Origin of the sequence: Xylanibacter brevis ATCC 19188 (genome assembly GCF_000621725.1) — a bacterium.
Lineage (GTDB): Bacteria > Bacteroidota > Bacteroidia > Bacteroidales > Bacteroidaceae > Prevotella > Prevotella brevis.
The window spans coordinates 1-85,393 of record NZ_JHXM01000020.1 but is presented as its reverse complement, the minus strand read 5'-3'; the positions used below and the strand labels follow the sequence as shown (position 1 = coordinate 85,393).

General features: G+C 49.7%; 65 protein-coding genes, 1 other RNA gene and 1 pseudogene. 37 read left to right on the top strand and 30 right to left on the bottom strand.

What is annotated here, in order from left to right; all coding sequences use genetic code 11:
• Positions 1-171: 171 nt before the first annotated feature.
• From T433_RS15245 to ssrA, 3 genes are all read right to left on the bottom strand, one after another.
• A complete protein-coding gene (locus tag T433_RS15245) occupies positions 172-609 on the bottom strand; it encodes a GxxExxY protein (protein WP_052357091.1) in 438 nt (145 codons plus the stop codon).
• Positions 610-1,698: 1,089 nt separating this feature from the next.
• Entirely contained in the window at positions 1,699-2,697 is a 999-nt protein-coding gene (locus T433_RS0110995; RefSeq protein ID WP_081778469.1) for a FimB/Mfa2 family fimbrial subunit, read from the bottom strand.
• Positions 2,698-2,866: 169 nt separating this feature from the next.
• Positions 2,867-3,269: a transfer-messenger RNA gene (gene ssrA / locus T433_RS16275) on the bottom strand.
• Positions 3,270-3,385: 116 nt separating this feature from the next.
• Between ssrA and T433_RS0110990 the strand changes: the two genes are divergently transcribed.
• From T433_RS0110990 to T433_RS0110945, 10 genes are all read left to right on the top strand, one after another.
• Positions 3,386-5,923, top strand: coding sequence for an SLBB domain-containing protein (locus tag T433_RS0110990; protein WP_027455836.1), 2,538 nt, complete (start codon positions 3,386-3,388; stop codon positions 5,921-5,923).
• A 19-nt stretch (positions 5,924-5,942) separates the two neighbouring features.
• A complete protein-coding gene (locus T433_RS0110985) occupies positions 5,943-6,995 on the top strand; it encodes a hypothetical protein (protein WP_027455835.1) in 1,053 nt (350 codons plus the stop codon).
• Between the two features lie 78 nt (positions 6,996-7,073).
• Positions 7,074-8,345, top strand: a complete 1,272-nt coding sequence (locus tag T433_RS0110980; protein WP_248616518.1) for a flippase — start codon at positions 7,074-7,076, stop codon at positions 8,343-8,345.
• 24 nt (positions 8,346-8,369) lie between these two features.
• Entirely contained in the window at positions 8,370-9,620 is a 1,251-nt protein-coding gene (locus T433_RS0110975) for a hypothetical protein (protein WP_155808485.1), read from the top strand.
• Between the two features lie 3 nt (positions 9,621-9,623).
• Positions 9,624-10,541 carry a glycosyltransferase family 2 protein gene (locus T433_RS15240; RefSeq protein ID WP_052357090.1) on the top strand — a complete coding sequence of 306 codons (918 nt, stop codon included), beginning with the start codon at positions 9,624-9,626 and terminating at the stop codon, positions 10,539-10,541.
• Positions 10,538-11,725: a glycosyltransferase gene (locus tag T433_RS0110965; protein ID WP_081778468.1), complete on the top strand. Its 1,188-nt coding sequence runs from the start codon at positions 10,538-10,540 to the stop codon at positions 11,723-11,725. Before T433_RS15240 ends, T433_RS0110965 begins: the two co-directional genes overlap by 4 nt.
• Positions 11,722-12,546: a glycosyltransferase family 2 protein gene (locus tag T433_RS0110960; protein ID WP_081778467.1), complete on the top strand. Its 825-nt coding sequence runs from the start codon at positions 11,722-11,724 to the stop codon at positions 12,544-12,546. The genes T433_RS0110965 and T433_RS0110960 overlap by 4 nt, the downstream gene beginning before the upstream one ends.
• A 5-nt stretch (positions 12,547-12,551) precedes the next feature.
• Entirely contained in the window at positions 12,552-13,352 is an 801-nt protein-coding gene (locus T433_RS0110955) for a glycosyltransferase family 2 protein (RefSeq protein ID WP_027455830.1), read from the top strand.
• A 358-nt stretch (positions 13,353-13,710) separates the two neighbouring features.
• Positions 13,711-14,532 (top strand): glycosyltransferase family 2 protein, encoded by an 822-nt coding sequence (locus tag T433_RS15235; RefSeq protein ID WP_044109740.1) that lies wholly within the window; start codon positions 13,711-13,713, stop codon positions 14,530-14,532.
• A gap of 57 nt (positions 14,533-14,589) precedes the next feature.
• Complete coding sequence (locus T433_RS0110945) at positions 14,590-15,219, top strand: sugar transferase (protein ID WP_027451005.1); 630 nt, start codon at positions 14,590-14,592, stop codon at positions 15,217-15,219.
• A gap of 369 nt (positions 15,220-15,588) precedes the next feature.
• Here the strand turns inward: T433_RS0110945 and T433_RS0110940 are convergent, their stop codons facing one another.
• Both T433_RS0110940 and T433_RS15230 read right to left on the bottom strand, forming a co-directional pair.
• Positions 15,589-16,029, bottom strand: a complete 441-nt coding sequence (locus tag T433_RS0110940) for a lipocalin-like domain-containing protein (protein ID WP_027455829.1) — start codon at positions 16,027-16,029, stop codon at positions 15,589-15,591.
• On the bottom strand, positions 16,026-17,558 hold the full coding sequence (locus T433_RS15230; protein WP_044109737.1) for a capsule assembly Wzi family protein: 1,533 nt from the start codon (positions 17,556-17,558) through the stop codon (positions 16,026-16,028). The genes T433_RS0110940 and T433_RS15230 overlap by 4 nt, the downstream gene beginning before the upstream one ends.
• A 150-nt stretch (positions 17,559-17,708) precedes the next feature.
• Here T433_RS15230 and T433_RS0110930 point away from each other — a divergent pair, with 150 nt between their 5' ends.
• A complete protein-coding gene (locus T433_RS0110930) occupies positions 17,709-18,632 on the top strand; it encodes a hypothetical protein (protein ID WP_044109735.1) in 924 nt (307 codons plus the stop codon).
• Positions 18,633-18,979: 347 nt separating this feature from the next.
• A complete protein-coding gene (locus T433_RS0110925; protein ID WP_044109733.1) occupies positions 18,980-19,417 on the top strand; it encodes a GxxExxY protein in 438 nt (145 codons plus the stop codon).
• Positions 19,418-19,934: 517 nt separating this feature from the next.
• Here the strand turns inward: T433_RS0110925 and T433_RS0110920 are convergent.
• From T433_RS0110920 to T433_RS0110910, 3 genes are read right to left on the bottom strand one after another with little or no spacing between them, the layout of a single operon-like run.
• Positions 19,935-20,441 (bottom strand): histidine phosphatase family protein, encoded by a 507-nt coding sequence (locus T433_RS0110920; RefSeq protein ID WP_027455826.1) that lies wholly within the window; start codon positions 20,439-20,441, stop codon positions 19,935-19,937.
• Positions 20,438-21,052, bottom strand: coding sequence for a uridine kinase (udk, locus tag T433_RS0110915; RefSeq protein WP_027455825.1), 615 nt, complete (start codon positions 21,050-21,052; stop codon positions 20,438-20,440). The genes T433_RS0110920 and udk overlap by 4 nt, the downstream gene beginning before the upstream one ends.
• 21 nt (positions 21,053-21,073) lie before the next feature.
• The gene (locus T433_RS0110910; protein WP_027451010.1) at positions 21,074-22,123 is read right to left on the bottom strand and encodes an endonuclease/exonuclease/phosphatase family protein; all 1,050 of its coding nucleotides are present in this window, start codon (positions 22,121-22,123) and stop codon (positions 21,074-21,076) included.
• Between the two features lie 154 nt (positions 22,124-22,277).
• On the opposite strand from T433_RS0110910, the gene T433_RS0110905 reads away from it, so the two are divergent.
• The 8 genes from T433_RS0110905 to T433_RS0110865 all read left to right on the top strand — a co-directional run bounded on the left by T433_RS0110905 (position 22,278) and on the right by T433_RS0110865 (position 32,362).
• Positions 22,278-24,821, top strand: a complete 2,544-nt coding sequence (locus T433_RS0110905; RefSeq protein WP_027455824.1) for a TonB-dependent receptor — start codon at positions 22,278-22,280, stop codon at positions 24,819-24,821.
• 18 nt (positions 24,822-24,839) lie between these two features.
• Complete coding sequence (locus T433_RS0110900) at positions 24,840-25,706, top strand: DUF5689 domain-containing protein (RefSeq protein ID WP_027455823.1); 867 nt, start codon at positions 24,840-24,842, stop codon at positions 25,704-25,706.
• 36 nt (positions 25,707-25,742) lie between these two features.
• Complete coding sequence (locus tag T433_RS15970) at positions 25,743-26,678, top strand: hypothetical protein (protein ID WP_155808484.1); 936 nt, start codon at positions 25,743-25,745, stop codon at positions 26,676-26,678.
• An 85-nt stretch (positions 26,679-26,763) separates the two neighbouring features.
• The gene (locus tag T433_RS0110890; protein WP_027451013.1) at positions 26,764-27,018 is read left to right on the top strand and encodes a type B 50S ribosomal protein L31; all 255 of its coding nucleotides are present in this window, start codon (positions 26,764-26,766) and stop codon (positions 27,016-27,018) included.
• Positions 27,019-27,105: 87 nt separating this feature from the next.
• Positions 27,106-28,095, top strand: a complete 990-nt coding sequence (locus tag T433_RS15220; RefSeq protein WP_248616517.1) for a DNA/RNA non-specific endonuclease — start codon at positions 27,106-27,108, stop codon at positions 28,093-28,095.
• Between the two features lie 106 nt (positions 28,096-28,201).
• Positions 28,202-28,753, top strand: coding sequence for a glutathione peroxidase (locus T433_RS0110880; protein ID WP_027455822.1), 552 nt, complete (start codon positions 28,202-28,204; stop codon positions 28,751-28,753).
• Between the two features lie 51 nt (positions 28,754-28,804).
• Entirely contained in the window at positions 28,805-29,737 is a 933-nt protein-coding gene (gene trxB / locus T433_RS0110875) for a thioredoxin-disulfide reductase (protein WP_027451015.1), read from the top strand.
• A gap of 918 nt (positions 29,738-30,655) precedes the next feature.
• Complete coding sequence (locus T433_RS0110865) at positions 30,656-32,362, top strand: hybrid sensor histidine kinase/response regulator transcription factor (protein ID WP_081778466.1); 1,707 nt, start codon at positions 30,656-30,658, stop codon at positions 32,360-32,362.
• Here the strand turns inward: T433_RS0110865 and T433_RS0110860 are convergent.
• Positions 32,295-33,737, bottom strand: coding sequence for a sodium:solute symporter (locus T433_RS0110860; protein ID WP_027455820.1), 1,443 nt, complete (start codon positions 33,735-33,737; stop codon positions 32,295-32,297). The two genes, T433_RS0110865 and T433_RS0110860, sit on opposite strands and share 68 nt — an antisense overlap.
• Positions 33,738-33,869: 132 nt before the next feature.
• Between T433_RS0110860 and T433_RS0110855 the strand changes: the two genes are divergently transcribed.
• Complete coding sequence (locus T433_RS0110855; protein ID WP_027455819.1) at positions 33,870-35,234, top strand: TrpB-like pyridoxal phosphate-dependent enzyme; 1,365 nt, start codon at positions 33,870-33,872, stop codon at positions 35,232-35,234.
• A gap of 8 nt (positions 35,235-35,242) precedes the next feature.
• On the opposite strand, the gene T433_RS0110850 is transcribed toward T433_RS0110855, so the two are convergent.
• From T433_RS0110850 to mfd, 3 genes are all read right to left on the bottom strand, one after another.
• On the bottom strand, positions 35,243-35,947 hold the full coding sequence (locus T433_RS0110850) for a hypothetical protein (RefSeq protein WP_027455818.1): 705 nt from the start codon (positions 35,945-35,947) through the stop codon (positions 35,243-35,245).
• Positions 35,948-36,081: 134 nt separating this feature from the next.
• Positions 36,082-36,501 carry an Hsp20/alpha crystallin family protein gene (locus T433_RS0110845; RefSeq protein WP_428837376.1) on the bottom strand — a complete coding sequence of 140 codons (420 nt, stop codon included), beginning with the start codon at positions 36,499-36,501 and terminating at the stop codon, positions 36,082-36,084.
• Positions 36,502-36,857: 356 nt separating this feature from the next.
• A complete protein-coding gene (gene mfd, locus T433_RS0110840; RefSeq protein WP_027455816.1) occupies positions 36,858-40,367 on the bottom strand; it encodes a transcription-repair coupling factor in 3,510 nt (1,169 codons plus the stop codon).
• 97 nt (positions 40,368-40,464) lie between these two features.
• Here mfd and T433_RS0110835 point away from each other — a divergent pair, with 97 nt between their 5' ends.
• Positions 40,465-41,208, top strand: coding sequence for a polyprenol monophosphomannose synthase (locus tag T433_RS0110835; RefSeq protein ID WP_027455815.1), 744 nt, complete (start codon positions 40,465-40,467; stop codon positions 41,206-41,208).
• 31 nt (positions 41,209-41,239) lie between these two features.
• Here T433_RS0110835 and T433_RS0110830 read toward each other — a convergent pair whose 3' ends face one another.
• The 8 genes from T433_RS0110830 to T433_RS0110795 all read right to left on the bottom strand — a co-directional run bounded on the left by T433_RS0110830 (position 41,240) and on the right by T433_RS0110795 (position 48,419).
• Positions 41,240-41,998, bottom strand: a complete 759-nt coding sequence (locus T433_RS0110830) for a lysophospholipid acyltransferase family protein (protein ID WP_027455814.1) — start codon at positions 41,996-41,998, stop codon at positions 41,240-41,242.
• 7 nt (positions 41,999-42,005) lie between these two features.
• On the bottom strand, positions 42,006-42,992 hold the full coding sequence (locus T433_RS0110825; protein ID WP_027455813.1) for a metallophosphoesterase: 987 nt from the start codon (positions 42,990-42,992) through the stop codon (positions 42,006-42,008).
• Positions 42,989-43,768, bottom strand: coding sequence for a vitamin B12 dependent-methionine synthase activation domain-containing protein (locus T433_RS0110820; RefSeq protein ID WP_027451025.1), 780 nt, complete (start codon positions 43,766-43,768; stop codon positions 42,989-42,991). Before T433_RS0110820 ends, T433_RS0110825 begins: the two co-directional genes overlap by 4 nt.
• A complete protein-coding gene (locus T433_RS0110815; RefSeq protein WP_027455812.1) occupies positions 43,765-45,087 on the bottom strand; it encodes a dihydroorotase in 1,323 nt (440 codons plus the stop codon). Before T433_RS0110815 ends, T433_RS0110820 begins: the two co-directional genes overlap by 4 nt.
• On the bottom strand, positions 45,084-45,815 hold the full coding sequence (locus T433_RS15215) for a DUF4369 domain-containing protein (RefSeq protein WP_044109729.1): 732 nt from the start codon (positions 45,813-45,815) through the stop codon (positions 45,084-45,086). The genes T433_RS0110815 and T433_RS15215 overlap by 4 nt, the downstream gene beginning before the upstream one ends.
• A gap of 102 nt (positions 45,816-45,917) precedes the next feature.
• Positions 45,918-46,304 carry a hypothetical protein gene (locus T433_RS0110805; protein WP_027451027.1) on the bottom strand — a complete coding sequence of 129 codons (387 nt, stop codon included), beginning with the start codon at positions 46,302-46,304 and terminating at the stop codon, positions 45,918-45,920.
• Positions 46,288-46,641 (bottom strand): FtsB family cell division protein, encoded by a 354-nt coding sequence (locus tag T433_RS0110800; protein ID WP_044109728.1) that lies wholly within the window; start codon positions 46,639-46,641, stop codon positions 46,288-46,290. Before T433_RS0110800 ends, T433_RS0110805 begins: the two co-directional genes overlap by 17 nt.
• Positions 46,642-46,661: 20 nt before the next feature.
• Positions 46,662-48,419, bottom strand: coding sequence for a DNA polymerase III subunit gamma/tau (locus tag T433_RS0110795; protein ID WP_027455811.1), 1,758 nt, complete (start codon positions 48,417-48,419; stop codon positions 46,662-46,664).
• A 403-nt stretch (positions 48,420-48,822) separates the two neighbouring features.
• On the opposite strand from T433_RS0110795, the pseudogene T433_RS17050 reads away from it, so the two are divergent.
• The 6 genes and pseudogenes from T433_RS17050 to T433_RS0110770 all read left to right on the top strand — a co-directional run.
• A pseudogene (locus tag T433_RS17050) lies at positions 48,823-49,311 on the top strand (leucine-rich repeat domain-containing protein); the annotation flags it as partial.
• Positions 49,312-49,365: 54 nt separating this feature from the next.
• Positions 49,366-50,178, top strand: coding sequence for a hypothetical protein (locus tag T433_RS16850; RefSeq protein WP_248616516.1), 813 nt, complete (start codon positions 49,366-49,368; stop codon positions 50,176-50,178).
• Positions 50,179-50,227: 49 nt separating this feature from the next.
• Positions 50,228-51,556: an InlB B-repeat-containing protein gene (locus tag T433_RS0110785; RefSeq protein WP_155808483.1), complete on the top strand. Its 1,329-nt coding sequence runs from the start codon at positions 50,228-50,230 to the stop codon at positions 51,554-51,556.
• A 7-nt stretch (positions 51,557-51,563) separates the two neighbouring features.
• Positions 51,564-54,995: a ubiquitin-like protein gene (locus tag T433_RS0110780; protein WP_081778465.1), complete on the top strand. Its 3,432-nt coding sequence runs from the start codon at positions 51,564-51,566 to the stop codon at positions 54,993-54,995.
• 32 nt (positions 54,996-55,027) lie between these two features.
• Positions 55,028-56,170, top strand: coding sequence for an OmpA family protein (locus T433_RS15205; protein WP_044109727.1), 1,143 nt, complete (start codon positions 55,028-55,030; stop codon positions 56,168-56,170).
• Positions 56,171-56,215: 45 nt separating this feature from the next.
• Entirely contained in the window at positions 56,216-57,001 is a 786-nt protein-coding gene (locus T433_RS0110770) for an Ig-like domain-containing protein (protein WP_081778464.1), read from the top strand.
• A 227-nt stretch (positions 57,002-57,228) separates the two neighbouring features.
• Here T433_RS0110770 and T433_RS16540 read toward each other — a convergent pair whose 3' ends face one another.
• Entirely contained in the window at positions 57,229-58,512 is a 1,284-nt protein-coding gene (locus T433_RS16540) for a transposase (RefSeq protein ID WP_155808482.1), read from the bottom strand.
• Between the two features lie 712 nt (positions 58,513-59,224).
• Here T433_RS16540 and T433_RS0110755 point away from each other — a divergent pair.
• Genes T433_RS0110755 through aat form a run of 3 tightly spaced genes read left to right on the top strand, consistent with a single transcriptional unit; the run spans position 59,225 to position 62,438 of the window.
• A complete protein-coding gene (locus T433_RS0110755; RefSeq protein WP_027455804.1) occupies positions 59,225-59,530 on the top strand; it encodes an ATP-dependent Clp protease adaptor ClpS in 306 nt (101 codons plus the stop codon).
• A 6-nt stretch (positions 59,531-59,536) separates the two neighbouring features.
• Complete coding sequence (gene clpA, locus T433_RS0110750; RefSeq protein ID WP_081778462.1) at positions 59,537-61,804, top strand: ATP-dependent Clp protease ATP-binding subunit ClpA; 2,268 nt, start codon at positions 59,537-59,539, stop codon at positions 61,802-61,804.
• Positions 61,782-62,438, top strand: a complete 657-nt coding sequence (gene aat / locus T433_RS0110745) for a leucyl/phenylalanyl-tRNA--protein transferase (protein WP_027455802.1) — start codon at positions 61,782-61,784, stop codon at positions 62,436-62,438. The genes clpA and aat overlap by 23 nt, the downstream gene beginning before the upstream one ends.
• A gap of 265 nt (positions 62,439-62,703) precedes the next feature.
• Here aat and T433_RS15200 read toward each other — a convergent pair whose 3' ends face one another.
• Both T433_RS15200 and asnA read right to left on the bottom strand, forming a co-directional pair.
• Positions 62,704-66,357, bottom strand: coding sequence for a rhamnogalacturonan lyase family protein (locus tag T433_RS15200; RefSeq protein WP_155808481.1), 3,654 nt, complete (start codon positions 66,355-66,357; stop codon positions 62,704-62,706).
• Positions 66,358-66,560: 203 nt separating this feature from the next.
• On the bottom strand, positions 66,561-67,598 hold the full coding sequence (gene asnA / locus T433_RS0110735; protein WP_027455801.1) for an aspartate--ammonia ligase: 1,038 nt from the start codon (positions 67,596-67,598) through the stop codon (positions 66,561-66,563).
• A gap of 244 nt (positions 67,599-67,842) precedes the next feature.
• Here asnA and T433_RS0110730 point away from each other — a divergent pair, with 244 nt between their 5' ends.
• The gene (locus T433_RS0110730; RefSeq protein WP_027455800.1) at positions 67,843-72,348 is read left to right on the top strand and encodes a rhamnogalacturonan lyase family protein; all 4,506 of its coding nucleotides are present in this window, start codon (positions 67,843-67,845) and stop codon (positions 72,346-72,348) included.
• A gap of 107 nt (positions 72,349-72,455) precedes the next feature.
• Here T433_RS0110730 and T433_RS0110725 read toward each other — a convergent pair whose 3' ends face one another.
• From T433_RS0110725 to T433_RS0110715, 3 genes are read right to left on the bottom strand one after another with little or no spacing between them, the layout of a single operon-like run.
• Complete coding sequence (locus T433_RS0110725) at positions 72,456-73,901, bottom strand: glycoside hydrolase family 57 protein (RefSeq protein ID WP_027455799.1); 1,446 nt, start codon at positions 73,899-73,901, stop codon at positions 72,456-72,458.
• A gap of 37 nt (positions 73,902-73,938) precedes the next feature.
• Positions 73,939-75,207: a glycosyltransferase family 4 protein gene (locus tag T433_RS0110720; RefSeq protein ID WP_027451051.1), complete on the bottom strand. Its 1,269-nt coding sequence runs from the start codon at positions 75,205-75,207 to the stop codon at positions 73,939-73,941.
• 16 nt (positions 75,208-75,223) lie between these two features.
• Complete coding sequence (locus T433_RS0110715; RefSeq protein WP_197018967.1) at positions 75,224-77,173, bottom strand: glycogen debranching enzyme N-terminal domain-containing protein; 1,950 nt, start codon at positions 77,171-77,173, stop codon at positions 75,224-75,226.
• Positions 77,174-77,453: 280 nt separating this feature from the next.
• On the opposite strand from T433_RS0110715, the gene T433_RS0110705 reads away from it, so the two are divergent.
• Complete coding sequence (locus T433_RS0110705) at positions 77,454-78,092, top strand: Crp/Fnr family transcriptional regulator (protein WP_027455798.1); 639 nt, start codon at positions 77,454-77,456, stop codon at positions 78,090-78,092.
• A gap of 27 nt (positions 78,093-78,119) precedes the next feature.
• On the opposite strand, the gene T433_RS0110700 is transcribed toward T433_RS0110705, so the two are convergent.
• Complete coding sequence (locus T433_RS0110700) at positions 78,120-79,052, bottom strand: diacylglycerol/lipid kinase family protein (protein WP_027455797.1); 933 nt, start codon at positions 79,050-79,052, stop codon at positions 78,120-78,122.
• The gene (gene miaA, locus T433_RS0110695) at positions 79,040-79,981 is read right to left on the bottom strand and encodes a tRNA (adenosine(37)-N6)-dimethylallyltransferase MiaA (protein WP_044109725.1); all 942 of its coding nucleotides are present in this window, start codon (positions 79,979-79,981) and stop codon (positions 79,040-79,042) included. The genes T433_RS0110700 and miaA overlap by 13 nt, the downstream gene beginning before the upstream one ends.
• Before the next feature lie 70 nt (positions 79,982-80,051).
• On the opposite strand from miaA, the gene T433_RS0110690 reads away from it, so the two are divergent.
• Positions 80,052-80,963, top strand: a complete 912-nt coding sequence (locus tag T433_RS0110690; RefSeq protein ID WP_027455795.1) for a DMT family transporter — start codon at positions 80,052-80,054, stop codon at positions 80,961-80,963.
• An 8-nt stretch (positions 80,964-80,971) separates the two neighbouring features.
• On the opposite strand, the gene T433_RS0110685 is transcribed toward T433_RS0110690, so the two are convergent.
• Together T433_RS0110685 and gap are read right to left on the bottom strand one after the other, a co-directional pair.
• Positions 80,972-81,433, bottom strand: coding sequence for a GAF domain-containing protein (locus T433_RS0110685; RefSeq protein ID WP_027455794.1), 462 nt, complete (start codon positions 81,431-81,433; stop codon positions 80,972-80,974).
• 91 nt (positions 81,434-81,524) lie between these two features.
• Positions 81,525-82,550, bottom strand: coding sequence for a type I glyceraldehyde-3-phosphate dehydrogenase (gene gap / locus T433_RS0110680; protein ID WP_027451058.1), 1,026 nt, complete (start codon positions 82,548-82,550; stop codon positions 81,525-81,527).
• A gap of 265 nt (positions 82,551-82,815) precedes the next feature.
• Between gap and mscL the strand changes: the two genes are divergently transcribed.
• From mscL to T433_RS0110665, 3 genes are all read left to right on the top strand, one after another.
• A complete protein-coding gene (gene mscL, locus T433_RS0110675) occupies positions 82,816-83,253 on the top strand; it encodes a large conductance mechanosensitive channel protein MscL (protein WP_027451059.1) in 438 nt (145 codons plus the stop codon).
• A 106-nt stretch (positions 83,254-83,359) separates the two neighbouring features.
• Entirely contained in the window at positions 83,360-85,042 is a 1,683-nt protein-coding gene (locus tag T433_RS0110670; RefSeq protein ID WP_027455793.1) for a SulP family inorganic anion transporter, read from the top strand.
• Between the two features lie 102 nt (positions 85,043-85,144).
• The coding region (locus T433_RS0110665) for a helix-turn-helix domain-containing protein (protein WP_027455792.1) at positions 85,145-85,393 on the top strand (249 nt) is incomplete at its 3' end.

The window sequence follows — 85,393 nt, the reverse complement described above, 5'->3', positions numbered from 1 at the left end:
AGCCGGCAGGCGGTTTGGGGGTAATGCGGCGGCGAAGGCAAGCTTGCTTGACTTCGATGAAGCATTGACAACAAACGGATGGGACGAAGGACCAGCAACAACAGAAGCGGGTCTTCTCGGTTTTGGTTTAAAAGAAGAAGCGCACAATCAACATGTATCATGCAAGTTAATCTAAAATGCAGAGATTGTCTTGCTTTTAACGTCGTAATAATATTTCTCACATTGATCTTTTACTGGCGCAAAGTTATAAAGAATGCCTATGGGTTTGTTGGCCAACCTCATGTAGTTCCATAGTTGTTGACGTTGCTCACTTCCTATATCAGCCACGGCTTTGCATTCTACTACCACATTATCTTTGCATAAGAAATCCATATAGTGTTTGTGGGCCAAAGGCCTTTCATGGTACAACACTTGAAAATAGCACTCTTTGATATATGGTATTTGTCTTTCCTCAAAAGCGATTTTCAAAGCTTCCTGATAAACATATTCATTTAACCAAGGGCCTAATTCTTTATGAACATCAATGCAACAACCAACGATGTCAAAAACATGAGATTTCAGTTGTGCGATGTTTTCTGGGCTTATGTTTGATTTGGTTATGACCATCATTTTTCTCTTTTGTTTAGGAAACGTAGAACTGCTTATATTATTGTGGCTACTTGCTATGTTTTGGAGTTCGCTTGTTTTATTTGTGTTTATTGAACCAAAACCAGGAAATCCCCTTTCTGAGACCTTTCATGTTTTCAGCTTGTTTTATTGAACAAAAACCGAGAAGACCCCTTTCTGAGCCAGAAATCTCTGTCGAGATTTTCATGGTGTCAGTGGTAATCCTTCTTGTGAACAAGTTCACATCAGGCTTCCCACTGACACCATGACCCCTTTGGGGCTTCTGTCTCACAAAGGAAAAACCACGGACCTTCGGTCCTGAAAACCGAACCCTACCCCGGCCCTCCCAAGGGAGGGAGATATTCTCGATTGGATTCCTGTTTCTAGTTTCTTCATAGTATTAAATTAATTTGGTTAATTATTTGTGAGCCGCCTGTCGGCGGGAAATTTTCCAGAATTGAAAACAAAATTTTTCATTTTTATTTTTTTCTCGCCTGACACAAGCCGAAGGGATAAAAGATCCTGTTTAATTTTGAATCAGATTTTGAAAAATTTCCCTGCGCAGCAGGCTAAAACTTCCGCGATTGAGGCCGCCTACGTCGGGAAGGTATAGCTCGACGGCCGACAGGGGAAGTCAAATTTTTCAACCTGTGCAGTTGTTTCCTTAGCTTGAACCTTGCGCAGCCCCTCCCCTCCCATGTAGGGGAGGGGTCGCGGGTGGGGTCAGTGTTGTTCTAACTGCAAATGGAGATACAGACCCCACCCCTGCCCTCCAGAAGGAACCCCACCCCGACCCTCCCAAGGGAGGGTGTAATTTTGTCCTTTCCAATCTGGATTCTAATCCCTTACTCCACAGTATATATTTACATGGCCGTAGGCGGTTTTCTTGGTTTTTCGCTTCTGTTGTTGTAGCCGGCAGGCGGTTTGGGGGTAATGTGGCGGCGAAGGCAAGCTTGCTTGGCTTTGATGAAGCATTGACAACAAACGGATGGGACGAAGGACCAGCAACAACAGAAGCGGGTCTTCTCGGTTTTGGTTTAAAAGAAGAAGCGCATCATAACACCTCCCCTCGTGGAAGACGGGAGGGGGGGGCTAATAAGTTAGGTGGGTGACTTGGTGCCAGACGGTGTCGACGACCATGACGAAGGAGGTGCTGTCGGATGGGGTCTCGATGGGATCTTCGCCGGGGTGGTCGTCACCTCCGTTGGGGGTCTCTTCAGTGAAGAAGTTACCACTGAGCTCTACCATCTCCTGGCGGTGGATGGCTACCGTGAAGTCGGTCTGGCGGCCGTTGACACGTGTAGTGCCATTCTTCTTTACACCAAAGACGGTGAAGTTCAGTTCACCCTCCTCGCTTTTCAGCATCGTGTAGATATCGAAGACGTAAGGAGGTTTAGCGTTGTGGTCAACGGTGAACTCCATATACTGCTGGGAGTTCTTACAGCCATAGCCGGTCTCAGCATTGAGCGTACCGCTACCACCAGTATATTGGAAGAGCATCGTGTTCACCGACGCTGGTATCTCGTCCTCGATGATAAAGCGCACGCACGAAGAGACACGCGCAAGTTGGAGTGTGTATTGCTTAGGCTCGCTGGTCACCGTCACATCTCCATAATAACAGAAGGTGTCCGAAAAGCCATCCTTATTAGCGAAATAGATCTCGTTGGCATGTGCCAACGTGGGGTTAGCCTTCGCACTGTGTGCCAGCGCCATGACCTGATACTCGCCCGGTTCGAGATAGACGGAGAGGTTGCCATAGTCTCCGCTAGAGGGATGCTGAGTAAAGGCGCTCACCTTACTACCTTCTTGATAGATAACAAAGTTGATGGTTCCGAAATAGTCACAGACCGTCTGACCAGCACGTGTGTCATCAAAGGCGATATGCAGGACGAGGTTGCCATTAGGATCTTGACCGGCACCGACTTCGTCGTAGATTGGTTTTTCGCAGGATGAAGCAAGTAACACAAGCAAGAGGAGATGCGCCTTTGGCGCAAGGTGAGAGATGGTGCGGCAGAGCCGCAAGATGAGAGATGAGTGCGCCTTTGGCGCAAGATGAGAGATGAGAAGTGAGAAGTGAGAAGTTAGAGGCATGGTAGTTTATTGGTTTTGGTTTATTGTGGAGTTGGATGGCGCGTGCGCCTTCGCCGCTTGGCTCGTCCAAGAACCTGAAACTTGACGCTCGGCTACGCCGCTTGGCTATGCCAAGAACATGAAACCTGGAACATGGAACTTGGAACATGAACCCAGTTTCTTGAACCGCTAGTGGAGCTGGAGGGAGTCGAACCCTCGTCCGCACAAGGAAACCATACGCTTTCTACACGCTTATCTTGGCCTTCATTTTCGAGCTATGACAAGACCCAAGCCACCAATCATAGCCTTATCTCCTAAATTTTCATCTGACAGTCGGAGCGCCCGCCAGACTATTTCCGATTTAACCTGCGCCGCTAATTCTTTGGATTCGGAACCAGATCCTCGGAGCGACGTCTCGTTCCTCTACCTTGTAAAGGAATAAAGCCAGTAATCTACTATACTTCGATTAGGCAGCGAGAGCATACTCATTGTTGCCAATTAAATTTCCTACAGAAGAGATTATGGAGCCTCCCGTAGTCCAGCTCCGCGTGCTTACGTACCATCTCATCTTGCCGTCAAATCCAGTCAACCCCAAGTAGAAATGCGTAATTTCGTTGCAAAATTACATATTTTTCCTTAATCTGCAATATTTTACGAAAAAAAAGCACTAACTTTGCACGAAATTCGTAAAAACCACGTTAAGATAAATATGAAAAAGACCATATTACTATTAACACTCGCCTTGCTGACGTTGGGTTTGAGTGCACAGACCAGCAGCAAGAGCATGACCGACGAAGAGGTGCTTGCCTTTGTGATTAAAGAGCGCCAAGCCGGTACCGAGCAAACCAAGATTGTGACCAAGCTGATACAGAACGGTGTGGATATCGCTCAGATTCGTCGTGTCAAGGAGAAATACCAAGGTAATGGTGGTTCGGCAGGCAACGTCGTAGGAAGCATCAACGTGGATCGCTCACGCATGAACAACGGCACAGGTAAGACTGGCAGCAAGAAGACCGACAGCAACTTAAACCTGCCCGAAGGCATGACATCCGACCAAGTGACGATGGTAGGCTCCTCCGGTTTGGATATGGTTTCGCCCATGAGCATGTTTGACATGAGCATGTATGGTAACATGCTTGACGACTTCGAGCCCGACTCACTTGCCATGCTGCGCGTCATGCTTCAAGCGCAGAACGAGAAAAAAGTGTTTGGTCGCGACATCTTCAACAACGAAGAGATGACCTTTGAACCCAATATGAACATCGCCACGCCCAAAGATTATCGCTTAGGGCCTGGCGATGCTGTGTTTATTGAGGTTTATGGTGCTTCACAGCGCACGATAGAAGGTACCGTATCGCCCGACGGAGAGATCACCATCGAGGGCTACGGTCCTATACAATTGAACGGTCTGACCGTCAGTCAGGCCAACGCCAAGTTGCGCAGTACTCTGGGACAGCGCTATGCCAGCAGTCGCATCAACCTGACCGTAGGACAGACACGCACCATCATGGTCAACGTGATGGGCGAGGTCAACTTCCCTGGCACCTACACGCTGAGCGCCTTTGCCTCGGTCTTCCACGCCCTGTATATGGCAGGTGGTGTGAACGATATCGGTACGCTGCGCGACATCAAGGTGTATCGCAATAATCGCTTGGTTTCTACCATCGACATCTACGACTATATCCTGAACGGACAACTGAAAGGCAACGTGCTGTTGGCCGACAACGACGTGATTACCGTGGGTGCCTACGACTGTCTGGTAGATATCAAAGGAAAGGTGAAGCGCCCCATGTACTATGAGATGAAGAAGAGTGAGAGCCTGAACACCCTGATCAACTATGCAGGCGGATTCACTGGCGATGCCTACACGAAATATGTGAAAGTATATCGTAAACAGGGCAAGGAACTCTCTATCTACAACGTAGAAGAGTTTGACCGCAACGCATTCCTGATGTCGGACGCCGACTCCGTCATCGTGGATCAAGTGCTGCCCCGCTTCTCTAACATGGTAGAGTTGCGCGGAGCCGCGTTCCGCCCCGGACAGTATCAGGTGGGTGGAAATATCAACAGCGTGAAGACCCTGCTCGAGGCAGCAGAAGGTCTGCGCGAAGAAGCCTTCACCGCTCATGCCATCCTGCACCGCATGAAAGAAGACCGTTCGCTGGAGGTCATCCAGGTGGATGTGGACGGCATCATGAACAACACCGTCGCAGACATCGCCCTGAAACCCAACGACGTGCTGTTCATCCCCACCAAGCAAGACATGGTACAGAACCGCGTGGTGACCATCTCGGGCGAGGTCTATCGCCAGGGCACCTATAAATATGCTGACAACATGACCCTTGAAGACCTGGTGCTTCAGGCTGGCGGTCTGAAAGAGACAGCCTCGATGGTCAAGGTTGACGTATCACGACAGATTATCGACACCAAGGCGACGACCTCAGACAGCACCATCGCCCAGACATTCACCTTTGCACTGAAAGACGGCTTCGTGGTGGATGGCGAACCAGGATTTATTCTGCGCCCCCACGATCGCGTGTTCGTAAGGCGCAGCCCCGTAGCCTCAGGATTGCAGAACGTAACTGTAGAGGGAGAGGTTGCCTTTGCCGGCATCTATACCCTCCCCATGCGCAAGACCCGCCTGAGCGACATCATCAAGGCTGCCGGAGGTGCGAACGACCGTGCCTACATCAAGGGTGCACGACTGGAAAGACGCATGACCCCAGAAGAGCGTCTGCGCATGGAAGCCGCCATCACCGCCCTCTCGAAACAGAGTCAGGTGTTCAGCGACACGGTGTCAGCCCGTAAGGCTCTGGACACCGCCACCTCCTACTACGTAGGACTGGAGCTAGAGAAAGCCCTCGAGAACCCCGGTGGCGAGCACGACCTGCTGTTGCGCAATGGCGACAAGATTATCGTGCCACAGTACACCGAGACCGTGAAGATCAACGGTGAGGTGATGTATCCCAACACCGTGGGCTACGTGAAAGGCAAGAATGCCAAATACTATATCAAACAAGCCGGCGGCTATGGCCAGCGCGCCAAGAAGCGCCACACCATCATCATCTATATGAATGGTAAGGTGGCCAAGGCTAAGAGCGGTGCCAAGGTACTGCCCGGTTCAGAGATTGTAGTGCCCAGCAAGCCTAAGAAAGACCCCGCAGCCCTGAGCCAGTGGTTCAGCATCGGTACCTCGATGGCCTCTATCGGCACCATGGTAGCCACCATTGCTAACTTGTTGAAATAATCATTAAGCATCATACACTATGGCTGAGAATAAAGAACTAGAAGTCATCAATATACGTCAAATATTGAAGGTACTATGGAAAGGCAGAAAGACCTTCTATAAGACGCTGCCTGCCGTCTTCCTCATATCATGCATCTATATCGTCTTTGTGCCACGCTACTACACCTGCAGTGTGATGCTTGCACCAGAAACGGAAGCCCCCAACACAAGTGGCATGCTAGGTTCCCTAGCCTCATCATTTGGCTTTGACATAGGCTCATTAGCCAACCAAGATGCAATATCTCCCATCCTATATCCCGACCTGATGGAGTCCAACGATTTTGTAGTTAGTTTGTTCCCCATACAAGTCACCACCGAAGACGGAGAGCTGACCACCAGCTATTATGACTACATCTCGAACCACCAAAAGGCATCGCCCTGGAGTATGCCCTTGATATGGACGAAGAACCTCATCAACAGCATGTTTGAAGACAAGGAAGAAGGGGGAGAAGAAAAGATTAATCCTTTCAGACTGACACGCCAGCAAGAAAAGATTGCGAAGGCCATGAGAAGTAATATCACCTGTAGTGTAGATAAAAAGACAGACGTTATTACCATCATGGTGAACGATCAAGACCCCCTCATCTGTGCCACCTTGGCCGACTCTGTTCGTACGCGTCTGCAAGACTTCATAACCGACTATCGTACCAACAAAGCCCGCATAGACCTGGAATACTACAAGCGGCTAACAGCAGAAGCCAAGGCTGACTACGAAAAGGTGCGCAGACAATATGTGAGCATGTCTGATGCCAACAACGACATCATCCTCAAGAGCGTACAGTCGAAGATAGCAGACATGGAGAACGACATGCAACTGAAGTACAACACCTATAACGTGCTGAACACCCAGTTGCAAGCAGCACGTGCCAAAGTGCAAGAGCGCACGCCAGCCTTCACCGTATTGCAAGGAGCCACCGTTCCCCTCAAGGCCACAGGTCCCAAGCGCATGTTGTTCGTCATAGGTATGGTATTACTGACCTTTGTCGGCACATCCATCTATCTGTCTAGGAAAACAATCCATCTAAAATTCTAAATCGCCTTGATTTCTTTCCAATCACTGTTGCTAAACCATTTTCACATTTCCAAGACAAAAGAAGTCATCGTACAGAATTTGTTCTGGGCAATACTTGGCAAGACAGTCAGCCTGGTAGGTAGTTTGCTGGTTGGCATCATCGTTGCCCGCTATTTAGGTCCAACGCAATATGGGCTGATGAGTTACGTGATCAGCTACGTATTCCTGTTTCAGGTTTTTGCCCTGTTCGGCCTCGATGCCATTGAGATGCGAGAGGAATCGCGCAACGAACGTCCAAAAGAGGTGATTATCGGTACCGCTTTCGGGCTAAAGGTGCTTTTCGGTTTTATCTTCATGGCGATATCTATCATGACCTCTTGGTTCATGGAAGCCGACCACCACACCACCCTGCTGGTGGCCATTTATTCCCTATCCATTGTCTTCAATGCCTTTGTAGTAATCCGCAACCACTTTACCGCCATCGTACAGAACAAGGCCGCTATCAAGGCAGAGATTAGCAGAACGCTACTTAGTCTGGCCATCAAGACCGTTCTGCTCCTGATGAATGCCCCGCTGACATGGTTTGTATGTGCCTACATGCTGGACTTTGTCGTGCTAGCTATAGGCTATAGCATTGCCTACCGATCAAGGATTGGGAAGTTGGGCGACTGGCAGTTTGATGTTCATTGTGCGAAATACCTGTTGAAAGAGTCGTTCCCCCTGCTGCTCACCAATGCCGCTGTCATCATCTATCAGCGCATTGACCAGGTCATGATAGGACAGATGATAGACAGCGAAGCCGTGGGCTATTTTTCGGTAGCCTCCCGTTTTGTAGAAGTGCTGGTGTTTGTTCCCATGATATTGTCACAAACCATCACCCCCCTATTGGTCAGAGCCCGCGAGAAAAGTCAGGAAGAATACATAGAGAAAGCCAGGCAGTTTATGAACTTCTCCTTCTGGTTGTCGATGATGATATCCATCGTCTTCTCTTTGTCAGCCACCCTACTGATACGCTACACCTTTGGCGAAGTATATATGCCTGCCGCCATAGTGCTCCAGGTGATGGCATTCAAGACAGCCAGTGTTGCCCTGTCGAACACCGCCGGTGCGATGCTCGTCACCGAAGGCCTTCAGCGCTGGGCCATCATTCGCGACGGATTAGGTTGTGTGGCCTGCATCGGTTTGAACCTCTGGCTGTTGCCTAAGTATGGTATCATTGCCGCTGCATTTATAGCCATTGCCAGCAATGTGATAGCAGGCTATCTGGCTGACGCCCTGATTCCCGCCTACCGCCACCTGTTTGTGTGTCAGACCAAGACCCTGCTGGTAGGCTGGAAAGACCTGATACATATAAGAAGACTATTTAAATAAAAACAACTGATATAGATGGTATTTGTGCCGTTCATATTCTTTACGCTGCTGACAGCCTATTGGTGGAAGAAACATCAAGGGTTTGACGTCTGCGTGTATATGTCGGCCATGTACACCTTCACCTCGCTGCTCTGCGTGATATGCGTCACCCAAGACATGCTTGACGAAGGTGGTATCCTCTTTGACCGCTACGACTTGGAACTGTCGTTCATTCCCACCGTACTCTACTGTACATTTCTGTTTTTAGGCATGTTGCCCTTCTCTATGGTCTATAAGAACGATGTTAAAACCATCTCCACGCCCAACCCCGCCATCATTTCAGGTGTCAGTTGGTTTCTGATAGCCATTGCATTCCTCAACTTCTATCTGGTGGCCGACTCCACCATAGAGATTCTCTCAGGCGACCTCTCCACCATTCGTGGCAACCACTATGACGGCATTGAGTCGCCTGCCATGGTGAAGGCAGAGAGCATGCCCTTCATTCTCAGGTTCATGTACTATTTCAACATCTCGACCCTGTTGGCACTGCCTCTGTTCTTCTATTATATCTGCTTCGAGAAGAAGCCATGGTGGTTCAACACACTGCTGATGTTTGCCTCGCTAAGTATGCCACTGGCCGGTATTCAGAGTGCCGACCGCACAGAGATGGTGTTCTATGGCATCATGTTCATCCCGTGCGTCATTTTCTTCCATCGGTTCATGTCGCAAAAAGCCAAACGCGTGATGCGCTGGGCCATGTTGCCCGTAGCCATCGGCATGGTGACCTATGTCACCGCCGTGACCGTGTCGCGTTTTGGCAAGAACGACACCGGTGCCACCGGCAATATCGTGCAGTATGCCGGTCAGAACTATCTGAACTTCTGTTTCTTCTGGGAGAAAGCCCATTTCGACCAGGTGACAGCCGAGAGGGAATTGCCCATGACCTACCACTATGCCTTCCACATAGACAACGACGACTATCGCCGCAGCGCACGCTCGGGCAAGCAAGGATTCTTCATGAGTGTTTTCGCCAGTTATATTGGCGACATCATGCTCGACCTGTCACCCATCGGCATGATCATATGGTGTTTTCTTTTCTTTATGATCACCATGATAGTCATTAAGCGTCCCCATCGGGAAGAGTTGTCCGTAGGCGAGTATATGGCATTCTTTGCACTATCCGTGATTCCAATCTTCGGCATTTTCTACTACAGATACATGGCTTTTCCATACACATTTATGATGGCCATTGTAGCCCTTATGTACTTTACAGATAAATACAAAATAGAACTATAGCACATGAATATATTTGTTGTCATCGTAACATACAACGGCATGCAGCATGACTGGATAGACAAATGTCTGACAAGCATCAAGAACAGTAGCGTGCCCGCAACCGCAGTTGTTGTTGACAACTGTTCGAGTGATGACACAGTATCCTATATCGCCAAGCATCATCCAGAAGTGGTCTGTATGCCACAAGACAAGAATCTCGGCTTCGGACAGGCTAACAACAAAGGTATCGTCTATGCCATACAACAAAAGGCAGACTTTGTTATCCTGTTGAACCAAGACGCTACACTCCACCCATCTGCCATAGAAGAAATGGTAAGCGTCAGCGACGGCAAGTCGGTGCTATCGCCTCTGCATTTGAATGCCACCGGCGAGAAGCTCGATGAGATGTTTCGCATCTCCCTGAACCATGCCGATGGTCAACTGTTGAGCGACCTACTTATAGATAAGGGACTGAAAGAATACTACCAGGCTGGTGAGATATGCGCTGCCTGCTGGATGTTGCCCGTTAGCGTGATTCGAATGATAGGAGGCTTCAACCCCCTGTATTTCCACTATGGCGAAGACAACAACTACTATCAGCGCATGGTATATCATCATATCCCCATGTTGCTTGTACCAAAAGCGCGCATGTATCACGACAGATTATTTTATGGCAATCCGGTGGCCCATCAACACAAGCGTGTCCATCGCGACATGCTTAACATCGTGTGCGATATCAACCTGTCGTTTACCAAGCGACTGTTTGAAACAGCAAGAGCCATTGTGAGAGCCTATGCCTACGACATGCCCGCTAAAGCATATCGACCAGGTGGATTCTTAAAAGAGTTGCTGTGGTGTGTCGGCAACATGTCGCGTATAAGACGTTCCAGATCGAAAGAGAAAGAGACCGGACTGACGTGGTTACAAACTGATACCGAATGATGAGAGTTGCATACGTACTGTGTACCACAAAGGCGCTTACAGGTTCACACATAGCCTTTAAGAACATGCTGAAAGGATTGACACAAAGAGGTGTTGATCCAATCGTTGTTATCCCTCGCTATAAAGGCACACAAGAGTTGCTTGACGACCTTCAGCCTCTTCATCTTGAGACATTTGTGGTACCCTTTAGATTTAACATCTATCCCTACCTGCATACCAAGAAAGACTACCTGTTGTTTTTCCCCAAGCTCGTGGCCAGATACTTAGTCAACAAGTGGGGAGCGATGAGATTGGCAAGCTATCTAAAGAAGAAAAAAGTGGACCTCGTCCACACAAACGTCAGTGTGGTGAACATTGGCTACTCTGCAGCGAAAAAGCTGGGTATTCCCCACATCTACCACATCAGGGAATATGGCGATAGAATTGGTATGCACTATTTTCCATCGAAACAGTCATTCGTCAATGGCCTGCATGCGCCACTGTCACACAGCATCTGCATTACAAAAGACATACAGAATTATTTCCTTGGGTCTGATATCAGTTCTTCGAGGGTCATCTATGATGGCGTCTATCCCCAACAGGTCTGCATCCCTTCTGGCGAAAGAGAGCCCTTCATACTCTTTGTAGGGAGAGTGGAAGCCACCAAAGGCGTTGACCAACTGTTAGAGGCCTATGCCGACTATGTGCGACAAGAGCCTTCCCCACTCCCCCTTCATATTGTAGGCGACGCTCCGAAACCAGCTTTCCGAGAGAAGATGGAAACATTTGTAGCAGACAACAACCTGAGTGCGCTTGTACACTTTGAAGGACAGTCTGACGAGGTGACATGCTGGATGAGAAAAGCCAAGGTGCTCGTCATACCATCACCAGCAGAAGGTTTCGGATTCTGCATGCCAGAAGCCATGTTTAATGGTTGCCTGGTGATTGCCAGAGACACGGGAGGAACTAAAGAACAGTTAGACAACGGACTGCATTTGACAGGACAAGACATCGCTCTGCGTTATACAACCACGAAAGAGCTGACTGCCCTGTTGCAAGACGTTCACAGACATCCCATCGACTATTATAAAGCCTATACAGACAGAGCATTCAACACCGTGAATAGTCTGTACACCCAAGAACGATGCGCTGAGGAAGTCTTCAAGCTGTATCAGCAAATTATCAACGATTGCACGAACGCATGAAAGAAACGGCTATTCTCCTATGTACATATAATAGCAGCAGATTCCTTCAAGAACAAATGGACTCGTTGCTAAGACAGACATACCAAGACTGGAAGCTTTATGTCAGAGACGACCAGTCGGAGGATGACACCGTAGCCATCGTCCAAGGCTATGCCGCCAACGACCAACGTATCATTATGATGGATGATCACGAGAAACGCGGTGCAAAAAACGGCTTTATGTGGTTGCTGAGTCATGTAGAAGCCGACTATTATCTGTTTTGCGACCACGATGATATCTGGGAACCAACCAAGATAGCTGCATCTATAGCGCTGATGGAACAGATAGAGAGTGCGACACCAGCCATCGTTTGTTCTGACCTGACGATCATCGATGCTGCTAGTCACCCTACCGCTTCTTCTTTCTGGCAACAGAGGCACTTCTCGAAAGCTTTGCTCAACGACAAGTATTTTCATCTGGTGTATAACAATATCCCTGGTTGTTCGATGCTAATCAACAATGCAGCAAAGCAGTGCAGCCTGCCCTATTCACCTGACATAGAGATGCACGACGCGTGGATTGCCGCTTCGGTGCTATGGCACGATGGCCGCATCCTGACTGTTGATGAGCCTCAAATCCGCTATCGCATTCACGAAGGAAACACGGTTGGGGCCAAGAAAGTGCCAAGCATCACCTCTCAACTTTTTATTTTCAACAAGCTATTCGTTAAAACGAAACGCCAGTTCAGGAGTACACGATGCCTGCACAGTATGTCGTTCCTGACTTTCCTGACGATCAAGTTGAAATACATGTTGAGCATTCACCTCAACAATTTGAAATAATAAGCATGAAGAAAATTGCACTATACTGTGTCAACTATCACTCGTATGCGTCGCTGACGGCCTACCTCAGCTCCATTGATCAGGCTGCCAGCAAGGCTGCCAACGATGCTCATATTGATGTGTATGTAGCAGACAACACCGAACAGAACACACAAGATATTGACTATCAGTCTCAGCATATATCTATCCGTCTTTTTCCATACCATCAGAACCTTGGATACTTTGGAGCCATCAAAAAGATGATGGCGGAATCCATCGTCTCCAACTATGACTTTGTCATCATCAGCAACGTAGATTTAACGCTGCCAGAAGACTGTTTTCAAAAGTTATCAACAACCACTCTGAACGATGATATCGCATGGATTGCACCAAGCATCTATTCCGAAAAGCGACACTATGATCGCAATCCACAGGCGGTGAACAGATACCCATTGACCAAGTTGCGAATCCTACGCTTCGCATTCAAATATCCAGTCATTCATTATGTTTACACCAAGACTCTGCTGAAACGTAAACGACTTCAAAAAGAGCATCAGCCCGGAATCATTTATTCCGGACATGGCGCTTTCATCATCTTGACACATACCTTCTTTGAGAAATGCCCCACCATAGACTATCCGTTGTTTCTCTATGGCGAAGAGCTATACTTAGCAGAGACATGTAGAAAACTGCATCTAAAGGTGGTGTATCGGCCCGACATCAAAATCTTAGACCAAGAAAGCGTTTCAACAAGTAAGATGAGACGCAGATTGTACTACAGATACAATTATGAGGGGCTGGACTATCTCATCAAGACATTCTATTAGATAGGACCAAACAACCACTTTCGTGATTGAAAAGTGGCACTCTTATGATGCAAGAGTGCCACTTTTGACTTGCAATACTAACGCTTTTGGTCCGCATCTAGACCCTAGATTGGTCAGTTCTAGACCCTAGATGAGAGCATTCTAGACCCTAGATGCGAGCAATCTAGACCCTAGAATTGACCTTTCTAGACCCTAGAATAAAAACAAGAGTATAGCAATGGCATCAGAAGAGTGGCAGTTTGTAACTATAAATGAGTAGCTTTTATCTAACTATTGTGTAACTATTAAAGGGTAAAAGCTTTTGTATTACGAAAAAAAACAGTAACTTTGCAACCCGAAGTAACTAAACAAAGAAGTAATGAGCCAAGATCTTGTATCTGTCATCATGCCTACCTACAATTCGGGACAACACCTGAAGGCAAGCATTGACAGCATACTGAATCAGACATACCGCAACATCGAACTGCTGATCACGGATGATCACTCGGACGATGACAACACGCTGCAAATTCTGCACAGCTATGAGCAGAAAGACCAGCGCGTGAAGGTGTTGTTTCTGGACAGCAACCATGGTCCTGGCTATGCCCGCAACAAATCGATAGAGCGTGCAAAGGGGCGCTACATCGCTTTCTGCGACAGCGACGACCGCTGGATGGCAGAGAAGCTGGAGCAGCAAATTGCCTTTATGCAGAAGGAACAACTGGCACTGAGCTACACCTCGTTTGTGACCTGCGACGACAACAACTGCGAGCGCGGGGTGGTGATTGCACCGCGCGAGTTGACCTTCGGACAGCTGAAGCGCGACAACAAGATTGGTTGTCTGACGGCTGTTTACGACGTGGAGATGCTGGGCAAGAAATACTATATGCCTGCCATCCGCAAGCGTCAGGACTGGGGATTGTTTCTCACTATCATACGCGACTGCAAGAGGGCTGCTGGCATACAGGCACCGCTGGCCTACTACCGCATGCGCAAGGGGTCGGTGTCGCGCAACAAACTGGGACTAATCAAGTACAACATACTTATCTACCAGAAGGTGCTGGGGTTCAGCAAATGGAAGTCGGTGGTGTACTTCTACCTGCTGTTCATGCCCACCCACGTTGCCAAGGTGCTGAAAAGTAAGATAGACAGTCTAAGGTACTTGCGAAAAAAAGATGTAATATCTGCAGGGAATATATAATAATAGGTGCAATTGCACGTTACTATTATATAAATAAAGAGAAGACCACATCCATATATGACTAAACTTGAAAACGGATACGTGCTGGATGGCATGAACGAAATTGAGCGTAACATCAAACGCATCGTAGATTTCTTGATTGCCGCTGTTGCATTAATCATATTTTCCCCACTGTTTGTAATATGCTATTTCTTGGTGAAACGCGAGGATGGCGGTCCCGCCATCTTCAAGCAGGAGCGCATAGGACGCTTTGGTCGTCCGTTCAACATCTATAAGTTTCGCTCTATGCGCGTGGATGCTGAGAAAAACGGTCCGGCACTCTATCAGCACGAGAACGAGACACGCATGACGAAGATTGGAAAATTTCTGCGTGCTCACCACTTGGACGAGCTGCCACAGTTGTGGAACGTGTTCAAGGGTGACATGGCGTTTATTGGTCCGCGTCCGGAGCGTAAGTTCTATATCGACCAGATCGTAGAGCACGACCCGCGCTATTCTTACCTCTATCAGATTCGTCCGGGTGTCACGTCGTATGCCACGCTATATAATGGTTATACGGACACCATGGAGAAGATGTTACGCCGACTGGAGTTGGATCTATACTACCTGGAGCATCGCTCATGGTGGTTCGACTTCAAGATTCTGTTTAAGACGTTCATCAACATTGTCTTTGGAAAGAAGTTCTAAAGACATAATCGCTCGGCTATGCCGCTTTCATTAAGCGAAGCGACTGAAAGAACAAACGAACAGACTTTTTAAAAAGCGTTCCTAGTTCTTAAAAAAAACAGAGAAAACCCCTTTATGAGACAGAACGCCTCTTGCGAGGCTTTAACGCTGTTAGTGGAAAACTTGCTTGTGAGCAAGCTCACAGCCCGTCTTCCACTCACAGCGTTACCCCATTCTGGGGTTCTGTCTCACAAAGGAAAAACCGCGGACCTTCGGTCCTAAAAACCTGGGTTAGATTTTTACCCATTGATTCTCTACTTACCCACTCCTTACCCCATTCTGATCCAATCCTAACCCCCTCCTCTCCCCCTTGGGGAGGTCGGGAGGGGGTTAATACTTACGGAAGGTGAGGCGTAGCGTGGGGGATTGGAGAATCAGGCGACTGGATGTGAGCTTTAGTACCTGGAACTGCTGGGAAAGGGCGCTGAAGCCAAAGGGCTCGATGTCTTTCACATCCTCGACCAAAGGGTCCTCCATGTCACGATTGTTGAGATAAGGATTGAACGTCTTCAGCACATCACCCTCGTGCGAGAACTTAAAAATATAGATGGGGGTTCCTTTATGAGTAGCCTGGCGCACCTCGAGGATGCGACCTTGGAAACTCCAGGTGAGCGCCTGCTCTTTCACATTCTCGTGTCCGCCAGTGGCCAACGTATCTACGTCGGTCATCTGCCAGAAGCCATCCAGGTTGCCATTGTCCGATGTCTCCCAATCGCAGGCTGTCAACAGCAACAGGGTGCCTAAGGCTATCAGCCATGTGTATCTTTTCATAGTCTATTCTCCTTTCCTTTCTTGTTTAACCACATCGAACGGCCCACGGTGAGTTGCATACCGAGGTTATCGCCCATCAGTTCGCCACGATCCATGCCCAGCGCTCCCTTGACGTGCCAGCCCGCCCAGCGTGAGGTGGCAGGGAAGTGGTAGGCAGCCTCAGCCAACATACTGACATTGTTGCGCGGCTCGGGGTAAATGGCGAAATAGGTGCCGAAGCCTCGTTGTATAGAGGTCAGCACACGGTAGTGAAGACCGGGCAGCGGATCACCGCTGACACCGAAGTGCCACGCCCAGAAACGGTTGTCCTTCACCTGGATGGTGTGGTCTGTATTATATATAGGTGAAAGATAGAGCGGGTTGCCCATCACCATGCCCCAGTGTTGCCAGCCGGTGAAGAGATGGTGGTTGTAGTAATCGTCGAGTCCGGTGATATGCTCGCCATCGGTCTTGGTGATGTCGTGATACACAGGACCGCCCTGGTACTTGGTGTAGAGATACTCCACCACGAAGTCGTTGGCCCAGGGAAACGCCTTCAGTTTCAGTTCAGCACCCAGCAGCGCATCGCGGAAGTCATAACAGAAGTAGCGCGACTGCTTGCGCTGGAAAGCCTCATCGCCACTGCCATAGCCATTATAGGCGATGTGCACCATCATCGAGTTGTCCTCGAAGAACTGGTCGGCATAGAGTCCCAGGTTCCATCTCTCCTGATCGATATTAAGCTTTGCCACCCAGCTGCCCACGTGGTTGCCCTCACTGTTCAGGTAGTTACCATCGGTCTTGTCGGTGCCCTGTGCTGTCAGCGCATTGAGGAAAGCCTTGAAGCCCTTGTCGTTCTCTATCTTTGGTGCCGACACATGGTCGTAGATGGTGCCACCAAACTGGCATCCCATCTCCAGTCCCAGTTCGAAGGTGATGTTCTTTGGCCCAAAACGCAGATAACCACCCTTGGTATGAAAGAGAGTGTGCTCCGTGCGACGGTCGTGTCCCTGTGTGAAGTCCTTCTGCCAACGGTCATCGGTGGTCATGCCATAGGAGCCATAGCCACGGAATGCCACCCACCCACGGGTGTATGGGATAGACCACCAATCCAGCTCGAAGCGTACCTGCGGGATGGGGCGTGCGTTGATGCCGAAGGTCTGACTGCCCGAGCTCAGCTCCTGGTTCTTGTGCACCATCGGCTGCTGCTTGCTGCCCACCGTCATGCGTATCTTCTTCCAATGCAGGTCGGCATAGGCCTGTTGCACCACCAGCGTACTGGTGAAATTGGCCGCTACAGCCACGTCGGCACCATAGCCCCAGCGCCACTTGCGGGTGTGGTTGCTGTCGGCCTCGTGAAAGATGCCGGCACGCAGATAGCCACTATTACGCTCTATGGAGCTCAGTCCGTAGTGGTTGGCATTGAGCCACAACGGCGAGTGGTCGCCAGCCGATGCCGTGACCTGCGTCTCGGTGCGCACCTCGGTCTGGGCCAGAGCCATCACGGCACCACCCAGCAGCATCAACATCAAAGTTATTTCTTTCCTCATAATCAAAAGGTTTCCGCAGGCAAAGATAATAATTATTAGGGAAATTCCCCCAGCGTTTAGGGAAAAACCTTTGGAAGGGTGACACTTTTCCACTACTTTTGCATCAGAGAACAAGAAAAAAGAATGTAGAACCATTTAAAGAATACGATTATGAAAAAGATGTTGTTTATCCTGGTTAGCATGCTGACGATAGCAGTATCGGCTAACGCCATGTCATACGAACGTGCACGCAACGAGGCTCTTTTCCTGACCGATAAAATGGCATACGAGCTGAACCTCACCGACGCACAGTACGAGGCCGCCTACGAGATAAACCTGGACTATCTGATGGGCGTGAGCAGTCGCTACGACGTGTTTGGCACCTGTTGGGAGCGCCGCAACATAGACCTGGAGTATATCCTCTACAGATGGCAGTGGGACCTGTATCGTGCAGCCACCTACTTCTACCGTCCGTTGTACTGGAATGCAGGTTATTGGCACTTCAGAATCTATACGCACTATCCGCACCGTGACTACTTCTACTTCGGTCGTCCACACTTCTACGCATCGTATCGCGGCGGGCACAGCTGGCGCCACAATGGTGGTCGCAGCTACTACGAGGGACGTCACGACCACTATCGTCCTCACCACTCTCGTGAACAGCACGTTGGCATGCGCACCAACTGGGACCGTGGTGACTACCGTTTGACCACACACAACAGCAGTTCTACCCGTCATTCGGCAGCTACTGATGGCAGCCGTCGCACGGAGAACACGACCCCAGCCACTCGCGAACTGCACGTTGGCAGTCGTAGTAGCATCACGACGAATAGCAATGACACACGCAGCCGTAGCACCGGCAGTTTCTCACGCAGTGAGGGCAGTCGCAGTCACAACTCTGGCAGCATCTCACGCAGTGAGGGCAGTCGCAGTCATAGCTCTGGCAGTATCTCGCGAAGTGAGGGCAGTCGCAGTCATAGCTCTGGCAGCATCTCGCGAAGTGAAGGCAGCACCAGAAGTATGGGCAGCAGCACCAGAAGTGCAGGCAGCAGTACTCGCAGCACGAGCGGTGGGTCACGCGGATCACGCAGATAAGTGCCCTTGTTTTATAACAAAAACCGTAGAAAACCCCTTCTTGAGACAGAAGCCTCTGTCGAGGCTTTAACGGTGTTAGTGGAAGACTTACTTGTGAGCAAGCTCACAGTTCGTCTTCCACTAACACCATTACCCCATTCTGGGGCTCTGTCTCAAAAAGGAAAAACCACGGACCTTCGGTCCTAAAAACCGGATCAGGTGCTCACACACTCCATCGACCCCCTCCTAACCTCCCCATGGGGAGGAAATGCTGACTTTATCTGAGATAATAATAACATTATGATAGGACAGGAATGGCTTTGTACAATAAATGATGTGATGAGCTCGTTTCTTACAAAAATGAGGATATGAAGATTACTGAAAATACGAGTATAGACGCTGAGACCATTGCAAAATTAAAGGCGCATGTTTATGACATTGTAGGTTGTTGTCAGGCGGTGCATAGAGAGTTGGGACCTTGGCTCAACGAATATGTTTACCAAGAAGCCCTAATGGTATTGCTGCAAGAAAAGAATATTCCATTTATCAAAGAGTATTATTTCCAGGTTTCATTTCATGGACACCCTTTGCCGCACAAACACTATATGGACTTTCTGTGTAAGGATAATGTTGTGGTGGAATGTAAAGCCATCGCTTCGATAGGAAATGAGCAACGTCAACAACTATGGAACTACATGAGGTTGGCCAACAAACCCATAGGCATTCTTTATAACTTTGCGCCAGTAAAAGATCAATGTGAGAAATATTATTACGACGTTAAAAGCAAGACAATCTCTGCATTTTAGATTAACTTGCATGATACATGTTGATTGTGCGCTTCTTCTTTTAAACCAAAACCGAGAAGACCCGCTTCTGTTGTTGCTGGTCCTTCGTCCCATCCGTTTGTTGTCAATGCTTCATCGAAGTCAAGCAAGCTTGCCTTCGCCGCCGCATTACCCCCAAACCGCCTGCCGGCTACAACAACAGAATCGAAAAACCGAGAAAACCGCCTACGACTTGGTAAATATAAACAGTGGAGTAAGGCTTTAGGAGCCAGATTGGAAAGGACAAAATTACACCCTCCCTTGGGAGGGTTGGGGTGGGGTTCGGTTTTTCAGGACCGAAGGTCCGGGGTTTTTCCTTTCTGAGACAGAGAGCCCCAGAATGGGGTAATACATATAGCGGAAGACGGGCCGTGAGTTTACTCACGAGCAAGTCTTCCGCTATATGTATTAAAGCCTCGAAAAGAGGCTTCTGTCTCAGAAAGGGGTTTTCTACGGTTTTTGTTATTCGACAAGGGATTGCGGAAACAAAATCAGCGAGTTATAATTCGAGGCGGCGGACCTCGGCATTAGCCATGCGTTGGATCTCGGTCATAGGCTTGTGGTGATAGACAGCATGTATGGCTTTATTCATGATGCCGTGGCCTACGGCCAGAATGGTCTTTCCCGCATATTGTTGTTTCAACATGTCGAGAAACTGTTGTGCCCGCTGCATCATGTGGTCGAGCGTCTCGATATTATCGGGCCACACCTCGTTTTTCAGCTCAGGGATGAAGCGTCCGGTGAAGTCGCCCCAGTCGCGCTCACGCAACAGAGGAGTGGTCTGCACCTCAAGATGATGCGGTTCGGCAACAATCACAGCCGTCTGAACAGCGCGATGCAGATCGCTTGCCATAAAGACATCTATAGGATGATTGGTCAGCGCGTCGCGCAACTGTCGAGCCTGCACGATGCCCGTCTCGTTCAGTTGTCCGGGTGTCTGTCCCTGCATGATCTGTCGTGCATTATCCACGGTCTCGCCGTGGCGCACCAATAACAGTATCGTCATACGCCGGTAACAATACCCTCGATGTAAGTCTTCAGGATGTGGATGCCCGTCTTATTCTCTCCACCCCAGGGCACGATCAGGTCGGCAAACTGCTTGGTAGGCTCGATAAACTGTTCGTGCATGGGTTTCAGTACCTTCTCGTAGCGGTCGAGCACCATCTCGACGGTACGTCCGCGCTCCACCACATCGCGACGGATGTTGCGTATCAGACGGACGTCGCTGTCGGTATCCACAAAAATCTTCAGGTCCATCATGTCGCGCAACTTCTTGTAGTGCAGCGTCATGATACCCTCGATGATGATCACCGGCTTGGGTTCCACATGGATGGTCTCCTTCTGTCGGTTGCTCTCTATGTAGGAATAAGTGGGTTGCTCGATGGCCTCGCCATTCTTCAAGCATTTGATGTGTTCGGTGAGTAACTTCCAGTCGAAGGCATCAGGATGGTCGAAGTTGATAGCCTTGCGCTCTTCGAGCGTCAGCCCTGTGGTGTCATTATAGTATGAATCGAGTGGTACCACAGCCACGCAATGAGCAGGCAGTGCATTGGCAATTTTCTTAACGACGGTAGTCTTGCCAGAACCTGTGCCGCCTGCTATTCCGATGATTGTCATAATGATTTGTCAGATATTTTACTACTTAACCTCTTTGATGACATAGACCACGGATGGCAGGTGATCGCTATAACCATCGAGCCATGAACCGCCGGCATGCGTACGCAGGGGGTTGCCTTTATATTTTCCCTCTTTCTGGAAGAGGTAGTCGCGCATGAAAATCTGGTGACTCCAGTAGGTCAGCGTGCTAAAGTCCTTCTTGCCCTTCACGTCGAGCAGCGAGCGCGAAAGGATGATTTGATCGAAGAGGTTCCAGCGTCCGTCATACTGCAACGTGCCGCGACCACTGGCCAGCGTGTCCCAGAAGGGGTTCCAGAGTCCGCCCTCCTCTACCTTGTTCATCTTACGTTTGGCACCCAGTGCCTCGGCCATAGACTTATCCTGTGGGTCGTCGTTCATATCGCCCATCACAAAGAGCTTCACGTTGGGATCTTCCTTCATCAGCGAGTCTTTGACCAGACGAATCTGGCGTCCGCCCTCCTCACGATAGAAAGAGCCGGCGAAGCGCGAAGGCAAGTGATTGACAATGACCACGACATGCTCGCCAGCCATCTGGCCGCTGACGGTCAGGAAGCCACGAGTGGCACGGTCGGCATCAGCAGGCAGCACATAGACATAGGGCACCAGCTTCACATTGTCGACCTTGAAAAGTTTGGGGTTGTACAACAAGGCGCAATCGACGCCACGCTTATCGGGACCCTCCACGTGTACGAACTGGAAGTTGCGAGCCTTCAGCGGCTCCTGGTTACAAAGGTCGGTCAGTGCACGGGCATTCTCTACCTCAGAGACACCAATCACGGCACAGCCAATGCCAGGCAACTTGTCGGTGCCCAGTTCAGAAAGCACGCGTGCCATGTTCTTCAACTTGTGCGAATACTTCAGGCCGTTCCACTTGTTCTTGCCATCGGGCAGATACTCGTAGTCGTTTTTTCCCTCGTCATGGCAAGTGTCGAAAAGGTTCTCAAGGTTATAGAAGCCAACACCATAGAGATTAAACTTACGCTCTTGTGCTGTTGCACTGCCCACTCCGACAAGGAGCAGCAATGCCATCAGGATCATTGTCTTTTTCATAATTTAGCCAGTAATGTTTCTGCAAAGATAAATAAAAATTCTGGTACGACAACAGAAACATTATTTTTTTTTAGAAAAGTTTTGCGCTTACACCATTTTTATATATCTTTGCACCTAATAAAACTAATTAAATCTCTATAAAAAACATTTATTTATGAACAGAAAGCTGAAAACAATGGTGCTGATGCTTTGCATCGCTCCTGCTGTGATGGCCCAGTCTGAGTCAGATCCCCTGACCACAGACCTCCAGAACGAGCATGCATTCACCTTCACCGAGAGTCAGCTGGACGAAGACGAAAACATTCCTAAGAACGTCATCATCTTCTCGTCTAGCCGTAATGTGTATGCCAGCGAAGTGGGCTACCGCTTTAGCCCCGCCCGTTTCAAGTTCCGTGGCTATAATTCAAAGTACAACGACATCTATATCAACGGCAACCCCGTGAACGATATAGAGACCGGTTCCTTCCGCTATTCGTTCGTAGGCGGTCTGAACAACCAGACACGCTCGCAAGAGACCACGCTGCCCTTCGAGGACAACCAGTTCTCTATGTCGGGCATGGCTGGGTCGGCCAACTACAACTTCCGTCCAAGCAGTTTTGCCACTGGACAGCGCTTCTCGCTGGCCGGTGCCAACCGCAACTACAACGTGCGTGCCATGTACACCTACAATACAGGCATGATGGACAACGGATGGGCTTTCACCGGTAGTCTGACATACCGCTGGGGTAACGGTACGGGCTTTGTAGATGGTACATTCTACAACTCGCTCTCTTACTTCCTGGGGGCAGAGAAGATGATCAACGACCAGCACTCACTATCGCTGGTGACATGGGGTAACCCCACCGAGCGCGGCACGCAGGCTGCCTCTGTGGATGAGATGTACTGGATTGCCAACGACTATCAGTACAACTCTGTATGGGGATACCAGAACGGCAAGAAGCGTAACTCGCGTGTGATCAAGGATTTCCAGCCTGCTGCCATGCTGATATGGGACTGGAAGATTGACGACGACACCAAGTTGACCACCTCGCTGCTGGGCAAATACACCATGTTCAGCAACAGCCGTCTGGACTATAACAACACCACCAACCCTCAGCCCGACTACTACTCGGTGCTGCCCAGCTACCACTTCAAAGTGTGGGACCAGGAGGCAACCGAGGACCGCGACGCTGCTGCCCTGGCCAACTGGCAGGCCAGCTACGACTATCTGTCGGCCAGCAAGGCTAACCGCCAGGTGCACTGGGATCAGATGTACTTTGCCAACCGCACCGTGGCACTGCAGGGTGGCGAGGCTATGTACTACCTGAAGCGCTTCCACGACGACCAGCTGACGATGAACCTGTCGTCTTACCTGGAGAAGGTGTTGAACCCCAGCACCATTCTGCACGGTGGACTGCTGCTGTCGGCCAACAAGGGTATGCACTACCAGACCATGGACGACCTGCTGGGTGCCACGAAGTTTACCAACGTGAACACCTACGTGATCAAGAGCTATGGTAAGGATAGTCAGCAGGCACAATACGACCTGAACAATCCCAACAAGCGGATTGGCAAGGGCGACCGCTTTGGCTACGACTACAACCTGCTGGTGAACCGTGCTCAGGTTTGGGCAGGCATCTCGAAGGATATTGAGAGCGCTCACCTCTTCCTGAACGGACGCGTGGCCGGCACCAGCATGCAGCGCGACGGTAAGATGCGCAACGGTCTGGCTCCCACCAACTCTTACGGTAAGAGCAGCACCAAGAGCTTCTTTGACGCAGGCTTCAAGGCTGGCGCACACTTGGATCTAGGCAAGGGTCACGCCCTGCTGATGGGTCTGAGCTACGACTCAAAGGCTCCTGATGCGAAGACGGCCTTCCAGGCTGCACAGGTGAGCAACGAGTTTGTGGCCGACCTGAAAGACGAGAAGATGATGACTGCCGAGCTGGGCTACCAGCTGAAGACCTCATGGTTGGGCCTGAACTTCAACGCCTTCTATAGCCACCTGGACGACGTCACAGAACAGAGCATGTACTACTCTGACAGTGACCACTCATTCTCATACGTATCGCTGACCGGCATTGCCAAGAGCTACTACGGACTGGAGCTGGGTGCCAACGTGAAGGTGACCGACTGGCTGAACATCAAGGCACTGGGAACTATCAGCGACGCTAAGTACATGAACAACGCCAACGTGAACTACATGCTGTCTGAGGATGGCGTGACCCACAGCGACGTGGTACTTAATAAAGGTATGCGCGAGGGCAACACACCTCTCACCGCTGCCAGCCTGGACCTGAGCTATCATGCCAACGGCTGGTATGTGGACCTGATTGGCAACTACTACGACCGCATCTACCTGTACTACACACCTGTGACACGCTATGCCAGCAACCAGTCTAACAGCATCAACCTGATCACTGGCGAGACTGAGTATAACGACGTACCCGCACAGGACAAGGGCAAGGGTGGCTTCATGGTTGACGCCTCTATCGGTCGTCAGTTCTACCTGAAGAACGGCCACCGTCTGGGTGTGAACTTGATGGTGACCAACCTGCTGAACAACCTGAAGATTGTCACTGGTGGACGCGAGCAGAGCCGCGTGAAGTATGAAGACGGCGAGCCCGTGAACCCCAAGAAGGACCCCTTCAAGAACAGTCCTTACAAGTTCTATGCTAACGGCATCAACGGCATGCTGATGCTCAACTATTACTTCTAAACAAAACGTAGACGCATTATGAAAACAATAAAATATCTTGCAATGACACTTGTTGCCCTGTTGGCAGTAGCCTGCCAGGGTGACTGGGATGAGCCGACGTTAGCCTATGGTGACTTGAATGGCAACAACAACATCACGGACGAGAATATCATCACCATTGCACAACTGAAAGATAAATATCCCAACGTGTTTGCCTCTACAGACAAGGCCGTAAAGATCGAGGAAGACATCAAGATCAAAGGTCGCGTCAGCGGCAACGATATTGGCAGCAACATCTACAAGCAGTTCTTCCTTCAGGATGAGACTGGCAGCATCATCATTTCTGTGAACCAGAGCGGTATGCACGCCTTCCTGGCCGAGGGACAGGAGATCATCGTGGACCTGAAAGACCTCTGGATTGGTGGTTATCGCAAGGAGCCACAGATCGGTTCAAAATATGGCAGCGGTGTGGGACGTATGAACAAAGAGGTGTTCCAGCAGCACTTTAAGTATGTGGGCACACCCGACGTGACAAAGATTGACACGCTGAAGTTTGCATCTGTTGCCGACTTCATGAAGCTGGACAAGAACAAGAACTGCGGCCAGCTGGTACAGATCGGTGGCATAGAGTTCAAGGACGTGGAAGGTCTGGGCACCTTTGCACCCGACTCGACGAAGGACCACACCGTGACCATCAAAGGTGGATGTGTGTCGCGCGAGCTGAAGGGCTACACCGCCAACCAAATCGTGGTGCGCACCAGCACCTATGCTAAGTTTGCAGCCTGGAAACTGCCTAAGACCAAGGGCACAATCGTTGGTATGGCTACACGCTTCGTCAGCGGTTCTACCGACACCTGGCAGATTATGATCCGTAAGGAAAGTGATATCAACTTCCCCGAGGAATAATACAAGTAACAAGAACCTTTTAAAAAGAACAACAATATGAAAAGGCTATTTAAAAATCTGACATTCTTCGCAATGGCTGCCGTAGCACTGGCTGCCTGCGATAAAGATGTCGAAGCGCCTTACGGCATCCCTGGAACTGATGCTAACCCTCTGGGTACGCACATCAAGGGTGGCACCGGTAGTGGAACGGTGGAAGATCCTTATAACGTGATCAGCATCCTGAACGTGGCCAGCAATCTGGAGGCAGGCGACAACACCGACGACTACTGCTTTATCAAAGGTAAGGTGGTATCGGTCACAGACCAGTTCACTGCACAGTACGGTACAGGCACATTCTATATCTCTGTTGACGGTACAAAGACCAACCAGTTCTACGTTTACCGCGCCTACTACCTGGGCAACAAGAAATGGACTGCCACCGACCAGTCTCTGGAAGTGGGCGACGAGGTGACCATCTGCGCCATTGTGACCAACTACAACGGCACGATTGAGACCGCTCAGAACCTGGGATTCATCTACGAGCTGAATGGTGAGAACCGCGGCGGCGCTCCAAAACCACTGGCACCTGCAGTAGGCGATGGCAGCCTGGAGAACCCATTCAACGTTTCAGGTGCACTGAAGTTCACCAAGAAACTGGGCAAAGATGTCAACTCTACAGAGGATGTTTACATCAAGGGTATCGTGTCTAAGATTGACGTGAGCAACAACAAAGAGCAGAACTACGATAGCGGCTTCGGAAACGCCACCTTCTTTATCTCGGACGATGGCGAGGATGCCAACACCTTCGAGGTTTACCGCGCCAACTACTTCAACAACACCAAATGGTCAGAGGGCGCAGGTCCTGTGCTGAAGGTAGGCGACGAGGTCGTTGTTTATGGTAAAGTGGTGAACTACAGAGGCAATACCCCTGAGACCGTATCGGGTAAAGCCTACCTCTACATGCTGAACGGCGAGACCACTCCCGGAAAGTAAAAAAAGGCTTAAAAGTTTGCGAGAATCAAAAAAAGTTCGTACCTTTGCAGCCCGAAATTATTCATAAACAACAATTTATAAAGAAATGAAACAAGGTATTCATCCAGAAAACTATCGCCCCGTCGTGTTCAAGGACATGTCCAACGGCGATATGTTCCTTACGAAGTCTACTGCAAAGAGCAATGAGACTGTAGAGTTCGAAGGCGAAACTTACCCAGTGGTAAAAGTCGAAATTTCAAGTAGCTCTCACCCCTTCTATACTGGTAAGAGCAAGCTCGTTGACACGGCTGGTCGTGTTGATAAGTTCATGAGCCGCTACGGTAAGGCTGCGAAGAAATAAGATAGCTTACACTTGAAGGAATAAAAGGTGCATTCTGGGTAGTTGCATATGCCCATGACTGCACCTTTTTCTTATGGAGAAAAACAGATGACGAACAACACACACAAAAACAAGATGGTTTATATACATCACTTTTTTAGTAAGTCCGCCCTACTCCTTCTGATTATCGGAGCCTCTTTGATGAGTGCCTGTGGCGAAGACAACGACGACACCGTCAACATCGTCAACAACAACCGCAACGACGTGAGCACCTATCCGGAAGCCGCCAGGAAGGAGTTTCCAAAACTGAAAGACAACGGCAACAACATTGTCATTGTACACTACACGAGCAATGGCGAAATCAACTACTCGGTGGAATGGGACGTGGAGAAACAGTCGCAGCGCTGGTCTTGCTACCAGATTTATGCGGGCAACCGCAGTTCGAACACATCGAGATATTATGGAAACCCACAATATCCTTTTGATCCGGAACTTAGTTCAGAGATTCCTTACTTTGGAGGTGATGATCCCTTCAAAGGAAGTGGTTTTGACCATGGACATATCTGTCCGTCGGCAGACCGTCTGAACTCTGCCGAGGCAAACTATCAGACATTCTTCCTGACCAACATGCAGCCGCAATACAATGCGTTTAACGCAGGCGTATGGGCACACATGGAAGACTACATGCGCAGCAAGATAACGAAGAGCAGTTCGGACACCTTATTTATATGTAAAGGAGGCACCATCGACAACGAGAGCCAGATTTTGATGCACCGCAGCAATGGTCTCATCGTGCCGAAATACTTCTTTATGGCCGCACTGCTGAAGCGCTCTGAGTCCAACATCGGCGCGATGGGATTCTACATCGAACAGCGAAAGGTGGATGACTATGACAGAACGTCGGATGGCACAAAATATGATTTAAGTCCGCATGTCGTGAATATCAACGAACTGGAAAGACTGACAGGTCTGGATTTCTTCTGCAATCTGCCTGACGACATCGAGGAACTCGTAGAAGGAAAGTCTGCTGACTTCCTAAAAAGTGTATGGGGACCAATGGTTGCGCCCAACCTGACTATTCAGAAGAATGGCAAATGACGACTATTGATTAAAATTACGTAAATTGTTTGGCAAAACAGAACTTTTTGTGTAACTTTGCAACAAAAGATTTCTGAATAACATTGAATTTTTACATAACACAACAATGAGAACTATTTACGATTTCTCTGTCAAGGACAGGAAAGGAAAGGATGTATCACTGAAAGAGTATGCCAACGAGGTAATTCTTATCGTGAATACAGCAACGAAGTGTGGCTTTACCCCACAGTATGAAGAACTGGAAAAACTCTACGAGAAATATCACAGCCAGGGATTCACGGTCTTGGACTTCCCATGCAACCAGTTTGGTCAGCAGGCACCTGGTACCGACGAATCTATTCACGAATTCTGTAAAGCAAACTTTGGAACAGAATTCCCACGTTTCAAGAAAGTAAAGGTGAAGGGCGACGATGCAGAACCCTTGTTCAATTTCCTGGTAGAGCAGAAAGGCTTCCAGGGTTGGAACATGGAGCACCCCATTGCCCACATTCTGGACGACATGCTGACAAAGACAGACGCCAACTACAAGGAAAAGCCCGACATTAAATGGAACTTCACCAAGTTCTTGATCAACAAGAAGGGACAGGTGGTTGCACGTTTTGAACCCACCGAGAATATTGAAGTGATTGAAGAACAGATTGAGGAACTGCTGAAGTAAGTTCACAATCCATTATTACAATTCACAGTTAAAAATTCAAAGTTCACAGTTATGAAGACAAAATGCTTAATTATAGGTAGCGGACCTGCCGGATATACAGCGGCAATCTATGCGTCAAGAGCTAATCTATCGCCCATTGAATACTGCGGACTTCAGCCTGGTGGACAGCTGACACAGACAACGGAAGTAGAAAACTTCCCAGGCTATCCACAGGGTGTTGACGGCAACCAGATGATGATGGACCTGCGTCAACAGGCAGAGCGTTTCGGTACAGACATCCGAGACGGCGAGATCGTTAAGGTGGATTTCTCAAAAGCGCCCTACAAAGCATGGGACGATGCTGGCGAAGAGATTGAAGCCGACACCGTGATTGTAGCTACTGGTGCTTCTGCAAAGTATTTAGGATTGCCCGACGAGACGAAATACAACGGTATGGGTGTTAGCGCCTGTGCCACTTGTGATGGTTTCTTCTACCGCAAGAAGACCGTAGCAGTGGTAGGTGGAGGCGACACTGCCTGCGAAGATGCACTCTACCTGAGCGGTCTCTGCAAGAAAGTCTATCTGATTGTTCGCAAGAACTACCTGCGCGCATCCAAGGTAATGCAGCAGCGCGTGATGGATCGCGAGAACATTGAGATCCTGTTTGAGCACAACACCATAGGACTGTTTGGTGATGGTGCCGTGGAAGGTGCCCACCTGGTGAAACGTATGGGAGAAGCCGACGAAGAGAAGGTTGACATCCAGATAGACGGATTCTTCCTGGCCATCGGTCACAAGCCCAACACAGCCATCTTTAAGGAGTGGCTTGACACCGACGAGGTGGGATACCTGAAGAAGATAGACGGTACACCAAAGACAAAGGTTCCCGGTGTCTTCGTGGCAGGCGACTGTGCCGACCCAACCTACCGTCAAGCCATCAGCGCCGCAGGAACAGGTTGCCAGGCAGCCATCGAGGCCGAACGCTACCTGCTGGCAAAGAATTAAGATGAACCGAAATCGAAACATCGTTTTATCGAAGCATCGTTTTACCGAGATGTCGAAATATCGAGATATCGTTATATCGAGATATCGAGATAACGACAAAAAGAGTTAACGACAAAACAACAAAAAAGAATAAAAAACAAAAAAGCCCCGCTTCACAGCGAGGCTTTTTCAATTAACTAAATTAATCAACCATAAACCTTAACCATTAAAAATCTCTTTTGATATTGCAAAGATATATAATAGTTTTAATGATGAGGTTCAACTATTGTTATTTAAGGTTTAAAAAATAACAATTATCATATTTTCTACCTAAAATCACAATATTTCAACCATTTTGAAAACTATTTCAGCCCCTAATTTACTTAATAAGTGAAAAAATCGCTTAAAAATAGAAAATAATTGGCAGAAAAAGTATTCTGGCATGCAACAACTAACGGCCCAGCAAAACACCTAAACTGATCAAATCATGTCGTCCAACCAAAACCTGAGCCATGGGCGACTATTTCCATCAAAGCAACCAACACCGATTTTTATAGAAAAGCCATCAAATGATAACAGCTTTTCTTGGAACACAACTACAGGCAGAATAAATACTGTAGGAGATTTCAACAATAATTAAGGCTAGAAGAATATAAAAAGAAAAAAGAGCCACGCTTCCCAGCGTAGCTCTTTCGATTAACTAAATTAATCAACCATAAACCTTAACCATTAAAAATCTCTTTTAATGTTGCAAAGATAAGAAATGCTTTCCAAAACGACGTTTAACTTTTGTTATTTAAGGTTTAATAATCGTGAATTAACGTTATTTCTACCAAAAATCACAAATTTTAAACCAATTAGTGCACTTTTTCGCCGATTTTGTTGGAACTTTCGATAAAAATATCTATCTTCGCAGACGGAAATCTAAACCTTAAAAGAATGAATATCGCGTATAACATAGCACTCGGCATAGCAATTATTGCCATATTAATCATTCATGGACGCATGCTCTACCAGCAAAGCATCGGTCGGCGGAATCGCAGAAAGATGGAAGAGGTGTTCACGAACATCAGCCATGAACTGCTAACACCACTCACCGTCATCTCGGCCTCGGTAGATCATCTACGCGAACAAGAACCCAATCATGCATCAGACTATGCACTCATGCAATTAAATATTGAACGCATGGTGCGCCTACTGCAACAGATACTGGAAACCAGCAAATCGCATTCTGGCGAACTGAAGCTTCTGGTATCGCAAGGAGATGTCATGCAATATATCAGACAGACCGCACTCTGCATAGAGCCACTGATGCACAAACGCGACCAGACCTTCACCATAGAGACGAAACCCAACTCGATGATGGGCTGGATAGATACCGACAAGTTGGACAAGATTATCTACAACCTGCTGTCGAATGCCGCCAAATACACAAAGGCGGGTGGAAACATCTCGCTCCGCGTGATGACAAACAATCTGTATGACCATATTATTATACAAATAACAGATGATGGTATCGGCATCTCGGCAAACAAGATGAAGAACCTGTATCATCGCTTTCACGACGGAGAATACCGCAGGATGCAAGCGAAGGGCAACGGACTAGGACTCGCACTGACGCACGACCTGGTGATGCTGCACGGAGGAACCATCAACTGTGAGAGCAAGGAAAACATAGGAACCACCTTTACTGTCACGATTCCTATCACCAAGGAAGCATTCCTGCCAGAGCAAGTCGATGAAAACAACGCCTTCGACCTCAGCAAGACACAATCAAACATCATCGACCTGAAGGCACTCTATCCAGAAGATGACGAGCCACCAATGTCGGCCGCCATCCAACCAACAGACGAGAATGCCTACAGGCTGCTGCTCGTAGAAGACAACGAAGAGCTGCTGATGCTGATGAGAACACTGCTGAGCAAGCGTTATCATATCTACACCGCCTCTAACGGAAAAGAAGCGCTCGACATTGTGAAAAGCAAACATCTGGACCTCATCGTCTCTGACGTGATGATGCCTGAGATGGATGGTAACGAACTGACACAGAAGATCAAGTCAAAACCAGAATGGAACCACCTGCCCATCATTCTGTTGACAGCCAAGACCAACGAAGAAGACCGCAAAGAATCAATGATTATCGGTGCCGATGACTACATCGCCAAACCCTTCCGCTTGGGCGACCTGGAGTTGCGCATAGACAATCTGATCTCGAACCGAAAGCGTATTATGGAAGCTGCAGGCAAAGAACCCATCACCGAAAATCAGCAGATATCGCCCGATGACGAGTTTATGCAGCGAGCCTACAAATGCGTACTGGATCATCTTGACGACAGCGATTTTGACCGAGATGCCTTTGCCAAGGCGATGGGAGCTTCAGGCTCTACGCTCTACAACAAGTTGCGCGTGCTGACGGGCATGAACATCACCACTTATATTCGCGACATACGCATGAAAGAAGCCAAACGACTGGCCGAGAGCCATTCCAACATGCGCGTCAGCGACCTGGCTTATCGCGTAGGATTTAAGGACCCGAAATACTTCGCAACCTGTTTCAAAAAAGAGTTTGGCGTACAGCCTAGCGAGTATATGGAGGCACAGAGCAACGGCACAGCCACAAGCCAACAAATGTCAGCAAGCCGTTGAGCATCAGCAGTTCGTAGCCAAAATGATAATTCAACAGCTGTTCGGCTGCACAAGCTATGCCATAGCAAATGAATGGCGACGCCACACAAACCACAGGCACCCACCGCTGGCTAACATACAGTTTGGTAAACAACCCAAAAGCGAAGAGTCCCAACAGAGGACCATACGTATAGGAAACGATGGTATAGATGGCATCTATCAGCGACTTGCTATTGAGCGTATGGAACATCACGATGAAAGCCACAAAAAGCAAGCAGACAGCCAGATGTACGCGTTTACGCAGTTTCTCGTCGTCGTGTTTTTGTCGGATATCAACGCAATAGCTGGTGGTTAGCGACGTCAGGGCCGAATCGGCACTTGAGAACGATGCCGCCACAATGCCAAGAACAAAGAGCAATGGGAGAAGCTGAGAAGTCAGAGGAATCACTTCGCCCTTCACAAACATGGGCAGCAGTTGGTCGCCCTGAGCAGGAATTTCAACCCCTTGTTGCTGAAAAAGCTGCACCAACAATACGCCCAACGACAGAAACAACAGATTGGCCGGTACAAAAGCAACACCATAACTACACATATCTTTCTGTGCCTCGCGCAAAGTGCGGCACGTCAGATTCTTCTGCATCATATCCTGATCGAGGCCTGTCATCACAATCACGATAAAAGCACCACTCAGAAACTCTTTCCAAAAGAAGAAAGGCGACCGCCAGTCGCTGAACTCAAAGATATGACTATGGGCATCGCTGGCAATGGCCCGTACGGCATCACCCATGGAGAAGTGGAGCGACTGAACCACCATAAATATAATGAGAAGGAGCGCCATGAAGAGACAAACCGTCTGGAACGTATCGGTGAAGACCAGCGTGCGCACCCCACCCTTTCGCGTATAGAACCATATCAACGACACCATCAACAGCACGTTGATGAAGAAGGGTACGCCCAGCGCCTCAAACACAAACTGCTGCAGAATAAGGCATACCACATAGAACTTCACCGCAGCCCCCACCATCTTCGAAACGAGGAAAAACCAGGCGCCCGTCTGATACGACGATGCGCCAAGGCGCTGACCTAAGTAAGTATAGATAGAGGTGAGGTTCAACTTATAATAGACCGGAAGCAATAAAAAGGCGATGGCCAGATAGCCCACAATAAAGCCCAGACACACCTGCAGATAGGTCATCTGCGAAGTCAGCACCATGCCTGGCACGCTGACAAACGTGACGCCGGAAATGGAAGCGCCCACCATGCCAAAGGCCACCATATACCAAGGCGAGCGGCGCCCTGCACGAAAGAAAGCCTGATTATCGGCACGCCGTACTGCCAGGCGACTGATGCCCATCAGTACGAAGAAATAAGCCAATATTGTTACAATAATCCACATACAGCCTGCAAAGTTACACATTTTTCCCAAGTCAGCCCCCACAGTGTCACAAAATTATTAACTCTTCATTCTTCATTCTTAATTAATTATATTATCTTTGCAGCGCAAATACTAAACCAATAATAGAAACGTATGAGCAAACAAAAGAAATTTATTCTCCCCGAGAGTGAGATTCCCACGCAGTGGTATAATATTCAGGCAGACATGCCCAACAAGCCATTGCCTCCTATTCATCCTAAAACCCACCAGCCACTCGGCGTTGACGACCTGGCACACATCTTCCCCCGCGAATGCTGCGTACAAGAACTGGACACAGAACACGCATGGATAGACATTCCCGAAGAGGTTTTGGAGAAATACAAATACTACCGTTCTACTCCGCTGGTACGTGCCTACGCCCTTGAAGAGGCTCTTGGCACACCTGCCCATATCTATTTCAAGAACGAATCTACCAATCCACTTGGTTCACATAAGATCAACTCAGCCATTCCCCAGTGCTACTATGCCAAGCAGGAAGGCACCACCAACGTCACCACAGAGACCGGTGCCGGACAGTGGGGCGCCGCTCTGTCATACGCAGCGAAGATCTACGGTCTGGATGCCGCTGTCTATCAGGTGAAGATCACGATGCAGCAGAAGCCCTATCGCTCCAGCATCATGCGCACCTTTGGTGCTGCCGTTACAGGTTCACCTTCTATGTCAACCCGTGCTGGTAAGGACATCATCACCAAGGACCCCACGCATCCTGGTTCGCTGGGAACAGCCATCAGTGAGGCTGTTGAGCTGGCCACCACCACGCCCAACTGTAAATACACACTGGGCTCAGTGCTGAACCACGTAGCTATCCATCAGAGTATCATCGGTCTGGAAGCCGAAAAACAGATGGAGATGGCCGGTGAGTATCCCGACATGGTGATTGCCTGCTTCGGTGGAGGTAGTAACTTTGGCGGTATTGCCTTCCCCTTCATGCGCCACAACCTGAAGGACGGCAAGGACACCCAGTTCATTGCTGCCGAACCAGAGAGCTGTCCTAAACTGACACGCGGTAAGTTCCAGTACGACTTCGGCGACGAGGCTGGTTATACCCCTCTGCTCCCCATGTTCACACTGGGTCATCAGTTCAAGCCCTCAAACATCCACGCTGGCGGTCTGCGCTATCATGGTGCAGGCATGATTGTCAGTCAGTTGATCAAAGACGGTCTGATGTATGGCGTCGATATCCCACAGCTCGAGTCATTCGAGGCCGGCATGCTCTTCGCCCGCACCGAGGGTATCATCCCTGCGCCCGAGAGTTGTCATGCCATTGCCGCCACCATCCGCGAGGCCAAGAAGTGCATTGAGACAGGCGAAGAGAAAGTCATCCTCTTCAACCTCTCAGGCCACGGTCTGATTGACATGCCTTCTTACGAGTCGTACATCAATGGCGACCTGCAGAACTTCAGCGTCAGCGATGAGACTATCGAGAAGAACGTTTCTGAACTTGAGCAGATTATCTAACGAAAGAATTATTCGATGGTCAGTCCGAAGACGATATAAGTCTTCTGCGAACAAGGATTGGCCACCACTTGTGCAAAGACTGGCAGGGCGAAATGTTCTGTCAGTCTTATATTTTTGATAGCCTTCAGATTGACATTCGTCACGGCGAAGCCCGTCGTGTGGTAATAGTCTGACTTCCAGGGAACGAAAGCCAGCTGTGCCTCCCATTGGAAGTTAGCCAGTTTGAAGGGCGCAGTCAGCTCTACATATGAAGAATAGGCGCGCTTGCCATCCGCCGTCTGATAATCCTGTCCGGCAAAGTTGGTTTGCCACGAAGCATCCACGATGCCGAAATCATAGCCCACAAAAGCCTCAAACACATGACTGGTGCTGTGTGCATCGTAATAGAGATAACGCGTATTGGGTGAATCGCTCCAGTAGTCAACAAGTCCGAATCTGAAGTTTCCCAGGGTATATTGCGCTGTGATGTCCAGTTCTTTAGGGTCTGTCTTGTCCGAGATACCGATATTGGCACCACCCACCAAACTGAATCCCTTCCACTCGATGCCCAATGCAGGTTGAAAACTGGTGGCTCCCATTTCCTGTCCACGCCACATATACTGGCTCAGAATGTCTGCCTTGGCAACAGTTTGAATCTCGTCTTGAGCATAACTATTCAGACCGACTGCACACGCCAGTGCCATCAGCCAACTACGCAAGAATTTAATCATCATAGAATATACATTATTCATTATCAGCGGCAAAGGTACAAAAAAAACTTAACTCCCGCAAATAATAATAAAAAAAGAGGAAACAGCACCCTTCGTCAGAATGCCATTTCCTCCATAAGTCAATCCTTTATGCTGTTTTATCCAATCTCAATCTGGCGGCTCACCTTGACCTTTTCTTCAGCATGCTTGGGCAGTTCTACAGTCAGCACACCGTTTTCTACGTGAGCTCTGATCTGGTCACGCTCTACATCGTCGGGCAACAGCAGCGTCTGTTCAAACTTAGAATACGAGAACTCGCGACGCAGATAGCGAGTGCTCTTGTCCTCCTCCTTCTGTTCCTGTTTCTTTTCCATCTTGATGATCAGGTTGCCCTCATCATTGATATGTACGTTGAAATCGTTTTTCTGCATGCCTGGAGCAGCCAGTTCAACGGTGTAAGCCTTATCGCTCTCCTTCACATTGATAGCAGGTGCGGTGCAGTTGGCACGTGGCATAAACTCTGTATCAAAGAAATCGTTGAATACACTGGGCAGCCAAGCTGCGTTACGTCTCATCATTGGTGTCATAATATTGTCCTCCTAATTATGTTTTATTTTGGTTTAACTTGTTGTCTGAGTCATCGACTTATCATCGTTGCTCACTTATCAAGATGCAATATAAATGCCAATACAAAAATAACCGACAATTTGTCACAAACACAAGACATATTGTCGGTCATTATTTCATAAAACATTCTTTCCTGAAGGGGGAACTTTGGTTACGGGAGGCCCATACTTACGTTACGGGAAAGCATTAGTTTAGTTACGGGAAACCAATACTTACATTACGGCAAAGCATTGGTTTGGTTACGGAGAAGTGCCATAATAGTCATAGAATAGTGCCCCCTTTCGGGGTAAATAGCGGCACTATTCCATCACGATAGTGCCCCTTTTCCAATGATATCGTTCAGTACCTTGACAGCCTCGCCAACGGTGGGCACATCCGTTACAACCATAGAGCGTTTGCCATTTTGCTCGCGAAGGTTGCAGCGGCGCACGTTTCTTCCGATATAATCAAGAATTTGGCTGAACGCCTGACTCTGATAGAACGGGCTTCTTGGATTGCTGACGAAGTAGAGGAACATACGTCCCTGCTTCAGCATGATCTTCTCGCAGCCCAGATGCTTGCCACTTCTGCGCAAGCCAACTACCTGCAACAGTTCCTCGGCCTGTGGTGGCAACGGTCCGAAACGGTCCACGAGACGCGTACGGTAGGCCTCCACCTCCTGGTCGTTGCGGGTGTTGTCCAGTTCGCGATAGAGCAGCATACGTTCAGAATCACTAGGTACATACTGGTCGGGGAAGTACATTTCCAAGTCAGACTCAAGGTTACAGTCAGCCACAAAGTCCACCTGACTGCCGAGCGATGAGAACTGCGACGAGTCCATATTCCCTTTCGAGGCCTGGCTTTGAGTCCTTTCATCACGCGCGTTGCCACCCTGTTCTGCGCTCCGTGCCTCGCTCTCTTCCATCTCTGGCTCCTCATTTCTCAGTTCTGCCATAGCCTCATTCAGAATCTTCTGGTAGGTCTCGTAACCCAAGTCCGAGATAAAACCACTTTGTTCTGCGCCCAACAGGTTGCCTGCACCACGGATGTCGAGGTCCTGCATCGCGATGTTGATACCACTGCCCAGATCCGAGAAGTTCTCCAGCGCCTCCAGTCGTCGACGACTATCTACCGGCAGTGCTGCCAAAGGCGGTGCCAGCAAGTAGCAGAAGCCCTTGCGGTTGCCGCGTCCCACGCGTCCACGCATCTGGTGTAGGTCAGACAGTCCGAAGTAGTGTGCACTATTAATAATAATGGTATTAGCATTGGGAATGTCGATACCATTCTCCACAATCGTGGTAGAGAGCAGCACGTCGTAGTCGTAGTTAGAGAAGTCGAGGATGATCTTCTCCAGCTCGTCGGGTTTCATCTGACCATGACCGATGGCTATACGACAGTCGGGAATGTACTTATGTATCATCTCAGCGATGTGCGTCAGGTCGCTGATGCGGTTGTTCACGATATAGACCTGTCCGTTGCGGCTCATCTCGAAGTTGATAGCATCAGTGACGATCTCTGCCGAGAATGTGTGTATCTCTGTCTGAATGGGATAGCGGTTGGGTGGTGGCGTCTGGATGACGCTCATATCGCGAGCGCCCACCAGCGAGAACTGCAGCGTACGGGGGATAGGCGTGGCACTCATGGTGAGCGTGTCCACGTTGGTTTTCATCTGGCGCAGTTTCTCTTTTGTAGAGACGCCAAACTTCTGTTCCTCGTCGATGATCAGCAGTCCCAGGTCCTTGAACTTCACACTCTTGCTGATCAGCTTCTGCGTACCAATCAAGATATCCACCTTACCCTCAGCCAGGTCCTTCAATAGCGCCGTGGTATGTTTGGTAGAACGAGCACGCGTCAGATAATCCACCCTTACAGGCATGTCCTTCAGTCGGCCGAGGAACGTGCGATAGTGCTGATAGGCCAGCACCGTGGTGGGCACCATCACAGCCACCTGTTTACCATCGACGGCAGCCTTAAAGGCAGCACGCACGGCCACCTCGGTCTTGCCAAAGCCCACATCGCCACACACCAGTCGGTCCATCGGTTTGGGCAGTTCCATATCTGCCTTCACCTCCTGTGTTGCCTTCAGCTGGTCGGGCGTATCTTCATAGAGGAACGAAGCCTCCAACTCGTGTTGCAGATAGGTGTCGTGACTGAACGCAAAGCCTTTTTGGCGCTTGCGGGCCGCATAGAGTTTGATCAGGTCGCGGGCTATATCCTTGATGTGCTTCTTGGTGCGCTCCTTCAGTCGCTCCCACTGTCCGGTGCCCAGCGTTGACATGCGTGGCTGCTGACCATCGTCCTGCGACTTGTATTTCGACACCTTATAGAGCGAGTGGATGCTCACGTAGATTGCATCGCCGCGCTGATACACGATTTTGATCATCTCCTGGAAACCACCATCCTGCAGCGGCATCCTGACCAGTCCGCCAAACTTACCAATGCCGTGGTCCACATGCACCACGTAGTCGCCCACCTCAAACTGCTGTATCTCTTTGAGTGTCAGCGCCACCTTACCACCACGGGCCTTGTCGCTCTTCAAGTTGTACTTATGGAAGCGATCGAAGATCTGGTGGTCGGTGAACAGACACAGGCGTGCATCCATATCCACGAAGCCCTCATGCAGCGTCTTATCGACGGGCACAAACGTGATGCCCTGTTTCATCTCGGCAAAGATATCCTTCAGGCGTTCCTGCTGTTTCTCGCTGTCGGCCAGGATATAGAGTTTGAAGCCTTGCAACAGGAAGTCCTCTAAGGTCTGTGTCAACAGTTCGAAGTTCTTATGAAACAGCGGTTGGGGCTTGATGTTGAAAGAGACACATGCTCCCTCAACGGCATGAGCACGAGCGATCAACAGCTTGCGGAAGGGTTCGGCATCGCGTGCAAACTGACTACCAGTGATGATCTGACTGTCGCGCTGCATCTCCTTCTCTATCTGGCGCTGTTCCAGTTCTGTAGCGCCCTCCATGCGTTCCTGCATGGCCTGAGCCGAAAAGCCTTCTTGGTAGGCTCGCTCAATACACTCGCGCACGAACTGGAAATCCTTCATCGCCAGCAGCGTGTTTTTGGGCAAGAACTTCAGTATCGACTCTTTTTCCTCGACAGCCGTCAGTTCGGGCACCACATCCACCAGTTCGCAGCGCTCTTTCGACAACTGGTCTTCTACCTGGAACGTGCGGATAGAGTCGATCTCGTCGCCAAAGAAGTCCAGGCGGAATGGAAACTCATGACTGTAGGAATAGACATCCAGAATAGAGCCACGCAGTGCAAACTGGCCTGGTTCATAGACATAATCCACCTCACGGAAGCCGAAGTCACGAAGCGTGGCACAGACATCATCCACACGAATGGACTGTCCCTGCTGCAACGTCAGACGACGAGCATCCAACTGCTTTCGCGTCACCACCATCTCGGCAAGCGCCTCTGGATAGGTGACCACATACAGGTAAGATGAGGGGTGAGCAGCACCTTCGCCAACCACGACCGGCTCTTCTTGTTCTGTCAGTCGCGTCAGCACCTCCGTGCGGAGTATCTCGCTGGCAGGATCTTTCTGTCCATACTTGATGGCGCGACGATAGCTGGATGGGAAGAAGAGTACGCTCCCCTCGCCCATCACCTGACAGAGGTCGTGGTAGAAATAACCAGCCTCATCGGCATCGTTGAGGATAAACAAAAGTTTCTGTGATGTCTTCAGTGCTAATGCGCTGAACAACATAGGTGCTGACGAGGCCAACAGGCCATCCAAAGAAATCGTCTTCTCCGAAGATTTCCCCATCAGCTTTGCCAATGCCGCCACCTGAGGCTTCATGGCATACAATGTCTGCAGTTCCTGAATGTTCATTATAAATACCTGGTGCAAAGGTAACAAAAAAAATCATAATACATGATGACGTATTCATAAATAATTTGTACCTTTGCACTATCAAACCATATAAACTATGAACAAGAGCGACTGCATTGTCATCATTCCTACCTACAACGAGAAAGAGAACATCGAAAAAATCATCCGAGCCGTTTTTGGATTGGAGAAGTGTTTCCATATTCTGATCATCGACGATGGTTCGCCCGATGGCACTGCCCAGATTGTGAAGGACCTGATGGCCAACGAGTTCGTCGATCGTTTGTTCCTGGTTGAGCGCAAAGGTAAGCTGGGTCTTGGCACGGCCTACATTGCTGGTTTCAAGTGGGCCCTACAGCACGACTACGACTATGTGTTCGAGATGGATGCCGACTTCAGTCACGATCCTAACGACCTGCCTCGCCTGTACAGTGCCTGTCACGACGAAGGCTACGACGTGGCCATCGGCTCGCGCTATGTCAGTGGTGTGAACGTGGTCAACTGGCCCATGAGTCGTGTGCTGATGAGCTACTTCGCTTCTAAATATGTGAAGATGATGACAGGCTTCCCTATCCACGACACCACTGCCGGATTCAAGTGCTACAGACGTCGTGTGCTGGAGACCATCGAGCTCGACAAGATTCGCTTCAAGGGCTACGGTTTCCAGATAGAGATGAAGTTCACCGCCTATAAGATTGGTTTCAAGATCAAGGAGGTGCCCGTCATCTTCGTCAATCGCAAAGAGGGCACCAGCAAAATGTCTGGAGGCATCTTCGGAGAAGCATTCTTTGGCGTGATGCGATTGCGCTGGGATGGATGGACAAGGAAATATCCAAAAATATAGGAATAGTGCTTTTCACTATTCCTTTATTTTTTTATTGGTCTGGGTTCTCCACGAAACCTTGGTATTCTGGCACCAGCGCCGACATCACGCTGTCGTACGCCTGGTTCTTTGTTGCCTCAATATTGTCGGCGCCCTGTCCTACCGGATAAATAGGCTGATGGATGGTGAGGGTCAGCGGATGCCAAAGCACAAACTTCATGTCGCGCATGCGAGGCATCACGTTGAAAGAGCCATTGATGGTGAGAGGCACCACGGGCAACTGCAGTTCGTCGGCCAGTGCAAAGGCACCGCGCTTGAACACGCCCATATGTCCGGTGAACGAACGTGAGCCTTCTGGAAACACAGTGACACTGGTACCACCTTGAAGCGTTTCACGTGCTTTATCATAGGTAGCCTTAATCTTCTTTGGACCACGTTTATCCACAAATATCTGGTGAGACTTCTCGCAGGCGTAACCCACAAGTGGCATGTTACGAAGCTGGTGCTTCATCATCCATTTGAAGTTACGGTTCAAGTAGCCATAAATCAAGAAGATGTCGAAGGCACCCTGGTGATTAGCCACAAACACATACGACTGGTCTTTCTCCAGTTGAGCACGTCCTTCCACTTTGACAGGAAGTAGCAGAGCCCAGAGAATCACGCGGGCCCAGATATGAGCGGGGTAATAACCCCAGAAATGACCGTTGCCCAAGGCACAACCTACAGAAATGAAAAGGACCACCAGCACCGTAGCCACCAGAACGATGGGTAGTGCGATGAATAGTTGATAGATGCGATAAAAGTATTTCATAATGGTATTATTTCTTTTTCAGTGTGATGACGACGATCTCTGACGGCACGCCCAGACGGAAAGGGATGGCAGCACCGACACCCTGTGTCACGCAAAGGGCGCGATCGCCCATATAGTACATACCGCCATATTCATGGTAGCGAAGCGAAGCCGGCGACCACCCAAATAGATTGAGTTGTCCGCCGTGGGTGTGCCCACTGAGGGTCAGTTGGGCGTGACAATGAGGCAGTATCTTTCTGCGCCAGGAAGAGGGATCGTGCTCAAGCATGACCACAAACTGATTTCTGCGGATGTGACTCAACGCCTGAGAGATATCGCCATTCGCCGGGAAGCGCCCATCGCCGTCGTTATCCATGCCCGCAATGACGATGCTGTCGTTGCCGCGGTGTACCAGGTGATGACTGTTGCATAGCAGATGCCAGCCCAGCAACTGATGATTCTCGACAGAGCGGCCTGTCAAGCCTGATATCTCAAATGGATCGTCGGTTCCCAGATAGTCGGGATAGTCGTGGTTGCCCAACACCGAGTAAACGCCATCGGGTGCCTTCACACTGCCCAGCAGATCGATGAATGGCTTCACCTCGTCGGGATGGCGATTCTGCAGATCGCCTACAAACACAATCATGTCGGCATGCTGCGCTTTGATGCTGTCCACCACACGCTCTAACAAGTCACGTCCCTTGCCTTCGAAAGCCTCGAGGTGTGTGTCGCCAAACTGCACGATGCGGTAGCCATCGAAAGCAGCAGGCAGGTCGGCACTTGCATATTCCACCTCCACTACACGAAGTTCATCGTTTCCTACATAGAAGCCATAGATGAATGCGGCCCACATTGTCAGCAGCAGCGCGGCAGCACTCCAGCGCGTCTTGCTACGTGGTTTCATATAGAGCATCACGCCTGCAAAGGCGCTCAGCATCATCAGCACCACCCACCCTATCAGGCTGTAGGTGTCTGGATCAAGCAATATCAGGAGAAGCATAAATTGTGTGTTCATAGATTAGCCGACAAAAATTTACGTATATTTTCTACGCTCATGCCACGACGAGCAGCATAATCGCACAACTGATCATTTCCGATGCGACCAATGGAGAAGTAGCGAGCCTGTGGATGACTGATCATCAACCCCGAGACGCTGGCATGAGGACGCATGGCGCCACTCTCTGTGAGCGAGACGCCTATCTGCTGCATGTCGAGCAGTTCGTCTAACAAGAAGTTGATGCTGGCATCCGGCAGCGAGGGATAGCCCACGGCTGGGCGAATGCCTTGAAATTGTTCGAGGTGCAACTCTGCCATAGAAAGATGTTCATCAGCTGCATATCCCCAGTAGTGGGTGCGCACCTGCAGGTGCATCAGTTCGGCAGCAGCCTCAGCCAAGCGGTCGGCCAACAGTTGCGCCATCATCTTTTGATAGGGGTCGGCATCGAAATCTGTTTCCATACCCTTATCCACGCTGGTCACAAAAATGCCTACCTTATCCTGGTCGGGATGGATAAAGTCGGCCAACGAGTAACAGGGCGCCACACCCTGCTGACGCAGACAAGGGATATGCTTATTGGAAGGAAGCAGCACGATATCATCACCAGCACTATGCGCATCAAGAATATGAAAGAGCGCATAGGCATGATAGCGATGCTCTAGCGACATGAGAAACTGTTCGGCCTCAGCTTTAATCTTCTGCTGTTCAACGGGTTGTTTCAACTGCCACGCATGGTAGAAGTAAACCCAGTTGATATAGGGAACAAGCGTACTAATGTCGTAGGTCAGCTTCATCGGAATGCTATGGGCTGACCTATATAGCTGCGGTCCACTTGCCCATTATTATATATAAGGTGTCCGTTACACAGGGTTTTCTCTACCCGCCATTGGAAGGTGTGGCCCTCCAGCGGACTCCATCCGCACTTACTCTCAATAACATCGGGCGTCACCGTCCACGGACTGTTAGGACGCACAAGGACCAAGTCGGCCTGCGCCCCCTTGCGAATAAATCCGCGGTTGCGCACCTCAAACAGGCGTGCGGGGTTATGCGCCATCAGCTCTACCATCCGCTCTATCGTCAGCACGTGCTGATCCACCAGTTCCAGCATGGCCACCAGCGAGAACTGTATCATAGGCATACCGCTGGCAGCCTTTGCGCAGCCGCCCTCTTTCTGCTTCAACAGATGTGGAGCATGGTCGGTGCCTACTACTGCGATACGTCCATCGCTGAGCGACTGGCGCAGCATGAACTGATCCACGGGACTCTTGATAGAGGGGTTCACCTTGATGCGGGTGCCCAACTGGGCATAATCGAGCATCGAGAAGAACAGATGTCCCACGCACACCTCAGCCGTGATATCGGTCTGGTTGGGTGTAAAGAGCTCCAGCTCTTCGGCCGTCGTCACGTGTGCCACGTGCAGACGCGCCTTGTATTTCTTGGCCAGGTTGACAGCCTTGGTCGTAGAAACCAGACATGCCTCCTCACTACGTATCAACGAGTGCAGGCGTACATCGGGATCCTCACCATAGCCTTTCTTGGCCTCCTCCATATTCTTATTGATGATAGCCGTATCTTCACAATGCGCCATCAATGGGAGTGGCGTGCTCTTGAAGATACGTTCCAGGGCTTCATCGCGATCTACGAGCATATTGCCGGTAGAGCTTCCCATAAAGAGCTTAATGCCGGGAATACGATGAATATCCAGTTGGGGAAACAGGTTGGTATTGTCATTGGTGGCACCGAAGAAGAACGAATAGTTCACGTGGCTCTTCTCGGCAGCCAACTGAAATTTCTCTTGCAGCGCCTCAAGGGTTGTGGTCTGAGGCACACAGTTGGGCATATCAAAAAAAGACGTGACGCCACCAGCAGCGGCAGCACGACTTTCACTTTCCATGTCGGCCTTGTCAGTCAGGCCGGGTTCACGAAAATGCACGTGGTCATCAATCACGCCAGGCAGCAGAAAGCAGCCCGAAGCATCGATCACATCACCTTCAAAGTTCTGAGGCTCCGCATTTTCCAAAATCTCGGCGATGCGTTCGTCTTCCACGACCACACATCCCTTGAACTGACGTCCCTCATTGACGATGGTAGCACCTTTAATCAGTGTTTTCATTCGCCCTCCAGTATTTTGTTCACCTCTTCATCGGTTGGCTCAGACAGTGTATTGTCCGCGCTCTCTGGCATATCCGACTTTGTCACAGCCTCGTAGAAAGCCTTCACCTGAGGGTCGTTCTTGAAGCGCTCGGTGGCCTTGCTCATGATGTGCTCCACCTGAGGAACCGACGAGCAGTTTCTGACAAAGACATAAGGACCCAGGATATTATCGAAGTTGTTCACCACGAAATCCGTCACCAGGCTATCCTCTTCGCTGATAATCTTCATGCGCTCACGACCAATCTCCTGAGCTATCACCGACTCATCAACGCCGTCCAGCAACATCTGGGCATCGCGGTGTCCCAGTTCCACCATACGTCCGGTCAACTGGTTCATTTGTTCCAAAAAAGCATAGAGGCAGTCGTTCAGTGGCGTGCCACTCACCTTCTGCTTTGTATCGTCAATTGTGATATTGATTTCGCCTTTCTCTATGACCACCGGCATGATGCTCTGGTCATCCATGAAAAGACCTGCCATGCAAGTGCTGTCCAGCACGCCGCAGAACTTAAAATCGCCATGCACCACCTCGCATGAATCTAGATTTGTCAACTTCTCATCTTTCACCACTTTCAGGTAAAGCTTGCTTCCGTCCAAAAGCGACAGTGATGAACTACCTTTGATATTGTATGACTCTGCACACGAGGTTAAGGCTGCTACTATGGTTAGTATATAAAGAATTTTTTTCATAAATTGAATTTCGATTTCTGCAAAAGTACAACGATATCTTGAACTAAAAAAAAAAGTTTGCGCATTTTAAAACAAATGCGCAAACTTTTAGGGATTTTTTGCTTATTTAATCAGTTCATTGTCTATTCTGACCGTTGTGTACAGTTGCAAGACGGCTGCCAACAGCAGCGTCACCACCCAATTATTGTGAATATATTGTGCATAAGTTATCTGATCGATAAAGGGCACTTTCCCATATGTGGCAAAAAGCATGACGGCTGTCAACAAAAGCAGCAGGTCGCTGAACAGCATGATGCGGCGCAGGCGTCGGATGGTAATGTTGCGTCCATCATAGGTTTGCAGCATCTGGACAACGGAGTAAAAGATGGCTCCCGCGCTAAACACATAGGGTGATAAATGCCACTCAAAAATGGTGCCTATAGCACCCGCCAGCAACAGCACAGCACCCATCTGAAAGGTGATAGCCTGCCATTTATTCAGTTCTTTCATCGTCTAAAGTCTTTTCTTCTTGTTTAACCTCATCATCGCTCAGCACGAAGATGTCTTCATCGGCCGCCTTCATAAAATAACGTTCGCGCGCAATGCGTTCCATCGCTTTGGGGTTGTGTTGCAACTCATGGATGGTCTTCTGGTCGCGTTCAAAGTTTTTCTCATAGACAGCTATTTCCTCCTTCAGTTCGCTCACGCGCTGCTTATAGCGGAAATGGTTCCACACGCTGTTCTCATCGAGAAAACCAATAAACAGCACACCTATCACGAGCACCACGATGTACTTCATGTAGGGCAAGTGCGCGATGCGCAGAAGGGTTTCTTTTATTTTTTTCATATCTTCACTGCTTTACGTTGTCAGGCGAGCACCAGATCAAAGGCCACTCGCAATTTCTCAACCGATGGATTCTCCTTAGCCAGTTCTTCAAACTGCTCGCGGCGTGTCAGTGGCTTTACCGCCTCCTGTGTCTCTGCCACACGCAGCACTAAGTCGATACCATTATTTCGCAGATGCAGTTTCAAGGTGCTGATGATGCTACCTTTTATCTGCTCCATCTCCGTCTTCATAATCTCGTTAGGCACCTCCACCTCAACGATAGGCATCTCGGCGACAACCGGATTCATATTCTTCATGCGCATGGCAATACCACTGTATTTCTGTGGCATGCGGTTGCACATGGACAACCACTGCAATTCCAGGTCGGCCTGCGAGAACTGGTTCTGCTCATCGACCTGTTTTGACTCCACGCCCGGCGTACCTGGCAGTATCTTCATCTTGCTATTCTGCTGTCGCAGGTTTTTCCAAGACATGCCCAGGTTCGACACCTTGATAGTGGGCTTTGGCACACTATTCTCTGGCTGAGCAGGCTGTGAGATCTTTACTTCTTCCGCTTTCTTCTCATGATTCCTTGACGCAGCCGCGGTCACCTGTTGAACCGCTTGCTGAGGCCTTGTCTGCTGAATCAGTTGCTTAAACAGGGATTTTAGTCTTCTGGGCTTACGCCCACTGGCAGCCCCCTCGTCGGGCTGTGTCAGCTGTGCCACCTCGATGAGTGTCAGTTCCACCAAGAGGCGCTTGTTGCTTGACTGGCGATAGTTCACGTCACACTGGTTCATCAGCTTCAGTGCACTATAGAGGAAAGGCAACTGCACGCGCTGAGCCTGATCGACATAGCGCTGGCGCTGCTGCTCGCTAACCTCCAGAAGCGACAGTGTCTCAGCATTTTTAGCCATCATCACGTTGCGCACATGCTTGGCCAGTCCCTGTATGAGCAGTCCACCGTCAAATCCCTTATTGATCACATCGTTCAGGAGCACCATGATGTCGCTCACCTTGTTTTCCACAGCCATATCCACGATGCGGAAGTAATACTCCGAGTCCAGCACGTTCAGGTCTTCTATCACCTTCTGATAGGTGATATCACCCTGACAGAACGAGGCAGCCTGATCAAAGATTGAGAGGGCGTCACGCATACCGCCATCAGCCTTCTCGGCAATCACCGCCAGCGCCTGTTCCTCATATTTGATGCCTTCCTTCTCGGCCACGCTCTTCAGGTGAGCAATGGTGTTCTGCACCGTCATGCGCTCGAAGTCGTAAATCTGACAACGGCTCAGGATGGTGGGCAGGATCTTATGTTTCTCGGTTGTAGCCAGGATAAATATCACATGTGCAGGTGGTTCCTCCAAGGTCTTCAGGAACGCATTGAAGGCAGCAGTAGAAAGCATGTGCACCTCGTCAATGATAAACACCTTGTACTTGCCCAACTGCGGTGGGATGCGGGTTTGCTCCATCAAAGTCTTGATATGTTCCACCGAGTTGTTTGATGCAGCGTCCAGCTCAAAGATGTTCAGCGAGCGCTGCTCGTTGAACGACTGGCAGCTCTCGCACTCGTTGCAGGCCTCTCCATCTGCCGTAGGATTCTGGCAGTTGATCGCCTTTGCAAAGATGCGGGCACAGGTCGTTTTTCCCACGCCTCGTGGTCCGCAGAACAGATAGGCATGTGCCAGTTTCCCGCTCTTCACGGCATTTTTCAATGTCGTCGTCAGAGCGCTCTGTCCCACCACCGTATCAAAGGACATCGGGCGGTACTTACGTGCCGAAACGATATATTCCATATATACAATTACCTTGTTTTTAGTTTCACGTGGCAAAGTTATGAAAAGTCGAGAGAAATACAAAAGGAAAACTCGTTTTTTCTTTTTATTTCCGAGACGAAGTAACTTCTCCAAAGGAAAAGTTATGAAAAGTCGAGCGCAGAACAAAATAAATCCATTTATTTTTTTATGCCGAGACGTAGTAACTTCGCGACTTTTGTCGCAAAGTTACGAAAAAACGAGAGAAGAACAAAAAGAAGATTGGAAATTTAACCAAGAAGTTACTTACCAAACATATTAAGTGAAAAATCCAACAGAAATGTTTCGATTCTTATGTGTACTTTTGCACCCAAAAATGTGACGTTTAGAACATTAAGGTGAAAAGAACACTAAATTAGGATGCCAAAACTATTTTTTCTTAATCATGATACAAAAACGATTTAAATTATTGATGGCCGTACTTGCGATAGCATTTGCGGCCACAGGGTCCGTAAAGGCTGAATCATGGACCAGTAGAGACTGTACCGTTACACTTAGTAATGATACTCTGTATATCAGTGGAGACGGTCGAACGAAAAATTACGAACGTATACCCTCAATACCCTGGTATGACGTTAGAAGTTCTATCAAGCATGCCGTCATTGGGAAGGGGGTAACGAAAATAAATAATTGCTTCTACGACTGTGATCAACTGGAAACTGTTGATTTTGAAAAAGGATCTAAATTGAAATTCATCGAGAATGATGCTTTTGCGGATTGTACAGCTCTGACTACAATCACTTTGCCTGACAGTGTTGAGAGTATTGAAAATTGGGCCTTCGGTGGTTGTTCAAGTCTGGTATCAATAACAATACCTGCCAGTATAAAGTTGATAAAAAGTTATACATTTACGGGATGTACTAATCTCGCTGATATATTTTGCTATGGTGACCCAGAGAAATTAAGTTGGGAAAATACAGATGCTTTCATGCCTAATCGTGGCACCAAGGTTCATGTGCTAAGTGAAGATCTCAGTAAGTATCAGGAAAAGTTCTATGATATTATTAAGGTTCCTTTTGTGGGCGACTTGGATGATAATACTACTAAGTACACCCTTATTAATATTCCTGAGGGCTGGACATTGACTGCCAACGGACGTTCTGTGACCGTAAACAACGGTGAGGCAGAAATCCCTGAAGGCGCAGACGTAAAACTGACACCCGCCACTGCTATAATAAATAAGGTGAAGAGCGTGACACTTGAAGACTTCATGCCGCAAATAACTGCTCCCACATTGCGAACTGATCTAGTCTATAATGGTCAAACACAGGCGTTGATTACCGCTGGTGAAGTAGATCACGGAACCATGCTCTATTCTACAAATGGTACAACCTGGAGCAACAAAGTGCCTACAGCTACTAATGCTGGTGATTATAACATCTACTATAAAGTAGTGCCCGAAGGTCATTACCTTGGCGTAGAACCTACTTTGATAGGTCAAGCCTCTATCGCTAAAGCTAAAGGCTGGATAACTCTCAGTCCTTCTTATACTACGGGATGGGATACATGGAGTTCTAAATATCAGACAATTACGATCACCCATCACCCTGGTGGTACAGTGACGTGCCGACCGGTTACACCTGATATGATGTCTGCTAGTATCTTTAATGCTACTTCTACTTCTTGTTCTGCTACCGTTACAAAAGCTTCTGGTCTTCCAGGCAACTATGGAGTGTATTTTACAAGTGCTGCAACACAGAACTATACAGCGGCACAGGCAGTTTTTCTTTGCCAACCATAACTTTCCTGTGCGAATAGTATAATATATGTACATAATAATTTCCAAGAAAATGAGATACATTTTTAAATATACAATGCTGCTGATGCTGCTGTTTGTCAGCACGACGGCTTTTTCTGCAACTCCCGACTCTGAGGAGCCCGATCCCACCATCCCCGTAAAGCAGGCCGACGGCTCTTGGACTTTCAAAATGCCCAGCGCTAAGCGTTTGCTGGCTGTGGAGTACTATCCTTCTGTACTGACCATTGCTACGAACAATAGCGAGTGGGGACAGGTGAAACTGGTAAACGCTGCAGATTCAAATGATCCTGTGAGCAATGCTAACGTGACCGATAATGGTGACGGCACCTATACCGTGGCTACAGGTACAGAGGTCTATGTAAAAGCTGTTGCCAGTAAGGGCTATTACATCAAGAACTGGAGCAATGAGGCTAATATTACCAATAACCTTGAAACTACCCAGACAATCACTATTAACGACGATATGACCATCACGGCCAACTTCGCCGCCTATCCAATACTGACAATTGCCAGCAACGATGAGACGATGGGTACTGTTGCTATCAATGGTAAAAAACTGCCTGCCGGTGTCACCCTGATAGGCACAGGAACCTACAGCGTACGTCCTGGCACCGAACTGACAGTTAGCGCCAGTGCCACTCAGGATAATCATTTCGTGAACTGGACCAATGCGAATAGTGAGGCCTACACTACTGGCATCGTCACCCCAGAAGGAAATTTCCCCGCTACCAGTCAGATAACTTTCACGCTGAATGACGAGATGACGGTTCAGGCCAACTTCGATGCTAACGGTATCTTCGTAGAGGTGCCTGCTGGCGAGTTTGTTTCTTATTATGGTAGCAGAACACTGATTCTCAATGAAGAAGAGACTGACGCCAAGGTATATACCGTGAGCAGCGTGACCGACAGTGAGGTTGTGCTGAGTGAGATTGATGGCGTGATTCCTGCACAGACACCCATGCTTGTCTATAATGGTGGAATCGCTAAGAAGGATGTCCTGCTGAACTACTCGCAGTTGACGGGCTCATCAGTCCTGACAGCACCTGAGTTCAAGGGTACTCTCGTAGCCAAGAGCATGCCTGCCAGCTCAGCTGTTGATTACTATGTCCTGAACGGCACGGCCTTCGTCTATGTGAAGAAGGCTGGTACGATAGCTGCCAACAAGTGCTGGCTGGAGGTCGTTGAGAATGAACCACAGAACGCCCGACAGATTGTATTCGGAGGCGATGTTACGGGAATATCCATCACTAACCATGAGCCATTGACCATTAACTATTTGTACGATCTGAACGGACGTAAGGTCAGCAAGGCCACGAAGGGTGTGTATATTCAGAACGGGAAAAAAATAATAATAAAGTAAATAAGATATGAGTAAGAAATTTTTCGCACTATTTGTGCTGCTGATGGCTGCTACCACAATGAGTGCTATGCAGATATTCGTTAGGACACAGTCAGCCAAAGATATCACGCTTAATGTGGAACCTACTCATCTGATACGTCAGATCAAGGAGATGATCTATGAAAAAGAGGGTGTCCTTGTCGGTGACCAGTGTCTTCTTTTCGCAGGTGAGACATTGCAGGATGATAAGACAATAGCTAACTACAACATCCAGAATAAATCAACACTCAATGTGCTGGTCGGCAAATACGATCTAGTTGCTGGAACATCTGAGCACGGAACAATGACGTTCAAGATTGGCCCTAATGTGGTGAGCAAAGCCAATGAGGGCGATGTGGTGACTTTGGTTGTTACTCCCGCCGAGGGTTGGGCCGTTGGTATGCTCAAAGGAGAATGGTCGATGGCTTGGGAAGGCGCAAAGGCTCCCCGTCGTGCTCAGAACCTTGACCTGCTGAAGGATTTTGAGTTGACACCTGTGAAGAACGAAGAGAACACCTATACCTTCACCATGAAGCGGGCCAATGCAGAGGTATCAGCTAACTACCGAAAGTTGCTGACAAATACGGATATCACCATCAACAGCATCGGCGCCGTAACCTACACAGGGCTGGCTCAGACACCTGCCGTCACCGTAAAGGATGGTTCTGCCATCCTTACCAAGGATGTTGACTACAGCGTGAACTATACTGACAACTTGAATGCTGGACAAGCTACTGTTACTTTTGTTGGTAAGGGCAACTATGCCGGACAGGTAGAGAAGAACTTCACCATTAATAAGGCTGACATAACACCAACAGCACCTACTGCAAAGAAACTAACCTATGACGGCACCGCACAGACGCTGATAAACGCAGGTGCTGCCGAAGGTGGCGAGATACAATACTCACTGGACGGACAGACCTATGCACCGGCTCTGCCTAAGGCCACTAACGCAGGTTCATATACCGTATTCTATAAGGTGGTGGCTGATGCTAACCACAATAACGCAGATGCCAAGTTCATCAATGTGCCTATCTACAAGGCTGCATTGACTACCGTGCTGCTCAGCGAGTCGAACCTGGTGTACAACAAACTGGAGCAGTCGCCTGTCATCAGCGGCGTGAAGGCTGGTACGCTTGAAGTCTCTACTGCCGACTATACCTTAAGTGGCTCTGCTACTAACGTGGGTACTTACACCATCACTGCTACGGCTAAGGATAATGCCCAGAACTTCACAGGTCAGACTACGGCACAGTACAGTATCGTGGCTGCTGATGCTAACCTCTTTGCACTGACTCTTGGAAACAGCTCTTTCGTTTACAATGGTGAGGAGAAGAAGCCCACCGTTACAGTTAAGGACGGTGATGCCGTTCTGGTAGAAGGAAAGGACTACACGCTGGCTTATACCAATAATGTGAATGTAGGCACTGCTACTGTTACGGCTACTGGTAAGGGAAACTATAGCGGTACGAAGACTGCCCAGTTTACGATTACTAAGGCTGATATCATCCTGACTGCTCCTACTGCCAACACAGAACTCATATATACTACTCAGCCTCAGGCGCTGATTGCTGTAGGAAATGCACAGGGCGGCGAGATGCAGTACTCGCTGGACGGTACGAGCTGGAACACGAACATTCCAACGGGTACCGATGCCAAGGAATACACCGTCTATTACAGAGTGGAGGCAGACGCAAACCACAATGATGTGGCTGCCCAGAGTTTCAAGGTGACCATCGAACAGGCCAAACTGACTGCTGCTACACTGACAGAGACCACTTTCATCTATAACCAGAAGGAGCAGACCGCTCTGGTTGCCATCATAAGCGCCGGTGCTATCACCGTACCTTCTGAGGGCTATGAGATTGCGGACAACAAGGCAACGAACGTGGGCAACTACACTGCTACCATCACTGGTAAGGGCAACTACAAGGGTAGCGTGACTGCTAACTTCAGCATCGTGGCTGCCAACGCCAACCTGTTCAACCTGACGCTGGGTACTGCCGAGTACATCTATGATGGTACAGCGAAGACGCCTGCCGTTACCGTGAAAGATGGTGATGCTGTTTTGGTAGAAGGAACAGACTATACGCTGGCTTACACCGCCAACGTGAACGCTGGCACAGCTACTGTGACCGCAATAGGTATCGGTAACTACAGTGGCACGAAGACGGCTACCTTCACCATCAAGCCCGCCACGCTGACAAGTGTAACACTGAGCCAAACGGAGTTCCAGTACAACCTGTTTAAGCCGGTAGAACAGAACGTCGGTATCGCTGAGGTGAAGGCTGGCAATCTTGTGGTTCCTGCAAACCAGTATGAAGTGGAGGGTAACACCCAAACAGAACCAGGAACTTATACAGTGACTGTAACGGGAAAGACTAATTTTATAGGTGAAGTAAAGGCTGAATTCACTATCACAGAACAGATTGTTGCAGGTAATGCCGAGGAGACCGAGACTGGTGATGAGGTTGAGGATGTGATGATGACTGTGAGCGTGGTGGATCGTGAGAATCAGACACTGAGCATCGACAAAATTACCGAGCCTACTACTGTTTGTGATGAAAAGATTAGCGTAGTGATTCCTTCCAAGATTGATGGTTGGGCAGTGGTAAGTATCAATGATGATGCTATGAGTGGTATGGATAACGTGACGGATATCTATATGCCTGAAACGGAGAAGCCTATCTTTATCAGTGGTAAGGCAGTACCTGCAACAGCTACTATCCACACACCGCTGGCATTGCTCGATGACTATGCCCTGATGGCGTCACTGAAAGAGAATTACGAGGCAGCTAAGGTGGTGACCACTGTGACACCCGCCAATAAGTTCTGGACTTTGGGTATAGGCTGTGACGTCGTAGTACCTGATGGCATTGATGTCTATGCCGTGAAGGTGAAGAACTCTGCCGAGGTAGCTACTGAGATAGTACCCGACGAACTGCTGATGATTGGTTCTGAGCGTGTTATTAAAGCCAACAATGGTGTGTTGCTGCTGGGCGAAGCCGGCAAGACCTATAACCTGGTGGCTTACAGTGGACGACTTGCCAGCGGCATGCCTGTAGCATCTTCTGACAATAAGGACTACGGACGCAGCAACTGTCTGGAGCCCGTGGTGGAGAAGAAGCACTACGAGAGCGGCCACTACTTCGTGCTGCAGAACAATGAGTTCCACAGCATCCTCGTCGAGGGTGACGAGGTGAAGGTGCCCGCCGGCAAGGCCGTGCTGCACATAGGCAACGAACAGGCTGGCGCCAATGCCCGTGTGCTGACAATCAGTGGTGACGTGACAGGAGTTAATGGAGTTAAAGGAGTTATGGAAGTTAAAGACGATAGCTTCTTCGACCTGCAGGGCCGTCGCGTTCTCAACGCTCAGAAGGGACTCTACATCCAGAACGGACGTAAAGTCGTGGTAAAGTGAGAGTGAGTTAGAAACATAAAACGATATATATTATGAGAAAGAAAATATTTGCACTGCTCGCACTGTTCTGCATGACGCAGACAGGCGTGCAGGCACAGACTCGGGACTCGGTGGCCTTTGCGCCTCACTGGTTCGTCCAGCCCCAGGTGGGCGTGGGCTACCACGTGGGCGAGGCCAAGTTCTCGAAGCTGCTGTCGCCTGCTGCCCAGCTGAGCGTGGGACGTCAGTTCTCGCCTGTGTTCGGTCTGCGCCTCGGCGCATCGGGCTGGCAGGCTCGCAACTGGCAGACGCACCCCGTGGCAGAGTATAAATGGAACTACGTGCAGGCTAACCTCGACGCCACCGTGTCGCTGACCAACCTGATCTGGGGCTGGGATGCTGACCGTAAGTGGAACGTCTATGGACTGGCTGGCGTAGGCTTAAACATCGCGTTCAAAAACGATGATGCTAACAACCTGGCGGCGATGAACGAGAGTGCGGGCATACCTGCACTGAAGAACGGCGGCTTCGAGAAGCTGTGGAACGGCACGAAGGTGCTGCCTGCCGGTCGTCTGGGTGCAGGCATCGAGTACGCCCTCTCTGAGCGCGTGGCTCTCGGCTTGGAGTACAACGCCAACGTGCTGCCCGACAAGTGGAACTCGAAGAAGGGCAAGGGCGACAACTTGGACTGGCAGCAGAACCTGCTGGTGGGCGTGAAGATCGCGCTCGGCAATACCCGTAGACACATCCTGATTGAGGAGCCTCTGCCCATAGTAGAGACCGAACCGGAACCTGTAGTTGAGGAACCTGCTCCTGTTGTCGTGGAGCCAGAACCTGAAGTACCTGCGGTGGAAGTACCTGTGGTTGAGAAAGAGCCAGAATTCAAGGAGGTGAAAATATACTTCGGCTTCAGTTCTTCGCGTATCCAGTCTTCTGAGAGGTCTAAGATTGATGAGATCATGGAATACTTGAAATCTCACGACGATAAGAAACTGACGCTCACGGGCTATGCAAGTCGCGACGGTAAGTGGAAGTACAACCTGAAACTTTCTCGTTGGCGTGCCAATGCGGTGAAGAAAGCGCTTGTTGCCAAAGGCATCAGTGCAGCCCGCATCAAGATTGTTGCCAAGGGTGAGGCTAACCTGGGAAGTCGGAAGGAGAGTCGTGCTGCTGTAGCAGTCACAATTGAAAAATGATTCGTGGTTGAAAAAAAAGATAAAAACAAATAAAGTAAAAACGATATGAAAAAGAATATATTTTATGCATTGATGATGCCCGCACTGTTGCTGGGCGCAGTGTCCTGCACAGACTATCAGGACGACATCGACAAGCTGGGTGCCGAGAACGATGCCCTGCGTAGTTACAACAACCAGACCATCTCGCAGTTGAACTCCGTGGTGTTCCAGACCGAGGCTGGCGTGGTGAACATTACCGTGGACCAGCCCGCCGCTACCACCATCGTCTATGAGGTGGAGCCGAAGGCACTGGCTTCCGTGCTGGCTGCTGACATCACCCGTCTGAGCTTTCTGTCACAGCACGATGCTGCGATGGCTGTCACAAATGCTGTGGCTGATGCCTCTAAGGGCACACTGACCATCACCGCTACACCCAGCGGCTTCGATGGCAGCAAGGCCTACAGTCTGTCACTACTCTACAGCGAGGACGGTCGTTCCTACCAGACGGCATATACGCCCGTGAAGGTGATTACGCATCCTACAGCTGGCAGCATGGCTATCAATATCCCTGCCACCTCTGGCGGTAAGTATGCTGTAGGTGCCAACTATCAGCTGAGCGCTGTGTTCACTCCCGTCTACATCACCGAGACTGATGTGACTTGGAGTGTGGACGATTCTACACTCGCCACCATTGATGCTAACGGTGTGCTCACTCCGCTGAAGAACGGCACGGTGACTATCACCTGCACATCGAAAGATGATCCCTCTGTGACAGCTTCTATCACCATCGAGATCACCGGCGGCAACATCCCCTTGGACGAGGATGGAGTCAGTCAGGTAAATGCTGAGTAAGAAAAAATCCTGGTGCACAAAAATCCGCTGAAAGCATTATAAAGCTCTCAGCGGATTTCTTTGATTGAGATATATCTTATAAATATATCTTCCCTACTTAACAGTGGCCTTTACATAACTCTTTCCTGCCTTATAGAGAAGTCAATAGGTCTGCTAGCTAGTCACTTTATTTATAGTGATCAGTTTTAGTGGATTCAAAAGATTATTTCTCTAAATAGCGATATGTCTCAGCGGCCAACAAGCAGCTGTCCTATCGCATTCAGGGCTACGAAATAGTAGCGCTTTGAATCGTGGGGCAATGAAGTATAGGCGTAATGCTTAGCCTCTGCTTTTCTGCGGAGAGCATCCTCTACTATATTAACAATGGTGGGATGCTCGTAGGCACGCTCTCTAGGCTCCAACAACAGCAGGCTGCCTTTGGAACAGGCTTCGAAATAGACGCCTCCAGGTTTGTAGTAACGCTCGTGGGGAGAACCCTCGGCAGGGAAGCCGTCGGCCAGCAGCACCACCAAGGGGAAGCCCTGCTCACGAACCGTTCTGGCTATGAGCTTCTCACCACTGCTGATAGCTGCCGTATAGGTCACCGCACCATTTTGGGCAGCGGCCAGCACCTCTTGCAGTCGCCTATCGATTGTTGCGCCGTCGGCACTCCGCGACATCTCCACCAGCTGACGGTCGGGCCAATCCAGGAGGAAATGATTGCCTAAGGAGGTGAATGGCAATCCACAAAGCATCGTGTCTCTATGCATCCGAAAGTAGTCGGGGTTGCGGCTCTTGAGCCAAAGGCGGCGCGGATTGTCTTTCACATAGTCAATCATCCTGCGCAACTGCCCTGGTGCATGGAGGATGCGCTCGTGATAATAGGCGGCGTCTGCCTGCCAGATGCTGCCTCTGCCCGCAAAAATGCGGGCAAACTGCACGGGGGCGCTGTGCTTTCCTTCAGCAGGGGCGGCAGGCACGGAGGAGGCAGGAGCGGGGGCGGCAGGCACGGAGGAGGCAGGAGCAGGGGCAGTTGGCACGGAGGAGGCAGGAGCAGGGGCAGCTGGCACGGAGGCAGCTGGTGCCGCGCTGCGTGCTTCCCTGTGCACTTCAGCGGCGTTCTCGCCGCTGCAATAGAATTCCTCCCTATAGACCTTGGTGCACCCGCTCTTGAAGCCGCGCACCACCGCCCCGATACTATGCGGAAGCGGCTCCAGCACCTGAATCACCAGATGCACATGGTCGGGCATCACCATCTGTGCCAGGACTTTCAGGGCGTAGCCCTTGTCTTTATAGAACTGCGCAAGCCCTCCGAGCATTTGGCATACCCGCTGCCCGAAAGGATTTAGCCTGACAAAAGCCGTTTCTGCACTTTCGCCACTAAGCGCCCCAAACAATGGGTAGCGCCCCTCTACAGGCAGTGTAAAGTGATAGATGGCACGCCCTCGGTAGTCCCATTTCTTCTCCCGATGGTGCCGTGTGGGATCTACCGGTCTCCAGTTTCTCTTCTCTTCATCTATCGTCTGTGCCATTTCTTTGGTATCATTTTAATATCAATTATACCGAGCTTATAACATATTTGACAAAGGTACAAATAATATTTAGAATAGCACTTCCCCGACAGAAAAAAAAGTATGTTCGTCTGTTCTTTCAGTCGCTTCGCATTCTTGCCTGCAAGCGTCACCCTTCGGGATGCCGAGCGGGTGAAAGCGGCATAGCCGAGCGATTATGTCTTTACTCCCGTTATTATGTCTTCCTGCCACTGTTGCCAAGCAATTCGGGCGGTATTATGGAGAAAGACGAAGACTTTGGAGATGCTATTCTTTAGGTATTGTTTCTGCTCCAGGGGCTAGAAATGAACATTCCAGCGGCTAGATGGGGGGCATCTAGGGGCTAGATGAAGCGGATCCAGGGGCTGGACGGAAGGATTCTAGCCCCTAGAACCGACCCAAAAGTGGCACTATTGCATGTTAATAGTGGCACTTTTATACAGCAATAGTGGCACTATTGCATATCAATAGCGCCACTATTGGGCATCGAAAGCGATGCTATGGCTGTGTCACTCAACGATTTTGATGGCGACAGCATGCAACTGCTGCACGCACAAAGTGCGCACAGCAGTGAGAGTGATAGGATACAGAAAACACTAAGGCTACAGGGGCTCGGAATTAAGAAGAAAAACATGTTTTCCCTTTGTATTTCTCTCGACTTTCAGTAACTTTGCACCCCATAAGTTATCAAACAATGGCAAAAGAACAGGCATCTGTCAAAGAAAGACAAAACACCGACCTGCGCGAACCGAAGCGCTACAAGGTGGTGATATACAACGATGACTTCACACCCATGGACTTCGTGGTGAGGATACTCGTAGAGATTTTTTTCAAAAGCGACACCGAAGCCGAGGCGCTAATGCTGCAAGTGCATCACTCCGACAAAGCGGTGGTAGGCATCTACAGCTATGACGTGGCCCTCTCAAAGGTGCGCAAGGCAACCAACATTTCACGAGAGGCGGGCCATCCGCTACGCCTGTCGGTTGAACCAGAACAGTAAACAATTATGGCAGAGATAAAACGAACCAAAAGGGCTAGTCGCGTGATGGAAGAAGCCGTGGCTTGCTGCCAGGCATTGAGACACGAGTTTGTAATGCCCGAGCATCTGCTGCTGACACTCACCAACGACTTCGAGTTCTATCAGACACTACATATTTTCTACCATCCGGAACAACTGAGAAAGAGAGTCAGAGAGAAACTGCTAGAGTTGGAGATCGTGCCCACTGACCGCGACTACGCACCGGATATATCGGAACAGCTGACACAGGTCATCAGCATGGCATGGCAGCAGGTAAAGGCTAGCAGCGCCGAAGAGGTTGACGTGCCCCACATGGTGGCCGCCCTGTTGCAGTTGGAAGAGTCGTGGGCCGCCTATATACTGAAAAGTGCGCTTGGCAATAAGGTGAGCAACTTCATGAGTCAGCTGATAGACAGTTATGAGATGGAGGATTTCCTAAGCGACTCGTACGAGGATGACAACGAGGAAGACGACCTGTTTGGCGACTACGACAAGAAGCACGAGGTGGCCTGGCGCCAGCTGGTGACCTGCATGAATGAGCTGTACGAGAAACACAACCCGCTGATTGGTCGCGAGACGGAGTTGGCCCGCACCATCCAGGTGCTGTGCCGACGCGACAAGAACAACCCGCTGCATGTGGGCGAACCGGGTGTCGGAAAGACGGCACTGGTGTGGGGACTGGCACGCATGATTGCTGAAGGCCGTGTGCCTGAACGCCTGAAGGACGCACGTATCTATCAACTGGACATTGGCACACTGCTGGCGGGTACGCAGTATCGCGGCGACTTTGAAAACCGCATCAAGATGATTATGGACGGCATCGAAGCCGAAAGCGAGGCTAACATCGTGTATATCGACGAGATACACACGCTGGTGGGAGCCGGTGCCACGGGCGAAGGGGCGATGGATGCCTCTAACATGCTGAAGCCTTACCTTGAAGCAGGCAGCATCCGCTTCATAGGCAGCACCACCTACGAGGAGTACAACCGTCACTTCTCGCGCTCGAAAGGACTGGTACGTCGTTTTCAACAGATTGACATCCCCGAGCCCTCGACCGAAGAGACCAAGCATATCCTGCGACAGTTGCAACAAGGCTACGAGGCGTTCCACCACGTGAAGTATGATAGCGATACCATCGACTTTGCGGTGGATGCCAGCGCCAAATACATCAACGACCGTTTCCTGCCCGACAAGGCCATCGACCTGATAGACGAAGCGGGAGCTTCCTACGAGAGTAAACTGACGTCAGCGAATGGTGAAGACACCCAGAGCGCAACCGTGACCAAGGCCGACATTGCCGAAGTGCTGGCCAAAACCTGCAAGGTGGATGCCCTGGCAGTCAACGCAACCAACGAGCACCAGCAGCTGGAGCAGATGGCGCCACAGATGCTGGCAAAGATTTACGGACAAGACGAAGCCATCAGCCAGGTGGTGGAAGCCGTACAGATGTCGCACGCCGGACTGCTGGACGACAACAAGCCCATGGCGTCGCTACTGTTTGTGGGACCCACCGGCGTGGGAAAGACGGAAGTGGCTCGCGTGTTGGCCAAGGTGCTGGGCATCGAACTGATACGCTTCGACATGAGTGAATACACCGAAAAGCACACGGTGGCCAAACTGATTGGCTCGCCAGCAGGTTACGTGGGCTATGAGGATGGTGGTCTGCTGACCGATGCCATCCGCAAGACGCCCAACTGCGTGCTGCTGCTCGACGAGATAGAGAAGGCGCATCAGGACATCTACAACATCTTGTTGCAGGTGATGGACTATGCGCGTCTGACCGACAACAAAGGACGGAAGGCCGACTTCCGCAACGTTATTCTAATCATGACGTCGAACGCCGGCGCACAATATGCGGCCCAGGCCTCCATCGGTTTCACAGGTGGTGCCTCACGTGGCGAGGCGATGTTGCGCCAGGTCAAGAAGACCTTCAAGCCTGAGTTCATCAACCGCCTGTCGGGCACCGTGGTGTTCAACGACATGGACGAGAAGATGGCTCGCCTCATCCTCAACAAGAAACTCGACGAGCTGCGCGAGAAGCTCAGTCAGAAGCACGTCACGATGACGCTCAGCGACGAAGCCTTCGACCTGTTGCTGAACGAGGGCTTCACTAAGGAATATGGTGCACGCGAGATGGATCGCGTCATCGCCCGTCGTCTGAAACCCCTGCTGACGCACGAGATTCTGTTTGGCAGCATGAAACAGGGCGGCAACATCAATATAACAACAGACGATGGCCATCTTTCAATTAGATAAACGATTGTGGTTCCCACATCCGAGTCTGGCAGAAGACGACGGGCTGATAGCCGTGGGTGGCGACCTCAGCATCGACCGTCTGCTGCTGGCCTACTCCAACGGGTTCTTCCCCTGGTTCTCGTATCGCGACAGCCCAGAGCCGATGTGGTACTGTCCGCAGCAGCGCTTCGTCATCTTCCCCGACGAGATACACATCAGCCACTCCATGCGCCAGCTCATACGCAGTCAGCGCTATCAGGTGACCATCAACAAGGACTTCGACGGCGTGATTCATGGTTGTGCCATGGCACAAGACCGCGACACCACCGAGGGAGCATGGCTGGGACCCGATATGATTCGTGCTTACACCGAGATGCACCACCAGGGCTTTGCAGCCAGCGTCGAGGTGTGGGACAATGGTCAGCTGGTGGGTGGACTGTATGGCATCACCATCGGTGCGGCCTTCTTTGGCGAGAGCATGTTCTCGTTGGTGCCGAGTGCCTCGAAACTGGCACTGATCCACCTGGCTCAGGTGTTGCGAGAAAACGGCGGGAGCCTCATCGACTGTCAGTTTGAGACACCTCATCTCCGTTCCATGGGCGGACGGCACATCTCCTACGAAGAATACATGGAGTTACTGAACGGCGAACGCTGATACACTTTTGTCGTTCACTCATGAATAAAAAGTGGCACTTTACGATGTGTAAAGTGCCACTTTTCTGTTGTTATAGTGCCACTTTTGCCATGCAAAAGGGTAACTATTGATATCATTCTAGAGTCTAGAAAGCACATTTCTAGACTTTAGAAATGCAACATCTAGAGTCTAGAAACAATCATTCTAGACTTTAGAAATAGCTTTTCTAGAGTCTAGAATGATTCTGATACCGTCACTTTGCCATACGCAAAGTGGCATTATTGACTTATAATCTTACCTTTTTTGCAGTGCCATTCGACAGCTTTACGATGTAAACCTTGCCACTCTCAAGATGCTGGATGCGACGGCCATCGAGGGTGTAATAAGCCACGGGCACTGCCTGACGGGTTGCAGGTGCAACGCTGGTGGTTTCTTCTGGCGACATACGCGAAGCGTAGTTGTTCTCCACACGACAGTTCAACAGGATATTGTCGAACTGTGCCTGACCGGCATAGCGGTTGGTGTTGTAGAGGATGCTGCCCACCTTGACGAACGACGAGCCAATCGTGTACTTGGTACCATCGACATAGAGGAAGGTACCAGCCTGAGACGAGCGCAACGATACGTGATGATTGATGGTGGGAGCCGTCTCGCTCTTGAAGTAAGTGCCCTTGGTGACACCATAGTGACCCAAGACGGTACCATTGACCACGATGTCGCCTGTGGTAGCACCGGTGAACGCACGGAAGGTAACGATGGCGCCATTGCTCTGGTCGCGCAGGATGATTTCGCCAGCACGGTCGGCATTGCTGCCGATGATGGATGTCTGGGCGAAGTCGAAGTTGAACTCGTATGAGGTGGTGGTGGCATACTCGCTGATGGCGGGAATGGTATAGGTAGCCGAGGTGCCGTTGTTGGCATCGAGCACGCTCTTCAGCCAAATACACTTAGAACCGCTGGCACCGTTCGACTGCTGGACGGCGGTCAGACGTCCGGGAAGGGCGATGGTCCAGTTGTCTTGCCAGTTGGAACCTTCAAAGTTCTGTACCAGCACATCGAGATAGGTAGCACCGTCAATCTGATAAGTAGCATCGATGGCCGTACCCACGTGCAGGTAATAGCTCTTGTTGGCCTGGTTGAAGAACACCGTGCCGAAGTGTCCATTAACCTGCGCGCTACACTCCACCTTCACGTCGAGCAGACTGGCCGAACCGGTAGCCATGCCCTGGAGCGTGCCCAACAGGTAGTCGCCATCGGCCAGAGCACCGGCAGAGCGGATGTCGATGACAGGCATCAAGTACTGAGGACCATACTGCCAGTTCTGTGTGCGCACGAAGAGGGTACCAATGTTCAGGCGGTCGCCGTTGGCATTGCCGCTGCCCTTGATATCGAACACCAGACGTGAGCCCTCTTTGATGGTGAGGTTACCCACAGTCATATGTGCATAACCATTGTCGTTGACGTATGGTGTGGTTTTCAGGTTGCTGGTGATATAGAGTGCCGAACCATACTCCATAGAGATAGACTTATACTGGCTCTCGGCGGCTGCCAAGTCAGAACCGAAGAATAGCTCGGTGAAGCGGTTGGCCCACACATCGCTGTTGGGAATGCTGCCGTTGCTGATCAGTGCACCCTGCCATACGTCGGTCTTACCCGTGTGGGTATGTGTGGTAAAGGGCAGATGAGCGGCAGAAGAGCCCTGCTTACAGAGGTTGGTGGTGCCAGAAAGACCATTGCCAGTGAGACGGATGCGGTCCCAGGTATGCTTCGTCTCGAGATACTGCACACGGTCGCCACCCTCGATGGTGGTACGTGAGTTCAGGAAGAGCGTCGAGGGCTTGGCACCAGCATTGATATTGACCGTGTACTGAGAGCCGTTGCCATCAGGCCACACAAACACATCGCGACCATTGAGGGCGGTAGTAATGGAACCGTTGTTGCCAATGCCCGTGCGACCTGTCCATGTCAGAGCGGGAGGAGCCTGCGTGAGTCCTTCCAGCTCGCCCACGAAGAAGCTGGGATGAGGAGGTTGGTTGTAGCCCTCGGTCTGCCATACCATGGCCTGACGATACTGGTGGTCGTACCACAGTGACTGCATGCGGTGTTCGGTAGGCGTGACGGTGGTATAGACACGGATGAAACGGTTATCTGAAGAGCGCATCACCAGCTCTTCGCGCCAGTCGCCCAGGATATCGCCTGTGGCACAAGGGTTCTTCTTGGTGCCGTTGATGCACGAGGTGGCATACGAGCCGTGGTTGGTATCGAAGATGCGTTGTCCCAACTTGTCGATATAGAGATAGCTCTCGTTAGAGCCAGGGCCATTGATGGTCTCAGACAGCAGGTCGCCGTCCCAATAGATACGGAAATTCAGCGCCATGGGGTAAGGCGTCTGCGCATTCCAGTTGTTGGCCATGCCACTGATGTAAACAGGCGATGTGGGGTTGGGCTGCACATAGCTCAGAGGAATGATGCCCGAGCCTGTCGAAGCACCGATACCACCAGGATACTGGTTGGTGAAATTGCCAGCCATGGCACGTCCGTCGTCGCCACTGCCGGGTGTGCGGGCATAGATCTCGCAGGTGGTGGCATTGCGGAAATTGTTGCAAGGACGCTCTTCGTTGCATGCAAAGGTCTCCAGACCACGACGGAAGGGATCCAGGTCGCCAGTATGAGAGGCGTCACCATGGCCAAGACCGGTGGAAGAACAGCCATGCAGCGAGTTGTCGGCCGTGTGGAAGTCGAGCACCATGGAACCATAGATAATCTCGTCGCTGCCGTCTTCATCGACATCGGCAATAGAGAAGTTGTGGTTGCCCTGGCCGTTCCAACCACTGTTGTTATAGCTGTGCCAGGTGTTGCCCACCTTATATAATTTATTAGTGCTCTTGTTCACGCGATAAGTGCAGGCATCAATCTTGGTATAGATGCCGCGACCCAGGAAGATGTAGGGGTTGACACCATCCAAGTAGGGGGCGCCCATGAAATACTTGCTGGAGCGGTGACCATAGGAATCACCCCAGTCGGAAGCGTTGCCGCGAGGCAGTGGATAAGAGATAACGTCGTAGGTGCGACCGGTGCGGCCATTGATATACATGAGCCACTCTTCACCAGCATTAGAGAAGGTCATATTGGCGGTGTGCGTGATGCCATTGCGGATGTTCTCGTTGACATTGCCAATGGTCTCGGTGGTTCCATCGGCATGGTGAATAACGGTGTTGGCACCACCGCGATAAAGCACTTCGCAGGCACCATCCTCGTTCCAGTCGAAGGCCACTGCATCCCACTGCTCATCAGCACCGTAGCAGATATTGGGTCCGCAATCAATCCACCACAGACGTCCATAGTTGATGCTGGAGGCATAGACCTCTATCTGGCAGTACATCTGATAGTTGTTGGCAGGGAACAGGTTATCTTGGTCGGTCTGATTCTTACGTTTCACGATGAAGTCAACCTTACCGTCGCCATCCACATCGCCCAGCGAAATGTCGTTGATCACGTAGTTGGCCATCGCCGTAGAGGGATTGTTCTGTTTCCACACGGTCACGCCACTACGAGCCTGAACGTTGGAAACGGGAAATTCGAAATACTGATTCTGCCAGGGAGTGACGGCTGCACACTGTGCCTCCTCTACCCCATTGCGGACTGCTGCCACGGTGTATTGGCTAGAGGTGCTGCCACTGGCATCGGCATAGTTGGAGGCATAGAGGTTCTGGGCAATCAGCGCACCGTTGCGATAGAGCTTGTACGTCACGCCATAGTACTCGTCTGCCTGTACGCGCCAACTGACAAACACGCCCTGCGACACCTTGACGGCCACCAAGCCGCGATCCAGCTGATCGGTCTTGCGCTGTGCAGAAGCATTAGTCACGAAAAGAAACGAAAGGATAGCCAACAGAGCTATGCTTCCATACCTGCATAGGTACTTTGATAAGTGTTTCATTGTTTTTAATGAGTTAGATAGTTTTAAAATAGTTTATAGTTAGTAAAAAAGTAGTTATGGTTAGGTGGTGCAAAAATAAGAAATAATTGTCAGTAGCAAAATTATTTCACGAAAAAAGGTCTCGTTGCAAACATTAATTAACAAAAAAAGGAGGCAGGAAAATGATGCTTCCTGCCTCCACTGATTCTTATGCTTGTTTGTTATTAAATAAGTGTCATACCCATCTCCTTGCACTGCTGGCGCATGTCGTCGGGCCAGATGCTGGCCTGAATCTCGCCGATGTGGCCTTTGTGCAGTAGCACCATGCAAAGGCGACTCTGACCGATACCACCGCCGATGGACAGTGGCAACTTGTCGTTGAGCAACTGCTGATGGAAGTAAAGCTGCTTGCGCTCTTCTTTATTCTCGATCTTCAGCTGGCGCAGCAAGGACTCCTTGTCCACGCGGATACCCATAGACGACAGTTCGAACGAACGTCCCAGCACGGGATACCAGATGAGGATATCGCCATTGAGGCCCTCACGACCGTCCTCGGCAACGGTGCTCCAGTCATCGTAGTCGGGGGCACGTCCGTCGTGCTTCTCGCCATTGCTCAACTTGCTGCCGATACCGATGATAAACACGGCACCATATTTCTGACAGATGGCATCCTCGCGCTCCTTGGGTGTCTTGTCGGGATACATCTGCAGCAGCTCTTCGGCATGGATAAAGTGGATCTTCTCGGGAAGGAAGGGCTTCAGCTGGGGATAAGTCTCGCAGGTCAAATACTCGGTGCGACGAATGGCTGCATAGATACGCTCCACGATGTTTTTCAGGAATGCCAGCGTGCGGTCTTCACGACGAATAGAGGCCTCCCAGTCCCACTGGTCAACATAGAGAGAATGCAGGTTGTCGAGTTCCTCGTCAGCACGGATGGCATTCATGTCGGTATAGATGCCATAGCCAGGTTCGATGTTGTATTCTGCCAGCGTAAGGCGCTTCCACTTAGCCAAAGAATGTACCACCTCGGCCTTGGCATCGCCTAAGTCTTTGATGGGGAACGTCACAGCACGCTCCACGCCATTCAGGTCATCATTAATACCCAGTCCCTTCAATACAAACAAAGGGGCGGTGACACGACGCAAACGCAACTCGGTAGAGAGGTTAGCCTGAAAAAACTCTTTTATCAACTTGATGCCTTGTTCCGTCTGTCTCATGTCGAGCAGAGGCTGATAGGCGATGGGCTTGATGACTTGACTCATATTCTCATGGTTTAAAAATTCGGGCGCAAAGTTAATAATAAAATATTAAACTGCAAACGATAGCGCCTAAAATATTTTCAAATAGTTATCAGTAAGGGCCTTTTAGTAACTAATTGTTTCTCAAAACCCCAATAAAGGGTAATTATTACACTTTTTCATTAATTTGTTTGGTAGTTAGGTTCATTCTTCGTAACTTTGCACCCAAACCAAAAATAAATTACTAACATTAATCAATTAAAACTCTATGAAGAAGGTATTACTACTACTTTTCATGACGGTTTTCACGATGATGGGCAACGTATGGGCTCAAAGAACCACAGACAAGCTAGACCGTGGTCTTGTGGCCGTTCCATCGGGGGCTGGCTCGTTTGTTAGCTGGCGCATCTTTGCCGAGGAGTACTACGATACGGAGTACAACCTCTATCGCGACGGTACCAAGATTGCAGGACCGCTGAAGGTTTCTAACTATGTGGACAAGGACGGCAAGGACGGTGCCACATACCAGGTGGCTGCTGTGGTACGCGGCAAGGAACAGACTAAATGCGAAGCTGTGACCCGCCTGAAACAGCAATACATACAGTTTGCTGTAAAGAACGTGACAGACCGCCAAGGCAATGACATCACGGCCGACTACAACATCAATGATATTGCGCTGGCCGACGTTGACGGCGACGGCGTGAGCGAGTTCATCATGAAGCGCAACTACATAGATGGCAGCTCGGTGAACGCACCCGCCTACAACCTGTTGGAGTGCTACAACATCAAGGGCGATCGTCTGTGGTATATCGACCTGGGTCCAAACATGGTGTCGGGCCCCGACGAGCAGTATGATGCTGTGGGCTACGACTGGGATGGTGACGGTAAGGCCGAAATCCTGTTGCGCGGTGCCGACAACATGATTATCCATCATAACGACGGTACTACCACCGAAATCGGCAATATGAACGTGAACACACGTAACACCGTGAACCAAACGGCCAACATGACCTACACCAATACGGGTGCTGAATACCTGCTCTATCTGGAGGGTGCAAGCGGCAAGCCTTACGCCATCGGCAATGACGGTGCGCTATGGATGGACTATCCCCTACCCCGTGGCAGCGCCAATGACTGGGGCGACGGCTATGGTCACCGCTCTACGAAGCACTACTTCGGTGCACCCTTCCTGGACGGACGCCATCCATTCATCTTCTTGGGACGTGGCTGCTACACGAAGCACCACATGAAAGCATTCCAAGTGGACCCCGCAACCCACAAGCTGACACAGTATTGGGAATTTCGCGGCGAATCGTGGCCCTACCATGGTCAGGGCTTCCACAACTTCGGTATTGCCGACGTGGACTGGGACGGACGTGATGAGATCTGCTTCGGTTCTATGGTGATCGACGATAATGGTCAGGGACTCCACACCACTGGCTTTGGACATGGTGATGCTCAGCACTGCTCAGACTTTGACCCCTATCGTCATGGTCAGGAGATCTTCACCTGTAATGAGGATCAGCCTGCTATGAACTATCGAGATGGTACGACTGGTAAGATCTACTATCGTCTGCAATCGACCAGCGATGACGGCCGTGCACTGTGTGGTAACTTCTCTAACGACTTCCCTGGCGCTATCGGTAAATCGAGTCAGTCGGGCGTTGTATCATGCGTTTCAGACAAGGTGCTGCCCAATGGTCCTGCCGGATTTACACTGAACTTCCGCATCTACTGGGATGGTGACTTGCTGGAAGAGGGTCTGGATGGTGCCAGCTCACGCGAAGGTGCTCCAATGGTAGTCAAAGCCGACGGCACTCGCATTTTTACGGCAGATGGTACTGCCAACTGTAACTGGACGAAGAATACGCCTTCGGCCACTGGCGATGTGCTGGGCGACTGGCGTGAAGAGATTATTGCACGCACTGCAGATAATAAATACGTACGCGTGTACACTACTAATATAGAGACCCCTTGGCGCAACTACAGCTTGTGGCACGACCACCAGTATCGCCAGGGCATGGTGTGGGAGTCTATCGGCTACAACCAGCCTCCTCACGCCAGCTACTATCTCGGCGAGATGGAAGGCATCACCATGGCACCTCCCCCACTCACGATGACCGATCGCACGGAGGTGGCCAACAACGGAACGATCTCTGCTGCTTTGAACGACAAGCATGTCATCGTATGTGAGACCAACGACATGACGGTCAATGTGGCCGAGGGTGCTAAGCCCTATATGGTGACCTTCAACACGCCCTCTTGGGTACAAGGCACCGGTTCTACTTCAACAAATGGCACTGGACGCATCAACTATACGTATTACACCTGCGACGTGAAGGGTGCTGCCTTCACGGGCGATATGCGACTGGTGAAGCAGGGTGACGGTACGCTGAACCTGCCTAAGGTAGATATGACCTATACGGGCGAAACCAACATCTGGGCAGGTAAGGTGAACTTCGACGGTTCGATGCTCAACACTTCGGTGTGGATGAACCGCTTTGCCGAGCTCTACAGCGATGGTGGTAAGTTCCGCAGCATCAAGATGGACTATGACTCTAAGCTGTATCCTGGCCGCAAGGACAACATTGGTACTATTACCACCGATTCACTATTGATGGGCTTTGGCTCACGCATGGTCTTCGACTTGAACAGCGACTTTACGGCTGACCAGATCAACGCCGAACTGCTGACGATAGAGAAGAAAATCTGGCAGTATGGACCAAAGTACCAGATGCCTGTGTTCCAGTTTAACAAACTGAACACGAACGAGGAACTGGTCGAGGGAAAATACTTGCTGGGACAGGTAAAGACCCTGAAGGGCAAATTGGAGAACATCAAACTTGAAGGACTGAGCAACAAGCAGAAGAGCTACCTGGCATTAGAGGAAGACAAGCTCTACCTCATCATCGAGAATCAACGCGATGCCAGCCAGGTAATTTGGACAGGTGCTCAATCAAGCACTTGGGACCTCGGCATCAGCGAGAACTTTGCCGATGGCGAAGGCGAAAGCATGATCTTCGTAACGGGCGACCAGGTGACATTCAACGACGAGGGTAAGTTTAGCTCTATCAACATTAGTGACGATGTGGAGACCAGCGACATCGTGGTCAACAGAACGAAGGACATAACCTTGATGGGAACAGGAAGTATCGTGGGCAACAGCCGACTGGTGAAGCAGGGTTCTGGCAAGCTGACCATCAACACCGAGAATAGCTATAAGGGCGGCAATCGCATCTCGGAAGGTGTGGTCGTCGTCTCTTCGCTGGCCAACGCTAATCAGGCTAAGGGTAACCTGGGTGCCGTCACGAGCAACAGCGACCTGTTCATCATTGAGAATGGCGCAGAACTGAACACCACAGCAGCTGTGAACAATGGTTCTCCAATCAAGTTCATGGGAGAAGAAGGTGGTGTGATCAACAACGCCAATGACTTCATCGCTGCGTCTTACATGACCGGTACGAAACTGACTAAGAAGGGCAACGGCTGGATGAAGCTGAACACCAGCAACTCATCACTGGAACGTCTGGTTATCGCTGGCGGTACGGTGCAGTGTATCAATGCCCCCACACCTGCCAAAACAGTAGAATTCCAAGGTGGACGACTGGACGAAAACACTGGTACCAGCTATAACATCTATATTCCTAAAGGCAAGTCGGGCACTTGGAACACAGTGAATGATGCTACCTATTCCAATACCATTTCAGGTGAAGGTACACTGACGGTATCATGTCCTGTGCGCAAGGGTGGTACTAATCCAAACTACTGGTATGCCACACGTACTCGCATGGCATTGAGACTGAATAATTTTGCTGGCATACTGACGGTTACCAGCAATGGCGACCCAGGCGGACGATTCACACTGGACACCAGCAACGGTATGCCTAACGGCACGCTGAATATCCCCAGCGGTGTTGTGGTGCTGAACTCTGGAAGAACATTACGCATCGGTAAGGTGGTCGGCAACGGATCACTGGGTGGTAACAGTGACTTCGGCAGCGGTGTCAGCGGTACAAACGCCTGGGAGGTTGGTAACGATGAGAACTGGACCACCAACGTAGTGGTGACCGCCAACGCACAACTGATCAAGGTGGGTACTGGTAAGGTGACATGGAGTGCAGCCTGCAATCACACGGGTGCTACCTATGTCAACGAAGGCGAGATGTGCGTCAAGGATGGTACAAGTCTGGGAACGGGTGCCCTCACCGTGAAGGAGGCAGGCACACTCTCTGGCAACAACTCTGCAGACAAATCGTTGAAGAACTCTTCATACACCATCCACGGAATGGTGAAGCCTGGTGCGTTTAATGGTTCTACCACTGGCACACTCTACTTTGGTTCGAAGAACGTCAACATGAGCGCTACCAGCACACTCGTTATCAACGCAGCAGCTTGTGCTACTAGCACTTACAATGGATGTTCGTTCATTGGTGGCATTAACACGCTGACCATGAACGGTACAATCATCGTGACACCTTCGAAGACGAACACACTGGCCCCTGGCGACTCTATCCGCCTGTGGAAGGCCAACAGTTTCAGCGGTACTCCAAAAGTGCAGAACACCAATGGTATCACATGGGACACCAGCCGCATCAGCGAGGGTATCCTCATCGTGAAAGACGTGGACACTGCCATCAGACCAAAGATCTCTGTGCAGAATCCTCAGGACATCTACGACAGCTTCGGCCGTATGGTACGTCAGCAGGCTACCACACTGGAAGGACTGAAACCCGGCATCTACGTCATTCGTGGACGTAAGTACGTGGTAAGATAAATTCAATAGTGGCACTTTCACAATGCGAAAGTGCCACTATTACACAATAAAAGAGGGCGTTTCAAATAAAGAAACGCCCTCTTTTTCTATGGTTAAAATGATAGTTTCTATTTCTTTTCTTCAGACTTCTTAGCTGGTTCAGCTTTCTTAGCAGCCTTCTTCGGTGCAGGTTTCTTAGCTGGAGCAGGTTTCTTGGCAGCAGGTGCCTTTTTAGCTGGAGCAGGCTTCTTGGCTGCGGGCTTTTCTGTCTCACTGGGTTGCAGCTTAGCCAACTTAGCCTTCAGGCGTTCAATCTCAATATCCTTCATCTCAATCTCATCACCCTGGTTCTTGATGGTGGTGAGCAGAGAGTTGAGTTGCTCATTGTCAATCTCCTCGGGATAGAGTGCATTCACACGATTGATAAAGTCGCCCAGGATATTCATATAATTGGTAAACGCATCAAATGGGCCGCTATAGATACCACGATCCAGTCCTACATTAGAAGGTTTGGTGGTCATGAAGCGGAAGTTATTGCTTGCCTGCAGATAGTCCCAGTCCTGGTTGAGTCGTGGATCATTCGCAATGAGCAGACGATCAGCCACACTATACAGTTTGTTGAAGGCCTCATGCTGCATAGCGTTACCCAACCAACAGCTGACATCACGCTCTTCGTCAACCCATGACAACGTATCAGGCACATCAAGGGCGCCTACGCTCTTGGTCTTTAAGCAAATCTCTGTAGGTGTAGAGAAGGTGATGCCCTTGGTCTTAGCACATGCAGGCAGTGCCTTCATAAACTCCAGGATGTTTGAACTCAGCGGCTGAGCAATGCCCAGAGCCGATAATTCCATGAAGATATTGATGAACTGTTCATCTTCAGACAGACGAGCAATGCGATCGATATAGGCATCGGCAAAAAGTGGATAGCCCTCCCACTCGGCATTGTTGAAACGCAAAGAGATATCATCACTGAACTCCACATCGCGCAACAGCAACTTCAGCGACGGGGCCATATTACAATTATAGATGTAGTGTGGCGACTTCCATCCCAACACATGCTTAGCGCCCTCGGTCAACATACCCTTGAAGCCCATGCTGGCTACCTGAGCACCAATCTCGTCGCTATAGATGAGTGAAGAGTTGCGGAACACGGTAGGCTTCTTGCCAAAGAGTTCCTCAATCTTCTTGCACTGCTTCTGCACGTCGCGGATAAAGGCTTCGGTATTGGCCAGCGACGACAGACCGTGGCTATAAGGCTCGGCCAGGAACTCCACACAACCAGTGTCGTTCAGTTCCTGCAACTTCTCAATAACCTGGGGAGCATGGAACTCCAACTGCTCGATACCCGTTCCAGAGAGTGAGAAAGCCACCTTGAAGTACTTGCCGTTGTCCTTGATCATCTGCAACAACGCATTGAGAGCCGGCATATAGCTACGCTCCGCAATATCACTGATGCTACGCTCATTCTCGTAGTCATCGTAATAGTAATGATCGGTACCGATATCGAAGAAACGATAACGCTTTAGATGAATAATCTGATGTATCTCGAAATATAAACAAATCGTCTTCATAATTATCAATTACATTTATTTATTATCAATTTTATTACTATTCCCAGCCAAGGGTGCGCAGATAGAGGGTGCGTATCCAGCGGCCTACCTTCTCCCACGTAATCTGATCGACCTCGCGCTTGCCCTCTTCCTTCAGGTAGTTGAACAGCGACTCGTTGACACAGATAGAGTAGATGGCATCAGCCAAAGCATGCACATCCCAGTAGTCCACCTTGATACAGTTGTCCAGAATCTCAGCACAGCCTGACTGCTTCGAAATGATAGAAGGCGTACCGCACTGCATCGCTTCAAGCGGTGAGATGCCGAAAGGTTCGCTGACAGAAGGCATCACATAGACATCTGAAGCTTTCAAGCATTCATAAACCTGTTTGCCACGCATAAAGCCGGGGAAGTGGAAACGGTCTGCTATACCACGTTCGGCAGCCAGATAAATCATGGCATCCATCATATCTCCAGAGCCTGCCATGCAGAAACGCACGTTGCGGGTGCGATGCAGCACCATATTGGCAGCCTCAACGAAATACTCTGGTCCTTTCTGCATGGTGATACGTCCTAAGAAGGTCACCACCTTTTCTTTTCCAGTATGATCCTCACGAGGAATATCCTGATACTCCTGAGGCAAAGGATAAACGGCATTATGCACGGTGAAGCACTTGCGCGGGTCCTGATGATACTGGTTAATGACAGTCTGACGGGTCAGTTCCGACACACACATGATGCAGTCGGCATTGTCCATACCGTTCTTTTCGATAGAATAGACCGTGGGGTTCACCTTGCCTCGGCTGCGGTCAAAGTCGGTGGCATGCACATGGATACAGAGCGGTTTGCCACTGACCTGCTTGGCATGAATGCCAGCAGGAAACGTCAGCCAGTCGTGAGCGTGGATGATATCGAACTCCTCTGTTCGGGCCACCACGCCAGCAATGATAGAATAGTTATTGATTTCCTCGTGCAGATTGCCTGGATAGCCACCGGCAAACTCCATAGCTCCGAGGTCGTTGACATGCATATAGTTGAAGTCAGCATAGATATGCTCACGAAGACGGAAATAATAGTCAGGATCCATAATGTTGCCCACGCGGCTCTTCACGTAGTCGTAGTTCACGTCGCGATAAGCTATGGGCACCGCATTCATCGCCACGATGCGACAAGCATGTTGACTCTCATCTCCGAAGGGATGTGGCAGACAGAGCACAGTCTCTATATCGCCCTGAGCTTTCAGTCCCTCTGATATACCGTAATTAGCAGTGGCGAGTCCGCCAAACACATGAGGAGGATACTCCCATCCAAACATTAATACTTTCATTGTCGTTCCTCCTTATTTATTTTTGATATGTGTATTTCTCCAACAATTTCATGGTGCGCAGAATCTCTGCCACATTAATGGCAAACGACATGGCGCCACGCCCATGGAATGGAGGATTACCATCGAACAATTCTGAGATGGTGCCGATAGCATGATAGTCCATCTCGTCCTCATAGCCCACCATCATGCGCTCGATAAACGACAAACGGGTGCGCTTGTAGAGCTTCAGACTGGCCTCCATATAGAAACCGCCAAGCCAAGGCCATGCCGTTCCCTGGTGGTAGGCATAGTCACGCTGAGTCTGCGGTCCTACATACATAGGATTATAGCCTCCACTCTTTGGCGACAGCGAACGCAGTCCCTTGGGGGTGAGCAACTCGCGGGTACAGATATCGACAACGCTCTTCATCTGCTGTTGTGAGAGCGGCGAATAGTCAAGTGCTACGGCAAAGATCTGATTAGGACGAACACTCCAGTCCATGTTGGTGCCATCGACGTAGTCAAGCAGATAGCCATACTCGTTGACAAAAGTATCTACGAACGACTGCTTACACTTTGCTGCAATATCCTCAAGCATAGCGGCGCCATTGGGGTCGTTATGTTCACCAGCCATCGATGCGCAGAATTTCAAGGCGTTATACCACAATGCATTGAACTCCACAATATAGCCAGAACGAGGCACCACAGGACGGCCGTTGGCCGTAGAGTTCATCCAAGTCACAGCCTTATCGCGACCATTAGAATAAACAAGCCCATTGTCATCCAAACGCAGGTTGGGATGCTTGTCGTTCTTAATATACTTCACAATATCGTTCAGCAATTTGCCATAGAGTTCGAAACAACGGTCTCGGCCCTCGTATTTGGCATATTGCTGAATGGCCCACACGGCCCACAGCATGACATCAGGCTGATCAATCTCGTAAATCTGTACGGAGAGAGGCTTACCCTCCATAAACTCGTACAGTCCGCGTTCAGCCGTCTTCATCACCAATTCAAAATAGTCGTTCTCGCCAATAGAAAGCGTCAGACCTGGCAGAGCAATAAACGTGTCGCGGCCACGTGCCTTGAACCAAGGATAGCCTGCAAGCAGATAGCGGTCGTCGTTGGGTTTGCGGTTATGGAACTGATGAGCAGCTGTTACCAGACAGTGATAGAAGTTGTCGCGCGGTGTACGCAAATTCAACTCGTCCTGGAACAGTTTTTTCAAACTACCGGTTTTACTACTTGAGGTAGAAGCGGCAAAGATAATGCTCTCGCCCTTCTTGATGGGCAACTCAAAATAGCCAGGTACGTAGAGGTCTTCGTTAGAAGCATAGCCACGCTCCTGCTCTTTTGGATATTCAATGCCACGATACCAGTCGGGCTGGAACACAAACTCGCACTTCTTGTTGAACTGCATATACAGGTCAGGATAGCCTGCATACATACATGTTCTGATACCATTCTCCACGTCGTGATACTCGCGACTGGCCACAGAATTCTCGTGGGTGAACTGTCGAACGGAACGGAATGCCAAGAAGGGGCGGAAGCGCAACGTGGTAGCCGAGTGAGCATCTTCGAGCGTATATCGAATCAGGATGCGGTCCTCGTAAGCCTGAAAAATGCTTTCGCGCTTCAAGATCACACCACCCACACGGTAGGTCGTCGTAGGAATAACGCTAGCATCGAACTCACGTATGTACTTGTGTCCTTTAGGACTGTAGTTGTTGCCCTGATACTTGTGGAGTCCCAAGTTAAACTCCGCGCCATGTTGTATCACAGTACAATCGAGCGATGACAAAAGTACATGGTTTTCATCATCAAGCTCAGGTACTGGCACAACCAGCAGTCCATGGTATTTTCGCGTATTACAGTCCACCAGTGTAGAACTGCTATAGGCACCAGAACGGTTTGTACGGAGTAATTCGCGACGAAGACTCTCCTCCAAGTTTGTCATCACGGCCTTCTCAAATCGTAAATAACTCATAGTTCCTATTATTTAAAGGTTTCTTCTGATCGTATCTTCAGTTTTAGATTTTGATTTCCCAAAAGTACACATTTTTTGTGTCACGACAAAAAAAAAGCCTGATTATTTTGCTTTTTATGAAAAAAATGCCTTTTTCATCATCTTTTTCTTGACATTTATATAAAAAATACGTAACTTTGTCCACTGTAAACCATTATGTACAACTAGGATTCTATTTAGGAAACGAATGATAAACGACAAGATTGAAATTGCCAAATCAATATCAAACATTTGGCATGTCATGACAGAAGAGCAACGCAACACGTTCTTGGAACATTTGGAAATAGAACATCACACAGAGGCTGAAGTCATATTCAACGAAGGCGATACAGCCACACATACCTACTTTGTTTATAAAGGTCGCGTAAAGAACGAAATAGTAGGTCTTGACAACAAGCAGCACATCATCAACATGGTGCCTGCGGGACATATCTTTGCCAGTCAGCCACCCTTCGATAAAGGTGTGTATAAGTTTACTGCTATTGCAACCGAAAACTCTATTGTTGCTAAACTGCCCAACGACATCGTTTATCACCTGGTGGAGACCAACTCCCAGATAGCCTTGATGTATATTCGCACCTTCTCAGAACGTATCGACACGCTGATACGCAGAATCCAAAATCTTCAGAGAAAACACATACGCGGCAAGATGGCAGATATGCTACTGTTTCTTAGGGACAAATGCGGATACGAGACCGATGGCAAGACCCTCAATGCCCACCCAAGCCGCAAAGAGATTGCCAACGCGGCCTATATGGACATCAGCAATGCCATCCGCACACTGTCAGCATTTGCCAACGAGGGTGTCATTGCTTTAGACGGAAGGCGCTACACCATCCTCGACGAAAAGAAACTCTTGTGGATTTCGCAGAAAGAGTAATCTCCCTATTCTCAAAAGAGCCCGTGATTAATCGGGTATCAGGAAATTAATCTGCTCAGGAAGTACATGAATAGAAAAAGAATCGGCAGGCGATTCCCACAGTCGGCCATCTATGCCTATTCGAATCTTTTTAGCCTCTTCGATATTCAACTTCCTGGTACGATAAGGATGCACGCTGCGATGGTTCAGCAATCGTCCTGTGACCAGCAGCCAAAGGCCGTTCAACAATTGTTTGATGCTGGAATTATACACCACCGACACATCCAGCATACCACTGTAAGGCACGGCATTAGGCGTTTGTCCGTAACCAAGAGCATTACCGACACAAACGGTCATCACCTTACGATCGATAACCTCATAGTTGATATCAATACGCATCTTGTAATCATGGCGATGGAATATCATCACCACCAGAGAAGACAGGAAGGCCAACTTGACGGAGCCTAACTTCTGACGGGCCTGACGACGCAAGTTCATGATATCGGCTATCAGTCCCATGTTGATGCAATTCAGGAAATAGCGCTTCACGTCATGCCCCTCGTCATCCTTATAAGTGATGCAACCCAGGTCCACCTTTCTCACGCGTTGCTTCAGCAACCACTCGATAGACTGAGCATCTTCACGCTCGGTGAAGCCCCAAAAGCGGGCAAAGTCGTTCAACAAGCCATTGGGAATAACACCCAGAGAGATGCGGTTGCGTACCTCCTGATCCTCACGCATTAGGCAGTTCACAGCATCGTTCAAGGCCGAGTCGCCACCCACGATGATGATGGTCTTGTAGCCATTGCGAATCAACATCGTCATCAGACGCTCTACGCTGCCAACAGCTTCGCTTTGAACCATATCATAAAGCACACCACGACTATCCAGCTCCTGCTGAATGCGCATCCAGTGCTTGCGGTGACGTCCTAAACCCTTTTTAGGACAATAAAGGATACCCCATCTCTCTACTTCTGCCATATCTCGATTATCTTATTAACTTTCTCGTCCATCGGTAGCGTTGCATCAATCCAATGGATATGCATACCACGTCTTTCCATGCCACGGAACCAGGTCATCTGACGCTTGGCAAACTGATGGATAGCAATCTCCAACTGTCGGAACATCTCCTCGTAGGTCAGTTTACCAATGACATACTCCGTCAGGTACTTATACTCCAGCCCGTAATAAATAAGGTCTTCTGCGGGAATACCTTCTGCCATCAGCCCACGCACCTCGTCAACCATGCCCTCGTCCAGTCGGGCCTTCAGTCGCCTAGTGATCTTCTCACGACGCAGTTCACGGTCAATGTTGACGCCAATGAGCAGTGCGCCCTCTCCTATTCCATCAGATGCTTTCATGGCTTCAGCCTCCTGTGAAGACTGCAGCTGCTGACTGCCGTATTCTATCTCGATGGCTCGGATGGCTCGTTGAGCCGTATCGACATCAGTGGTGTTATGCATCACAGAACCATTCTTGGCTTTCAGTTCCTTGAGCATCTGTGTCAGTTCTTCAAGACTTTTCCCTTCAAGACTTGCACGCAACTCAGGATTCTGAGGCACAGGCGACAGCTGATAGTTTTTCAGCACCGCCTCGATATAGAGGCCCGTGCCACCACATAGAATTGGTGTTCGTCCTCGCTCTAGGATATTCTGATAAGCCCGATGAAAGTCCTGTTGATATTGAAAGAGGTTATATTTCGTACCAGGTTCACAGATATCAATCAGATGATAAGGCACGCCTTCATATTCCACCAGGTCCTTACCGGTACCGATGTCCATTCTGCGATACACCTGACGCGAGTCGGCCGAGATAATCTCGCCGTCCACCCGCTTTGCCACTGCCACAGCCAGAGGCGTCTTTCCGCTGGCTGTAGGACCAAGTATGGTTATCATCTGTTTCATATCCATTGCAAAAGTACGAAATAATATCTAATCTGAGCACTTTAAACGAAAAAAAGTTTGTACCTTTGTACGCGTTATGGATAACAAGCAACCACTTTATGCACATCTGTCGATGTTTGCTGCTTGTGCCATCTGGGGACTGATGGCACCATTGGGAAAAGATGCCATGAACAACGGACTTGACGGTCCGTCGATGGTGATGATTCGCGTGATGGGCGGTGCCGTTCTGTTCTGGATAGCTTCGCTTTTCACCCAGCACGAGCATGTTCCTTTGAAGCACGTGTTCACCTTTGCTGGCGCTGCAGTCTTTGGCATTGTGTGCAACCAGTGTGGCTTCACCATTGGCTTGTCGTTCACCTCGCCCATCAATGCCAGCATCGTCACCACCTCGATGCCCATTTTTGCCATGCTGCTGGCTGCGCTTATCCTGAAAGAGCCACTCACCAGCAAAAAGGTGCTGGGTGTCTTCATGGGATGCAGTGGCGCTCTGATGCTTATCCTCACGTCGGCTACTCACGCCAGCGACAAGGTAGGCGATATTCGCGGCGACCTTTGTTGCCTCGGCGCCCAGTTCTCCTACGCACTCTATCTGTCGCTTTTCAATAAGTTCATCAAACAGTATAGCGTCTTCACCGTCAACAAATGGATGTTCCTTTGGGCCACCATCATCCTGATGCCCTTGGTGGGTCCACATACGTTCACGATGGTAAGTAGTGAACTGTCCACCAAGACAATTCTTGAGACTGCCTATGTTGTTTTCTTTGGCACCTTCGTAGGCTACATCCTGATTATCAAAGCCCAGAAGGTGTTACGTCCCACAGTGGTCTCTGTCTATAACTACGTGCAACCCATCGTTGCCGTTGCTGTCAGTGTCATGACTGGCATCGGCATCATGAAGTGGAGCCATGCGCTCGCCATCATCCTGGTGTTCAGCGGTGTCACGCTGGTAACCAAGTCCAAGAGTCGCCACGACATAGAAGCCAAATAGCTTATCGCTTAGGCTTCTTCACGGCAGAGAAGACAAATCTCCTCCAGGTATTTCTGATCGATACTGTCAAAGGTGTTCAAGTGTTCGCTATCAATGTCGAGCACAGCAATCACGCGTTCTGAATCATCCTTAGAGAAGATGGGCACCACAATCTCCGAACGCGAAGCACTGCTACAAGCAATATGTCCAGGAAACTCCTCTACGTCGGGCACCACAATTGTTTGACGTTGTTTCCACGCCGTGCCGCAGACACCTTTTCCAAAACCGATATGCATGCAGGCCACTGGTCCCTGAAACGGACCAAGTATCAACTCATCATTCTTCACACGATAGAAGCCCGTCCACCAGAACTTCATCTCCTGATGAAGCAAAGCTGCCACATTACTCATAATCGCAATCTGGTCTTTCTCGCCCTCCACCAGAGCACGAACCTGATTAACTAACAACTGATATCTTTCTTCTTTTTCCATAGCTCTTATCAATAAAACAGTGACAAAGGTACACAAAAAAAGCCGTCCGACAAAATCGAACGGCTTTATTTATAACTGATTTTGAAAAATCTTATTTCAGCTCAGCGAGGTACTTGATAGTACGAACCATCTGAGAAGTGTAAGAGTTCTCATTGTCGTACCAAGAAACAACCTGTACGAGTGAGTTGCCATCCTCCATCTTGCTTACCATGGTCTGGTTAGCGTCGAAGAGTGAACCGAACTTCATACCGATGATGTCGCTAGAAACCAGCTTCTCCTCAGTGTAACCGAAGCTCTCGTTCTGAGCAGCCTTCATAGCAGCGTTGATGCTCTCTACAGTTACATCACCCTTAACAACAGCGTGCAGGATAGTGGTAGAACCTGTAGGAGTTGGAACACGCTGAGCAGCACCGATCAGCTTACCGTTCAGCTCGGGGATAACGAGACCGATAGCCTTAGCAGCACCAGTTGAGTTAGGAACGATGTTCTGAGCACCAGCACGAGCGCGCTGAACATCACCCTTGCGCTGAGGACCGTCGAGGATCATCTGGTCGCCAGTGTAAGCGTGTACAGTTGTCATGATACCGCTCTGGATAGGAGCCAGGTCGTTCAGAGCCTTGGTCATAGGAGCCAAGCAGTTGGTGGTGCAAGAAGCAGCTGAGATAACAGTGTCAGCAGGAGTCAGAGTCTTGTGGTTTACGTTGTAAACGATGGTGGGCAGATCGTTACCAGCAGGAGCTGAGATAACAACCTTCTTAGCACCAGCGGTCAGGTGAGCAGAAGCCTTCTCCTTAGATGTGTAGAAACCTGTGCACTCCAGAACAACGTCTACATCCAGCTTACCCCAGGGGAGCTCAGCAGCGTTAGGAATAGCATAGATAGTGATCTTCTTACCATCAACAACGATGAAGTCCTCACCAGCCTCTACAGTGTGCTTGTTCTCACCGAACTTGCCGCAGAAACCACCCTGAGCGGTGTCATACTTCAGCAGGTGTGCAAGCATCTTGGGGCTTGTCAAGTCGTTGATTGCTACTACTTCATAACCTTCAGCCTCGAACATCTGACGGAATGCGAGGCGACCGATACGGCCGAAACCGTTAATAGCTACTTTTGTCATTTTGCTTTAATTATTTAAAGGGTTTAATAATAAAATTCAACCAATTTTGCGTTCAAAAATCATTTTTTCGATGTTTCGAGCGCAAAGTTACGAATTATTTTCCTATATTTGCAACGAAATAAAAGTTTTTTAAGATAAAAGTGAAAATCACAAAGTGAAAAGTGAGGTATATCAAGATGGAAAAGTCGAGATTGCAACGTTCACTTGACAAAAAGGAAACTATAACAATATTCTCAATATCGTTAAACTATTAAACAGTAAAACTATGGGATTTATTAAAGAATTCAAAGAGTTCGCCATGCGTGGCAACGTGCTCGACATGGCAGTCGGTGTGATCATCGGTGGTGCTTTTGGCAAGATTGTGACCTCAATGGTAGGAGATGTGCTAATGCCTGTTATCAGTCTGGCTACTGGTGGTATCGACTTTACTAATTTGTATATAAACCTGAGCGATGACAACAAGTATAATACTCTAGAAGAAGCTCAAAAGGCAGGTGCTTCAGTATTTGCCTACGGACAGTTCCTGCAAAACATCATCGACTTCCTTATTGTTGCATTCTGTATCTTCCTGCTAATCAAGGCCATCAACAAACTGACTAACCTTCGAAAGAAAGAAGAGGCTGCAGCAGCTCCCGAGCCCCCGAAGGGTCCTACTCAGGAAGAGCTTCTGACCGAGATTCGCGACCTGTTGAAGCAGAAGTAAATCAAGAAATATTCCTATAAAGATATAATATAAGGTGGCAATTCTTTGTCACCTTATATATTTTTTGTACCTTTGCACCCGTTTTTCAAGGATAATAAGACAAAAGATGAAAACTTTAGATTTCCAGCCGAAGCTTTTTTCGGCTCTTAGAAAGTACAACCGACAGACCTTTATGGCCGATGTGATGGCGGGAGTCATCGTCGGCATTGTGGCACTGCCACTGGCCATCGCCTTTGGTATTGCATCAGGTGTTTCACCCGAGAAAGGTATTATCACTGCCATCGTTGCAGGTCTCATCATCTCTGCCCTGGGCGGAAGTAAGGTACAGATTGGTGGTCCCACCGGTGCGTTCATCGTCATCGTGGCTGGCATCATCAACCAATATGGCATGCAGGGTCTCACCATTGCCACACTCATGGCAGGTGTCTTCCTCATCGGTTTCGGCCTGTTGCGCCTGGGTACCATCATCAAATACATTCCCTACCCCATCATTGTGGGCTTCACCAGCGGTATTGCCGTCACCATCTTCACCACGCAGGTAAAAGACCTGCTGGGCATGCAGATTGACGGACCTGTGCCCAGCGACTTCCTGCTTCGTTGGGGTGCTTATTTCCAGCATCTCAAGGACATCGATCCCTGGAGTACTGCCGTAGGTCTTATCAGCGTGGCCATCATTGCCACCGCCCCACGTTTCAGCAAGCGCATTCCCGGTTCGCTCATTGCCATCATCATCATGACCGTGGCCGTATTGCTGCTGAAGCAGTATGCAGGCATCACCAGCATCGAGACCATCGGTGACCGTTTCAGCATCAACTCACAGTTGCCAGACGCAGTGGTTCCCGAACTGTCATGGGACACCCTCAAAGGCCTGGTTGCCCCTGCCATGACCATTGCCATCCTTGGTGCCATCGAGAGCTTGCTCTCTGCCACCGTGGCCGATGGTGTCATAGGCGATCATCATAATTCCAACACCGAGCTCATCGGTCAGGGTGTGGCCAACATCGTATCGCCTCTCTTTGGCGGTATCCCTGCCACAGGTGCCATTGCCCGTACGATGACCAACATCAACAATGGTGGCCGCACACCTATCGCTGGCATCATCCATGCTGTTGTGCTGCTGCTCATCTTCCTGTTCCTCATGCCTCTGGCCAAGTATATCCCCATGGCCTGTCTGGCCGGTGTTCTGGTGGTAGTGAGCTACGGCATGAGCGGTTGGCGCTCGTTCTCTGCCCTGATGCGCAATCCTAAGAGCGACGTCACCGTACTGTTGCTCACCTTCTTCCTCACCATCATCTTCGACCTCACCGTAGCTATCGAGGTAGGCCTCATCTGTGCATGTCTGCTGTTCATGCGCCGCATGAGCGAGACCACCGATGTCAAAGCTATTTGCGATGAGATTGACCTAAACGAAGATGCCGATATGGAGAGCGGCAATCTTGAGCACCTCACCATTCCTCAGGGCGTTGAGGTTTACGAGATCAACGGTCCCTACTTCTTTGGTGCAGGTAATAAGTTCGAAGAACTGATGGGCAACTTCGGCGACCGTCCTATGGTACGTATCATCCGCATGCGTAAGGTTCCCTTCATCGACTCTACTGGTCTCCACAACTTAGAGAACATGTGCTTGATGAGTCAGCGTGAGGGCATCGCCATCGTCCTGTCGGGCGTCAACGAAAAAGTCGATTCTGTGCTGCGTCGCAACGGATTCGTTCAGTTGCTTGGCGAAGAAAACATCTGCAACCACATTGACCTGGCTCTGTCAAGAGCTAATGAAATTGTGTCGAAGTAACGACCTAAATCAGGCCGTATAAATGCCATAAGAAAAGTACACAAACAGCACTGAAGTGATATGAACCCCGAAAGTTAGACAAAAAACTTTTGGGGTTTTATTATGTCTGGAAGGAAACAAAAGAAACATGATTATGCAGACCGTTTGAAATATATGCGTCTGTTGGAGTCTGGCAGATCTATCCATTCTATCTGCACTGAGTATGGTATTAATAACAATCAGCTTCGTGTTCTATGGGCAAAGTATCAGCGTTATGGTGTGTCAGGCTTGCGAAAAAGCGAGATTATCAAGGCCGATTTTGCATTAAAGAGCCAAATTGTCCTTGATATTGAGGAAAATCACTTACCTTTG

Bases quoted from the DNA above. Each gene is read 5' to 3' on its own strand.
- T433_RS0110985 (WP_027455835.1), top strand. From the start codon at position 5,943: ATGGCTGAGAATAAAGAACTAGAAGTCATCAATATACGTCAAATATTG.
- T433_RS0110820 (WP_027451025.1), bottom strand. From the start codon at position 43,768: ATGAAGCTGACCTACGACATTAGTACGCTTGTTCCCTATATCAACTGG.
- T433_RS0110730 (WP_027455800.1), top strand. From the start codon at position 67,843: ATGAAGAAGGTATTACTACTACTTTTCATGACGGTTTTCACGATGATG.
- T433_RS0110995 (WP_081778469.1), bottom strand. From the start codon at position 2,697: ATGCCTCTAACTTCTCACTTCTCACTTCTCATCTCTCATCTTGCGCCA.
- T433_RS16540 (WP_155808482.1), bottom strand. From the start codon at position 58,512: ATGGCACAGACGATAGATGAAGAGAAGAGAAACTGGAGACCGGTAGAT.
- T433_RS0110940 (WP_027455829.1), bottom strand. From the start codon at position 16,029: ATGAAAAGATACACATGGCTGATAGCCTTAGGCACCCTGTTGCTGTTG.
- T433_RS0110715 (WP_197018967.1), bottom strand. From the start codon at position 77,173: ATGAGTTATTTACGATTTGAGAAGGCCGTGATGACAAACTTGGAGGAG.
- T433_RS0110690 (WP_027455795.1), top strand. From the start codon at position 80,052: ATGGATAACAAGCAACCACTTTATGCACATCTGTCGATGTTTGCTGCT.
- T433_RS0110845 (WP_428837376.1), bottom strand. From the start codon at position 36,501: ATGATGAGACGTAACGCAGCTTGGCTGCCCAGTGTATTCAACGATTTC.
- T433_RS0110850 (WP_027455818.1), bottom strand. From the start codon at position 35,947: ATGATGATTAAATTCTTGCGTAGTTGGCTGATGGCACTGGCGTGTGCA.
- T433_RS0110825 (WP_027455813.1), bottom strand. From the start codon at position 42,992: ATGAACACACAATTTATGCTTCTCCTGATATTGCTTGATCCAGACACC.
- T433_RS15220 (WP_248616517.1), top strand. From the start codon at position 27,106: ATGACGAACAACACACACAAAAACAAGATGGTTTATATACATCACTTT.
- T433_RS0110855 (WP_027455819.1), top strand. From the start codon at position 33,870: ATGAGCAAACAAAAGAAATTTATTCTCCCCGAGAGTGAGATTCCCACG.
- T433_RS15970 (WP_155808484.1), top strand. From the start codon at position 25,743: ATGAAAAGGCTATTTAAAAATCTGACATTCTTCGCAATGGCTGCCGTA.
- T433_RS0110925 (WP_044109733.1), top strand. From the start codon at position 18,980: ATGAAGATTACTGAAAATACGAGTATAGACGCTGAGACCATTGCAAAA.
- T433_RS0110725 (WP_027455799.1), bottom strand. From the start codon at position 73,901: ATGAAGACGATTTGTTTATATTTCGAGATACATCAGATTATTCATCTA.
- T433_RS0110865 (WP_081778466.1), top strand. From the start codon at position 30,656: ATGAATATCGCGTATAACATAGCACTCGGCATAGCAATTATTGCCATA.
- T433_RS0110755 (WP_027455804.1), top strand. From the start codon at position 59,225: ATGGCAAAAGAACAGGCATCTGTCAAAGAAAGACAAAACACCGACCTG.
- T433_RS0110920 (WP_027455826.1), bottom strand. From the start codon at position 20,441: ATGACGATACTGTTATTGGTGCGCCACGGCGAGACCGTGGATAATGCA.
- T433_RS0110800 (WP_044109728.1), bottom strand. From the start codon at position 46,641: ATGAAAAAAATAAAAGAAACCCTTCTGCGCATCGCGCACTTGCCCTAC.
- T433_RS0110860 (WP_027455820.1), bottom strand. From the start codon at position 33,737: ATGTGGATTATTGTAACAATATTGGCTTATTTCTTCGTACTGATGGGC.
- gap (WP_027451058.1), bottom strand. From the start codon at position 82,550: ATGACAAAAGTAGCTATTAACGGTTTCGGCCGTATCGGTCGCCTCGCA.
- T433_RS0110945 (WP_027451005.1), top strand. From the start codon at position 14,590: ATGACTAAACTTGAAAACGGATACGTGCTGGATGGCATGAACGAAATT.
- T433_RS0110910 (WP_027451010.1), bottom strand. From the start codon at position 22,123: ATGAAAAAGACAATGATCCTGATGGCATTGCTGCTCCTTGTCGGAGTG.
- T433_RS16850 (WP_248616516.1), top strand. From the start codon at position 49,366: ATGCCTAATCGTGGCACCAAGGTTCATGTGCTAAGTGAAGATCTCAGT.
- T433_RS15245 (WP_052357091.1), bottom strand. From the start codon at position 609: ATGATGGTCATAACCAAATCAAACATAAGCCCAGAAAACATCGCACAA.
- T433_RS15240 (WP_052357090.1), top strand. From the start codon at position 9,624: ATGAATATATTTGTTGTCATCGTAACATACAACGGCATGCAGCATGAC.
- T433_RS0110990 (WP_027455836.1), top strand. From the start codon at position 3,386: ATGAAAAAGACCATATTACTATTAACACTCGCCTTGCTGACGTTGGGT.
- T433_RS0110685 (WP_027455794.1), bottom strand. From the start codon at position 81,433: ATGGAAAAAGAAGAAAGATATCAGTTGTTAGTTAATCAGGTTCGTGCT.
- aat (WP_027455802.1), top strand. From the start codon at position 61,782: ATGGCCATCTTTCAATTAGATAAACGATTGTGGTTCCCACATCCGAGT.
- T433_RS0110700 (WP_027455797.1), bottom strand. From the start codon at position 79,052: ATGGCAGAAGTAGAGAGATGGGGTATCCTTTATTGTCCTAAAAAGGGT.
- T433_RS15230 (WP_044109737.1), bottom strand. From the start codon at position 17,558: ATGAGGAAAGAAATAACTTTGATGTTGATGCTGCTGGGTGGTGCCGTG.
- clpA (WP_081778462.1), top strand. From the start codon at position 59,537: ATGGCAGAGATAAAACGAACCAAAAGGGCTAGTCGCGTGATGGAAGAA.
- T433_RS15235 (WP_044109740.1), top strand. From the start codon at position 13,711: ATGAGCCAAGATCTTGTATCTGTCATCATGCCTACCTACAATTCGGGA.
- T433_RS0110770 (WP_081778464.1), top strand. From the start codon at position 56,216: ATGAAAAAGAATATATTTTATGCATTGATGATGCCCGCACTGTTGCTG.
- T433_RS0110835 (WP_027455815.1), top strand. From the start codon at position 40,465: ATGAACAAGAGCGACTGCATTGTCATCATTCCTACCTACAACGAGAAA.
- T433_RS0110960 (WP_081778467.1), top strand. From the start codon at position 11,722: ATGAAAGAAACGGCTATTCTCCTATGTACATATAATAGCAGCAGATTC.
- T433_RS0110955 (WP_027455830.1), top strand. From the start codon at position 12,552: ATGAAGAAAATTGCACTATACTGTGTCAACTATCACTCGTATGCGTCG.
- T433_RS0110900 (WP_027455823.1), top strand. From the start codon at position 24,840: ATGAAAACAATAAAATATCTTGCAATGACACTTGTTGCCCTGTTGGCA.
- T433_RS15200 (WP_155808481.1), bottom strand. From the start codon at position 66,357: ATGAAACACTTATCAAAGTACCTATGCAGGTATGGAAGCATAGCTCTG.
- T433_RS0110815 (WP_027455812.1), bottom strand. From the start codon at position 45,087: ATGAAAACACTGATTAAAGGTGCTACCATCGTCAATGAGGGACGTCAG.
- T433_RS0110780 (WP_081778465.1), top strand. From the start codon at position 51,564: ATGAGTAAGAAATTTTTCGCACTATTTGTGCTGCTGATGGCTGCTACC.
- udk (WP_027455825.1), bottom strand. From the start codon at position 21,052: ATGACAATCATCGGAATAGCAGGCGGCACAGGTTCTGGCAAGACTACC.
- T433_RS0110805 (WP_027451027.1), bottom strand. From the start codon at position 46,304: ATGAAAGAACTGAATAAATGGCAGGCTATCACCTTTCAGATGGGTGCT.
- T433_RS0110795 (WP_027455811.1), bottom strand. From the start codon at position 48,419: ATGGAATATATCGTTTCGGCACGTAAGTACCGCCCGATGTCCTTTGAT.
- trxB (WP_027451015.1), top strand. From the start codon at position 28,805: ATGAAGACAAAATGCTTAATTATAGGTAGCGGACCTGCCGGATATACA.
- T433_RS0110785 (WP_155808483.1), top strand. From the start codon at position 50,228: ATGAGATACATTTTTAAATATACAATGCTGCTGATGCTGCTGTTTGTC.
- T433_RS0110965 (WP_081778468.1), top strand. From the start codon at position 10,538: ATGATGAGAGTTGCATACGTACTGTGTACCACAAAGGCGCTTACAGGT.
- T433_RS15205 (WP_044109727.1), top strand. From the start codon at position 55,028: ATGAGAAAGAAAATATTTGCACTGCTCGCACTGTTCTGCATGACGCAG.
- T433_RS0110720 (WP_027451051.1), bottom strand. From the start codon at position 75,207: ATGAAAGTATTAATGTTTGGATGGGAGTATCCTCCTCATGTGTTTGGC.
- T433_RS0110830 (WP_027455814.1), bottom strand. From the start codon at position 41,998: ATGAAATACTTTTATCGCATCTATCAACTATTCATCGCACTACCCATC.
- T433_RS0110890 (WP_027451013.1), top strand. From the start codon at position 26,764: ATGAAACAAGGTATTCATCCAGAAAACTATCGCCCCGTCGTGTTCAAG.
- miaA (WP_044109725.1), bottom strand. From the start codon at position 79,981: ATGGATATGAAACAGATGATAACCATACTTGGTCCTACAGCCAGCGGA.
- mfd (WP_027455816.1), bottom strand. From the start codon at position 40,367: ATGAACATTCAGGAACTGCAGACATTGTATGCCATGAAGCCTCAGGTG.
- asnA (WP_027455801.1), bottom strand. From the start codon at position 67,598: ATGAGTCAAGTCATCAAGCCCATCGCCTATCAGCCTCTGCTCGACATG.
- T433_RS0110905 (WP_027455824.1), top strand. From the start codon at position 22,278: ATGAACAGAAAGCTGAAAACAATGGTGCTGATGCTTTGCATCGCTCCT.
- T433_RS0110880 (WP_027455822.1), top strand. From the start codon at position 28,202: ATGAGAACTATTTACGATTTCTCTGTCAAGGACAGGAAAGGAAAGGAT.
- T433_RS15215 (WP_044109729.1), bottom strand. From the start codon at position 45,815: ATGAAAAAAATTCTTTATATACTAACCATAGTAGCAGCCTTAACCTCG.
- T433_RS0110705 (WP_027455798.1), top strand. From the start codon at position 77,454: ATGACAGAAGAGCAACGCAACACGTTCTTGGAACATTTGGAAATAGAA.
- T433_RS0110930 (WP_044109735.1), top strand. From the start codon at position 17,709: ATGAAAAAGATGTTGTTTATCCTGGTTAGCATGCTGACGATAGCAGTA.
- mscL (WP_027451059.1), top strand. From the start codon at position 82,816: ATGGGATTTATTAAAGAATTCAAAGAGTTCGCCATGCGTGGCAACGTG.
- T433_RS0110670 (WP_027455793.1), top strand. From the start codon at position 83,360: ATGAAAACTTTAGATTTCCAGCCGAAGCTTTTTTCGGCTCTTAGAAAG.